General features: G+C 72.8%; 96 protein-coding genes and 1 tRNA gene (2 of these 97 running past the window's edge). 47 read left to right on the top strand and 50 right to left on the bottom strand.

From position 1 onward, the window contains the following. The 4 genes in view from ADK55_RS00255 to ADK55_RS00270 are tightly spaced (at most 16 nt apart) and all read right to left on the bottom strand, a layout consistent with a single transcriptional unit that may run on beyond the window. A protein-coding gene (locus ADK55_RS00255) for an acyl-CoA dehydrogenase family protein (protein WP_053674720.1) crosses the window boundary here: on the bottom strand, positions 1-286 show its beginning. 875 nt of this gene lie to the left of the window's left edge; the window shows 286 of its 1,161 coding nt (coding positions 1-286); the start codon lies at positions 284-286; its stop codon lies off the left edge, out of view. Positions 287-293: 7 nt separating this feature from the next. Continuing rightward, positions 294-1,211 carry a hydroxymethylglutaryl-CoA lyase gene (locus tag ADK55_RS00260; protein WP_053675007.1) on the bottom strand — a complete coding sequence of 306 codons (918 nt, stop codon included), beginning with the start codon at positions 1,209-1,211 and terminating at the stop codon, positions 294-296. Positions 1,212-1,222: 11 nt separating this feature from the next. Then, positions 1,223-3,232, bottom strand: a complete 2,010-nt coding sequence (locus tag ADK55_RS00265; protein WP_053674721.1) for a biotin carboxylase N-terminal domain-containing protein — start codon at positions 3,230-3,232, stop codon at positions 1,223-1,225. A 16-nt stretch (positions 3,233-3,248) separates the two neighbouring features. Beyond that, entirely contained in the window at positions 3,249-4,865 is a 1,617-nt protein-coding gene (locus ADK55_RS00270) for a carboxyl transferase domain-containing protein (RefSeq protein WP_053674723.1), read from the bottom strand. A 99-nt stretch (positions 4,866-4,964) separates the two neighbouring features. Between ADK55_RS00270 and ADK55_RS00275 the strand changes: the two genes are divergently transcribed. Both ADK55_RS00275 and ADK55_RS00280 read left to right on the top strand, forming a co-directional pair. Continuing rightward, entirely contained in the window at positions 4,965-5,543 is a 579-nt protein-coding gene (locus ADK55_RS00275) for a TetR/AcrR family transcriptional regulator (protein ID WP_053674726.1), read from the top strand. Positions 5,544-5,599: 56 nt separating this feature from the next. Next, the gene (locus tag ADK55_RS00280; RefSeq protein ID WP_053674728.1) at positions 5,600-6,421 is read left to right on the top strand and encodes a phosphatase; all 822 of its coding nucleotides are present in this window, start codon (positions 5,600-5,602) and stop codon (positions 6,419-6,421) included. Between the two features lie 73 nt (positions 6,422-6,494). On the opposite strand, the gene ADK55_RS00285 is transcribed toward ADK55_RS00280, so the two are convergent. Then, complete coding sequence (locus tag ADK55_RS00285) at positions 6,495-7,358, bottom strand: SDR family NAD(P)-dependent oxidoreductase (protein WP_053674730.1); 864 nt, start codon at positions 7,356-7,358, stop codon at positions 6,495-6,497. A gap of 90 nt (positions 7,359-7,448) precedes the next feature. Between ADK55_RS00285 and ADK55_RS00290 the strand changes: the two genes are divergently transcribed. Next, positions 7,449-7,898 (top strand): MarR family winged helix-turn-helix transcriptional regulator, encoded by a 450-nt coding sequence (locus tag ADK55_RS00290; RefSeq protein ID WP_053674732.1) that lies wholly within the window; start codon positions 7,449-7,451, stop codon positions 7,896-7,898. Between the two features lie 77 nt (positions 7,899-7,975). Then, the gene (locus tag ADK55_RS00295; protein ID WP_053674734.1) at positions 7,976-8,806 is read left to right on the top strand and encodes a DUF4253 domain-containing protein; all 831 of its coding nucleotides are present in this window, start codon (positions 7,976-7,978) and stop codon (positions 8,804-8,806) included. Positions 8,807-8,878: 72 nt separating this feature from the next. Here ADK55_RS00295 and tesB read toward each other — a convergent pair whose 3' ends face one another. From tesB to ADK55_RS00315, 4 genes are all read right to left on the bottom strand, one after another. Next, positions 8,879-9,757 (bottom strand): acyl-CoA thioesterase II, encoded by an 879-nt coding sequence (gene tesB, locus ADK55_RS00300; protein WP_053674737.1) that lies wholly within the window; start codon positions 9,755-9,757, stop codon positions 8,879-8,881. Between the two features lie 38 nt (positions 9,758-9,795). Continuing rightward, a complete protein-coding gene (locus ADK55_RS00305) occupies positions 9,796-10,953 on the bottom strand; it encodes an acyl-CoA dehydrogenase family protein (protein WP_053674738.1) in 1,158 nt (385 codons plus the stop codon). A gap of 277 nt (positions 10,954-11,230) precedes the next feature. Further along, the gene (locus tag ADK55_RS00310) at positions 11,231-11,755 is read right to left on the bottom strand and encodes a CAP domain-containing protein (protein ID WP_053674741.1); all 525 of its coding nucleotides are present in this window, start codon (positions 11,753-11,755) and stop codon (positions 11,231-11,233) included. Between the two features lie 404 nt (positions 11,756-12,159). Further along, on the bottom strand, positions 12,160-13,851 hold the full coding sequence (locus tag ADK55_RS00315; RefSeq protein ID WP_053674742.1) for a PucR family transcriptional regulator: 1,692 nt from the start codon (positions 13,849-13,851) through the stop codon (positions 12,160-12,162). Positions 13,852-13,963: 112 nt separating this feature from the next. Here ADK55_RS00315 and speB point away from each other — a divergent pair, with 112 nt between their 5' ends. The 5 genes from speB (at position 13,964) to ADK55_RS00340 (ending at position 20,103) form a co-directional block, all read left to right on the top strand. Next, the gene (gene speB / locus ADK55_RS00320) at positions 13,964-14,926 is read left to right on the top strand and encodes an agmatinase (protein WP_053674744.1); all 963 of its coding nucleotides are present in this window, start codon (positions 13,964-13,966) and stop codon (positions 14,924-14,926) included. A gap of 5 nt (positions 14,927-14,931) precedes the next feature. Next, positions 14,932-16,617 (top strand): thiamine pyrophosphate-binding protein, encoded by a 1,686-nt coding sequence (locus ADK55_RS00325; protein ID WP_053674746.1) that lies wholly within the window; start codon positions 14,932-14,934, stop codon positions 16,615-16,617. Between the two features lie 234 nt (positions 16,618-16,851). Beyond that, the gene (locus ADK55_RS00330; RefSeq protein WP_234349834.1) at positions 16,852-17,289 is read left to right on the top strand and encodes a hypothetical protein; all 438 of its coding nucleotides are present in this window, start codon (positions 16,852-16,854) and stop codon (positions 17,287-17,289) included. Between the two features lie 11 nt (positions 17,290-17,300). Next, positions 17,301-19,448 carry a DUF6571 family protein gene (locus ADK55_RS00335; RefSeq protein WP_053674749.1) on the top strand — a complete coding sequence of 716 codons (2,148 nt, stop codon included), beginning with the start codon at positions 17,301-17,303 and terminating at the stop codon, positions 19,446-19,448. Next, a complete protein-coding gene (locus ADK55_RS00340) occupies positions 19,429-20,103 on the top strand; it encodes a hypothetical protein (protein ID WP_159041243.1) in 675 nt (224 codons plus the stop codon). Before ADK55_RS00335 ends, ADK55_RS00340 begins: the two co-directional genes overlap by 20 nt. Here the strand turns inward: ADK55_RS00340 and ADK55_RS00345 are convergent. Next, a complete protein-coding gene (locus ADK55_RS00345; RefSeq protein WP_053674753.1) occupies positions 20,093-20,506 on the bottom strand; it encodes an ATP-binding protein in 414 nt (137 codons plus the stop codon). The two genes, ADK55_RS00340 and ADK55_RS00345, sit on opposite strands and share 11 nt — an antisense overlap. A gap of 160 nt (positions 20,507-20,666) precedes the next feature. On the opposite strand from ADK55_RS00345, the gene ADK55_RS00350 reads away from it, so the two are divergent. The 4 genes from ADK55_RS00350 (at position 20,667) to ADK55_RS00365 (ending at position 27,630) form a co-directional block, all read left to right on the top strand. Further along, positions 20,667-21,428, top strand: coding sequence for a GntR family transcriptional regulator (locus ADK55_RS00350; protein ID WP_053674755.1), 762 nt, complete (start codon positions 20,667-20,669; stop codon positions 21,426-21,428). Positions 21,429-21,564: 136 nt separating this feature from the next. Then, positions 21,565-25,452: an ABC transporter ATP-binding protein gene (locus ADK55_RS00355; RefSeq protein WP_053674757.1), complete on the top strand. Its 3,888-nt coding sequence runs from the start codon at positions 21,565-21,567 to the stop codon at positions 25,450-25,452. A gap of 233 nt (positions 25,453-25,685) precedes the next feature. Further along, a complete protein-coding gene (locus tag ADK55_RS00360) occupies positions 25,686-26,087 on the top strand; it encodes a hypothetical protein (protein WP_063839414.1) in 402 nt (133 codons plus the stop codon). 109 nt (positions 26,088-26,196) lie between these two features. After that, the gene (locus ADK55_RS00365; protein ID WP_053674761.1) at positions 26,197-27,630 is read left to right on the top strand and encodes a S28 family serine protease; all 1,434 of its coding nucleotides are present in this window, start codon (positions 26,197-26,199) and stop codon (positions 27,628-27,630) included. Between the two features lie 42 nt (positions 27,631-27,672). Here the strand turns inward: ADK55_RS00365 and ADK55_RS00370 are convergent, their stop codons facing one another. Together ADK55_RS00370 and ADK55_RS00375 are read right to left on the bottom strand one after the other, a co-directional pair. Beyond that, complete coding sequence (locus tag ADK55_RS00370) at positions 27,673-29,496, bottom strand: glycoside hydrolase family 3 protein (RefSeq protein ID WP_053674763.1); 1,824 nt, start codon at positions 29,494-29,496, stop codon at positions 27,673-27,675. Positions 29,497-29,594: 98 nt separating this feature from the next. Then, positions 29,595-30,518 (bottom strand): LysR family transcriptional regulator, encoded by a 924-nt coding sequence (locus ADK55_RS00375; RefSeq protein WP_053674764.1) that lies wholly within the window; start codon positions 30,516-30,518, stop codon positions 29,595-29,597. 106 nt (positions 30,519-30,624) lie between these two features. Here ADK55_RS00375 and ADK55_RS00380 point away from each other — a divergent pair, with 106 nt between their 5' ends. Continuing rightward, on the top strand, positions 30,625-31,560 hold the full coding sequence (locus tag ADK55_RS00380; protein ID WP_053674766.1) for an EamA family transporter: 936 nt from the start codon (positions 30,625-30,627) through the stop codon (positions 31,558-31,560). On the opposite strand, the gene ADK55_RS00385 is transcribed toward ADK55_RS00380, so the two are convergent. Next, entirely contained in the window at positions 31,511-32,041 is a 531-nt protein-coding gene (locus ADK55_RS00385; RefSeq protein WP_053674768.1) for a GNAT family N-acetyltransferase, read from the bottom strand. The two genes, ADK55_RS00380 and ADK55_RS00385, sit on opposite strands and share 50 nt — an antisense overlap. Positions 32,042-32,149: 108 nt before the next feature. Next, on the bottom strand, positions 32,150-32,686 hold the full coding sequence (locus tag ADK55_RS00390; RefSeq protein ID WP_053674769.1) for a DUF937 domain-containing protein: 537 nt from the start codon (positions 32,684-32,686) through the stop codon (positions 32,150-32,152). 291 nt (positions 32,687-32,977) lie between these two features. Between ADK55_RS00390 and ADK55_RS00395 the strand changes: the two genes are divergently transcribed. Then, positions 32,978-35,224, top strand: coding sequence for an ATP-dependent RecD-like DNA helicase (locus ADK55_RS00395; protein ID WP_053674771.1), 2,247 nt, complete (start codon positions 32,978-32,980; stop codon positions 35,222-35,224). A 182-nt stretch (positions 35,225-35,406) separates the two neighbouring features. After that, positions 35,407-36,696, top strand: a complete 1,290-nt coding sequence (locus ADK55_RS00400; RefSeq protein WP_031149943.1) for a citrate synthase — start codon at positions 35,407-35,409, stop codon at positions 36,694-36,696. Between the two features lie 391 nt (positions 36,697-37,087). Here the strand turns inward: ADK55_RS00400 and ADK55_RS00405 are convergent, their stop codons facing one another. From ADK55_RS00405 to ADK55_RS00425, 5 genes are all read right to left on the bottom strand, one after another. Further along, the gene (locus tag ADK55_RS00405; RefSeq protein WP_053674772.1) at positions 37,088-39,373 is read right to left on the bottom strand and encodes a heavy metal translocating P-type ATPase; all 2,286 of its coding nucleotides are present in this window, start codon (positions 39,371-39,373) and stop codon (positions 37,088-37,090) included. Between the two features lie 90 nt (positions 39,374-39,463). Then, complete coding sequence (locus tag ADK55_RS00410) at positions 39,464-39,697, bottom strand: heavy-metal-associated domain-containing protein (protein WP_053675008.1); 234 nt, start codon at positions 39,695-39,697, stop codon at positions 39,464-39,466. 130 nt (positions 39,698-39,827) lie between these two features. Then, entirely contained in the window at positions 39,828-40,028 is a 201-nt protein-coding gene (locus ADK55_RS00415; protein ID WP_053674774.1) for a helix-turn-helix transcriptional regulator, read from the bottom strand. A 303-nt stretch (positions 40,029-40,331) separates the two neighbouring features. Beyond that, entirely contained in the window at positions 40,332-41,345 is a 1,014-nt protein-coding gene (locus tag ADK55_RS00420) for a Gfo/Idh/MocA family protein (protein WP_053674777.1), read from the bottom strand. Positions 41,346-41,381: 36 nt separating this feature from the next. Continuing rightward, positions 41,382-42,296, bottom strand: coding sequence for a sugar phosphate isomerase/epimerase family protein (locus tag ADK55_RS00425; protein WP_053674780.1), 915 nt, complete (start codon positions 42,294-42,296; stop codon positions 41,382-41,384). A gap of 120 nt (positions 42,297-42,416) precedes the next feature. On the opposite strand from ADK55_RS00425, the gene iolC reads away from it, so the two are divergent. From iolC to ADK55_RS00480, 11 genes are all read left to right on the top strand, one after another. Further along, a complete protein-coding gene (gene iolC / locus ADK55_RS00430; protein WP_053675010.1) occupies positions 42,417-43,334 on the top strand; it encodes a 5-dehydro-2-deoxygluconokinase in 918 nt (305 codons plus the stop codon). Positions 43,335-43,348: 14 nt separating this feature from the next. Beyond that, positions 43,349-44,188: a 5-deoxy-glucuronate isomerase gene (gene iolB, locus ADK55_RS00435; protein WP_234349837.1), complete on the top strand. Its 840-nt coding sequence runs from the start codon at positions 43,349-43,351 to the stop codon at positions 44,186-44,188. Positions 44,189-44,222: 34 nt separating this feature from the next. Next, positions 44,223-46,097, top strand: coding sequence for a 3D-(3,5/4)-trihydroxycyclohexane-1,2-dione acylhydrolase (decyclizing) (iolD, locus tag ADK55_RS00440; RefSeq protein ID WP_053674785.1), 1,875 nt, complete (start codon positions 44,223-44,225; stop codon positions 46,095-46,097). Between the two features lie 11 nt (positions 46,098-46,108). Then, positions 46,109-47,608, top strand: coding sequence for a CoA-acylating methylmalonate-semialdehyde dehydrogenase (gene mmsA / locus ADK55_RS00445; RefSeq protein ID WP_053674786.1), 1,500 nt, complete (start codon positions 46,109-46,111; stop codon positions 47,606-47,608). Positions 47,609-47,742: 134 nt separating this feature from the next. Beyond that, positions 47,743-47,973: a hypothetical protein gene (locus ADK55_RS35670; protein ID WP_078998304.1), complete on the top strand. Its 231-nt coding sequence runs from the start codon at positions 47,743-47,745 to the stop codon at positions 47,971-47,973. Further along, on the top strand, positions 47,954-48,478 hold the full coding sequence (locus ADK55_RS00450) for a DUF6879 family protein (protein WP_053674788.1): 525 nt from the start codon (positions 47,954-47,956) through the stop codon (positions 48,476-48,478). Before ADK55_RS35670 ends, ADK55_RS00450 begins: the two co-directional genes overlap by 20 nt. Before the next feature lie 18 nt (positions 48,479-48,496). Beyond that, a complete protein-coding gene (locus ADK55_RS00455) occupies positions 48,497-49,345 on the top strand; it encodes a DUF5753 domain-containing protein (protein WP_053674790.1) in 849 nt (282 codons plus the stop codon). 288 nt (positions 49,346-49,633) lie between these two features. Continuing rightward, positions 49,634-49,816, top strand: a complete 183-nt coding sequence (locus ADK55_RS00465) for a hypothetical protein (RefSeq protein ID WP_053674794.1) — start codon at positions 49,634-49,636, stop codon at positions 49,814-49,816. Further along, positions 49,813-50,172: a hypothetical protein gene (locus tag ADK55_RS00470; protein WP_053674796.1), complete on the top strand. Its 360-nt coding sequence runs from the start codon at positions 49,813-49,815 to the stop codon at positions 50,170-50,172. Before ADK55_RS00465 ends, ADK55_RS00470 begins: the two co-directional genes overlap by 4 nt. Before the next feature lie 45 nt (positions 50,173-50,217). Beyond that, entirely contained in the window at positions 50,218-50,649 is a 432-nt protein-coding gene (locus ADK55_RS00475; protein WP_324611163.1) for a hypothetical protein, read from the top strand. Positions 50,650-50,719: 70 nt separating this feature from the next. Then, a complete protein-coding gene (locus ADK55_RS00480; RefSeq protein ID WP_053674798.1) occupies positions 50,720-51,142 on the top strand; it encodes a hypothetical protein in 423 nt (140 codons plus the stop codon). 124 nt (positions 51,143-51,266) lie between these two features. Here the strand turns inward: ADK55_RS00480 and ADK55_RS00485 are convergent, their stop codons facing one another. The 7 genes from ADK55_RS00485 to ADK55_RS00515 form a co-directional block, all read right to left on the bottom strand. Beyond that, a complete protein-coding gene (locus ADK55_RS00485; protein ID WP_053674800.1) occupies positions 51,267-52,601 on the bottom strand; it encodes a hypothetical protein in 1,335 nt (444 codons plus the stop codon). A gap of 68 nt (positions 52,602-52,669) precedes the next feature. Then, the gene (locus ADK55_RS00490; protein ID WP_078998306.1) at positions 52,670-53,830 is read right to left on the bottom strand and encodes a WxL protein peptidoglycan domain-containing protein; all 1,161 of its coding nucleotides are present in this window, start codon (positions 53,828-53,830) and stop codon (positions 52,670-52,672) included. A 180-nt stretch (positions 53,831-54,010) separates the two neighbouring features. Then, positions 54,011-55,303: a hypothetical protein gene (locus tag ADK55_RS00495; protein WP_053674802.1), complete on the bottom strand. Its 1,293-nt coding sequence runs from the start codon at positions 55,301-55,303 to the stop codon at positions 54,011-54,013. 263 nt (positions 55,304-55,566) lie between these two features. Next, a complete protein-coding gene (locus tag ADK55_RS00500) occupies positions 55,567-56,733 on the bottom strand; it encodes a S8 family peptidase (protein ID WP_063839415.1) in 1,167 nt (388 codons plus the stop codon). A 130-nt stretch (positions 56,734-56,863) separates the two neighbouring features. Beyond that, positions 56,864-57,328, bottom strand: coding sequence for a GNAT family N-acetyltransferase (locus ADK55_RS00505; RefSeq protein ID WP_053675017.1), 465 nt, complete (start codon positions 57,326-57,328; stop codon positions 56,864-56,866). 36 nt (positions 57,329-57,364) lie between these two features. After that, on the bottom strand, positions 57,365-58,066 hold the full coding sequence (locus tag ADK55_RS00510) for a 4'-phosphopantetheinyl transferase family protein (RefSeq protein ID WP_053674805.1): 702 nt from the start codon (positions 58,064-58,066) through the stop codon (positions 57,365-57,367). A 187-nt stretch (positions 58,067-58,253) separates the two neighbouring features. Next, the gene (locus tag ADK55_RS00515; RefSeq protein WP_053675019.1) at positions 58,254-58,610 is read right to left on the bottom strand and encodes an STAS domain-containing protein; all 357 of its coding nucleotides are present in this window, start codon (positions 58,608-58,610) and stop codon (positions 58,254-58,256) included. A gap of 465 nt (positions 58,611-59,075) precedes the next feature. On the opposite strand from ADK55_RS00515, the gene ADK55_RS00520 reads away from it, so the two are divergent. Together ADK55_RS00520 and ADK55_RS00525 are read left to right on the top strand one after the other, a co-directional pair. Further along, positions 59,076-63,257 (top strand): SpoIIE family protein phosphatase, encoded by a 4,182-nt coding sequence (locus ADK55_RS00520; protein ID WP_053674806.1) that lies wholly within the window; start codon positions 59,076-59,078, stop codon positions 63,255-63,257. Further along, positions 63,257-63,544, top strand: a complete 288-nt coding sequence (locus tag ADK55_RS00525; protein ID WP_053674808.1) for an STAS domain-containing protein — start codon at positions 63,257-63,259, stop codon at positions 63,542-63,544. Before ADK55_RS00520 ends, ADK55_RS00525 begins: the two co-directional genes overlap by 1 nt. 105 nt (positions 63,545-63,649) lie before the next feature. Here ADK55_RS00525 and ADK55_RS00530 read toward each other — a convergent pair whose 3' ends face one another. Continuing rightward, complete coding sequence (locus tag ADK55_RS00530) at positions 63,650-64,177, bottom strand: hypothetical protein (RefSeq protein ID WP_053674810.1); 528 nt, start codon at positions 64,175-64,177, stop codon at positions 63,650-63,652. A 230-nt stretch (positions 64,178-64,407) separates the two neighbouring features. Between ADK55_RS00530 and ADK55_RS00535 the strand changes: the two genes are divergently transcribed. After that, positions 64,408-64,872: a DUF1992 domain-containing protein gene (locus tag ADK55_RS00535; protein WP_053674812.1), complete on the top strand. Its 465-nt coding sequence runs from the start codon at positions 64,408-64,410 to the stop codon at positions 64,870-64,872. A 390-nt stretch (positions 64,873-65,262) separates the two neighbouring features. On the opposite strand, the gene ADK55_RS00545 is transcribed toward ADK55_RS00535, so the two are convergent. From ADK55_RS00545 to ADK55_RS00555, 3 genes are all read right to left on the bottom strand, one after another. Further along, a complete protein-coding gene (locus tag ADK55_RS00545) occupies positions 65,263-67,215 on the bottom strand; it encodes a DEDDh family exonuclease (protein WP_053674816.1) in 1,953 nt (650 codons plus the stop codon). 206 nt (positions 67,216-67,421) lie between these two features. Next, the gene (locus tag ADK55_RS00550; RefSeq protein ID WP_053674819.1) at positions 67,422-67,976 is read right to left on the bottom strand and encodes an AAA family ATPase; all 555 of its coding nucleotides are present in this window, start codon (positions 67,974-67,976) and stop codon (positions 67,422-67,424) included. A gap of 272 nt (positions 67,977-68,248) precedes the next feature. Next, positions 68,249-68,324 (bottom strand) — tRNA-Arg (locus ADK55_RS00555). 333 nt (positions 68,325-68,657) lie between these two features. Here ADK55_RS00555 and ADK55_RS00560 point away from each other — a divergent pair. The 5 genes from ADK55_RS00560 to ADK55_RS00580 all read left to right on the top strand — a co-directional run bounded on the left by ADK55_RS00560 (position 68,658) and on the right by ADK55_RS00580 (position 75,629). Beyond that, positions 68,658-70,262 carry a dynamin family protein gene (locus tag ADK55_RS00560; RefSeq protein WP_053675021.1) on the top strand — a complete coding sequence of 535 codons (1,605 nt, stop codon included), beginning with the start codon at positions 68,658-68,660 and terminating at the stop codon, positions 70,260-70,262. A 4-nt stretch (positions 70,263-70,266) separates the two neighbouring features. Further along, entirely contained in the window at positions 70,267-72,093 is a 1,827-nt protein-coding gene (locus tag ADK55_RS00565) for a GTPase (protein WP_053674821.1), read from the top strand. A gap of 98 nt (positions 72,094-72,191) precedes the next feature. Further along, positions 72,192-72,599, top strand: a complete 408-nt coding sequence (locus tag ADK55_RS00570) for a single-stranded DNA-binding protein (RefSeq protein ID WP_053674824.1) — start codon at positions 72,192-72,194, stop codon at positions 72,597-72,599. 140 nt (positions 72,600-72,739) lie between these two features. Continuing rightward, a complete protein-coding gene (locus tag ADK55_RS00575) occupies positions 72,740-73,936 on the top strand; it encodes a thioester domain-containing protein (RefSeq protein ID WP_063839419.1) in 1,197 nt (398 codons plus the stop codon). A gap of 154 nt (positions 73,937-74,090) precedes the next feature. Then, a complete protein-coding gene (locus ADK55_RS00580) occupies positions 74,091-75,629 on the top strand; it encodes a bifunctional phosphatase PAP2/diacylglycerol kinase family protein (protein WP_053674826.1) in 1,539 nt (512 codons plus the stop codon). 187 nt (positions 75,630-75,816) lie between these two features. Here the strand turns inward: ADK55_RS00580 and ADK55_RS00585 are convergent, their stop codons facing one another. Then, entirely contained in the window at positions 75,817-76,449 is a 633-nt protein-coding gene (locus ADK55_RS00585; protein WP_053674828.1) for a hypothetical protein, read from the bottom strand. A 236-nt stretch (positions 76,450-76,685) separates the two neighbouring features. On the opposite strand from ADK55_RS00585, the gene ettA reads away from it, so the two are divergent. Genes ettA through ADK55_RS00600 form a run of 3 tightly spaced genes read left to right on the top strand, consistent with a single transcriptional unit; the run spans position 76,686 to position 79,554 of the window. After that, entirely contained in the window at positions 76,686-78,350 is a 1,665-nt protein-coding gene (gene ettA / locus ADK55_RS00590) for an energy-dependent translational throttle protein EttA (protein WP_078998307.1), read from the top strand. Between the two features lie 11 nt (positions 78,351-78,361). Beyond that, a complete protein-coding gene (locus tag ADK55_RS00595) occupies positions 78,362-78,835 on the top strand; it encodes an acyl-CoA thioesterase (protein WP_053674830.1) in 474 nt (157 codons plus the stop codon). Then, a complete protein-coding gene (locus tag ADK55_RS00600; protein ID WP_053674832.1) occupies positions 78,832-79,554 on the top strand; it encodes a hypothetical protein in 723 nt (240 codons plus the stop codon). Before ADK55_RS00595 ends, ADK55_RS00600 begins: the two co-directional genes overlap by 4 nt. A 148-nt stretch (positions 79,555-79,702) precedes the next feature. Here ADK55_RS00600 and ADK55_RS00605 read toward each other — a convergent pair whose 3' ends face one another. Next, positions 79,703-80,107 carry a globin gene (locus ADK55_RS00605; RefSeq protein ID WP_053674834.1) on the bottom strand — a complete coding sequence of 135 codons (405 nt, stop codon included), beginning with the start codon at positions 80,105-80,107 and terminating at the stop codon, positions 79,703-79,705. Between the two features lie 147 nt (positions 80,108-80,254). On the opposite strand from ADK55_RS00605, the gene ADK55_RS00610 reads away from it, so the two are divergent. Next, positions 80,255-81,244 carry a methyltransferase domain-containing protein gene (locus ADK55_RS00610; RefSeq protein WP_053674836.1) on the top strand — a complete coding sequence of 330 codons (990 nt, stop codon included), beginning with the start codon at positions 80,255-80,257 and terminating at the stop codon, positions 81,242-81,244. On the opposite strand, the gene ADK55_RS00615 is transcribed toward ADK55_RS00610, so the two are convergent. From ADK55_RS00615 to ADK55_RS00680, 14 genes are all read right to left on the bottom strand, one after another. Beyond that, positions 81,241-82,419 (bottom strand): FHA domain-containing protein, encoded by a 1,179-nt coding sequence (locus ADK55_RS00615; protein WP_053674838.1) that lies wholly within the window; start codon positions 82,417-82,419, stop codon positions 81,241-81,243. The genes ADK55_RS00610 and ADK55_RS00615 overlap by 4 nt on opposite strands. Positions 82,420-82,465: 46 nt before the next feature. Further along, the gene (locus tag ADK55_RS00620; RefSeq protein ID WP_053674840.1) at positions 82,466-83,794 is read right to left on the bottom strand and encodes a vWA domain-containing protein; all 1,329 of its coding nucleotides are present in this window, start codon (positions 83,792-83,794) and stop codon (positions 82,466-82,468) included. Positions 83,795-83,826: 32 nt separating this feature from the next. Beyond that, a complete protein-coding gene (locus ADK55_RS35675) occupies positions 83,827-85,407 on the bottom strand; it encodes a protein phosphatase 2C domain-containing protein (RefSeq protein WP_078998309.1) in 1,581 nt (526 codons plus the stop codon). A gap of 3 nt (positions 85,408-85,410) precedes the next feature. Further along, positions 85,411-88,182: a serine/threonine-protein kinase gene (locus ADK55_RS00630; protein WP_053674842.1), complete on the bottom strand. Its 2,772-nt coding sequence runs from the start codon at positions 88,180-88,182 to the stop codon at positions 85,411-85,413. After that, positions 88,179-89,492: a hypothetical protein gene (locus ADK55_RS00635; protein ID WP_053674844.1), complete on the bottom strand. Its 1,314-nt coding sequence runs from the start codon at positions 89,490-89,492 to the stop codon at positions 88,179-88,181. The genes ADK55_RS00630 and ADK55_RS00635 overlap by 4 nt, the downstream gene beginning before the upstream one ends. A 74-nt stretch (positions 89,493-89,566) precedes the next feature. Then, positions 89,567-90,658 carry a glutamate ABC transporter substrate-binding protein gene (locus ADK55_RS00640; RefSeq protein ID WP_371591381.1) on the bottom strand — a complete coding sequence of 364 codons (1,092 nt, stop codon included), beginning with the start codon at positions 90,656-90,658 and terminating at the stop codon, positions 89,567-89,569. Continuing rightward, positions 90,655-92,061 (bottom strand): hypothetical protein, encoded by a 1,407-nt coding sequence (locus ADK55_RS00645; protein WP_371591380.1) that lies wholly within the window; start codon positions 92,059-92,061, stop codon positions 90,655-90,657. The genes ADK55_RS00640 and ADK55_RS00645 overlap by 4 nt, the downstream gene beginning before the upstream one ends. A gap of 239 nt (positions 92,062-92,300) precedes the next feature. Further along, a complete protein-coding gene (locus tag ADK55_RS00650; RefSeq protein WP_053674849.1) occupies positions 92,301-93,311 on the bottom strand; it encodes an N-acetylglucosamine kinase in 1,011 nt (336 codons plus the stop codon). Next, complete coding sequence (locus ADK55_RS00655; protein WP_053674850.1) at positions 93,302-94,567, bottom strand: 6-phospho-beta-glucosidase; 1,266 nt, start codon at positions 94,565-94,567, stop codon at positions 93,302-93,304. Before ADK55_RS00655 ends, ADK55_RS00650 begins: the two co-directional genes overlap by 10 nt. A 5-nt stretch (positions 94,568-94,572) precedes the next feature. Then, on the bottom strand, positions 94,573-95,427 hold the full coding sequence (locus ADK55_RS00660; protein WP_053674852.1) for a carbohydrate ABC transporter permease: 855 nt from the start codon (positions 95,425-95,427) through the stop codon (positions 94,573-94,575). Position 95,428: 1 nt separating this feature from the next. After that, positions 95,429-96,370 (bottom strand): carbohydrate ABC transporter permease, encoded by a 942-nt coding sequence (locus tag ADK55_RS00665; protein WP_053674854.1) that lies wholly within the window; start codon positions 96,368-96,370, stop codon positions 95,429-95,431. Beyond that, complete coding sequence (locus ADK55_RS00670) at positions 96,367-97,710, bottom strand: ABC transporter substrate-binding protein (protein WP_053674856.1); 1,344 nt, start codon at positions 97,708-97,710, stop codon at positions 96,367-96,369. Before ADK55_RS00670 ends, ADK55_RS00665 begins: the two co-directional genes overlap by 4 nt. Positions 97,711-97,779: 69 nt before the next feature. Next, positions 97,780-98,997: an ROK family transcriptional regulator gene (locus ADK55_RS00675; RefSeq protein ID WP_053674858.1), complete on the bottom strand. Its 1,218-nt coding sequence runs from the start codon at positions 98,995-98,997 to the stop codon at positions 97,780-97,782. 123 nt (positions 98,998-99,120) lie between these two features. Next, positions 99,121-100,188, bottom strand: coding sequence for a mechanosensitive ion channel family protein (locus tag ADK55_RS00680; RefSeq protein ID WP_078998313.1), 1,068 nt, complete (start codon positions 100,186-100,188; stop codon positions 99,121-99,123). A gap of 260 nt (positions 100,189-100,448) precedes the next feature. Between ADK55_RS00680 and ADK55_RS00685 the strand changes: the two genes are divergently transcribed. Continuing rightward, positions 100,449-100,997, top strand: coding sequence for an HNH endonuclease (locus tag ADK55_RS00685; RefSeq protein WP_053674860.1), 549 nt, complete (start codon positions 100,449-100,451; stop codon positions 100,995-100,997). A 174-nt stretch (positions 100,998-101,171) separates the two neighbouring features. On the opposite strand, the gene ADK55_RS00690 is transcribed toward ADK55_RS00685, so the two are convergent. Beyond that, positions 101,172-104,198 (bottom strand): beta-N-acetylglucosaminidase domain-containing protein, encoded by a 3,027-nt coding sequence (locus tag ADK55_RS00690; protein ID WP_053674862.1) that lies wholly within the window; start codon positions 104,196-104,198, stop codon positions 101,172-101,174. A gap of 224 nt (positions 104,199-104,422) precedes the next feature. Between ADK55_RS00690 and ADK55_RS00695 the strand changes: the two genes are divergently transcribed. The 3 genes from ADK55_RS00695 to ADK55_RS00705 are packed head-to-tail and all read left to right on the top strand — an operon-like array spanning position 104,423 to position 106,910. Beyond that, positions 104,423-104,659, top strand: a complete 237-nt coding sequence (locus ADK55_RS00695; protein WP_053674864.1) for a hypothetical protein — start codon at positions 104,423-104,425, stop codon at positions 104,657-104,659. A 14-nt stretch (positions 104,660-104,673) separates the two neighbouring features. Beyond that, on the top strand, positions 104,674-106,650 hold the full coding sequence (locus tag ADK55_RS00700) for a 4-alpha-glucanotransferase (protein WP_053674866.1): 1,977 nt from the start codon (positions 104,674-104,676) through the stop codon (positions 106,648-106,650). A 20-nt stretch (positions 106,651-106,670) separates the two neighbouring features. Continuing rightward, a complete protein-coding gene (locus ADK55_RS00705) occupies positions 106,671-106,910 on the top strand; it encodes a hypothetical protein (RefSeq protein ID WP_053674868.1) in 240 nt (79 codons plus the stop codon). Between the two features lie 167 nt (positions 106,911-107,077). Here ADK55_RS00705 and ADK55_RS00710 read toward each other — a convergent pair whose 3' ends face one another. Beyond that, the gene (locus ADK55_RS00710; protein WP_053674869.1) at positions 107,078-107,575 is read right to left on the bottom strand and encodes a MarR family winged helix-turn-helix transcriptional regulator; all 498 of its coding nucleotides are present in this window, start codon (positions 107,573-107,575) and stop codon (positions 107,078-107,080) included. A 106-nt stretch (positions 107,576-107,681) separates the two neighbouring features. Here ADK55_RS00710 and ADK55_RS00715 point away from each other — a divergent pair, with 106 nt between their 5' ends. The 4 genes from ADK55_RS00715 to ADK55_RS00730 all read left to right on the top strand — a co-directional run bounded on the left by ADK55_RS00715 (position 107,682) and on the right by ADK55_RS00730 (position 111,950). After that, entirely contained in the window at positions 107,682-109,004 is a 1,323-nt protein-coding gene (locus ADK55_RS00715) for an MFS transporter (RefSeq protein ID WP_053674871.1), read from the top strand. Between the two features lie 63 nt (positions 109,005-109,067). Beyond that, positions 109,068-110,039 (top strand): EamA family transporter, encoded by a 972-nt coding sequence (locus tag ADK55_RS00720; protein WP_053674873.1) that lies wholly within the window; start codon positions 109,068-109,070, stop codon positions 110,037-110,039. 170 nt (positions 110,040-110,209) lie between these two features. After that, complete coding sequence (locus ADK55_RS00725; protein ID WP_420713584.1) at positions 110,210-111,043, top strand: DMT family transporter; 834 nt, start codon at positions 110,210-110,212, stop codon at positions 111,041-111,043. 10 nt (positions 111,044-111,053) lie between these two features. Next, positions 111,054-111,950, top strand: a complete 897-nt coding sequence (locus ADK55_RS00730) for a LysR family transcriptional regulator (RefSeq protein ID WP_053674878.1) — start codon at positions 111,054-111,056, stop codon at positions 111,948-111,950. Positions 111,951-112,046: 96 nt separating this feature from the next. On the opposite strand, the gene pepN is transcribed toward ADK55_RS00730, so the two are convergent. Beyond that, positions 112,047-114,644, bottom strand: coding sequence for an aminopeptidase N (pepN, locus tag ADK55_RS00735; protein ID WP_053674880.1), 2,598 nt, complete (start codon positions 114,642-114,644; stop codon positions 112,047-112,049). A gap of 202 nt (positions 114,645-114,846) precedes the next feature. Then, a protein-coding gene (locus ADK55_RS00740) for an FG-GAP repeat domain-containing protein (RefSeq protein ID WP_053674882.1) crosses the window boundary here: on the bottom strand, positions 114,847-115,343 show its end. 1,252 nt of this gene lie beyond the right edge of the window; only the last 497 of its 1,749 coding nucleotides appear in the window; its start codon lies off the right edge, out of view; it ends in the stop codon at positions 114,847-114,849.

Consider the following 115,343-nt stretch of genomic DNA (forward strand, 5'->3'; position numbering starts at 1 on the left):
CGAGCGAGACGCCGGCCTCCAGGGTGATGGCGACCGAGGAGTCGACGCGGGCCAGCTCCTCCAGGGCGATGCCGAGGGCGAGGTAGTCGCCGCCCATGCCGCCGTACTCCTCCGGGAAGGGCAGGCCGAACAGGCCCATGCGGCCCATCTCGCGGACGATCTCGTACGGGAACTCGTGCCGCTCGTACAGGTCGCCGATCTTGGGGGCGACGACGTCGTGCGCGAAGGCCTCGACGGTGCGGCGGAGTTCCTCGTGCTCGGGGGTGAGCCGGTGGTCGAGGGACATGTCTTCGTTACTCCTTGTGGGAGAGGGCGCGGACGGTACGGGAGGGGCTGGGGCGCCCCAACCGCTCGGCCATCCACACGCTCGTGGCGGTGAGGGCGGCCAGGTCGACCCCGGTCTCGATGCCGAGGCCGTCGAGCATCCACACGAGGTCCTCGGTGGCCAGGTTGCCGGTGGCGCTCTTCGCGTACGGGCAGCCGCCGAGGCCGCCGGCGGAGGCGTCGACCGTGGTCACGCCGTGCCGGAGCGCGGCGAGGGTGTTGGAGAGGGCCTGGCCGTAGGTGTCGTGGAAGTGCACACCGATCCGATCGGTCTCCACGCCCACCTCGTCGAGTCCGTCGAGGAGGGCCCCGACATGGCCCGGGGTGGCGACGCCGATGGTGTCGCCGAGACTCAGTTCGTCGCAGCCGAGGTCCAGCAGGGCCTTGGCCACGGAGACCACCTGCGGGATGGGCACGGCGCCCTCCCAGGGGTCGCCGAAGCACATGGAGAGGTATCCGCGCACATGGGCGCCCTGTTCCTTGGCCCGGGCCACCACGGGCTCGAACATGGCCAGGGACTCGGCGACGGTGCGGTTGAGGTTGCGGGCCGCGAAGGTCTCCGTCGCGGAACCGAACACCGCGATCCGATCGGCCCCGAGGGCGAGCGCGCGGTCCAGGCCGCGCTCGTTGGGGACGAGGACGGGCAGGTCCGCGGACACGTCGGAGAGCAACGGGAAGAGCTGTTCCGCGTCGGCGAGCTGGGGCACCCACTTGGGGTGGACGAAGCTGGTGGCCTCGATGGTGGTGAGGCCGGCCGCGGCGAGCCGGTGGACGAACTCGGCCTTCACCTCGGTCGGTACGGGCGTCTTCTCGTTCTGGAGTCCGTCGCGGGCGCCCACCTCGTGGATGCGGACGCGGGTCGGCAGCCCGGGATCGGGGACCGTCATGGGCAGGCCGTTCACTCGGCGCCCTCCTCTTCCTCCGGGGTGACCACGGCCAGGATCTGGTCCATGGCGACGGTGGTGCCGGGCGTCACGTCGAGTTCGGTGACCGTGCCGGCGTGCGGGGCGGAGATGACGTGCTCCATCTTCATCGCCTCCACCACGAGCAGGCTCTGACCGGCCGTCACCCGGTCCCCGACGGCCACCTTCACGACGGTGACGGTGCCGGGCATCGGGGCGGCCAGCGTGCCCGCGCCGCCGTGGCCGCGGCCGGTGAGCGCCGCGGCGACGGGGTCGTGGCGCTGGAGGTGCCAGGAGTCGCCGTCGCGGCCGAGCCAGGTGCCCTCCGGGGACGCGGCGTGGCTGAAGCGGTGGGTGACGCCGTCGAGTTCCACCGTGACCGCGTCGGGGGTCCGGGCCACGATCCGGCCGCGGGCCGGTGTACCGGAACTCCCGGGGAGGATCTCCGTGTCCCGCCCGGCCGGGCGGGTGCGGACCTCCACCGGGTCCTGGCCGGGCAGGCGCAGGTGGTGGACCGTCCAGGCGGGGGTGCCGCCCAGGCGCCAGCCGTCGGCGGCGTCGAACGGGTCCACCCACCCTCCCGGCCGCGCAGGCAGGGGCTCCTCGGCGAGCAACGCCGCCGCCGCGTACACCTCGTCCGGGATCCCCTCCGGGAGCAGCGACGCGAGGTCGCGCTCGACCAGCCCGGTGTCGAGGTCGCCCGACACCACGTCGGGGTGCGCCAGCAGCCGCCGCAGGAAACCGGCGTTGGTCTGGACGCCCAGGATCACGGTGTCCGCGAGGGCCCCCCGCAGCAACCGCAGGGCGCTCGCGCGGTCCGGCCCGTACGCGATGACCTTGGACAGCATCGGGTCGTAGGCGGAGCCCACCGGCACGCCGGCCGTCAGACCCGAGTCGGTGCGCACCGCCCCGCCGGACGGCTCCGACAGGGCCAGGACCGTACCGCCCGAGGGCAGGAACCCGCGGGCCGGGTCCTCGGCGCAGACGCGGGCCTCGATGGCGTGGCCGGTCAGGGTCACGTCCTCCTGCCCGAACCCGAGGGGAGCCCCCGCCGCGACCCGCAGTTGTTGTTCGACCAGGTCCAGTCCGGTGATCAGCTCCGTCACCGGGTGCTCCACCTGGAGGCGGGTGTTCATCTCCATGAAGTAGTACGAGGACGGGTCGCCGCCCGGCACGATGAACTCCACGGTGCCCGCGCCGACGTACCCGCAGGAACGGGCCGCCTCCACGGCCGCCGCGCCCATCGACGCCCGCAGCTGCGGCGTCAGCAGGACCGACGGGGCCTCCTCGACGACCTTCTGGTGGCGCCGCTGGAGCGAGCACTCCCGCTCGCCCAGGTGCACCACGTTGCCGTGCGCGTCCGCCAGCACCTGGATCTCGATGTGCCGCGGCCGGTCCACCCACCGCTCGACGAGCAGGGTGTCGTCGCCGAAGGAGGACCGGGCCTCGCGCCGCGCCGCGGCGATCTCCTCGCCGAGCAGCTCCGCGTCGCGGACCAGCCGCATGCCCTTGCCGCCGCCGCCCGCGGAGGGCTTCAGCAGCACCGGCATGCCGATCTTCTCGGCGGCGGAGACCAGTTCGGCGTCGGTGAGGCCGCTGCCGGAGGAGCCGGGGACGACGGGAACGCCCGCCTCCTTCACCGTCTCCTTCGCCCGGATCTTGTCGCCCATCAGGGAGATCGCGCTCGCCGGGGGCCCGATGAAGGCCAACCCGGCCTCCGCGCAGGCCGCCGCGAAGGCGGCGTTCTCCGCGAGGAAGCCGTACCCGGGGTGGACCGCCTCGGCGCCGGTGCGGCGGGCCGCGTCCAGGAGCCGCTCCACCGACAGGTAGCTCTCGGCGGCCGCCTCCGGACCGATCCGGACGGCCGTGTCGGCCTCCCGTACGTGGCGGGCGTCCGCGTCGGCGTCGCTGAAGACGGCCACGGAGCGGATGCCGAGCTCCCGCAGGGTGCGGATGACCCGGACCGCGATCTCGCCGCGGTTCGCGACCAGAACAGTGCTGAACATCGAAGAGGTCCTCACGTCACATGCGGAAGATGCCGAAAGCGGAGTCGCCCAAGGGGGCGTTCGCGCACGCGGTCAGGGCCAGCCCGAGCACCTGCCGGGTCTCCATGGGGTCGATGACCCCGTCGTCCCAGAGGCGGGCGGTGGCGTAGTAGGCGTTGCCCTGTTCCTCGTACTGCGCGCGGACCGGTGCCTTGAAGGCCTCCTCGTCCTCGGCCGGCCAGTCCTGGCCCGCGCCCTCGATCTGGTCCCGCTTGACGGTGGCCAGCACGGAGGCCGCCTGCTCGCCGCCCATCACCGAGATCTTCGCGTTCGGCCACATCCACAGGAAGCGCGGCGAGTAGGCCCGGCCGCACATCGAGTAGTTGCCCGCCCCGTAGGAACCGCCGACGACCACCGTCAACTTCGGGACCCGGGCGCACGCCACGGCCGTCACCATCTTGGCGCCGTGCTTGGCGATGCCGCCCGCCTCGTAGTCGCGGCCGACCATGAACCCCGAGATGTTCTGGAGGAAGAGGAGCGGGATCCCGCGCTGGTCGCACAGCTCGATGAAGTGCGCGCCCTTCTGGGCGGACTCGGAGAAGAGGATGCCGTTGTTGGCGATGATGCCGACCGGGTGTCCGTGGATCCGGGCGAAACCGGTGACCAGCGTCTGCCCGAACTCCGCCTTGAACTCCTGGAAGCGGGACCCGTCCACGACCCGGGCGATGACCTCGCGGGCGTCGTAGGGGGTGCGGGAGTCGACCGGCACCGCGCCGTACAGGCCGTACGGGTCCACCTTCGGCTCCTCGGGAGCCTCCACCGACCAGGGCAGGGCCGCGCGGTCGGGCAGCGTCGCCACGATGTTCCGTACGATCCGCAGCGCGTGCGCGTCGTCCTCCGCGAGGTGGTCGGTGACGCCCGAGATCCGGGAGTGGACCTCGCCGCCGCCGAGCTCCTCGGCCGTGACGACCTCGCCCGTCGCGGCCTTCACCAGCGGCGGGCCGCCGAGGAAGATCGTGCCCTGGCCGCGCACGATGACGGCCTCGTCGCTCATGGCCGGGACGTACGCCCCGCCGGCGGTGCAGGAGCCGAGCACGGCCGCGATCTGCGGGATGCCGGCGCCGGACATGCGGGCCTGGTTGTAGAAGATGCGGCCGAAGTGCTCCCGGTCGGGGAAGACCTCGTCCTGCATGGGCAGGAAGGCGCCGCCGGAGTCGACCAGGTAGAGGCAGGGGAGACGATTCTCCAAAGCCACCTCCTGGGCGCGGAGGTGCTTCTTGACGGTCATCGGGTAGTAGGTGCCGCCCTTGACGGTGGCGTCGTTCGCGACGATGACGCACTCGCGACCGCTGACCCGGCCGATGCCCGCGATGACCCCGGCGGCCGGGGCCGCGCCCCCGTACATGCCCTCGGCGGCCAGCGGGGCCAGCTCCAGGAAGGGCGATCCGGGGTCGAGGAGGGCGTCCACGCGGTCGCGGGGAAGCAGCTTCCCGCGGGCGGTGTGGCGGGCGCGGGCCCGTTCCCCGCCGCCCAGGCGGGCCGCCTCCAGTCGGGCGCGCAGGCCCTCGGCGAGTTCGCGGTGGGCGGCCTCGTTGGTCCGCCAGGCCTCGGACGCCGGGTCCGCGGCGCTCGTCAGCACTGGTGCCTGCTGCATCGGTCGAGCTCCCTTGCTCGGTGCACGCGGTTAATGGTCGTTAACGCGTATGGGCCTTAGGTTAACGAGCGCTAACGGCCCTGTCTAGAATGGTTTCCCATGAGCACCAGAGCGGCCGCCCCGACCCGTCGCGAGCAGATCCTCAGTGAGGCCGCTCGTCTCTTCGCCGAGCGCGGCTTCCACGGCGTCGGAGTGGACGAGATAGGGGCCGCGGTGGGCATCAGCGGCCCCGGCCTGTACCGGCACTTCGCCGGCAAGGACGCCATGCTCGCCGAACTGCTCGTCGGGATCAGCGAGCGGCTGCTCACGGGCGGCCGGCGGCGCGCCGAGGAGGCGGCCGGCGACCCGACGGCGCTGCTGGCCTCCCTCGTCGAGGGCCACATCGACTTCGCGCTCGACGACCGGGCGCTGATCACCCTGCACGACCGGGAGCTGGACCGGCTGCGGGAGGCCGACCGCAAGCTCGTACGACAGTTGCAGCGCCAGTACGTCGAGCTGTGGGTGCAGGTCGTGCGCGAGCTGCACCCCGAGGTGGGGGAGGCGCAGGTACGGGTCTCCGTGCACGCGGTCTTCGGCCTGCTGAACTCCACCCCGCACCTGGCGGCGCTGGGCCGGGAGGCCACCGAGTCCCTGCTGCGGCGGCTCGCCAACGGCGCCTTCGGGGCGCTGTCGGGGTGACGCCCGGCATCCGCGGGTCGAAATGGTTCCGGCGCGTGACGGCACGCGACGGCAGAATGGGCCGTATGCCGAAGCCGATAGAGACGCCCGCCCAGTCCTCTCAAGCGCCGAGCCGCGCCGAACTCCTCGACCACCTGGTCCGCACGCGGATCGCGGGTGACGTCGCCACCTCGCGCGAGAACAACCTGTCGCACTACCGCAAGCTCGCCAACGGCGACCGCCACTACTGGCTGGGCCTGGAACTCGGCGACCGCTGGGCCGACGAGCAGGACGTGCTCGCCGTGATGGCGGAACGCTGCGGAGTGGTCGACGACGCGACCCACCGCCACGGCCAGGACACCATCGACCCGGAACTGACGGTCGCCGCCCTGGACCGGCTCGCGGCCCGACTGCGCAAGGCCGCGCTGGACCGGCAGAGCGTCCTGCTGGCCACCGGGCACCCCGGCGGCCTCCTGGACGTCCACCGGGCGACCGGCGAGGCCCTGCGGGCGGCCGGTTGCGAGATCGTGGTCATCCCGCGCGGGCTGGTCGCGGACGAGTGCTCCGTGTGGCAGTTCGCCGACGTCGCCGTGCTGGAGCGGGGTGCGACCCTGTGGCACACCCACTCGCCGGAGCCCATGGCCGCGATCCTGGACGGGCTGGCGGCCGAGGGACGCCCCCAGCCGGACCTGGTCCTGGCCGACCACGGCTGGGCGGGCTGCGCGGCGCAGCGGGGCCTGGACGCGGTGGGCTACGCGGACTGCAACGACCCCGCCCTGTTCCTCGCCGAGGCGGAGGGCACCCTCCAGATCGCGATCCCGCTCGACGACCACGTCCGGGACCCACGCCACTACGACCCGATGGTGGCCTACCTGCTGGACGCCGCGGGCCTGGCCTGAGGGCCGCCGGCGTCGGCCGGGGCGTGCGCCCCGCCCGACGGGTCGGGCCGCGAGGGCCGCGCCGCGGGTGTGGTCACTTCAGCCAACCGCCGGTGAAGTCCTGGACGGCCGAACCGTCGAGGTCCGCCAGCTTGATGCCGACGAAGTCCCGCGCCCAGTCGGAGGTCTGCACCCGGAACGGCATCCGCTCCGCGGTCAGCGCCTCGACGACGGGGGCGGCGGCCTCGGCCGAGGTCTGGGCGTGGTCGTAGGCCTGCGAGGTGCGCCCGAGGTAGGCCTGGAGCGCGGGGGCGTACGGTCCGGCCTCGGTGAGCAGGGTCGGTACGTCGACCCCGATGGTGGCGACGAACTCGCTGGTGACGGCGCCCGGTTCGACGACGGCCACCTGGACGCCGGTGGTGGCGACGACCGGGGCGAGCGACTCCATGAAGCCCTCGACGGCGAACTTGGCCGCGCAGTACGCCTCGTTGAACGGCTGGCCGATCATGCCGCCGACGCTCGTCACCGTGATGACCCGGCCGCCCGAGGCGCGCAGGTGGGGGAGCGCCGCCCGGGTGACCTCGACGACGCCGAAGTAGTTGACCTCCATCGCGGCCCGGACCGGCTCCATGCCGTGCTGTTCGATCGTGCCGACGAACCCGGCGCCCGCGTTGTTCACCACCGCGTCGAGCCGTCCGTGTTCGGCGACGACCTCGGCCACGCAGCGGGCCACGGAGTCGGCGTCCGTCACGTCGAGCGGCTTGACCTGGATCAGGTCGCAGACGCCGGCCTCGTCGGCCGCCTCCAGCAGGGCGTCGGCGCGGCGGGTGTCGCGCATGGTGGCGACGGTGTGCAGGCCCGCGCGGGCGGCGGCGACCGCGGCGGCCAGACCGATGCCGGTGGAGGTGCCGGTGATGAGGACGACCTTGGGGCCGGTGGGGGTGGGGGTGGCGGACATGGGGGTCTCCTGAGGGTTTCCGTATTTCTGTGCGTGCACACACACATTAGCCATGTGTGCGTGTGCACGCAATTAGGTAGGCTCCTCGACATGGCGCACAACGAGCTCTCCATGGGCGGACTCACCCCCCGCGACCACGCCTTCTACGGCCTGGTCTGGGCCGGCACCACCCTCACCGCCCGGGTCGACCAGGCCCTCACCCGCCGGCACGACCTGCCGCTCTCGTGGTTCGAGGTGATGCTGTGGCTCCACGCCCAGCAGGAGCCGGTCGCCTCCTCCGAGCTGGGGGCCAGGACCCTGCTCAGTCGCAGCCAGGTCTCCCGGGTCGCCGACTCGCTCCAGGCGCGCGGCCTCGTCGAGCGGATACCCTCCCCGACCGACGCGCGCTCCGTGCGGATCGCCCTGACCGACGCGGGCCGGCGCGCCTTCCGGGAGGCGGACGCCACCCGCCGGGAGGCCCTCGCCGAGGTCTTCGACGACCGGCTCGACGACGCGGACATCGCCGCGCTCGGCGCGATCTGGGCCAAGCTCAAGGCGTAGGCCGTCCCTTTCGCCCCGACCGGCAACGGCGCCCGGACGGACGGGCGTTGTCAGTGTCGGCGCCTACGGTCGCCCCCATGACTAAGACGCCGAACCCGCTGTCCGTGTTGGCCGCCGACCCGCAAGGCCGCTCCCTGGGGCTCGCGTTGCCGCCCGGCACGGTGATCGACGGGCCCGGCCGCCGGTTCGCGCGCCGGTCCCCGCTCGTGTGGGTCTCCGACGAGCCCGTGGGCCCCGGAGCGCTCGCCGTCCACCGCGGCCCGGCAGGGGCGGCCGGCCTCCAGGCGGTGCTGTTCCAGGGCCGCCGCGGCCTGGAGAGCTGGTGGACCCGCGGCGAGCTGCGGCCCCGCGAGATGTCCGCACCCGACGACCACCACGTGGAGCCGGTCCTGCGCGCGTACTGGGCCGGGGTGGTCCCCGACCCCGAGGAGGGAGCCGAGGGCGCGGAGCTGATCGCGCCCTTCGGCCGGGAGTGGCCGGGGCTCGCCGAGCCCGGGGTCCCGGACGGGGACCCGGAGGAACAGGCCGTCGCCCGGGCCGACGAGCTGATCCGGGAGGGCGTCCTGCCGAGCCCCCGACTCGCCCTGATACCGGCGGCCCGGGGGGCGGACGCGCCCACGGCGATGGGGTGGCGCGGCCCGCTGAACCACGAGAACGACACGGCTCGCGTCAGCACCGTCCTGCGCTCCTGGGAAGACCGCTACGGCGCCCGCGTCCTCGCCCTCGGCTTCGACGAACTCCACCTCTCGGTGGCCGCCCCGCCCGCGACGCGGGCCGCCGCCCTCCCCGTCGCCGCCGAGCACTTCGCGTTCTGCCCCGACAACGTCTGGCAGGGCTCCGGCAGCGTGCACGCCTACGCGGACGAGGCCGTTGTCGGCGCGCGGACCTGGGGGTTCTGGTGGGACTGAGGAAACGGGGCCGCGCCTCGGTCCAGCCCGCCCGTCCGCCGGCCCGTTCGTTCGCCCGCGCGGGACGCGGACTCAGCCGCGCGGGACGCGCACCACGCCCTCCTGGATGACGGTGACGGCCAGCCGCCCGTCCTGGGTCCAGATACGGGCCTGCCCCAGACCCCGGCCGGCGGCGGCCGAGGGGGACTCCTGGTCGTACAGCAGCCACTCGTCGGCGCGGAACGGCCGGTGGAACCACATCGCGTGGTCCAGCGAGGCACCCACCACGTCGCCGACGGCCCAGCCGCCCCGGCCGTGCGCGAGCAGCACCGAGTCGAGCAGGGTCATGTCCGAGACGTAGGTGGCCAGGCAGGTGTGCAGCAGGGCGTCGTCGCTCTCCAGCTTCCCGGCGGTGCGGAACCACACCTGCGAGCGCGGTTCGACCGGCTGCCCGACACTGCCCCACGGAGGGGTCGTCGCGTACCGGAGGTCCACCGCGCCCCGTGCCTCGATCAGCCGCTCCACCGTGTCCGGGTCGCGGAAGACGCCCCGGTACGCGGGCAGGGCCTCGGCGGCGGTGGGCAGGGTCTCGGGATCGGGGGCGTCCGGCATCGCCGTCTGGTGGTCCAGCCCCTCCTCGTACGTCTGGAACGACGCGGAGAGGTGGAAGATCGGCTGGCCGTGCTGGACGGCCACCACCCGGCGGGTGGTGAAGGAGCGCCCGTCGCGGATCCGGTCCACCGAGTACACGATGGGCGCGCCGGGGTCGCCGGCGCGCAGGAAGTACGAGTGCAGCGAGTGCGCGGTGCGGTCCTCGGGCACGGTCCGACCGGCCGCGACCAGCGCCTGGGCCGCGACCTGTCCGCCGAAGACGCGCGGTACCAGCGCCGAACGGCTGGTACCGCGGAAGATGTTCTCCTCGATCTGCTCCAGGTCGAGCAGATCGAGGAGCGTCGTCAGAGCCTCGTTCATGGGGGGAAGGGTAGGTCCCGCGAGGGGTCCGGAATCCCCTACAGGCCCATGGACTTGGCGATGATGGACTTCATGACCTCGCTGGTGCCGCCGTAGATGCGGTTCACGCGGTTGTCGGCGTACAGGCGGGCGATCGGGTACTCGTTCATGTAGCCGTAACCGCCGTGCAGCTGGAGGCACTTGTCGATGACGCGGTGCGCGACCTCGGTCGTGAACAGCTTCGCGGACGCGGCCTCGGCGGCGGTCAGCTCACCGGCGTCCAGGGCCTCCAGGGCGCGGTCGGCGACGGCCTCGGCCGCGTCCACCTCGGCCTGGCAGGAGGCCAGTTCGAACTTGGTGTTCTGGAAGTGCGCGACCGGCTTGCCGAAGACGGTGCGGTCCGTCACGTACTGCTGGGCGAACCGGACGGCGGCCTTGGCCTGGGCGTACGCGCCGAAGGCGATGCCCCAGCGCTCGGAGGGTAGGTTCGCGCCGAGGTAGTAGAAGCCCTTGTTCTCCTCGCCCATCAGGTCCTCGACCGGGACCTTCACGTCGACGAACGCCAGCTCGGCGGTGTCGGAGGTGCGCAGGCCCAGCTTGTCGAGCTTGCGGCCGATCGAGTAGCCCGCGGACTTGGTGTCCACGGCGAAGAGGGAGATGCCGAAGCGACGGTCGTCCTCGCGCGGGGAGGAGGTACGGGCGCAGACGATCACCCGGTCGGCGTGCACGCCACCGGTGATGAAGGTCTTGGAGCCGTTCAGGACGTAGTGCGTGCCGTCCTCGGAGAGCTTCGCGGTGGTCTTCATGCCCGCGACGTCGGAGCCGGTGCCGGGCTCGGTCATCGCCAGCGCCCACATCTCCTCGCCGGTGACGAACTTCGGCAGGAAGCGCTTCTTCTGCTCGTCGTCGGCCAGCATCTTGATGTAGGGCAGGGCGAGCAGCACGTGCACGCCGGAGCCGCCGAAGTTGACGCCCGCGCGGGAGGTCTCCTCGTAGAGGACGGCCTCGAACTTGTGGGTGTCCAGGCCCGCGCCACCGAACTCCTCGGGCACGTTGATGCCGAAGATGCCCAGCTCACCGAGCTTGTAGTAGAACTCGCGGGGTGCCTGACCGGCCTGGAACCAGTCGTCGTAGACCGGCACGACCTCGGTCTCGATGAAGTCCCGGATGGTCTCGCGGAACGCCTCGTGGTCCTCGTTGAAAACGGTACGGCGCACGGCCGGACTCCCTTCGTCGCGGCGGTCCGCCGCTTATGTCTAAGCGCTTGCTCATACAAAGTTACCGGCGAGTTGTCCATCCGTCCAGAGAGGTGGTCCGTCGTGCGGCGCACAGCGCCCGGCACGGGTCTGCCGGGCGCTGCGCGCGATCGGTCGAACGGGGGGGGGATCGGAGGGGGTGCGTGGGTGCGTGCGGTTCGGTCGCGATCCCGCGTCGCCCTGGCCGAGGGGGCCGCCGGTCGGGTGGGCGGCGGTCGGGTGGGCGGCGGTCGGTGGGTCAGGAGTAGTGGCACACGGTGACCCAGCCGCCCTGGACTTCCGCTTCGCTCCTCGCGCCGCAGCCCATCTTCGTGTAGTTGGGCTGGACCATGTTGTGGTAGTGGCCCCAATTCCGGTACGACTCGCTGCTGGTGTCGTGGTCGGGTCCCGCCGCGTCGTAAGCGGCCTTCTCCGAGGCCCACTGGCCGACGGCTCCGTCCGGTCCGACGCTCGATATGTTCTCGGCGACGTTGAGCGAGCTGTGGTGCAGCTCACCTCCCTCGGAGGACTTCGGGTCGTCGGCCCAATCCTGGGCCTGGTTCGCGAGGCCGCCGTCCCAGCTGAGGGGCGGTTGGTCGTTCTGTTGGCGGACGCTGTTCGTCTGGGCGAGCATGGCCTGCTGCTCGGCCGGGCTGACCGCCGACGGGAGGCTCGCGGAGGCGGCGACGGTCGCCGAGGTGCCCGTCGCCAGCAGTAGGCCTCCGGCCATCAGGACCGCCGAGGCGGCGGCCGTGGCGCGGCGGTGTGTCCGGGTGTGGTTCATGGCGACCTCCTGGTCGCACGGGGGCATGCGGGAAGGTCCGGCGCACGTGGGGGCGGTCCCGGTGACGGGCCGCACGGCCGGCTCGGGGCGATGGCGCCAAGTGGCCATCGGCGAGACGAGATCCGGTCGGCGACCCCCGCCGCCTCCGGTGAGTCCAGCGTATGTCCGGGGTATGCGTGCGGCGACCGGAGCCGGGGCGGCCCCGTTGCCGCGCGGGGCGTCGGCGCAGGTGCCCCCGGGATCCCAACTCCCTTGCCCCCGTGCTCCCTTCGCGAACGCCGATCCGGCCGGGGCATGGGTCTCCGGCTGCGATCGTCGGCCCGGCCGCTGCCGTCGGTCCGGTCGCGACCGTCGGCCCGGTCGAGGTCGACGACCCGGCTGCGGTTTCGGTCCGGTCCGGGCCGTCAGTCCCGGGGGACGGGCGGCGGGGACCCCGCCGGGGGCGCGGCGGCCCAGCGCAGGGCGAACCACAACTCCATCCGTACGTCCGCGTCGTCGGGGTCCCGCTCCAACAGGGCCGCGCAGCGGGCGATGCGCTGGCGGACCGTGTTGCGGTGCACGCCCAGAGCCGCCGCGGTCCGGTCCCAGCTGCCGTGATGGGCCAGCCAGCCGCGCAGGGTCTCCCGCAGCACGGGGCTCAGCGGCGCCAGCACCGCCTCGGCGTGTGCGCGGGCCTCGGCCTCGCCCACCAGCCCGGCCACACCGGTGTCCGCGTGCCGGGCCAGGGGCGCGCGGGCGCTCTCGGCGCGCTGGAGGGCGCGGGCGGCCTGCGCGTCGGCGGCGGCCAGCGCCGCGGGGTCGGCCGGCGCGGGCGAACTCGCCCCGAGCCGCCAGCCCGGCCGGGGACCGGGATCGCGCCGGGTGAGGAGGCGTACGAGGGTGCCCTCGGCGGCGTACAGCGGGGTGCCGAGCGCGGCGGCCAAGGCGGCGGGGTCGCCGCCGCCGCGGGCGTGCACCGCCGTCCACGGGCCGGGCCCGAGCGCCTGGGCGGGGGTGGCGCCGAGCAGCAGCCGGGTGAGGGCGGCCGCCTCGCCGGACCCGCCGGGCCGGTCGGCGGTGATCAGGGTCAGCAGCACGGCGGCGATCGAGGCGATGGTCTGGTCGCCCGGGGCGCGCAGCGGGGTCGCCAGGGCGAGCACCGGCCCGGGGGGAGCGGAGGCGGCCTGTGGTGCGGGGGAGCCGGGGTCGGCGGGGGGAGTGGGGGCGCCGGTCCCCGTGCCCGGCCCCGGCCCCGCGCCGGTCCCGGCGCCCGGCGGGTCGGTGGAGGCGCCGGTCGGGCGGCGTCCCAGGGCGTACACCGACAGGTGCCAGCCGGCCGCCTGGTCGGTGGCGGTGGCCGGTCCGGGCGCGCCCACGTGGCGGGCCAGGGCCGCCAACGCCTCCCGGGCCCGCTCGGGGACCGTTCGTCCGGCGGAGCGGTCGGGCGCGCCCGGGGTGACCAGGGCCGCGTGCCCGGACAGGGCGGTGGCCAGCCTGGCCAGGACCGACGGGACCGGGTCGGGGCGCGCCGCCGCGGCCGCCAGCGACTGCTGGGCCTCGGCGACCCGGCGCAGCTCGGCCGTACGGGCCTGCGCCATCAGCCGCCAGACGGCGCGGGCCACCGCCGTGAAGGGGGTGCCCGGCGGGACTTCGACGAGCGGCAGCCCGAGCGCGGCGCAGGCGTCCGTCAGCCCCTGCGGCACGGTCCCGTGCACGGGGGTGACACCGAAGCCGAGCGCGGCCACCCCGGCCCGTACGAGCCGCTCGACGTACCGCAGCGCGCTCGCCGCGCCCCGCTCCGCCCCGCCCGGCGCCCCGTCGGCCGGGGCCCGCGCCCCGCCGTCCGCTTCGCTCCCCGCCCCCGGCCCGTCGTCCCGGCCCAGCCAGGCGCCTGCCGTCAGCAGCAGTTCCCCGCCGAGCAGGTACGGGGACGGATCCGGCATCTCCGAGGCGTGGACGGCGTGCACGGAGGCCGCGGGGGTCGGGAGCGCCGAAGGGGCCGTGGTCCCCCCGCCACCCGCCGCGAGCGTGCGCAGCCCCAGCTCCCGGTCCGCGAGCAGGGCCCCCAGCTCCACGCCGGGGGTGGGCGGCTGCTGCTCCTGCACCAGGCGCGGCATGGATACTCCGTATGGATCGAGGGGTCCGGATGGATGAAACGTACACTTCGTGACCCCGGGATGTCCGTTTACGCTCGAAGGACCGCACACCCCCTCCGGAAGGCACCCCCTGATGAGCACGCAGCCGCGCGGACCCGTCGACTCCTCCCGCATCCCGCGCTACGCGGGCCCCGCGACCTTCGCCCGGCTGCCCCGCCTCGACGAGGTCGGCTCGGCCGACGTGGCCGTCGTCGGCGTGCCCTTCGACTCCGGTGTCTCCTACCGCCCGGGCGCCCGCTTCGGCGGCAACGCCATCCGCGAGGCCTCGCGCCTGCTGCGCCCGTACAACCCGGCGCAGGACGCCTCCCCGTTCGCGCTCGCCCAGGTCGCCGACGCCGGCGACATCGCCGTGAACCCCTTCAACATCAACGAGGCCGTCGACCAGGTCGAGGCCGCCGCCGACGAACTGCTCGGCGCCGGCTCCCGCCTGATGACCCTCGGCGGCGACCACACCATCGCCCTCCCGCTGCTCCGCTCGGTCGCCAAGAAGCACGGCCCGGTCGCGCTGCTCCACTTCGACGCGCACCTCGACACCTGGGACACCTACTTCGGCGCCGAGTACACGCACGGCACCCCGTTCCGCCGCGCCGTCGAGGAGGGCATCCTCGACACCGAGGCGCTCTCGCACGTCGGTACCCGCGGCCCGCTGTACGGCAAGCAGGACCTGACCGACGACGCCAAGATGGGCTTCGGCATCGTGACCTCCGCCGACGTCTACCGGCGCGGCGCCGACGAGGTCGCCGACCAGCTCCGCCAGCGCATCGGGGACCGCCCGCTGTACATCTCCATCGACATCGACGTGCTGGACCCGGCGCACGCCCCCGGCACCGGCACCCCGGAGGCGGGCGGCATGACCTCCCGCGAGCTGCTGGAGATCATCCGCGGACTGTCCTCCTGCAACCTCGTTTCCGCCGACGTGGTCGAGGTCGCCCCGGCGTACGATCACGCCGAGATCACCTCGGTCGCGGCCTCGCACACCGCGTACGAGCTGACCACGATCATGTCGCGACAGATCGCGCAGGCGAAGGGCAAGTAAGCGAAGTGACGCACGACCACGACCTGGTACTCCGTCCCACCGAAGCCCAGAAGGCGGCGGCCCTCGCGCCGCCCCCGGGGCGGACGGGCGGGGACCTGGTCGTGGAGACGTTGCGTTCGCTCGGCGCCACCACCGTGTTCGGGCTGCCGGGGCAGCACGCCCTGGCGATGTTCGACGCGGTGGGGCGGTCCGATCTGCGGCTGGTCGGGCTGCGGGTCGAGAACAACGCGGCCTTCGCCGCCGACGCGTACGGCCGGCTCACCGGCGAGGCCGTCCCGCTGCTGCTGTCCACCGGGCCGGGCGCGCTGACCGCCCTGCCCGCCCTCGCGGAGGCCGCGGCCGCCTCCGCGCCCGTCCTGGCCATCTCCTCCCAGGTCCCGACCGCGGGCCTCGGCGGGGGCCGGCGCGGGCACCTGCACGAACTGTGGGACCAGGCCGCGTCGTTCCGCGAGGTCGTGAAGTCCGTCCACATCGCCCGCACGCCCTCCCAGATCCCCTCGGTCGTCGCCGAGGCCTGGGAGTCGGCGCTGACCGCCCCGCACGGGCCCGTCTGGGTGGAGATCCCGGAGGACGTACTGCGCGCCGAGACCCTGATCCCGCAGGTCACGGGCGTGGACGCGACCCCGCACGAGCTCGCCCCGCGCCCGGAGCTCACCGCCGTGGCCGCGCACTGGCTGGAGAACGCCGAACGCCCGGTGATCATCGCGGGCGGCGGGGTCGTGCGCTCCGACGCGGCCGGCAAGCTCAAGCAGCTCGCGGAACGCCTGAACGCCCCGGTCGTCACCACCTTCGGCGGCAAGGGCGCCTTCCCGTGGACGCACCCGCTGTCCCTCCAGTCCTGGCTGGAGGACCGCCACATGACGGACTTCCTGGAGGACGCCGACGTCCTGCTCGTCGTGGGCTCGGGGCTCGGCGAACTCTCCTCGAACTACCACACCTTCTTCCCCGAGGGCCGGGTGGTCCAGATCGAGGCGGACCTCGGGAAGCTGGAGTCCAACCACGCGGGCCTGGGCATCCACGCCGACGCCCGACTCGCCCTCCAGGCCCTTCTGGAGACGGTGTCCGAGCGCCCTGACCCGACGGCGCCGGAGCGTGTGCGCCTGGTCCTGTCCGCCATCGCGGCCCGACTCGCGGAGCAGGACCTGACCCTGGAGCAGCGGCTCCTGACGTCGATCCGCGCCGCCCTGCCCGCCCGTTCCCCGTCCTTCTGGGACATGACGATCCTGTCCTACTGGGCCTGGTCCGCCTTCGACGCCAAACACCCCAACACCATGCACTCGGCCCAGGGCGCGGGCGGCCTCGGCTACGCCTTCCCGGCGGCCCTCGGCGCCTGCGTCGCGGAACCGGGCACCCCGGTCCTGGCCGTCTCGGGCGACGGCGGCGCGATGTACTCGCTCGCGGAGCTGGCCACCGCCAGGCAGCACGACCTCGACGTCACCTGGCTGATCGTGGACGACGGCGGCTACGGCATCCTGCGCGAGTACATGACCTCCGCCTTCGAGGGCCGCTCGACGGGTACCGAACTCACCCGCCCCGACTTCGTCGCCCTGGCCGCCTCCTTCGGCGTACCGGCGGCCACCACCACCCCGGAGACCCTCCGCGAGGACCTCGCCAAGAGCCTGGCCGCCCCCGGCCCGTCGGTCCTGGTCCTCCCGACGGCCCTGCGGATGTTCGCCCCGACGCACCTCTAGGTTGCTCCCGGCCAGGTTGCTCTCGGCACGGGTTCCAGGCCGCTCCCGGCACGGTTCGTACACGCTTCGTACACGGGTTCCCCGCGCTTCCACCGCCCTGTGGGGGCCTCTTGTGGCGGCTGGGTAGGCTGCCCGTGATCCAACACGCAGGGGATCCGACGCGCAGGGATGCGACACGCGGCGGATCCGGCACACAGGGCCCGGGGGGCCGAGTCGGAACACGCGGGGGAAACAGTGTCGTTCGAGCAGGAGTGGAACGCTGGCGGGCAGGGCGCGCCCGAGGGCCCGTCCCCGAGGATGCGGCTGAACCAACTCGCCGCCGATCCGGGCGGATCCACCACGCCGGGCATCCCCGGCACCCTCGCGACGGCCCCGCCCGCGAAGAAGAAGGCGGCCAACACCATCGAGAACGTCCTGCAGCCCGGCACGAAGAAGGCGGCGGACGTGGCCGACGAACCGACGAAGACCGCCGTCAAGGCCTTCACCGGCTGGGACACGGCAGCGGGCCTGACGAAGGCGCACGCGCACTGGGACGACCAGGTGAAACGCCTGATGGCCAGGCTCAATTCGGAGAAGACCGCGCTGCGCGGGGCCTCGAACCTGTTCACCGGCAACGACCAGCTGACGGGCCGCAGCTTCCAGCCGGGGCAGTCCAAGGTCGCGGGACTGTAGGGGGAGACGGCATGCCGAGCTATTCCGAGATCGTTCAGACGGACCTCTCCGCGCTGACCACGGCCGCCGACGGCTGGAAGGCCATGGCGACCCAGTTCAAGACCATGGAGGACGTCTACAAGGACGAGGTCCAGAGCGTGTCCGCCGGCAACGGCTGGATGGGCTCCAGCGCGCAGACCGCCGCCACCAACGCGGGCATGACGCGAAGGGAGTTCGCCTCCGCGCAGAAGGAGGCGCTGGCCATGGAGTCGCTGCTCCGTGACGCGCACACCCGGTTCACGGACCTCAAGGGCCGGGTGAAGTCCGCCGTGGCGGACGCCGAGGCCGCCGGCATGAAGGTCTCCGACCACGGCATCGCGAGCTACGACTTCAGCAAGGTCGACGCCAACACCGCGAAGGCGATCCGGCACGACCCGGACCTCCCCGAGGTCGAGCGGTCCTGGACGCGCCGGATCGGGGACGCGGTCAAGGCGGTCACCGAGTTCGACGCCGACGTCAAGACCGCCCTGCTCAACGCGTCGGGGGCCGACGGGACCGCGATGTTCGGCTTCAACTCCAAGCCGGTCGGCGACGTCGAGGCCGTGGAGGCCCTCGCGCTCACCTCGAAGGTCCGCGACGGCAAGGCCTCTCCGGAGGAACTGCGGCACTACAACGACATCCTCAGGCAGAACGGCGACGACAAGCACTTCAGCGAGGCGTACCTGCACGCCCTCGGCGCGAAGGACACCCTGCACCTCGCCGACCAGATGAACCTGGCGGCCAACGACCGCGGGGCGTCCGCGGCCGACAAGAAGCTCTACGAGTCGATCAACTCCGGCCTCGCCTCGACGGTCGCCTCCGGCACGAAGGACCCCGGGAGCTACGCCTACAAGCCGTTCGTCGACGGCCTCAAGGAGCTGGGCCCCGAACTGGTGGCCAAGGGCGCGCGGCCGACGTACGGGTACCAGTCGCTGGTCACCCTCATGGCCAACGGCGACGGCTACGGCAAGCAGTTCCTCAACGACCTCGGCAACGGCATGATCGAGGCCGAGAAGTCGAAGCCCCACATGTACGACCACGCCTACGACCCCCAGCGCCCCAACCTGATCTCCGACCCGCTGGACGGTCTCCTGGGCATCATGGCCAAGGACCCGGACTCGGCGACGTACTTCCTCGACCCCGACGCGGCGGGCAACAAGAACGAGCACCTGAAGTACCTGCTCAAGGACCGCGACATGCCGGACCCCTGGATCTCGACCGCCGTCGGCCCTCCGATCGAGATGCACGGCGACAAGACGGCGGGCCTCGGCGCGGCCATCCAGGCGGCGGCCACCGGCCACGTCGACGGCGAGAAGCTGGGCCCGCCCGGCCCCCACACCGAGGGCCAGGCCCGGGTCATGCACAACGCGGTCCGCCTCCTCGACGACGAGATGGGCGGCGACGAGTTCCCGGAGGACCTGGAGGGCCTGCGCCAACCGATGGCGAAGGCGCTGGTCGACTACGTGTCCGACACGCACCTCATCCTGGGTGGCCAGGAATCCGACCTGGGGATGGTCAGCGGGAGCGACTCGATCCACGGGTCGGGTGACAAGGCCCAGATCGCGGTAGGCCAGGGCAGCCTGATCCGGGTGATGCGCGGTATCGCGGACGACGGCCCGGCCTACGCCCTGATGGTCGAGGCGGAGCGGGCGTACTCGGCGGAACAACTCGCCACCGCGGCACCGTACAAGGGCGACCTGCACGGTGTGAGCGCGGACTGGGACAACCGCGCCCACGGCATCGGCGTGGCCAACGGCGCGCTCAACGGCATCGGTGCCGACGTCTACAAGGACAGGGAAGACGACAAGGTCCAGTGGGCGGAGGGCACGTCCGAACACACGGCTGCCGTCGCGAACGGGCTCATCGGTGAGATCCCGGTCGTGGGCACGGTCGGTGGCTCACTGATCGACTCGCTTAAGTACGAGTGGGTCGAAGGCATCAAAGACGAGGCCGAGGGGAAGAGCAAGCAGGATTCCAGCAACAACTACGGAGCTGGCCTGCAGGGAACCAACGAACTGTTCGATGTGTGGGGACGTGATCGGAACATCACCCACGATCCCGCGTTCGGTCACGCGAAGAACGAGGCGGGCGAGGGGTTCACCTCGGGACGGGAGGCTGCTCGTGCGCACCTCAAGCCGTGACGTGATGAAGACTCTCGGGCGCTCGACGGCCGCGCTCGTCTGTGTACTGTCGCTGGCGTCGTGTACCTCGGGCGACTCCGAGGCGGAGGCGGCGAACCCGTGCGGGATCAGCGCCTCTTCGGAGGAGGAAGCGCTGGTGCGGGGGATCCTCGCCACCGAGGACTTCGAGACGAAGGCCTACAAGTCCACGAGCGCTCTGGTGGACAAGACGAAGTGGGCGGTACAGCGCATGCGGCCGGGGAAGGACTCGTACTTCAACGCCGCGTGCCGGTACGAGATGGATGACCGGCAGCGCGGCGCCTATGCGATTTTCTCGTTCGGTTGGTCCCCTCGGGCGACCTCCGACGTGCCCGTTTCACCCAGCAGCGCGTCCTACGCATGGAACGGTGCGGGCGGTGTGGCGAGCGACAGCGGGGCCACGTTGCTCGTCCAGTGCGACCTGCCTGGTGAACTAGGTGCGCAGTCGCGGAACGTGCGGCTCTCGGCGGACGCCATGTTCTCCTTCCGCCCGTCCCGGCCGGTCGCGGACCAGGCCACCAAGGACCAGCGGATGACCCTCACGTACCTCATGACCCGCCGCGTCACCGAAGCCCTCGGCTGCGAGAACAAGCCCCTCGCGAAGGCCCCGGTGGTGAAGCCGCTGTCTACCCCTTGACGGGGATCTCGGCCCATACGGCCTTGCCGATCCCGTGAGCCCGGGGGCACTGACCCCACCGCACCGCCAGTGCCTCCACGATGGCGAGCCCCCGGCCGCGCTCGTCCGACTCTCCGGCGGCCCGGGGCGCGAGGGTGACGGCGGGACCCGCGTCGGACACCTCCACCCGGACCACGTCGTCGTACCGCGCTAGCCGGACCCCGATGTCCCTGCCGTGCGGCGCGTGGGCGTGGCGTACGGCGTTGGTGACCAGCTCGGAGAGCAGCAGCTCGGCCGTGTCGGCCGCTTCTCCGGCCACGTTCCACCCGTCGAACCGTTCCCGCAGCAGGGCTCGTGCCCTGCCGGGGGCGTGGGGGCCGCGTGGCAGGATCCAGAATTCCTGGGCCGTAGGGGGCTGGTTCATCTCCACCTCACATGTCTAGATAGGTCACCAGTGAAGCGCTCGACGAGTACCGCCGCCGGGAGATGTCTAGATATGTTCGCGGCCGGCGGATATGGGGCGAAGATGCCCGTCCGTGACCGGTGGGCCCTCTAGGCTGCGTGGCGTGATCAGGGAGGGGCTCATGCCGAGAAAGGCCGTCGGGCGGCAACCCAAGTACCAGAGCATGGCCGCCGCTTTGAAGGACGCCATCGCCTCGGGCGAGTACGGCCCCGGGGACCGGCTGCCCGGTGAGAGCGACCTGATGGTCACCTACGGGGTCGCCCGGATGACCGCACGGCAGGCGCTCGGAGTGCTCCAGGCGGAGGGACTGGCCGAGGCGCGCAAAGGTGCCGGGGTGTTCGTGCGCCACTTCCGTGTCGTCATCAGGCGTCGCGGAATCCAGCGGCTGTCCGTCGAGGTCTGGGGTGCGGGCGGATCCATCTGGGCCGCGGACGCCAAGGGGCGTGACCCCGAGGTCGAGTTCATCGGGGTCACGGAGGAACCGGCCTCGGACGCGATGGCAGTCGCACTCGGTATCACCGCCGGCGCACCCGCATGCGTCCGTCGCCGCAGGTTCCTGCTCGACGGGAAGCCCGTCATGCTCGCCACCTCTCACCTGGAAGCCGCCCTCGTCACCGGGACGCCCATCACCGAGCCCGACTCGGGCGAGGGCGGCATCTACGCCCGCCTCGCCGACCTCGGCCACGCCCCGACCCGGTTCCGCGAGGAGGTCCGGTCGCGCATGCCCAGCCCCGAGGAGGCCGCCGCGCTGCGGCTCGGGACGGGCACTCCCGTCGTCCTGGTCGTCCGTACCGCCTTCGCCGCCGACGGGCGGGTCGTCGAGGTCAACGAGATGGTCCTCGACTCGTCCGCGTACGTGTTGGAGTACGCGTTCGACGCCTAGCCCCAGGCCCCCTCCCACCGTCGGGTGCGGCTCGCGTGCCGTCCCCGGACGGGAGTGCGATTGTTGCGGCGGGATGAAATCCGCCGGTCGGCGCGTTGGGTGAGGCGGCAGGAACGAACCAACGGGGAGGCACCACGTGGCGGCGGCGCAGACGGCGGCAGGGGAGAAACAGGGCTGGGGCAGGAGGCTGGCCGCCTACACCTGGCGGTACCGGCTCAATGTGCTGCTCGCGCTCGGGTCCTCGCTGGGCGGCATGGCCGTCATGGCGCTCGTGCCACTGGTGACCAAGATCATCCTCGACGACGTCATAGGTGACAAGAGCCGGCCCATGGGCCCGTGGGCGGGGATGCTCATAGGCGCGGCCGCGCTCGTGTACGTGATGACGTACATACGCAGGTACTACGGCGGCCGGCTCGCGCTCGACGTGCAGCACGACCTGCGCACCGACATGTACGACGCGATCACCCGCCTCGACGGCCGCCGTCAGGACGAGCTGTCGACCGGCCAGGTCATCGGTCGCGCCACCAGCGACCTCCAGCTCATCCAGGGCCTGCTGTTCATGCTGCCCATGACCATCGGGAACTTCCTGCTCTTCGGGATATCCCTGGGCATCATGCTGTGGCTGTCGCCGCTGCTGACCCTGGTCGCCCTGCTCATGGCCCCCGTGCTGTGGTTCATCGCCAAGCGCAGCCGCAAGAAGCTCTTCCCCGCCACCTGGTACGCGCAGGCCCAGGCAGCCGCGGTCGCCGGTGTCGTCGACGGGGCCGTGACCGGCGTCCGCGTCGTCAAGGGCTTCGGGCAGGAGGAGCAGGAGACCGGCAAGCTCCGCGAAGCCGGCCGCAGGCTGTTCGGCGGACGGATGCGGGCCATCCGGCTCAACTCGCGCTACACCCCGGCCCTCCAGGCCGTGCCCGCGCTCGGGCAGGTCGCCATCCTGGCCCTCGGCGGCTGGATGGCCACCAAGGGGCAGGTCACCCTCGGCACGTTCGTCGCCTTCTCCACCTACCTCGCGCAGCTCGTCGGTCCTGTCCGCATGCTCGCCATGGTCCTCACCGTCGGCCAGCAGGCCCGCGCCGGCGCCGAGCGCGTCTTCGAGCTCATCGACACCGAGCCCGTGATCCGCGAGGGAGAGCGGGAGCTGCCCGCCGACGCCCCCGCCACCGTGGAGTTCGAGGACGTCGCCTTCGGCTACGACCCGGCGCGCCCGGTGCTCGACGGGTTCTCGCTCGCCATCCGGGAAGGAGAGACCGTCGCCCTCGTCGGCGCCTCCGGAAGCGGCAAGTCCACCGTCTCGCTGCTGCTGCCGCGCTTCTACGACGCCGACCGCGGCACCATCCGCGTCGGCGGGCACGACGTCCGCGACCTGACCTACGACTCGCTGCGCGGCGCGATCGGCCTGGTGCCCGAGGATTCGTTCCTGTTCTCCGACACCCTCCGCGCCAACATCTCCTACGGGCGCCCCGACGCCACCGACGCGCAGATCGAGGCCGCCGCGCTGGCCGCGCAGGCCGACGGGTTCATCCGGGAGCTGCCCGCCGGGTACGACACCACGGTCGGTGAACAGGGCCTCACCCTCTCCGGGGGGCAGCGCCAGCGCGTCGCGCTCGCCCGCGCCATCCTCACCGACCCCCGGCTGCTGCTCCTCGACGACGCGACGTCCGCCGTCGACGCCCGGGTCGAGCACGAGATCCACGAGGCGCTGCGGGCCGTGATGGCCGGCCGTACGACCCTGCTCATCGCCCACCGCCGGTCCACGCTCGCGCTGGCCGACCGGATCGCGGTACTGGATCGGGGCCGGCTCTCCGACATCGGCACGCACGAGGAGCTGGAGCGCCGCTCGCCCCTCTACCGCAGGCTGCTGACCGATCCCGAGGCCCTCGGCGGCGGTTCCCCGCGCATCCGCGAGACGCCCGCGATGACCGAGTTCGAACGCGACATCGAGTGCGGGATCGAGCGGGACGTCGAGCGGGACATCGAGCGCGACATCGATCGGGACATCGAGATCGAGGCGGAGATCGACTCGGAGCCCGTGAACGCCAAGCGCCGGGTCGCCGGCGGGATCACCCCCGAACTCTGGCAGCGCCAGGACGACGCCAAGGCGGCGGCCGGACCCGCCGCGGGCACGGGCCTGCGGGCCCCGGGAGCCGGGCATTCCATGGCCGGGGCGGTCGCCGGGATGCCCGCGACCCCCGAGTTGCTCGCGCAGGTGGCCGCGCTGCCGCCCGCCGACGACCTGCCCGCCGTGGACGAGACCCGGGCCGCGTCCGCCGAGGAGAGCTACGGTCTGCGCCGACTGCTCGGCGGCTTCTGGGCGCCGCTCGCCATCAGCCTCGGTCTGGTCGCGCTCGACGCGGGCGCGGGCCTGCTGCTGCCGATCCTGATCCGGCACGGCATCGACCAGGGCGTCGAGCAGGCCGCCCTGGGCGCGGTGTGGGTGGCGTCCGGGCTGGCCCTCCTGGTGGTCATCGGACAGTGGGCCGCGCAGTTCGCCGAGACCCGCATGACGGGGCGCACCGGCGAGCGCGTGCTGTACGCCCTGCGCGTCAAGATCTTCGCCCAGCTCCAGCGCCTCGGCCTCGACTACTACGAGCGCGAGCTGACCGGCAAGATCATGACGCGGATGACCACAGACGTCGACGCGCTGTCCACGTTCCTCCAGACCGGGCTCGTCACCGCCGTCGTCTCCGTCTTCACCTTCCTCGGCATCCTGGTGGCCCTCCTCGTCCTCGACGTCGAGCTGGCCCTGATCGTCTTCGCCACCCTGCCCGTGCTGGTCGTCGGCACGATCGTGTTCCGCCGCAAGTCGGTCGCCGCGTACGAGCTGGCCCGCGACCGGGTCAGCAGCGTCAACGCCGACCTCCAGGAGTCCGTGGCGGGGCTCCGCATCGTCCAGGCGTTCCGGCGCGAGCACGACGGCGCGGCCCGGTTCGCCGAGCGCAGCGACGCGTACCGCCAGGCCCGGGTGCGCGGCCAGTGGCTGATATCGGTCTACTTCCCGTTCGTGCAGCTGCTGTCCTCGGGCGCCGCCGCGGCCGTGCTGATCGCCGGCGCGGGCCGGGTGGAGGCGGCCACGCTCACCACCGGCGCGCTCGTCGCCTACCTGCTCTACATCGACCTGTTCTTCGCCCCCGTCCAGCAGCTCTCCCAGGTGTTCGACGGGTACCAGCAGGCCACCGTCTCCCTGGGCCGGATCCAGGACCTGCTGCGCGAGCCCACCACCACTCCGCGTCCGGCGGATCCGCGCGCGCTGCCCCGGCTTCGGGGCGAGGTCGCCTTCGAGGACGTCCACTTCGCCTACGGGGCCGCCGAGGAGCGGGGGGCGAAGGGCGACGCGTTGGCCGGGATCACCCTGCGGATACCCGCCGGGCAGACCGTCGCCTTCGTGGGCGAGACCGGGGCGGGCAAGTCCACGCTGGTCAAGCTCGTGGCCCGGTTCTACGACCCGACCGGCGGCCGGGTCACCGCGGACGGCGTGGACCTGCGGGAGCTCGACCTGACGGAGTACCGCCACCGGCTCGGGGTCGTCCCCCAGGAGTCGTACCTCTTCCCGGGGACGGTCCGCGACGCCATCGCCTACGGGCGGGCCGAGGCGAGCGACGCCGACGTGGAGGCGGCGGCCCGCGCGGTCGGCGCCCACGACATGATCGCCACCCTCGACGGCGGCTACCTGCACACCGTCGCTGAACGGGGCCGCAACCTGTCGGCCGGTCAGCGCCAGCTGATCGCCCTGGCCCGCGCCGAACTCGTCGACCCGGACGTGCTGCTGCTCGACGAGGCCACCGCGGCCCTCGACCTGGCCACCGAGGCACAGGTCAACCTGGCGACGGAACGGCTCGCCGGCAAGCGCACCACGCTCGTCGTGGCGCACCGGTTGACCACGGCCGCCCGGGCCGACCGGGTCGTCGTCATGGACCGGGGCCGCGTCGTGGAGGACGGCACGCACGGTGAACTCCTGGCGCGGGGCGGTCGGTACGCCGAGCTCTGGCGGACCTTCGCGGGGGAGGACGAGCGGGCCGCGGCCTGACTCCCCGTCCGCTCCCCGACACCCCGCCCGCGTCCTGTCACGGGCCGCCGGCGCCGCGCTGCCGCCGACGTCGGCGGGGGCCCGCCGGCGCCTCTACAGCCGCCCCCGCACGCCCTGTTCGGGCACGAACCTGCCCCTTCGGGATGCCCTTGTGGGGTGCAACCATCCGGGGGGTCAGCGCGTCGTACGTACGTGCGTGCGCACGACGTGCGTCGGATCGGGGGACCAGCGTGATGCAGAAGCGAAGCAGGCGCGGCCGGACACGGACCGTGACCTTCGGGGTGTTCGGGGCGGCGCTGTGGCTGGGTGTCACAGGGGTCGTCGCGGCGCCCCCGGCGCAGGCGGCGACCGCCGGGTGCGGGGGGCAGCTGGTCAAGACCCTGCCCTTCTCGACGGGCGAGGTGCGGGTCTACAAGAGCCGTACCCAGGCCTGCGCGATCACGGTCGCCTCGCGGCCGGGCGAACGCCGGGAGATGGCGGTGAGCATCCAGCCGCGCGGCGGGGTGCCGGTGCGCGACGCCGGCCGATACACCCGGTACGCGGGCCCCGTCACCGTCGGCGCGATCAACCGCTGCGTGTTCGTCAAGGGGAGCGTGGGCGCCGGATCGACCTCTTCCGGCTGGATCCTGTGCTGACCGTGGCTTGATCACGACATTGCGGCCGATCGATCCAACCGGGTCTGTTCAGCGGCGTGTTGACCCCGCTAGGTTCACGGCGACCGAAGTGAACGCAAGGGGAGGGTGAATGCGCAAGACGCTCGGATGGCTGCTGTCGCTCGTGGTGCTCATCGGCACCATGGGCGCGGCCGGTGTCACGGCCCAGGCGGCCACCGCCGCGGGGCCGACCGCCGCCACGGACATCAAGGACCGGATCCTCGGCATCCCGGGGATGAGTCTGATCGAGGAGAAGCCGTACCCCGGGTACCGCTTCTTCGTACTCAACTACGAGCAGCCGGTCGACCACCGGAACCCGTCGAAGGGCACCTTCAAGCAGCGCCTCACCCTGCTGCACAAGGACACGTCCCGGCCCACGGTCTTCTTCACGTCCGGCTACAACGTCAACACCAACCCGCGCCGGAGCGAGCCGACGACCATAGTCGACGGCAACCAGGTGTCCCTGGAGTATCGATTCTTCACGCCCTCCCGGCCCGAGCCGGCCAACTGGGGCAACCTGGACATCTGGCAGGCCGCCAGCGACCAGCACCGCATCTTCACCGCCTTCAAGAAGATCTACAGCAAGAACTGGATCGCCACGGGCGGCAGCAAGGGCGGCATGACGGCCACGTACTACGAGCGTTTCTACCCGCGTGACATGGACGGCGTCGTCGCCTACGTCGCGCCGAACGACGTCAACAACAAGGAGGACTCGGCCTACGACCGGTTCTTCAACAAGGTCGGCACCAAGGAGTGCCGCGACAAGCTGAACAACGTGCAGCGCGAGGCGCTGATCCGCCGCGTTCCGCTGGAGGCCAAGTACGCCGCCGCCGCCACCGAGAACGGCTGGACCTTCACCACCGTCGGGAACCTCGACAAGGCCTACGAGGCCGTCGTGCTCGACTACAGCTGGGCGTTCTGGCAGTACAGCCTGCTGGCCGACTGCGCCGCGATCCCGACCGCCGCGACCGCCTCCGACCAGGAGATCTGGGACACGATCGACGCGATCTCGGGCTTCTCGGCCTACGCCGACCAGGGACTCGAGACGTACACGCCGTACTACTACCAGGCGGGTACCCAGCTCGGTTCGCCCGACATCAAGCAGCCGCACCTCAAGGGCCTGAGCCGCTACGGCTACCAGCCGCCGCGCAACTTCGTGCCCCGCGACATCCCGATGACCTTCCAGCCGGGGGCCATGACGGACGTGGACCGCTGGGTGCGCGACAACGCGAACCAGATGCTGTTCGTGTACGGGCAGAACGACCCGTGGGGCGCCGAGCCCTTCCACCTCGGGTACAAGGTCAAGGACAGCTACGTGATGATCGCGCCGGGCGCCAACCACGGGGCGAACGTCGCGCAGCTCCAGGAGGGCGAGAAGGCCCTCGCGACCGCGCGGATCCTGAAGTGGGCCGGGGTGGCCCCGGCCGCCGCGCTCGGCGACTCGGCGAAGGCGAAGCCGCTGGCCTCGCCGGACGCGCGGCTAGACCAGCGGGACCTGGAGCGCGAGCCGCAGCTGCGGCCGTAACCCTCCCGCAGGGTTCGGGGCCGCGGGCCGGCGTACGGGGACCTACCCGTACGTCAGCCCGTGGCCCAGCGGGTAGCGGCCCGGCACCGGGACCGGGAGACGGCCCTCGGGTCGCCGCCGGCCGGTGATCACCCGGGCCGCCGCCCGCATCTCCACGTCCGTCCAGCAGTACGTCGCCACCTCCGCCGCACACGTCGGCAGCCGGGCCGGGTCGTACGGATTGCGGATCGCCACCACGACCACGGGAACCCCGGTCGCGAGCAGTTCCGTCACCAGGGCGCGCTGCGGGCTCTCCCCCTCCGGGACGTTGTACGTGCACACGAGCACCGCCGCGTTGCCCGGAGCCGCCGCGACCGCGCGGCCCGGGGGAACCGTCGACGCCCGGCAGCCCAGGGCGGTCAGCTCCCGCGCCAGTACCTCCGTGGGAGGCCCGGTGGTACCCGAGGGGGACACCGGGTCCGTCCCCGTCACCAACAGCCGCGGCGCGAGCGCCGGGTCCAGGGGCAGCAACCGCACGGGATTGGCCAGCAGGGTCGTCGTACCGGCCGCGATCTCGTCGGCGGCGGCCAGGTGCGCGGGCGTGCCGACGGCGGCGTCCACCGCGCGGGCCGAGGTGTACGGGTTCTCGAACAACCCGCGGCGGGCCTTCAGTTCCAGGATCCGCAGGACCGATTCCTCGATCCGGGCCTCCGTCAACTCGCCCGACTCCACGGCCGCGAGCACGCTGCGGTGCGCGAGAGCGAGGTCGGGCGGGTTCAGCAGCTGATCGCAGCCCGCCCGGAGAGCCAGTACCGGGACCCGGTCGTCCCCGTACTTCTGGCGGACCCCGGCCATGTCGAGGGCGTCGGTGACCACCACCCCCCGGAAGCCGAGGCGTTCGCGCAGGATGCCCGTCACGATCGGCCGGGAGAGCGTCGCCGGATCCTCCGACGGGTCGAGCGCGGGGAAGACGATGTGCGCCGTCATGACGACGTCCACTCCCGCCTCGACCGCCGCGCGGAACGGGGGCTCGTCCAACTCCTCCCAGACGGCGCGGGTGTGCCGCATCACCGGGAGCCCGACGTGGCTGTCCGTCTCGGTGTCGCCGTGGCCGGGGAAGTGCTTCGCCGCCGCGGCCACCCCCGCCCCCTGGTAACCGCGGACCTGGGCGGCGACCAGGGCCGCCACCGCGCGCGGGTCGGAGCCGAAGGACCGTACGCCGATCACCGGGTTGGCCGGGTTGACGTTCACGTCGGCCACCGGTGCGTAGTCCTGCCGGACGCCCATCGCGGCCAGCTCCACGCCCGCGATCCGCGCGGCCCGGCGGGCCCGCGCGGCCGAACCCCCCGCGCCCAGCGCCATCGCCCCCGGCAACAGGGTCGCCGGCTTGCCGATCCGGGTGACGGCGCCGTGCTCCTGGTCCGTGGAGAGCAGCAGCGGGACGCGGGCCCCGGTGTCCGCGGCCGCCCGCTGGAGGCCGTTGGACAGGTCGGCGATCTGGTGCGGCGCACGGGTGTTGTGGGCCCAGGCGAAGTAGACGATCCCGCCGAGGTGGTAGCGGGCGACCAGTTCGGCCGCGGTGCGCACCCCGAAGAGCGTCAGGTTCTGCTCGGCGTCCGCCGGGTCCGGGTCGGTCGCCGAATGCCCGTACACCCGGGACACGAAGAGTTGGCCGACCTTCTCGGCAAGGCTCATCCCGGCCGCCAACCGGCGCAGCGCGGCCCGGTCGGGCCGATGCCCCCAGGGCCCGCCCGGGGCCTCTCCCGGGGCGCGTGGGTCGTCCGGGGCGCGGCGGGCCCCCGAGGCCGCGGAGGCGGCCCCGGAGGCCGTGACGGCAGCCAGGGCGGCCGCGGCGAGCAGGGACCGGCGGGAGGCGTGGTACGACACCCGCCGGACGCTACTGCGGGGGCGCGTCGGGGGAGTCCCGGACACTCGCGGAGTCCCCCGGACGGGGTGCGGCGGGCGCGGCCGGGCCGCCTCGCGCGTCAGGTCCCGGACTCCGGCCCCGGGGCCGCCGCGACCCAGTGCTCCCGGAGCGTGCGCACCGTCTCGGTGATGGCCGGGCGTCGGGCGGCCCCGGTCCGCCACAGGGCGTACAGCCTGCGTACCGGCCCCGGTTCGAGCCGGACGGCCACCGCCCCCGGCGGCAGCGCGCCGGTGCCCAGGCGCGGTACGACGGCCACGCCCAGTCCGGCGGCGACCAGCGCCACGATGGTGTGGTTCTCCTCGGCGACGTGCGCGATGTCCGGCTCGAACCCGGCGGTGCGCAGTGTCCGGGTCAACCAGTCGTGGCAGACCCGCCCCGGCGGCTGACACACCCACCGCTGTCCGCCCAGGTCCGCCCGCCGGATCACGGCCCGCGCGGTGAACGGGTGCCCGGCCGGCACCACCAGCTCGCAGGGGTCGTCCCCGATGACGGCCTGCTCGACGCCCTCGGGGGCCGGCAGCGGGGCGATGTCCCAGTCGTGCGCCACCGCCAGGTCGGTGACCCCGCGGGCCACCAGGTCCACCGAGAGGTGGGGGTCCACCTCCGTGAGGCGGACGTCCAGGGCCGGATGCCGGGCGGCCAGGTCGGCCAGCACCGCCGGCAGCAGGCCGCGCGCCGCCGAGGCGAAGGCGGCCACCGTCAGCAGCCCGCTCGGCTGCCCGCGCCGCTCCTCCAACGTGGTCTCGGCGCGCTCCACGATCGCCAGCAACTCCCGCGCGGTGTCCGCGAGGTGCCGGGCCTCCTCGGTGAGGGCGACCCCGCGGCCGCGTCGTTCCAGCAGCGTGGTGCGGGTCTCCCGTTCCAGCTTGGCGATCTGCTGGGAGACGGCCGAGGGGGTGTAGCCGAGTGCGGCCGCCGCGCCCGCGACCGAACCGTGGACGGAGACGGCGTGCAGGGCGCGCAGCCGGGCCAGATCGAGCATGGGCCCAGGGTAGCCCCGAGACCCCGACCATTCGTAAGCGATGCTTCATCCATCCCGGAAGAGATCCGCGCTGGTGCTACATGGTCCGGGGGTCGATGCTCGGATCATGCGTCCCGTACACACCGCACTCGCCGTTCTCGTCGCCGCCGTCTGGGGCTTCAACTTCGTCGTCATCGAGATCGGACTCGGCCACTTCCCGCCCCTGCTGCTCTCCGCCCTGCGCTTCCTCGTCGCCGCGCTGCCCGCCGTGTTCCTCGTCGGCCGGCCCAAGGTCGCCTGGAAGTGGGTCATCGGCGTCGGAGTGGCCCTCGGCATCGCCAAGTTCGGTCTCCTGTTCACCGGCATGGCCGCCGGGATGCCGGCCGGCCTCTCCTCCCTGGTCCTCCAGGTCCAGGCCGTCTTCACCGCCGTCCTCGCCACCGTCGTGCTGCGCGAGCGGCCCGGCCGGGTACGGCTGATCGGGATGCTCGTCGCGCTCGCAGGGATCGGCGTCGCCGCCGCCGACGGGGGCGCCTCCGGGCCGGTGCTCGGCTTCGTCCTGGTCGTCGCGGCCGCCGCCTGCTGGGGCGTGTCCAACGTGCTGACCCGCAAGGCCGCCCCGCCCGACGCGCTGAACTTCATGGTCTGGGTGTGCACCGTCCCGGTGCTGCCGCTGCTCGCGCTCTCGCTGCTGCTGGAGGGGCCCGAACGGGACCTGGCCGCGCTGCGCGCCCTGGACTGGTCCGGGGCGGCCGTCATCGGCTACGTCGCCTGGGTGTCGACGGTGTTCGGCTTCGGCGCCTGGGGCTACCTGCTGCGCCGCTACCCGGCCTCCTCGGTGGCGCCGTTCTCGCTGCTGGTGCCCGTGTTCGGAATGTCCTCGGCCGCGCTGGTCCTCGGCGAGTCCGTCTCCGGCCTGCGCTGGCTGGCCGCCGTGCTCCTCGTCGGCGGGGTCGGCCTGACCTCCCTGTCGCCCGCGCGGGCGAAGCCCCGTACGCCCGCCGCCGCGCCCCTCAGCGCGGTGGGTGCTCCCGGAGCGGCAGCCGCCAGTCCTGCCCCGTGAGCGCGACCCCGTACGAGCGGTGCGGCCGTTCGGCGACCAGGGTGAAACCGGCCCGCTGGTAGAGGGAACGGGCCGACTCCAGGACGTCGTTCGTCCACAGCACCAGCTCGTGGTAGCCGACCGAGCGGGCGAAGGCGACGACGGTGTCGACGAGGAGGGCGCCGACGCCGTGACCGCGCGCCTCGGGCTCGACCAGCAGCAGCCGCAGGCGCGCGGCGCCGGGCTGTCCGTCTTCGCGTACGCACATCACCGAGCCGACCGGCTCGCCGTCGAGTTCGGCGATCCAGACGCGCTCCACATAGGGGTCGTGGTCCTCGGCGAACCGCGCGACGACCCCGGCCACCAGGCCCTCGAACTCCTGGTTCCAGCCGTACTCGGCGGCGTACAGGGCGCCGTGCCGCGACACGATCCACCCCAACTCGCCGGGGACCGGCTCCCGTAGCCGAACCCGCGCGCGAGAGTGGTCACCAGGGGGCTCCATGGCGCCCGAGGATAGCGCGCGGAGCGGGCCGGGGGCACCGGGCCCGCCCCGCGAGGACGGCCCGGCACCGCCCGGCCCGCGCTGCTCCGTACGGGCGACCGGCGCCGCCTACTTCTTGCCGCCGCCCAGGATCTGCCCCAGCACGTCGCCGAGGCCACCGCCCGGCGCCGGCCCGGAACCCGCTTCCGCGGAACCCGGCGCCGCGCCGGGGGCCGGGGCCGCTCCCGTGCCCTTGTCGGCCGCCCGCTTGGCGAAGACCGCCAACAGCACCGGGATCAGCAGCTCGATGACCCGGGCGACGGTGGGCGCGGGGATGCCGGTCTTCTTCGAGACCGCGTTGGCCACCGGCTTGCTCACCTTGGCGAGGACGCCGGCCATCAGCCCGCCGCCGAGCAGCCCGCCGCCGAGGGTGGCCACGCCCTGCAACGGGGGTTCGGCCACTTCCGCGACGGCCTGGCGGACCTCGTCGCCGTCGTGGTCGTCGGCCTCGACCTTCTGCTGGAGGTCACCGGTCATCGCGCCGACCGTGGTCGCGATCGTGTCGCGCGCGCCCGCCGCGTCGGTGCCGAGGAGGCCCGCGATCTCGGTGAGCCTGTCGTCGTCGAGCTCATTGAGCACGTCGTCCTGGAAAGAGGGTTCGCTCATGCCTGAAACGCTACGTCTGAGGTGATTGCGTGGCATCTCGGATCGCACTCGCGTACGGCTCGGGTAATGGAGAGGCAAAGACGTGGATCGCCGTGCAACCCCCGACGGGTGTGGTGGGTCGTATGGTGCGTCGGGACTTTCGGGAGGGGATCCGGGGGGATCGGGAAGTCCGACGAGGGAGGGGTAACCGTGAGGGGGTCCGGCCGGAAGGTCGGACCCCCTTCTGGTCGCCCGGCACCCGGTTGTCCACAGGCCCGCCGCGCCGTCGGTGGCGCCCGGTAGCTTTCGGGCATGACTACCACCAACGGAGCGGTGCAACCGGCAGTGGTCGAGGGGGTGCTGGAGCGCATCACCTACGCCAACGAGGAGAGCGGCTACACCGTCGCCCGCGTCGACACGGGACGCGGTTCCGGCGACCTCCTCACCGTCGTCGGATCGCTCCTCGGGGCGCAGCCCGGCGAATCCCTGCGCATGGAGGGCCGCTGGGGCTCCCACCCCCAGTACGGCAGGCAGTTCAGCGTCGAGAACTACTCCACCATCCTTCCCGCGACCATCCAGGGCATCCGGCGCTACCTCGGGTCCGGCCTGATCAAGGGCATCGGGCCGAAGATCGCCGACCGGATCGTGGAGCACTTCGGCCTCGACACCCTGGACGTCATCGAGGAAGCACCCAAACGGCTGATCGAGGTCCCCGGGCTCGGCCCCAAGCGGACGAAGCTGATCGGCGCCGCCTGGGAGGAGCAGAAGGCCATCAAGGAGGTCATGGTCTTCCTCCAGGGAGTCGGCGTCTCCACCTCCATCGCGGTGCGCATCTACAAGAAGTACGGCGACGCCTCCATCTCCGTGGTGCGCAACCAGCCCTACCGGCTCGCCGCCGACGTCTGGGGCATCGGCTTCCTGACCGCCGACCGCATCGCCCAGGCCGTCGGGATCCCGCACGACAGCCCCGAACGGGTCAAGGCCGGGCTCCAGTACGCCCTGTCCCAGTCCACCGACCAGGGCCACTGCTTCCTCCCCGAGGAACGGCTGATCGCCGACGGGGTCAAACTCCTCCAGGTGGACACCGGGCTGGTCATCGACTGCCTCGCCGAACTGGCCGCCGACCCCGAGGGGGTGGTCCGCGAGCCCGTGCCCGACCCCCAGGGCGGTCCGCCCCTCACCGCGGTCTACCTGGTCCCCTTCCACCGGGCCGAACTGTCGCTGGTCGGCCAGGTCCGCCGGCTCCTGCACGCCGAGGAGGACCGGATGCCGGGCTTCCGGGACGTGGACTGGGAGAAGGCCCTGGACTGGCTGGCGGGCCGCACCGGGGCCAAGCTCGCCCCCGAACAGCGCGAGGCGGTCCAACTCGCCCTCACCCGCCGGGTCGCCGTCCTCACCGGCGGCCCCGGCTGCGGGAAGTCCTTCACCGTCCGGTCGATCGTGGAACTGGCCCGCGCGAAGAAGGCCAAGGTGCTGCTGGCCGCGCCCACCGGCCGCGCCGCGAAGCGCCTCTCGGAACTCACCGGGGCCGAGGCCTCCACCGTGCACCGGCTGCTGGAGCTGAAACCCGGCGGGGACGCGGCGTACGACCGGGAGCGCCCGCTGGACGCCGATCTCGTCGTGGTGGACGAGGCCTCGATGCTGGACCTGCTGCTCGCCAACAAACTGGTCAAGGCCGTCGCTCCCGGCGCGCACCTGCTGCTGGTCGGAGACGTGGACCAGCTCCCCTCGGTCGGCGCCGGGGAAGTGCTCCGCGACCTGCTCGCCGAGGGCGGCCCGGTGCCCGCCGTCCGGCTCACCCGGATCTTCCGGCAGGCGCAGCAGTCAGGTGTCGTCACCAACGCGCACCGGATCAACACGGGCGTACCGCCCCTCACCGACGGCCTGCCGGACTTCTTCCTCTTCCCCGAGGAGGACACCGAGGAGGCGGGCCGACTCACGGTGGACGTCGCCGCACGTCGAATTCCGGCCAGATTCGGTCTCGACCCGCGCCGGGACATCCAGGTCCTCGCGCCCATGCACCGGGGTCCGGCCGGCGCCGGGAACCTCAACGCCCTGCTGCAACAGGCCATCACACCGGCCCGCCCCGACCTGCCCGAGAAGAGGTTCGGCGGCCGGGTCTTCCGGGTGGGCGACAAGGTCACCCAGATCCGGAACAACTACGAGAAGGGCGCCAACGGTGTCTTCAACGGCACGGTGGGCGTGGTCACCGCCCTCGACCTGGACGAACAGAAACTGACGGTGCGCACCGAGGAGGACGAGGAGGTCGGCTACGAGTTCGCCGAGCTGGACGAGCTGGCCCACGCGTACGCCGTCACCATCCACCGTTCCCAGGGGAGCGAGTATCCGGCCGTCGTGATCCCCGTCACCACCGGGGCTTGGATGATGCTCCAGCGCAATCTGCTCTACACGGCGGTGACCAGGGCGAAGAAACTGGTCGTCCTGGTCGGGTCACGGAAGGCCCTCGGCCAGGCGGTGCGTACGGTTTCCGCAGGCAGGAGGTACACGGCGGTGGCACCCAGACTGTCCGGCCGGATACCGGTGGGAAACATCACCTAAATGATCGATCATTTGGGGTTCCCGCCGCAGTCCGGAGCGGGCAGGATGAGCAGGTTGGCGGCACTCAGTGCCGCCAAAGCCACCAAAGGCCGACCCCGAGTGCACTCTCCTGCGCCAAATGGGGGAAGGTAGAGGCAGTCAGGGCACCTCGAAGAAGAGGCACTACGTCGGTGAGGGATGACGTGAGCGACAACTCTGTAGTACTCCGGTACGCGGACGGTGAATACACCTACCCGGTGGTCGAGAGCACCGTCGGTGACCAGGGCTTCGACATCTCGAAGCTGCGGGCCCAGACCGGGCTCGTCACCTTGGACAGTGGCTACGGCAACACCGCCGCCTACAAGTCCGCGATTACCTACCTCGACGGCGAGCAGGGAATCCTGCGTTATCGCGGCTACCCGATCGAGCAGCTGGCCGAGCGTTCGACCTTCATCGAGGTCGCGTACCTGCTGATCAACGGGGAGCTGCCGACCGTCGACCAGCTCGCGTCGTTCCGCAACGAGATCACCCAGCACACGCTGCTGCACGAGGACGTCAAGCGGTTCTACGACGGTTTCCCGCGCGACGCGCACCCGATGGCGATGCTGTCCTCCGTGGTCAGCGCACTGTCGACGTTCTACCAGGACAGCCACAACCCGTTCGACGAGAAGCAGCGCCACCTCTCGACGATCCGGCTGCTGGCCAAGCTCCCGACGATCGCCGCGTACGCGTACAAGAAGTCGGTCGGCCACCCCGTGGTCTACCCGCGCAACGACCTCGGCTACGTCGAGAACTTCCTGCGCATGACCTTCTCCGTGCCGGCCCAGGAGTACGACCTGGACCCGGTCGTGGTGTCGGCGCTCGACAAGCTGCTGATCCTGCACGCGGACCACGAGCAGAACTGTTCGACCTCCACCGTGCGTCTGGTCGGCTCCTCGCAGGCGAACATGTTCGCCTCGATCTCCGCCGGCATCTCGGCCCTGTGGGGTCCGCTGCACGGTGGCGCCAACCAGTCCGTTCTGGAGATGCTGGAAGGCATCAAGAACGATGGCGGCGACGTCGACGCCTTCATCCGCAAGGTGAAGAACAAGGAAGACGGCGTCCGCCTCATGGGCTTCGGGCACCGCGTCTACAAGAGCTTCGACCCCCGGGCGAAGATCATCAAGGCGGCGGCCCACGATGTCCTCTCGGCGCTCGGCAAGAGCGACGAGCTGCTCGACATCGCGCTCAAGCTGGAAGAGCACGCGCTGGCCGACGAGTACTTCGTCGAGCGCAACCTCTACCCGAACGTGGACTTCTACACCGGCCTGATCTACCGGGCCATGGGCTTCCCGACCGAGATGTTCACCGTGCTCTTCGCGATCGGCCGCCTTCCCGGCTGGATCGCCCAGTGGCACGAGATGATCAAGGAGCCCGGCTCCCGCATCGGCCGTCCGCGCCAGATCTACACCGGCGAGGTCCTGCGCGACTTCGTTCCGGTCGAGGCCCGCTGACCCGAGGTCAAGAGCCGCGCGAACGTACGAAAAGCGCCCCGCCGTCGATCCCCCCACGGGTCGACGGTCGGGGCGCTTTCCTTTCCCCGGAACGGATTCCCCCCACGGGACCCGAGCCGAGGTGTCGGCGAGGAGTGCCGCGTCGGGGCACTCCAATGGGGCTTTTGCCGGGACCCGTACGGGTCGGGAGGGCCGCTCAAGGCTCCCCGTTGAGCACGCGTCCCGGCCGGCTGATGCCTCGGGACGTCCCCCAAGACCCCCCGCGAACGTCCCCCAAGACGTTCCTGGCACCGCCCCATTAGACCCGTGCAACCGCCGGATGGTTACGTTCGAATCACTGTGATCTGCGTCTCCCGTGAAGGAGATGTGCGCACGGTGCGAAGGTGATCCCCTATCGGAACGACCGCAACCGGAGGCTGTTCGTCACCACGAACACCGAAGAGAAGGCCATCGCCGCACCGGCGATCATGGGGTTGAGCAGGCCGGCCGCCGCCAGGGGCAGCGCCGCCACGTTGTATCCGAAGGCCCAGAACAGGTTGCCCTTGATGGTGGCCAGGGTCCTGCGGGACAGTCGGATCGCGTCCGCCGCCACCCGCAGATCGCCCCGTACGAGCGTCAGGTCGCTCGCCTCGATGGCCGCGTCGGTGCCGGTGCCCATCGCCAGACCCAGGTCGGCCCGGGCGAGCGCGGCGGCGTCGTTGACCCCGTCGCCCACCATGGCGACCGTACGGCCCTGCTCCTGAAGGCGTCGGACCACGTCCACCTTGTCCTGCGGGAGCACCTCGGCGATCACCTCGTCGATGCCCACCTCGGCCGCCACCGCCTCGGCGACGGCCTTGTTGTCGCCGGTCAGCAGGATCGGCGTGAGGCCGAGCGCGCGCAGTCGGGCCACCGCCTCGGCGCTGGTGTCCTTCACGGCGTCGGCCACGGTCAACACCCCGCGGGCCGTCCCGTCCCAGGCGACCAGCACCGGCGTCGCGCCCGCCGCCTCGGCCGCGGCCCTGGCCCCGGCCAGCGACTCCGGCAGGGTGATCCCCCGCTCGGTCAGCAGCCGCTCCCGGCCCACCAGTACGGAGTGTCCGTCCACCACGCCCCGTACGCCGAGCCCCGCCAGGTTCTCGAAACCCTCCGGGACCGGCAGGGCGCCGACCCGCAGCGCCGCGCCGTCGGCCAGGGCGCGGGCGATCGGGTGCTCGGAGGCGTGCTCCAACGAACCGGCCAGGCGCAGCAGTTCCTCCTCGGTGGTGCCCTCGGCGGCGTGCACGCCGGACAGGGTCATCCGGCCGGTGGTGACCGTGCCGGTCTTGTCGAGGACGACGGTGTCCACCCGGCGGGTGGACTCCAGCACCTCGGGGCCCTTGATCAGGATGCCGAGCTGGGCTCCGCGCCCGGTGCCGACCATCAGGGCGGTCGGGGTGGCCAGGCCGAGCGCGCACGGGCAGGCGATGATCAGGACGGCCACGGCGGCGCCGAAGGCGGCGGTCGGGTCGTCGGTGACGAGCAGCCAGGTCACCCAGGTGCCGAGGGCGAGCAGCAGGACGATCGGCACGAAGATCCCGGAGACCCGGTCGGCCAGTCGTTGTACCTCGGCCTTGCCGTTCTGCGCGTCCTCGACCAGCCTCGCCATACGGGCGAGCTGGGTGTCGGAGCCGATCCGGCCGGCCTCGACGACCAGGCGCCCGGAGGTGTTGACGGTGGCGCCGGTGACGGCGTCGCCGACCCCGACGTCCACGGGCACGGACTCGCCGGTCAGCATCGACGCGTCCACGGCGGACGCGCCCTCGACGACGGTGCCGTCGGTGGCGATCTTCTCGCCGGGCCGGACGACGAACCGGTCGCCCACCACGAGCGCGCCCACCGGGATCCGCACCTCGGCGCCCCCGCGCAGCACGGCCACGTCCTTGGCGCCGAGTTCGAGCAGGGCCCGCAGGGCGGCGCCCGCCTTCCGCTTCGAGCGGGCTTCCAGGTAGCGGCCGAGCAGGATGAAGGAGACGACCCCGGCGGCGACCTCCAGATAGATCGCGGAGGAGCCGTCCGTGCGCGAGATGGTGACGTCGAAGCCGTGGCGCATGCCGGGCATGCCGGCGTGCCCGAAGAACAGGGCCCACAGCGACCAGGCGAAGGCGGCCAGGGTGCCGACCGAGACCAGGGTGTCCATGGTGGCCGCACCGTGCCGGGCGTTGGTCCAGGCGGCCTTGTGGAAGGGGAAGCCGCCCCAGACGACCACGGGGGCGGCCAGGGTGAGCGAGAGCCACTGCCAGTTGTCGAACTGGAGGGCGGGGACCATGGCGAGCAGCACCACGGGCAGGGACAGGGCGACGGACACCAGGAGTCGTTGGCGCAGGGCCGACAGCTCGGGGTCGGGCGCGGTCCGCCCGGCGGATTCCGTCGCCGTCGGGGCGGCCGTCGGAACCGGCTCCGGGGGCGGGGGCTCCTGGGCGGTGTAACCGGTCCTGACCACCGTCGCGATCAGGTCGGCCACCCGTACGTCACCCGCGTACGAGACCTTCGCCTTCTCGGTGGCGTAGTTCACCGTGGCGGTGACCCCGTCCATCCGGTTCAGCTTCTTCTCGATGCGGGCCGCGCAGGAGGCGCAGGTCATGCCGCCGATGGTCAGTTCGGTCTCGGTGGTGTCGGCCGCTGTCGCGGGTCCGTCGTGCACTGTGCTGCCGCTCATGTCCGGCTCCGGGGGGAGGGCCGGGTCGTACGGGTCCGGTATGAGTCGGCCGGTACGACCCGGCGGGTGTTGCCGAGGGAGGTGTGGGGCTCAGGCCTGGCCGGCGAGCTCGTAGCCGGCCTCGTCCACGGCGGCTCGCACGGCGTCCTCGTCGAGGGGGGCGGTCGAGATCACCGTGACCTCGCCGGTGGCGGCGACGGCCTTGACGGAGGTCACGCCCGGCAGGGTGGTGAGCTCGCCGGTCACCGCGCCCTCGCAGTGCCCGCAGGTCATGCCGGTCACCCGGTAGACGGTGGTGGTCTGGGTGTCCGTCTCGGCGCTCATGTCGTTCTCCTCATCGGGGGCGTGTGCGGTCGCCGGAAGCGGCGGCGTGTACTCCACCGTGCTCCCGTCACTTCGAGATTATACCCCTAGGGGGTATTGACGCGAGTGTTCTCGACCTCCGTCGACCGTTTCAGTCCTCGCGTCGCCCCCGGTTGCCGGGCCGCCGGGCCACCCAGGCGCGGATGGTGTCGGCGTACCAATAGGGCTTGCCGCCCTCCACGTGGTCCGGGGCCGGGAGCAGTCCGTGCTTGCGGTAGGAGCGCACGGTGTCCGGCTGGACCCGGATGTGCGCGGCGATCTCCTTGTACGACCACAGCTGTCGGTCGCTCATCGACGACACCTCCTTGTCCACGCCGCGGGGCCGGCCGGGAGGCCGTCGGGGGAGCCGGCGCGTGGACAGTGACGATCACTCGGGTTGTGCCCGAAGAACGACGCCGAGTGAGCGCCGGGGAGGGGCTGTCGCGCCCCTGTGACGGAAAACCCGCGAAATCCGGATATGCGTGACACAAGGGCGACCCCCGTGACAGATACGACACGGGGGTCGAGTGGGATGAAATGACCGGTCAACGGTGCGGCGGCCGGCTCACACGGGTCGGCGCCGCACGGGCCGGCGCCACCGGTCGGCGTCGCGGGGTCAGCGGTACAGCGGGGGCCGCTCCACCAACTCCACCGGCGTCCGCACCCCGCCGCGCCCCGCTGCGAGCCCCGCCTCGGACACCGCGGCCGCCGCGTACCCGTCCCACGCGTCGGGCCCGGCCACGCCGCCCCGCGCGGCGGCGGCCACCCACCGCCGCAGCTGCCGGTCGTACGCGTCGGCGAACCGGGTGGTGAAGTCCTGGGTGATCTCCCCACCCCACCGGCCGGCCGACTCCACGACCATCGCGTGGCCGTCACCGATCCGGGCACTGCCGGACTCGCCGACCGCCTCGCACCGGACCTGATAGCCGAAGCCGCAGTTGACGAAGATCTCCACGTCCACCACGGCGCCACCGGACGTCTCGAACAGCACGAAGCGCGGGTCGCTCAGCCCGGGCGGAGCAGCCGCCGAAGGGGTGGGGGACAGGACGGTCACCGCCGTGACCTCCTGGCCCAGCAGCCAGCGGGCCGCGTCCACCTCGTGCACCACGGAATCACTGATCAGCATGTCGCTGGTGAAGAAGGACGGCGAGGAGGCGTTGCGGTGCCGGCAGTGCAGGAACAGCGGCCGCCCGATCCCGCCCGAGTCCAACAGTTCCTTCAGCCGCTCGTACTCGGCGTCGTGGCGCCGCATGAAACCGACCTGGACCAGCCTGCGGCCCAACCGCTGCTCGGCCTCCATGATCCGCAGCGCGCCCGCCGGATCGGGGGTCAGCGGCTTCTCGCACAGCACCGGCAACCCCCGCCGCAGGGCGTGCAGGATCGCCTCCTCGTGCGCCGGACCGGGGGAGGCGATCAGCACGGCGTCCACACCGGGCGCGGCGATGGCGGCCTCCGCGTCGGTGTGCGCGCTCGCGCCGGCCAGGCCGCCCGCGACCTCCTTGACGCGGTCGCCGTCCGGGTCCGCCACCGCCACCACGCGGGCCCCACCGACCGTCCGGCCGATGCGACGGACGTGGTCGGCGCCCATCCTGCCGGTGCCGATCACGGCGATGCCGAGCGAGTCGGTCATGTCGCATCCTCTCAAAAGGGTCAGCCTCTCAAAGGGTCAGCGCGCGCCACAGGAGCGCAGGTGGGAGCGGGTCCGGCGGGCGATCGGCAGCGGCCGGTCCGGCGAACACGGGTACATGTCCTGCTCGACGATCGCGAACAGGTCCACGTCGAGGGCCTGCGCCGCCGCCAGCACCGGCTCCAGCGCGGGCACCCCCGAGGGCGGCTCGCACATCACCCCGCGGGCGACGGCCGGCCCGAAGGGCAGCCCCTGCGCCACGACCTCGGCGAGGACCGCCGGATCCACCTGCTTCAGATGCAGGTAGCCGATCCGCTCCCCGAAGGTCTCGATGGCCCGGACGCTGTCCCCGCCGCAGTACGCGTAGTGCCCCGTGTCCAGGCAGAGGGAGACCAGCGCGGGATCCGTCGCGTCGAGGAACCGGGCGACGTTCTCCGGGGTGTCGATGTGCGTGTCGGCGTGCGGGTGGACGACGATCCGCAACCCGTAGCGGTCCCGGACCTCCCGCCCCAGCCGCTCCGTCTGGGCGGCCAGATCACGCCATTGACCGGGCGTCAGCGTGCGGTCCTCCAGCACCTCGCCGGTCTTGTCGTCGCGCCAGAACGAGGGGATGACGACGAGATGGGCCGCGCCCATGTCCCGGGTGAGCGCCGCGATCCGCGACACGTGCTCCCAGGTCTCCTCCCAGACGGCGGGGCCGTGATGGAGTCCGGTGAAGACGGTGCCCGCGGACACCCGCAGGCCGCGCCCGGCCGTCTCCTCCGCGAGACGGACGGGATCGGTGGGCAGGTAGCCGTACGGGCCGAGTTCGATCCACTCGTACCCGGCGTCCGCGACCTCGTCGAGGAAGCGGTCCCAGGGGGTCTGCCGGGGATCCTCGGGGAACCAGACACCCCAGGAGTCCGGAGCCGAACCGACACGGATACGGGTCAACGTGGGCGGGGAGGACGTCATGGCGGCCACCTTAGGGTGCGAGGCTCGACGGGACGGGAAAGAAGAGGTCCGGGGGAAAGAGGAGACGTGACGGACGTGCCGGTGAACGCCGCGGAGGGGTCCGCGTTCGACCTGATCACGATGGGCCGGATCGGGGTGGATCTCTACCCGCTGAGAACGGGGGTACCGCTCGCCGAGGTCGACGCCTTCGGCAAGTTCCTCGGCGGCTCCCCGAGCAACGTCGCCGTGGCGGCGGCCCGGTTGGGGCGGCGGGTGGCGGTGATCACCCGCACCGGTGCGGACCCCTTCGGGGCGTACCTGCGGGCCGAGCTGCGGGGGTTCGGCGTGGACGACCGCTGGGCGACCGAGGTCGCCGCGTACCCGACGCCCGTCACCTTCTGCGAGATCTTCCCGCCCGACCACTTCCCGCTGTACTTCTACCGGCTCCCCAAGGCCCCCGACCTGGAGATCGCACCCGACGAGGTGGACCTGGCGGCCGTACGCGCGGCCCGGGTGTTCTGGATGACGGGGACGGGCCTGAGCGCGGAGCCGAGCCGGAGCGCGACCCTGGCGGCGCTGGAGGCCCGCTCGAAGTCCGGGACGACCGTCTTCGACCTGGACTGGCGGCCGATGCTGTGGGAGGGGGAACCGGGGCCCTGGTACGAACGCGCCCTGGCGCTCGCGACGGTGGCCGTCGGGAACACCGCGGAGTGCGAGATCGCCACCGGCGAGAGCGAGCCGTACGCCGCCGCCCGGGCACTGCTGGCGGCCGGCGTGGAACTGGCCGTCGTCAAACGCGGCCCCGCCGGCGTCCTGGCCGTCCACCGGGACGGGGCCGCCGTCGAACTGCCGCCGGTCGCCGTGGAGGTGGTGAACGGCCTCGGCGCGGGCGACGCGTTCGGCGGCGCGCTGTGCCACGGGCTGCTCGCCGGGTGGAAGCTGGAACAGGTGCTGCGGTACGCGAACGCGGCCGGGGCCATCGTGGCCTCGCGGCTGGCCTGCTCCACGGCCATGCCGTACGCCGAAGAGGTCGAGGAGGTGCTGGGATCGTGGCGGTGACCGTGTCGCACGACATGACGCTGACCGCGCTGCGGGTGGTGGAACTCGCCCCGGGCGAGACGCACGCGCACGCGTGCGGTGACCACGAGTGGATCGTCCTCCCGCTGGCGGGAGGGTGCGTGGTGCGGTGCGCCGAGCCCGCCGCCCTCGGCGCCGCGACGGACCGGACCCGTGAACGGGTCTTCGCACTGCGCGGCCGCGCGAGCGTGTTCCGCGCGGTCACCGACTTCGCGTACCTGCCCCGGGACGGCCACGCCTCGATCGAATCCGCAGACGGGGGCCGCTTCGCCCTCGTCGGGGCGCGCTGCGAGAAGACGCTGCCCGCCCGGTACGGACCCGCCCGCGAGGTCCCGGTCGAACTCCGGGGCGCCGGCACCTGCTCCCGCCAGGTCAACAACTTCGCCGCCGCCGACGTCTTCGAGTGCGACCGGCTCATCGCCGTCGAGGTCCTCACCCCCGGCGGGAACTGGTCCTCGTACCCGCCCCACAAGCACGACGAGCACCGCCCCGGCCGGGAGTCCCGGCTTGAGGAGATCTACTACTTCGAGATCGCCCCGCACGACGGCGCCCCCGGCCTCGGCTACCAGCGTGTCTCCCCCTCGCCGGCCGGGAAGACCGACATCCTCACCGAGGTGAGGACCGGAGACGCCGTGCTCATCCCCGACGGCTGGCACGGGCCGTCCATCGCGGCGCCCGGGCACGACATGTACTACCTGAACGTGATGGCCGGACCCGACCGGACCAGGGAGTGGCTGATCAGCGACCACCCCGACCACGGCTGGATCCGGGACACCTGGGCCGGCCAGGACATCGACCCCCGGCTGCCGTTCCACCGCGCGGAGGACGCCGTATGACCGGGCCCGCCCGCCACCGAGGGGAGGACGCCCCATGACCGTCAGGCTGACCGTCGCCCAGGCCCTGCTGCGGTTCCTGTCCGCCCAGTACACCGAGCGGGACGGCCGCCGCCGGCGGCTGATCGCCGCGACCTGGGGGATCTTCGGACACGGGAACGTCGCCGGGATCGGGCAGGCACTGCTGGAGAGCGGACCGGAGCGGATGCCGTTCCTCCAGGGCCGCAACGAACAGGCCATGGTGCACGCCGCCGTCGGCTACGCCCGCCAGAGCGGACGTCTGTCCACCCACGCCGTGACCACCTCCATCGGGCCCGGCGCCACCAACCTCGTCACCGGGGCGGCCCTGGCCACCGTCAACCGGCTCCCGGTGCTCCTCCTGCCCGGCGACACCTTCGCCACCCGACCCGCCGACCCCGTGCTCCAGCAGCTGGAGGTCCCCTGGGCCGGCGACGTCTCCGTCAACGACACCCTGCGGCCCGTGTCCCGCCACTTCGACCGGATCAGCCGCCCGGAGGCCCTGATCCCCGCCGCCCTCCAGGCCGTACGGGTGCTCACCGACCCCGTGCAGACCGGCGCCGTGACCCTCGCCCTGCCCCAGGACGTACAGGCCGAGGCGTACGAATGGCCCGAGGAGTTCTTCGCCGACCGGGTGTGGCGGGTGCGCCGGCCCCGACCCGACCGGGACGAACTCGCCGAGGCCGCCGAGGCCGTACGCGCCGCCGCCCGCCCCCTGCTCGTGGCCGGCGGCGGGATCCGGCACAGCGCCGCCGGGGCGGCCCTCGCGGAGTTCGCCGAGGCCACCGGGATCCCCGTCGCCGTCACCCAGGCCGGCAAGGGCTCCCTCGCGCACGACCACCCCGCCGGCGTGGGCGCCATCGGGCACACCGGGACGGCCACCGCCGACTCCCTCGCCCGGGAAGCCGACCTGGTGATCGCCGCGGGAACCCGGCTGACCGACTTCACCACCGCCTCCGCGACCCTGTTCCGCGACCCCGGGGTCCGCTTCCTCGGGCTGAACCTCGACCCGTACGACGCCCACAAACTCGCCGCGAAGGCGCTGGTCTGCGACGCCCGGACCGGCCTGGAGGAACTCCGCGAGGCCGTCGCCGGGTACCGCGTGGACCCCGCCTACGAGGCGGCCTACCAGGACGGCACCCGGCAGTGGGAACGGCTCGTCGACCGGGCGTGGCAGACCCCCGACGAGGACGCCGTCCCGACCCAGGCCCAGGCGCTGGGCCTGCTCGACTCCCTCGTCGACGCCTCCGACATCCTGATCAACGCCGCCGGCTCGCTCCCCGGCGACCTGCACCGACTGTGGCGACCCCGCTCCGCCGACCAGTACCACGTCGAGTACGGATACTCCTGCATGGGCTACGAGATCCCCGCCGCGATCGGCGTGGCCCTCGCGGCGCCCGGCCGCCCGGTGTGGGCGCTCGTCGGCGACGGCACGTACCTGATGAACCCGACCGAACTCGTCACGGCGGTCCAGGAGGGAATCCCGATCAAGGTGGTGATCCTCGACAACCACGGCTACGCCTCGATCGGCGGGCTGTCGCACGCGGTGGGCGGCGAGGGCTTCGGGACCGCCTACCGCTTCCGCGGGCCGGACGGCGCGTACGACGGCGAGCCCCTGCCCGTGGACCTCGCGCTGAACGCGGCCTCCCTCGGCATGGTGGTGATCTCCGCCCGCACCATCGGTGACCTGCGAAAAGCTCTCGCGGAGGCACGGGGGAGCGACCGCCCCACATGTGTCTACGCGCAGACCCGAACACCCGACACTGTGTCGGGCCCACCCCCGGCACAGGCGTGGTGGGATGTTCCCGTGGCCGAGACCGCGACCCGATCGTCGGCGGCCCTGGCCCGTGAAGAGTACGACCGGCAAGCCGCGCAGCGACGTCGCCATCTGTGAAGGAGCAAGGCATGAAGACCGTCAACCACTGGATCGGTGGCAAGACCGTCGAGGGCGCGTCGGGCAACTACGGCCCGGTCACCGACCCGGCCACCGGCGAGGTCACCACCCAGGTCGCGCTCGCGTCGAGCGCCGAGGTCGACGCGGCGGTCGCCGTCGCGAAGGAGGCCTTCCTGTCCTGGGGCCAGTCCTCCCTGGCCGCCCGGACCAAGGTGCTGTTCGCCTACCGCGCCCTCCTGGACGCCAACCGCGACGCCATCGCCGAACTGATCACCGCCGAGCACGGCAAGGTGCACTCGGACGCGCTCGGCGAGGTGGCCCGCGGCCTGGAGATCGTCGAGCTGGCCTGCGGGATCACCACGCAGCTCAAGGGCGAGCTGTCCACGTCGGTGTCCAACCGGGTGGACGTCTCCTCGATCCGCCAGCCGATCGGCGTGGTCGCCGGCATCACCCCCTTCAACTTCCCGGCGATGGTGCCGATGTGGATGTTCCCGTTGGCCGTGGCCTGCGGCAACACCTTCATCCTCAAGCCCAGCGAGAAGGACCCCTCGGCGTCCAACAAGCTGGCCGAGCTGGCCACGGAAGCCGGCCTGCCGGCGGGCGTGCTGAACGTGGTCCACGGAGACAAGGTCGCCGTCGACGCGCTGCTCGCCCACCCCGACATCGCGGCCGTGTCCTTCGTCGGCTCCACCCCGATCGCCCGCCACATCCACACCACCGCCTCCGCCAACGGCAAGCGCGTCCAGGCCCTCGGCGGCGCCAAGAACCACATGCTGGTCCTCCCCGACGCCGACCTGGACGCCGCCGCCGACGCGGCCGTCTCCGCCGCCTACGGCTCCGCCGGCGAACGCTGCATGGCGATCTCCGCCGTCGTCGCCGTCGGCGCCATCGCCGACACGCTGGTGGAGAAGATCCGCGAGCGCGCCGAGAAGATCAAGATCGGCCCCGGCAACGACCCCACCTCCGAGATGGGCCCGCTGATCACCGCCGCCCACCGCGACAAGGTCGCCTCGTACGTCAAGGGCGCGGCCGCGCAGGGCGCCGACGTGGTCCTGGACGGCACCGGCTACACGGTCGAGGGCAACGAGAACGGCCACTGGATCGGCCTGTCACTGCTCGACGACGTCAAGACCGACTCCGACGCCTACCGCGACGAGATCTTCGGCCCGGTGCTGTGCGTCCTGCGCACGGAGACCTACGAGGAGGGCGTCGCCCTCATCAACGCCTCGCCGTTCGGCAACGGCACCGCGATCTTCACCCGCGACGGCGGCGCGGCCCGCCGCTTCCAGCTGGAGATCCAGGCGGGCATGGTCGGCGTGAACGTCCCGATCCCCGTGCCGGTGGGCTACCACTCGTTCGGCGGCTGGAAGGACTCCCTCTTCGGGGACCACCACATCTACGGCAACGACGGCATCCACTTCTACACCCGGGGCAAGGTCGTCACCACCCGCTGGCCGGACCCCTCCGACGCCCCGGCGGGCGTCGACCTGGGCTTCCCCCGCAACCACTGACGCCACCAACCCAGAACCCCCGGCCACCCCTCACCGGCCGGGGGTTTCTGCTGTTCCGGCACCCTTGACCGTCTCGATCCGTCAGGGTGAGAGTCGTGCAACCATGCGCAACGCGCTCGACAGGGAGGGACACCATGGCCTTACGGTTCGTCGGTAAAGATCCTGAGTCTGGAGATCACGGATGCCCGGCCGTGTGGGTGGACGACGACCGCCGCATCCTCGTGCAGGGGAAGCAGGCGGGCAGCGACACTCTCGCCGAGGCATCGGCTGACTCGCCCCGATCCGCTGATGAAACCTTGATCGTCCTTGAGCCCAGGATGATCCCGCTCCTCAAGGAGGCCATTCGTGTCGCAGAGTCTGACTGACTTCTCCGACCTCATCAGGTCGGTCCAGAAGTCGGCCGTTCATCTGGAGATGCGAGACGGGTACGGCGTCGACAACGAGATCGACGGCTTCGCCGACTGGAAGAACGGGCACCGGCTCGACCCGGACGACCGCGCGTCCTGGTGGCGTCCGTGGCTCGACCTCGTCCAGGAGGTCACGGCCAAGGGGGTGCTGATCCGCAGGGCCCGCGTGGTCTCGGAGCCGGTCAGCGACTACATCGCGTTCGAGCACTCCTTCACCTTCACCAACGTGGCCGCCGGTGAGCAGGTCCGCTGGCTTCCCCGCAGGCAGGCGTCAGACCTTGCCCTTCCGGGCAATGACTTCTGGCTGTTCGATGGGAAGCTCGTCCAGTTCAACATCTTCGATGGGGTCGGCCGGTGGGTGCACACCGACCAGACGGAAGACCCTGCCGTAGCCGCGCACTGCGTGGCAGCGTTCGAGGCCGTGTGGGAACGCGGCATCCCGCACGAGAAGTACACCGTCTGATCACTGGCTGGTCAGTTCATGCCCTCTTCCCCGCTCTCCACAGCCCAAGCAGCACGGGCCGCCGTGGCCACCCGCCTGCAAGAGCTGATGAAAGACGCCGGGCTCTCAGGGCATGACCTGGCCGTCCGGTGCGGCTGGCACCGAGCCAAGTCATCCCGCATCGCCCGAGGTCTCTCGTGGCCTTCCGATGCAGACATCCGCGCTTGGTGCGCGGCCTGCGGTGCCGCAGACCAGGCAGCCGACATAATCGCGGCCTCCCGAAACGCAGAGTCCATGTACGTCGAGTGGAAGCAGATCCACCGCGACGGCATGCGCCGCATCCACGAGAAGACGACGCCGCTCTACCAGCGGACCCGCTCATTTCGCGTGTACGCGTCGAACGTGGTGCCGGGCATGCTCCAGACCGCCGGGTACGCCACAGGGCTCCTCAAAGCAATCACGACCTTCCAGGGGACCCCCGACGACGTAGCCGACGCCGTACGGGCCAGGCAGGCCCGATCCAAGGTCATCAGGGAAGGTGACCACCGCTTCGCGATCCTTCTGGAAGAGACCGTTCTCTACTACCGCGTCTCGGACGATGCGGCCATGCGTGAGCAGCTGGAGCACTTGCTCGCAGTCATGGGTCAGCAGAACGTATCCCTTGGCGTCATCCCGGCCCGCGCCCGCCGGACCGTGTGGCCGCTCGAAGCGTTCTACGCCTTCGACGACCAACGGGTAGCCGTCGAGACCCTCACCGCAGAGATCAACCTGACAGCGCCCGGGGAGATCAAGACCTACCTGCGGGCCTTCGCGGACCTGTCCGGCATCGCCGTGCGCGGAACGCCGGCCAGGGACCTGATCGCCAAGGCGATCAACGCACTTGAGTGAATCCGTGCAACAGCTTGCAACAACGTGGAGCTGTGCCTAGCCCCCTCCCTACGGTCATCACATCGACCTCGCAGCCATCGGGAGGGGTGCTGTGGCCATCGTGGAGACGGACGCACTCGAACGGCATGTCGCACGCAAGTTTCCGCACCCCTGGGCCCTGGCCCCGGAGACCTGCGGGAAGTGCCAGAGGTGGGCTCGGCAGCGTGCTCAGGCGAAGGGCCCCCTGTCCGGCACGGTCGTCACGGACATGAACGTCCTGATCCGGCGCCACGCAGCCCGAGGACACCAGTGAGAGCCATAGCCGCAGCCGTAGACCAGAGCCAGTGGCCGGAGCCCGACGACTGTGGAGTCTGTATCGCGCTGGACGTCGAGCGGCTCGAAGCCTACGACGAGAGCGATTGGCCGACCGTCGCCCAGTGCAACGCCGAGATCCTCAACCACCCGCACTTGCGACGCCGGAGCGGCGCGTGAAGATCACCCTTCCTGATGCCACCCCCTGGTACTGCGGGGCGTACACGTTCCTGCCGCTCGAAGCAGTCGAGACCCACCGCCGCATCACCGGCCGAGACCTGTCGGACTACATGGTCGAGTGCGTCCGTGACCAGGGCCACGAGGGCGAGCGCAGCGGAACGATCAAAGGTTCCGGGGCCTTCCACTGGGAAGCCGAGCACGCCATCAAGCGGCGCGCTGATCGCCACAGACTCCCGCCCCTTGTGGGGGCGGGTGCCCATGCCGGCCGCAGCTTGAAAGGAGGTGCATCCATGGCCGACCCCGGAGACGAGGGCGACGGCGGCGGAGCGAAGTGGCCGCCCCCGCCTGCCGCGTAACCAGTCCCCACCCGTCAAGAGAGAGGGAATCTCACTGTGACGACCATGCTGGAAACCCTCGTCGCCTTACGGCGCGGGCGAGACCTCGTCAGTCCCGAGCTGTTCGAGAAGGTCTCTGAGTTCTGCGCGGAGGAGTACGGACACGAGCTGTCCACCGCCCGCAGGATCGTGGACCAGGCCCTTGCCTTCCTCAAGGTCATGGGCGACACCCGCGCGTTCGACATGACCCCGTCGGACGCCGTTGACCCCGGGTGGCACTCGTTCGTCCTCCACACACAGGCGTACGCCTCGTGGTGCGAGGAGCAGTTCGGGTTCTTCCTCGGGCACGAGCCGAAGGCCACCGTCCGCACGCGGCCCCTGATCGGTTCTGTGGTGGACCGCGTCAAGGACGCGGGCTTCTTCGTCGACGACCGGCTGTGGGGTGCCGCGAAGGACTGCAACCCCCCGGCCTGCTGCGGCGACGGCGACGGCTGCTGATCAACCCGAGAGATGAGCCCCGGGCGCGGCAAAGGCGCCCGGGGCCCACCCAGGAACAGAGGTTAGCCGCATGGCAGTTGTGGAGCCCTTGGCAGGGCAGAGCCGCGTGACGGTGTTCCGGATGTTCGGCACCGTGTACGGCTACGCCACCCACTCCTTGGACAGCCGGAACATTGGAGAAGTGGCGATCGTCGGCCCGCTGACTCCTGGCGTCGAGTGGGGGAGGCTGTGGGACGCGGCCCGGAAGATGTGCCGGGAGACGGAAGGGCCGGCCGATCACGCGCGCTGGATCATGGCGCAGGCGAGCCGGTCGTTCGCGTGCGGCAGCGACGTCGTCGTGAAGCTGCCCACCGGAACGTGGAAGGTCACCTCAGGGCGACGGGCCGAGCTTCACGGGTACTGCTACCGCGACCACCTGTGGACAGGGAACCTCACGGTCGAGGAGGTCACCCCGGACCAGGTGGCGGCGTACGAGCCGATCTACCGGGCGTAGCCGACCCGACTGGGGAACGGCTCTCTCGGAACATCGCAGGTCACCGCCTCCGCCGGCTGAACCGTGGAAGCCTCGACTCGAAACGGGGAAAGGCCCCGACCTCCATGTACTGGATCAAGTGGGGTCAGGGTCTGAGCAGGGGCCAGACGGTGGTGGGGGCCGTGGGGCTCCAGACCACGTCGGCGTGGCCGAGGCCCGGGACGGTGGTGAAGGTGACCCGAGTGTTGCCGCACGCCCGGATCAGGTCGGCGCCCCGGGACTCGTCGCCGCGCCCCAGCTCCGCGTTGACCCACACCACATCGGCCCGGATGCGATCCCAGGCGATCCGGTACGTGGCCTCGTCGCCCGCCCAGATCGCGGCGAGGTCCCGCATCAGGGCCGTCGGGATCAGCCCGCTGCCCAGGGCGGCCGTGGCCGCGTGCCAGGTGGCCAACGGGGTGTGGGTGAGGGCGAACCGGTCCTCGGCGGGGGTCGCGCCGAAGACGTACTCGCCGGCGGCGTGGCCCCGCCGGTGGATCCAGTTCGCCTCGCCGGGCAGGTCGGCGGTGCGGATCAGCGCGAAGTGGGCCAGCCCGGCGTTCGTGAAGCGCAGGTCCGGATCCGGCGGCCAGGGTACGGGGGAGGGCGAGTGCGGGTCGGTGACCGCCCGCGCGACGAGGGCGGCCAGGCCGGGATCGCTCGCGTACGTGCCGCCCGCGACCAGGTCCGCGTACACGTCCCGGGTCCTCGCCGCCCGCGCCGCCGGGTCGCCGGTGTAGGGGCCGGTGGTGTCCAGGACGAGGACCCGGCGCAGCCGCGGCGACGGGTCGTGCGAGGCGGCGTCGAGGGCCAGGGCGGCCCCGGCGGAGTGACCGGCGTACTGGTAGGGCAGTCGCAGTACGGCGTCCAGCGCGGCGACGACACCGGCGAGGTCGCGGCGGTGCGCCGCGAGCCCCCGGTCGGCGGTGACGTCGGCGACGCCGCCGGCGGCGTCCTCGCGCGGGGTGACCCCCACGACCAACAGCCCCTGACGGCGCAGGTGGTGGGCGAGGCCGCCGCCGGCGTGGCCGTCGGGGGTGAAGTAGTCGGCGGTGAAGTTCAGGCCGCCGCCCGGCAGGAGGTACGCGATGCCGTGCGGCACCCGCGTGGTGTCCGCGAGCACCTCGACCGTGACCGGGACCGGGCCGCCGTCGTGGAGCGGGAGGGTGAGACGGATCCAACCGTCGCCGGGGAGGTAGACGGCGGTGCCCGTGCCCAGGGCGCGTTCGACGCGGGTCAGCAGGCCGGCGCCCTTCACCGCGGCCCCGGCTTCGTGCGCCACGGCGGTGATGCGGGGGGCGGGCGTCACCCGCGCCGGGCCGGCCCGCACCTGGCCCACCTGCGCGCGGCCGGCCCGCACCGGGTCGACCCGCACCCGGTCGGCCCGCGCGTCGTCCGCGTACGGCCCGTCGGGCCGGGGCTCGCTGTGCTCTCGTCCCATCGCAGGTGCCTCCCCCTTGCCGGCGGCGGCCGAATGCCGTCGCCGTCAACTGGGGACACCCTCGCCGGTCAGGGCGTCCGCGCCAAGTGCGGTACGTCTTCCACTTGTTGTGGCCCCATGTTCCTCCTGCGGCGCAGTATCGCGAAGGCGATGCCGGCGACCGTCAACAGCAGCGCGATGCCCGCGGCGAGCCACGGTACGGCGAGGAAGTCCGTCTCGGACTCCGAGGCGAGATCCGGGTAGGCGCTCGCCCCCGCCGCCACCCTGACCGTCACCCATTCCAACTGCGGCGAGTCCGCCCACGGTTCGGTGAGCTCGATCCGTTGTCCGGGCAGCAGCACGAGCCTCGGTTCGCGGCCCGGCCGGTCCAGCACGTCCCGCCCGAACAGACCCTCGGCGGAGATCCTCACCTTCGGCTCCACGACCACGTTGCCCCGGTTGACCAGCGCGTACGAGACGGTCGCACGCGCGTCCTTGAACCAGGGCAGCAGCGGCGCGCCCCGGCTGACCCGCACGTCCTCCACGCTCAGGCCGGGTGTCAGCGGTCCCGGTACCCGGAAGTACAGGCGGGCGCCGACCGAGCGCTTCACCCCGACCTGCACCTTGCCGTCCGCCCGGACGCCCTCCACCGCCGTGTTCAGCGCGACGATCCCACCGACGTGATCGCCCGGGGTCGCGTCCTCCGGGACCTTCACGGTGAACGGGATGTCCTCGCGGCCCTTCGGCGCGACGGTGACGGTACCGGCGGCCCCGGTCGACAGCGCCGTCCAGGTGCCCACGTCCTTCGGCTTCGACTCGACCGGCAACAGTGCGAACGCGCCGCCCACCGGGGTGTTCACGGCGTCGGTCGCGAAGACCTGGAAGGTCAGCTCCCTGTCGGAGGAGTTCACGATCGTCACGCTGTCGCGGACGGTGCTCCCGGCCGCGCCCTGGTGGAAGAAGTACGCCCGGTCCGTCATCGCGGCACCGGCGGGCGGCGTCGGGAACACCCCCCACGTGCCGTTGTCGGCGGCCGAGGCCGAGACGGCGGGGAGCAGGCCCGCGACCGGCAGGAGCAGGCCGAGGAGCAGGCCGAGGAGGAGACCGAGGCGAAGGCGGAGGCGAAGGTCGAGGCGAAGGCCGTGGAGAGGGCCGTGGAGAGGGTCGGGGAGAGGGTCGGGGAGAGGGTCGAGGCGTCGACCGGGCCGCGGCCCGCGGGGCGTACCGGACGGGGAGGTGCGGGTGCGCATGGGCGGGTCTCCAGACGGGACGGTCGCGGTGGGCGGCCGGGACGACCGGCGGGTGGGGAACCGGGAGGGGGGCTGGGAAGCCGGGCAGGTGCCGGGGGAAACCGGGAAGGTGGTGCGGCGCCGGGGAGCGCCGCACCACCCTGGGCCGGTCCCGATCAGGAGATCGAGAACCGGTTCCGATCAGGAGATCGAGAAGGTGACGACCGACTGGTAGGTGTCGGCGAACATGAACGACGGGAGCTGGATCATCCCGGCGCCACCGACCGCGAACTCACCGCCGGTCAACTCGTCCCCGCCGGCGGCCTGGGAGGCCACCTGCATCGGGGTGTCCGTGATCGCCCCGGGCGTACCCGCGGTGCACGTGCTCGGGCTGTCCGGGTTGGTGACGGTGCAGGACGGCTGGATGCCGATCTGCGCCTTCGGCATGGAGTGCCCGGTCGTGGCGTTCAGGAACGGCGTACGGGTCGCCGTGACGTCCCAGCCGAGCGAGCCGCCGCGGAAGTCCTGGACGGTCGCCGCGTTGAACACGCCGACCACCGACTGGGGCTTGCCGTTGATGGTGACCGAACCGAAGTCGACGGCCGGCTGACCGTCCTTCGGGCCGAGGGCCAGCGGCCCCGGCAGCACCTCGACGTCCACGGGGTTCTTCACGCCCGCCTGGTCCTCCAGGAACACGAAGGACTTGTACGGGGTGATCGCGCCGTCGATCCTGAGGGCGTCGGCCTTCTTGGTGACCGTGACGTCGCAGGTGGCGGCGCCCGACGCGTCCGCCGTACCCGTACCGGTGTCACCGGTCGCCACGCCCGCCAGCAGGGCGGAGCAGGTGACCGCGCCGGCCGGGAAGTTGGCGCCCGTGACGACGACGGCGGTACCCGCCTTGCCGCTGTTGGGCGTCACCCTGGTGGTGATCGGATCCTTCGGGAGGGCCTCGACCGCGACCGATCCGAGCGAGGCGCTCGGACGGGGCGCCGGGGTGCAGGTCGTGGTGAAGACCGACCCGCTGAGGTCGGCGTCGGTCACGGCCAGGTCGAGCTTGACGTCGACCGAGGTGCCCTCGGTGCCGTCCGGGATCCTGATGGTTCCGGAGAACGCCTTCGGGTCCAGGGGCTGTCCCGCCACGACGCTGACGGTCTCGGGCGGGCTGGTGACCACCTGGGTGGTCGTGCCCACCTTGAGGGTGATCTTGGAGGTGTTCACCGTCGTGACGGAGAAGCCCGGGATCAGCGGGCTCGCGCCCGGGTCGATGGTGATCGGGACGACATCGCCGGCCTTGGCGCCGTCCGGCAGGGTGACCGTGAAGTTCTGGTTGCCGGAACCGTCGGGCTGCGGCGCCGGAGCGTCGCAGTTCTCGAACACCGCTGTGGTCTTGGTCGCGGCCTGCGCCGTCCCCGCCAGACCCACGACGCCACCCGTCAGGGCCAGGGACAGTGCGCCCGCCCCGGCCAGAACTCTTCGTCGGAACGTTGTACTCACTGGGTCGCGACTCCTTCGTCAGACGAACCCCTCCCCCCACCCGCTGTGTGGGGGAGGCCGAGCCGGTGCGGAGGCCGACATTGACGCGTCGCGGTGATGAGAAGTCAATGGCTTGCTTTCTCCCGAAGCACACACAAATTGATGTCCCATCAGAACGGGTCTGACGGGGCATCGGGTACCGACCGGTCGGTGGGCCGGCCGGGAGGTCGCGGGAGGTCCCGGGAGGTGTGGACGGGGCGGTCGGGTTGCCCGGCCGCCGGGTGTCAGTGGCCGCTCGGGGTGTGCAGCAGCAGGTTCGCGGTCCCCGCCGGGAGGCCGGTGATCCGGTCCCTCCCGGCGTCCCGCAGCAGGGCGGAGGTGACCTCCTCGGGGGTCTTGGCCGTGCCGCCGGCCAGGATCAACGCGGCGGCCCCCGCCACGTGCGGGGCCGCCATGGAGGTGCCGGTGGCGCGCGCGAGGGCGGTGGTGGAGCCCTTCCACGCGGACACGACGGCCACGCCCGGCGCGAAGAGGTCCACGCACCGGCCGTGGCCGGAGAACGCGGCCCCGCGGTCACCGGAGTCGGTGGCGCCCACCGTGATGGCCTGGGGGACCCGGGAGGGAGATCCGTCGCAGGCGTCCTCGGCGGAGTTCCCGGCGGCCACGGTGAAGGTGATCCCGGAGGCCACCGCTCGGACGACCGCCGCGTCCAGGGCGTAACTGCGGGCGCCCCCCATGCTCATGTTGGCCACCGCGGGCGTCTTGCCGCGGACGGCGTCCCGCACCGTCCAGTCCAGGCCGCGCAGCATGTCCGACAGTCGGCCGTCGCCCCTGCAGTCGGCCACCTTCACGGCCACGAGGGACACCCCCTTCGCGACCCCGTACGTGGCCCCGCCGATGGTGCCCGCCACGTGCGAGCCGTGCCCGTTGCAGTCGGTCGCCGTCTCGGACCGCACCGCGTTGTGGCCGAAGCGGGCGCGCCCGCCGAACTCCTGGTGCGCCGTGTTGATCCCGGTGTCCAGGACGTACGCCGTGACGCCCGCAGCCTTCGTACCGTACGTGTACGAGGCGTCGAGCGGGAGATCGCGCTGGTCGATCCGGTCCAGGGTCCAGGGCGCCTGCGGCTGTGTGTCGTCGACGTGGAACACGGCGTCCGGTTCGACCGACGCCACCCGGGGATCGGCGGCCAGGGCCGCGGCGCGGGAGGCGGTCGTGCGCAGGGCGAACCCGTTCAGCGCGGTGTCGTAGACGGCCCGCACCTCGTCACCGGACTGCGCCGCCTCGGCGGCGAGGGCGCGCGCGGCGGCGGGCGCGCGCGTGCTGTCCTTGAGGACCACGACGTAGGGAGCGAGGGGGGCTTCGGCGGCGGCGGTCTCGCCGGCGGGCGCGGTCGACAGGGCGGCCGTCGCCAGCAGGGCGGCGGCCGGGATCAGCGCGGTGAATGCGGTCATGCGGCCGATGCTCGGCGAGGCGCGGGCCGGGCGCGCGGAGGGTGCGCCGAGTGGGCGCACGACACGCCGCCGCACGGACGACGCGCAGCCCCGGGCGGGCCGGCCGTCGGGGCGCCCGGACGGGCGGGGATCAGAGCACGGAGCCCGGAACGGGGTCGGCGGTGGCGGTGGTGTCGGCGGGCTCCGGGGCGAGGGGCCACCCGCGCATCGTGAACACGCCCTCGTCGCGGGACCCGGCGGACGCGTAGGTGGCCAGCGCGGCCTCGTTGTCCGTGTCGACCCCCACCCACATGCCGTAACAGCCCCGGGCGCGGGCCTCGTCGGCCAGGGCCAGCGTGAGGCTCCGACCGATGCCGCGCCGCCGGTACCCCTCGTCGACCGACAGCTCGTACAGGCACATCTCGGTGCCCTTGTCGGGATGGCTCATCTCCACCCCCGAGACCATGCCGGCGGGCACGCCGTCCACGTACGCGACGAGCATCAGGTGTCCGGGCGCGGCCAGGAAACGAGCCGACCAGTCCTCGCGGGCCGGCCCGTCGAAGAGCCCCTCGGCGGCCCGCAGTTCCGCGGTGGTGAGGGCGCGGCGAATGTCCATGACGGCCACCCTACGGCGCGCGTCCCGCGGGAGAGCTCAACGCCCGGACACGGCCAGGGCCGCGGCGTAGCCCGCCGGGGCCGGCAGGTCGCGCAGGGTCCAACCCGTCACCGGGGCGGGGGTGGGGCCCGAGCCGACGTACGGGTCGGTCAGCCCGAGGGCCAGGCCCGTACCGGTGGCCTTGAGGCAGGCCTCCTTGCGGGACCACAACCGGGCCATCGGCACGCGCCGTTCCGCTTCCGGGAGCGCGAGGAGTTCCGCCGTCTCCGCCGGGTGCAGGGTCCGCAGGACGTCGGCCACCGCCTGCCCGCTCGGTACGCGCTCCACGTCGACCCCCACCGGCGACCCGGCGAACGCCAGGTACGCCAGGTCCCCGCTGTGGGACAGCGAGAAGTGCACCGCGCCCCCCGCCACCGCGGGCCGGCCGTGCGGGCCGCCGCAGCACGGGCAGTCCTCGCGGACCAGCGTGACCTTCTCCGGCGCCAGCCCCAGGTAGCCGCCGAGCAGCGCGCGAAGCCCCAGGTGCGAGGCGACGTAGCGGTGCCGGTCGCCGGGGCGCAGCAGCCGGCCCGCACGGTCCTGTTCGCCGGCGTCGAGCACCGCCGACGCCTCGGCGACCGCGTGGCCGCCGACCACGTCGCGCGTGGTGTCCAGGGCCCACACGGCCACGGTCGCGCGCGCGGGGAGCGCGCCGAGTCGCGGCGCTTCACCGCCGAGTTGATTCACTTCCTCGGTCACCTGATCAGGGTAGACGAGCCACCCGCCGCCCCGGATGACCTCGTCCTGGATTCGTCGTACCGCAGACCCCGGGGGGCCATGCCCAGTGCCGTCGTCACGCCGCGAGGCGACCGGATCCGTGGGACCGAACCGCCCGGACAACCCGGAGGGCTTCGCCCCGGCCACCGCCGCGCCCGTGCGGGACGACCTAGGCGTGCAGGGCGTTGACGGCGTCCTCGACGGTGGGCTGGAAGGTGAAGAGCTGATCGAGGCCGACGATGCGGAAGACGTTCGTCAGCTCGGGGTTCAGCCCGACGATGAGCAGGGCGGCGTCGACCTCGTGCGCACGGTGGTAGGCGCCGACGAGCACGGTGATGCCGGTGGAGTCGCAGTAGGTGAGCTCGGAGACGTCGATCAGTACGGGGACGTCGGGGCCGAAGGGCGTCTCCCGGATGACCCGGGTGAGTTCCGGTGCGGTGTGGTGGTCGAGTTCGCCGACGACCACCAGCACGGTGGCACCGCGGGAGTGGGTGTGGCGGGTGGCGGTCAGGGTGCGGTCGGTCACCTGTTCTCCTGAGCGGGTGGCGGTGTGCGGCGGGGCGGAACGGACAGGGCGAGCGCCGCCGGGTCCGGCAGGGGCGCGAGCCGGACGTCGGTGGGGCGGGGCGCGGGTGTCGAGGACGTCGACGGTGTCCGGGTGGTACCCGTCGGCCGTGACGATCGCCGCCGCGGCGTGGAACCGCCCGGCCGGGACTGCCCGGACGGGCACACGGGGGTCGGTGGCGGCCCCACCTTCCGGTGGACGACGTACTCGGTCCCCGTCATGCCGCCTCTCACACCGCCTCGTTGGCCGTGCCTCCTCGTGCGAGGCGCCGCTGTCCTATTCTACGGATCACGTCAACGAGCCCCTACGGGCCGGCGGCCGGGTGGGTGTCTCACGGTCCTGGCGGCCATGACGCGCAGGGGACAGGAGCTCGACGCCGGTGGGCCCACGCCCGGGCGTCGGCTGCCGCGAACGAAGGGATGGACAGTGACGCGTTCCGAGGACGCCGATCCGCAGGCGACGGCGCCGGCCGGAACCGACGTGTTCGCCGCCGACGAGGTGGTCGGCCGGGATCTGGCCCTCGTGGACTGGGCGGCGACCACCCCGCTCGGGAACCCCGAGGGCTGGCCGCAGAGCCTCAAGACGACCGTGAGCATCCTCCTGTCGTCGAAGTTCTCGATGTGGATGGCCTGGGGACCGGAACTCACGTTCTTCTGCAACGCCGCCTACCGGCGCGACACCCTGGGCCGGAAGTACCCGTGGGCCTTGGGCCGGCCGGCGAGCGAGGTCTGGGCGGAGATCTGGGACGCCATCGGCCCCCGCATCGACACCGTGCTCACCACCGGGGAAGCGACCTGGGACCAGGCGCTGCTGCTCTTCGTGGAGCGCTCCGGATACCCCGAGGAGAGCTACCACACGTTCTCCTACAGCCCGCTGCGCGACGACGCCGGGCACGTGGTCGGCATGCTGTGCGTGGTCAGCGAGGAGACCGACCGGGTCATCGGCGAACGACGGATGGCCACCCTCCGCGACCTCGGCTCCGACCCCAGCGTGGTGCGCACCGAACAGGAGATGCTCGACTTCGCCCGTCTGCAACTGAGCCGCAACCCGTACGACCTGCCGTTCACGCTGACGTACCTCTTCCAAGAGGACGGCGGCGCCGCGCTGGCCGCGGCCACCGGCATACGCGACGATCACCCGGCCGCGGTGGACCACCTCCCGCCGGGCTCCGAGACGGTGTGGCCGACCGCCGCCGCGGCTCGGGGCGAGTCCGCGCTGGTGCCGTTGGTCGGCACCGTGTTCGCGGACCTGCCGACGGGGGAACGGCCCGAAGTACCCCTCCAGGCAATGGTCGTGCCCTTGCGGCAGCAGGGTGGCGCCCCGTACGGATTCATGGTCGTCGGCCTGAACCGGTACCGGGACCTGGACGACGGATACCGCGGCTTCGTGGAACTGGTCGCCGGGCATGTCGCCACCGGGGTCGCCAGCGCCCGCAGCTACCAGGCACAGCAGCGGCGCGCGGAGGAACTCGCCGAGCTGGACCGGGCGAAGACGGCCTTCTTCTCCAACATCAGCCACGAGTTCCGCACCCCCCTGACACTGATCATGGGGCCGGTGGAGGAACTGCGGGAGCGCCTCACGGACGCGGACGCGGGCGTGCGCGAGGAACTGGAGGTCGTCCACCGCAACGGGCTGCGGCTGGGCAAGCTGGTCAACACGCTGCTGGACTTCTCCCGCATCGAGGCGGGCCGGATGCAGGCGGGCTACGAGCCGGTCGACCTGGCCGCGGTCACCGGTGAACTCGCCAGTGTGTTCCGCTCCGCCGTCGACAGGGCCGGCCTGGACTTCCGGGTCGACTGCCCCCCGCTGCCCGAGCCGGTCTTCATCGACCGGAGCATGTGGGAGAAGGTCGTCCTCAACCTGCTCAGCAACGCGCTGAAGTTCACCTTCGACGGCTCGATCGGCATCGCCGTGGGTACCGAGGACGGTGCGGCGGTGGTGACCGTCGTCGACACCGGGATCGGTGTCGCGGCGCAGGAGATGCCCCGACTGTTCGAACGGTTCCACCGCATCGAGAACGCCCGTGCCCGCTCCAACGAGGGCAGCGGCATCGGCCTGGCCCTGGTGAAGGAACTGGTCGGCCTGCACGGTGGCGAGATCGGCGCCACATCGACCGAGGGCCACGGCACCCGGTTCACCATCCGCTTGCCCTTCGGCACCGCGCACCTGCCCGCCGACGCCGTCCTCGCCGAGGCGGGCACCGGCGCGGCCCCCCTCGCGACCGACCCCTTCGTGCAGGAGGCCCTTCGCTGGCTGCCCGGCGAGCGGACCGCGGCGACGCCCGCCGCGGTCACGGACATCGAGGAGGGCATCGTCGGACCGACTCACGGACCGACTCACGGACCTGCGCTCCCGGTCCACGTCCTGGTCGCCGACGACAACGCCGACATGCGCGAGTACCTCAGCCGCCTGTTGCTCGGCGCCGGCTACCAGGTCAGCACGGTCAACGACGGCCGGCAGGCGCTGGGGGCCGTCCGCGCGAAGGCCTTCGACCTGGTGGTCAGCGATGTCATGATGCCCCACTTGGACGGCCTCGCCCTGGTCGCGGCGCTGCGGGCCGACCCGCGCACCGCCTCGGTACCCGTGCTGCTGCTGTCCGCCCGGGCCGGACAGGAAGCGTCCATCGAAGGCCTGCGCGCCGGCGCCGACGACTACCTCGTCAAACCGTTCGCCGCGGCCGACCTCCTCGCCCGGGTCAGGGCCAACATCGAACTGGCGCGGCTGCGCAACCACCACGCCCGCTGGCGCACCGCACTGGTGGACTCCCTCCAGGAGGCCTTCTTCGTCTGCGACGAGGACGGCGCCGTCATCGAGATCAACGCGGCCTTCACCGACATCCTCGGCTACGGCCCCGAGGGCCTGCCCTACCGGCCGACCCACCCCTGGTGGCCCGACGCCAGCACCGACTCCGAGGCGCACCGGCAGGTCGGCGAGGCCTTCGCCCTGCTGCTGGGCAGCACCAAGGGCTCGTACACCATCCCGATCACCCACCGCGACGGACACCGGCTGTGGGCGACGGCCACCTTCAACCAGGTCGACGATCCCGACACCGGGCGCCGCGTGACCGTCGGCACCTTCCGCGACGTGACCGCCGAGCACTACGCCATCCAGCGCGAAAGCGCCCTGGCAGCTCTGGGCACCTGCCTGTCCCGGGCGACCAGCGTGCCCGAGGCACTCGCCGGCGCGCTGGACGAACTGAAGAAGCTGTGGCGTGCCCGGTCGGTCCTGGCAGCGGTCTTCGACCACGGCGACGAACCCACACTGACCTCCACCGACGCCCCGCCCGCCTGGTCCGAACTGCCCGCCGGCCGGCGTGGGGCGCTCGAAGGCCTGCGCCGGGGACCGATCCTGACCCCGGTCGCCGACCCCACCGGGGCCGGCATCCTCCTGGAGTTCCCCGAAGGCCCGCTCGTCCTGTGGATGGACCTCGGCGAGAACCGGCCCTTCACCGGTGAGGACCAGCTGCTGCTGTCCCTCCTCGCCGGCCACCTCGCCCAGGGACTGAACCGCGCACACCAGTTCGATCAGCAGCGCGAGACCGCCATCGCCCTGCAACGCGCCATCCTGGGCCCCTCCCGACTGCCCGCCGGTTTCGCCGTCCGCTACGAACCCGCGACCCAGCCCCTGGAGGTCGGCGGGGACTGGTACGACACCGTCACCCTGCCCGACGGCCGTATCGGCATCGTCGTCGGCGACTGCGTCGGCCGGGGCCTCGAAGCCGCCAGCGTCATGGGCCAACTGCGCAGCGCCTGCCGCGCCCTGTTGCTCCAGGACGCCAGCCCCGCCCAGACGCTGATGGCCCTCGACCAGTTCGCCGCCGGTGTGCCGGGCGCGGTCTGCACCACCGTTTTCTGTGGCGTGCTCAACTCCGAGACCGGGCAACTGACGTACTCCAGCGCCGGCCACCCGCCCGGCATCCTCGTCGGCCCCGACGGCGCCACCCGGCTCCTCGAGGACGGGCGCTCCCTGCCGCTGGCCGTCCGGCCCGGCAACCAACGCCCCGAAGGCTCCTGCACCATCCCGGCCCGGTCCACCCTGCTGCTGTACACCGACGGTCTCGTCGAACGCCGCCGTCGCCCGCTCAGCGCGGGCATAGACCAGGCCAGTGAAGCGCTCCAGGACGGCCGGGACACCTCGGTCGACGACCTCGCCACCCACGTCATGTCCCGGTTGGCGCCCGTCGACGGCTACGACGACGACGTCGCCCTGCTGCTCTACCGACACCCGGCCCCGCTTGAGATGTCCTTCCCCGCCGAATCGTCCCGGCTCGCCCCCGTCCGCAAGACGCTGCGCGGCTGGCTGGCCCAGTGCGACCTGCCCCCCACCACGGTGCAGAACGTCCTGGTCGCCGCCGGCGAGGCATGCGCCAACGCCATCGAGCACGGCCACCGCGACGCCCCCGGTGACGCCATCCACCTCCGGGCCGAGGCGTACGTCGACAATCTGCACCTGACCATTGCCGACACCGGCCGCTGGAAAGCCCCGCAGCCGGAACTCAACACCCACCGCGGCCGCGGGATGGGCCTGATGCGCGCAGTGATGCAGCAGGTCACCATCACCCCCGGCCCGTCCGGCACCACCGTCGACATGCATACGAGGATCGCCTGATGACCACCCCCCTGACCCTCACCCCCGGACGGCGGCCCGACGGCACCGCGCTGCTGACCGCCGTCGGCGAGATCGACATGAGCAACACCAGGGAACTGGCCGCCGCCCTCGCGGGCACGGACGGCCCCCTGGTCCTCGACCTCACCGGGGTCGAATACCTCGACAGCGCCGGTCTCAGCGTGCTCTTCCCACACGCCGACCGCATCGAGCTCATCGCCGGCCCCCTCCTGGAACCCGTCCTGACGATCTCCGGCCTCACCGAGCTCACCACCGTCCACGGCACTTGACGGTGGGCGGCGGGCGCCGGGCGGCAGGGCGACGACGGTACGCGGCAGGGCGGCAGGGCAGCAGGGCGTCAGACGGCACGCGGCGAACCGTGTACGCCCCCGCCGTCAGCCGCCGACCCGCACCGCGTGGACGGTTGCCGGGGCGCCGTCCCGCGACTCGACACCGGGTGAGCGGGTCCCGTCGGTCCAGGCGTAGACCTTCTTGCCGCGCACCGCGACCTGGTACTGGTGCACGCCCCGGCACTCGGTGCGCTCGTCCCGGCGGGTGTCGCCCGGCCACCACCGGGCACCCAGATGAGGGCTGCGCACGGCCTTGGGGGTGCCCGTGGTGCACTGCGGGCCGTCCAGCGGGGTCTCGCCCAGCGTGAACCGGATCAGCCGGGCCTCACCGCTGGTGCGCGCCTGTATGCGTATGTCGGTGGCGTCCTTCGGTATCCAGCCGGGCAGCGAGAACGTCCGCCCCCCTCGGGTCGGCGCGTCCGCCACGGTGGCGAAGCGCTTGCTCTTCTCCTTGAACACGCGGTCGTTGAGGGTGTCGGTGACCGGGTTGGGCGGGAGGTTCGGCAGCGCGAAAGCGGCAGTGGCGAGGGCTCCCACGGTGGCGGCGGCGATGACGAGAGGGCGGCGTTTCATAGTCATGAGTGTTCCGGTCGGGAGGCGTCGCGCGCGTCCCTCCCCAGGACGAACCGGGAGTCTGCCGGAAGTCTGACAAGGCCTCATACCTGAGAGCGGCTCGACCGCCCTCACCAGGCACGAAGCCCACCCCGACACGATCCTGAAGCGACCGCCTAGGCTGGATGGCAGGAGCAGTTCGTCGTACAGGGATCCCCGCGGGCGAGGGTCCTCGTGTCCGAGGAGGAACCGTGACCGAGCGCAAGCCGACGGGCGTCAGCATCGAGACCTGGGTGGACCGGCAGATCCGGGAGGCCGCCGAGCGGGGCGAATTCGAGAACCTGCCGGGCTACGGCAAGCCGCTGGCCTCGCTCGACGCCCCCTACGACGAACTCTGGTGGATCAAGGGCAAGCTGCACCGCGAGGGCTTCTCCCCGCTTCCCCCCTCGCTCGCGCTGCGCAAGGAGGCCGAGGACGCGAAGGAGGCGGTCCGGGCGGCACGGTCCGAACGACAGGTGCGGGACATCCTCACGGTGATCAACGAGAAGATCGGCAAGGCCCTGCGCATGCCCCCGCCCGGGCCGCCCCTCAACCTGGGCACCTTCGACATCGAGGCCGAGGTCGCGACGTGGCGCGCGGACCGCGACGCCGCCGAGGACCGCCGGAACCCCGAGACCCCCGGGAGCCCCCAGTCACCCCGGAGCCCCGGCCCCTGAGCCGCGAGCCCCGATGCCCGCAGTCGTAGTCGAGGCGATCCGTGCTGCGGTAGTGGTCCATGACGAAGCGCGTTCCGGAGACCACCGGCTCCAGGGCGTCGCGCACGGACGCGAAGTCGAGCGGGAGGCTCCCGTCCCGCGGCGTCACGCGCCGCGACTCCTCGTCCCAGAGCCCGTGGAACTCCCCGACGACGGCGGGGTCGCCTCCCGGATGCCACGCGCGGGAACGGAAGGTGGGGGTGGCCGGACGGTCGAGCATGGCGACGACGCGATCGGAGGCCGCGTCGATCTTCCGGACCTCGTCCGGGTCGAGCCGGCGCCTCAGACGCTTCTCGACCGCTGGTACGCGGGGCCGCGTGCCGGGGACCGGAACCAGCCCGCGGTCGGGACTCAGTCGGCGACGTCGACGCCGTAGGTCCGTGCGAGGGCCGCCAGGCCGTGGTCGTAACCCTGGCCGACGGCGCGGAAGCGCCACAGCGGGCCACGGCGGTAGATCTCCGCGAGGACCATGGTGCGTTCGGTCGTGGCGGCGTCCACCGTGACCTGCGCCAGGGGCATCGCGCCCGTGCCCGATGCCACGGTGACCTGGACGGCGCCGACCTCGCCGAAGGCGGGCGCGCCGTCGATCGCGGCGCACACGACGACCCGGCGGGCGGCCGGCGGCATGGCGGCGAGGTCGACGCCGATCGTCTGCTCGGTCGGCCCGTCGCTGAGTAGCCGTACGGATCCGTTCGGGTTCTCCGGGGCGCCGTAGAAGACGAAGTCCTCGTCGCAGGAGACCTGTTCGTCCTCGTCGACGACGAAGGCGACCACGTCGATCTCGCAACGCGTCTGCTGGGCCCAGGAAGCGCCCACGTCCCAGCGGAACTCCGTTCCCGTACGGGGAAGGTCGATCACCCCGCCCCGCGGCAGGACCCGCGGGGACCGGGCCCGCTCGTCGCCGGCGGGGGAGTCGGCCGGTGAGGCATCGCGGGTGGCGTCGGGGGCCGTTCCGGGCGCGGTGAGCCAGTGCGCGTCGTGCGTCGGGATCAGCAGGGAGGTGATCCGGGCCATGCGCCGGTCGGTCTCGGCGCCCGGGAGGAGCACGACGTCCGTGACGCTCGCGGAGAGATTGACGGCGGCGGACCCGCCGAGTTCGACGATGCGGCCCCGGGCCCGCGAGGAGACCGGATGCGTTCCGCCCAGGACCAGGACGCGCCGGCCGCTCAACGGCCGCACCCCGGCCGAGGTCTCGGCCCGGCGCGGGGGCGTGGCGGGAGGTGTGGGCGGCGCGGGTGCGGCGGCGGGCGCGGGCCGCGCGGCCGCCGCCTGGTTCGGGATCGTGGCCGTCACCGTGCCCGTCGCCGGTTCTGCGGCCGTCCCCGTCGTCGCCGTCCCCGTGCCCGTCGTCGCCGCCGGTTCCGCGGCGGCCGGCTTCTCGTGCGGGGTTCCCGGCCGTACGTCGTCCAGCAGTCGGAGGAAGGCGCGTTCGTCGACGACCGGGACGCCCTCCGTGATCGCCCGCCGGGCCTTGGTGGACCCCGAGGCGGTGTCGTTGGTGACCAGGAGGCTGGTGTGTCGACTGACGGAGCCCATCACGTTCAGGCCGGCGGCGACGGACCGCGCCACGAGGTCGACGCGCGCGGTCTCGGTGTCACCCGTGATGGCGATCTTCATGCCCTGGACCAGGGGACCGCCCGCGGCCGGCCTCCCGGGGTTGCGGTACGCACACGGGGCCTTGGGCGCCTTCGGGGCGAACCGGGGGTCCTGCCGGGGCGGGCAGGGGACCAGCGGCAGCGACAGGTCCAGCCGGGCCGCCTCCTTCAGGGTGGCGCGCAGGATTCCGGCGAGGACCCGGGTGTCGTCGAGCGCGTCGTGCGCCCTGGTCTGCTTCACGCCGTAGTGGGCGGCCAGCGTGCCCAGGCGCAGGTCCGGGGTCGGCGGGTCCACGCGCCGGTTCAGCGCCAGCGTGCACAGCCGCCGCGCCACGGGAAGGTGCACCCCGGCCCGCGCGAACTCGTGCGCCAGGAAGTCGTAGTCGAACTGGGCGTTGTGGGCGACCAGGACGCGGCCTTGGAGCAGTTCCGCGATCCGCCCCGCGACCTGCCCGAAGGTGGGCTGCCCGCGCAGCCGCTCGGCGGTCAGTCCGTGGACGTGGACGGGTCCGGGGTCGCAGCCCGGGTCGAGCAGGGTCGAGAACTCGCCCGTCTGTCGGCCGTCGGGGGCGAGCGTCACCACCGCCACCGAGAGCACCCGATGTTGTCGCGGCGTCAACCCGGAGGTCTCCACGTCCACCAACGCCCAGTCGAGGGCGTAGTCGTGCGGATCGGACACGTCGGGGGCGGCGGCGGAGACGAGGCTCATGACGGACAGAATGATCCGACATTCATTCCGTCTTCAACCGGAATGCCGATTTGTCCCCTCTCGGGTCGCCGTGGTCGCCGTGATCTCCTGTAGGCACCGCCACCGGCCGAGGCGCGTTCGCGGTCGCGGTCGAGACGTACACGTACTTCCCTGCCACCGGCTCCAGTTGCCTCGCGCCGGCGTGACCCGCTTGAGGAGGGGCGGTTCTACGGGAATCCCAGAAATGCCTCGATCTCGCACAGGCCTGGTGCGTACCCGTCCGACGTGTCGACGATCAGCGCCGGTACGTCGAGGCGAATGGCCTCGAATTCCTCGGGGTCGTAGGTACCGGAGGCGATGTCGGCGAGCAGGGCCTCGTCGGCGTGGGCGGCGCGGTGGTCGTCGGTTCGGGCGCGTTCGGTGATGCGGTCGACGATGCCGGGTGTGGGCGTGGTGCACCGAACGACGCGGACATCGGCGAGGGTCATGAGGGGTTCCAGGCGGGGGCGCCAGAGCCGGTCCTGGAAGGCGGCCTCGGCGACAAGGGTGACGCCTGCCCGAAGGAGGACGGTGATGGTCTGGAAGAAGGCCTCCAGGGTGGGGATGTTCAACGGGTCGTCGTCGCCCGCCTGATGGTCGGACGCGTTCATGACCATGCCCTGTTTGATCTCGTCACGGATGATCGTGGGGCAGCCCAGGTCCTGGCCGAGGAGGCGGGCGAGCGTGCTCTTCCCCGTGGCGGGCGGCCCGCTGACGACGACGAGGACGGGGTGGTTCCGCATGTGCGGTGCTCCGATTCGGTGAATCGTGACGGGTCGGGACGGAGCCTCGGGCGATGACCGCGACACGATCGCGAGCGCGATGGCCGCTGCGACCGGCGCACCGCCGAGGACCTCCCCCGAGCATTCCCGGCCGTGCGGGGTTCGAACGGCTCTCCGCGAGGGGGCGTTCAACACCGGGCGACGGGGAGAAGCGCCCGACGGCGTACCGGCCAATGTGTCCCTGACCTGCACGAAAGCCCTCCCGTGCGGGAGGGCTTCGAGGGGTGGAGAAGTGGTGCCCCCGGCAGGACTCGAACCTGCGGCCAAGTGCTTAGAAGGCACCTGCTCTATCCGCTGAGCTACGGGGGCCGAAAGGTGGCCGTGGTGGCCTGGAGGCCCAAGGTGTGGGTGGGACGGTGGGCCTTGCCGGGTCAAGGATAGGGCTCCAGTCACCTTGTCCCGGTTGCTTCACCCGCGTGCCACGATGTGGAGGTTCGGTGAAGCGGTCCCGATAATCGCAGGCAGGTGCGATTTTCGCACCGCTTTTGCGCCGCGACGCCCCGGGTGTTGTGCACTCGTTATGCCTGCGTCCCGCTCGTCCGCCGTGTCCCGGGATGTCTCTCCGGGGTGGCGGTCGGCGCGCAGAGGGCGTATAAGCTTCAAAAATGGTCCTAAATTGGGCATTCTTCGCATGTGGTGACCTTGGATGTTCGGCCTCAGCTGCTCGATGCCCTGTCCGCCCTGCGCGACCGGGTGGCGTCCGTGCGTCTGCCGCTGCCCCTGCCCGGCGCTCCGCGCGCCCGCCAGACCAGAGCCGAGCTGCTCGCGCAGCTCGACGACTACCTCGTTCCCCGGCTGAAGGCGCCGGAGGCGCCGCTGCTCGCCGTCGTCGGCGGGTCCACCGGGGCCGGCAAGTCCACCCTCGTCAACTCCCTCGTGGGGAGGCAGGTCAGCGAAGCCGGGGTGTTGCGTCCCACGACACGAACCCCGGTGCTTGTCTGCCATCCGGATGATCATCACTGGTTCGCCGGTATGCGCGTCCTGCCCGATCTGATCCGGGTCTGGGTGCCCCACGAGGAGGACGAGTCCCCTCCCGCGACCAGGAAGCCCCCCCGCGGGAACACCCATGCCACCCGCGAACTGAGGATCGAGACCGTCTCGAACCTGCCGCGCGGGCTCGCCATCCTCGACGCCCCCGACATCGACTCCCTCGTCGTCGAGAACCGCACCCTCGCCTCCGACCTCATCTGCGCCGCGGACGTCTGGGTGATGGTCACCACCGCCTCGCGGTACGCCGACGCCGTCCCCTGGCACCTGCTGCGCACCGCCAAGCAGTACAAGGCCACCCTGGTCACGGTGCTCGACCGGGTACCGCACCAGGTGCTCGCCGACGTCTCCCGGCAGTACGGGGCCCTGCTCACCCGGGCCGGGCTCGGCGACGTGCCCCGGTTCACGGTGCCCGAGCTGCCCGAGTCCACCGGCGGGGGCGGGTTGCTGCCGGCCAGCGCCGTCGCGCCGCTCTTCGCGTGGCTCAGCCACCACGCCCAGGACCCCGCCGCCCGGCAGTACGCCGTCGGGCGGACCGCGCTGGGCGCGCTGGACTCCCTCAACCGCCGGATGCCGGAACTCGCCTCCGCGGTGGCCGCCCAGCACGCCGCCGCCGTACGGCTGACATCGGCCGTCACGGACGCGTACCGCCGCGAGGGCAAGCGGGTGCGCAACCGGCTAGACAAGGGCGCGGTCCTGGCCGGCGACGCGCTGACCAGATGGCGCGGCTACCCCCTCGACACCAGCGCGGACGAACTTCTCGACTCCCTCGCCGAGTCGCTCGCCGCGCTGCTCCAGTGCGCCGTGGCCGCCGCCGACGAGCGGATCGCGGAGGCCTGGCGGCGCGAACCGGCGGCAGGCGCGGTCTCGCTGCCGGCGCCCGACCGTGAGGCGGCGGAACGTATCGGCATGGCCGTACGGCGCTGGCGGCGCGTCCTGGAGGAACTCGCCGAGGAGGAGGTCGCACGGCTCGACAAGCAGCCCGCGCCCGACCCCGACGGCGTCGCGGCCCTGTTGGTCGCCGCCCTCCTCGGCGGCAAGCGGGCCCGCCCGGCGGGCGAGAAGCTCGCCGAGCGGATCGGCGTACAGGCCGCCGTACGGCTGCGGGACCGCGGCGGCGAACTGGTCGGCGAACACCTGGACCAGGTGTTGCGTGCCGAACGCGACCGCCGCCTCGCCCCCCTGGAAGCCCTCGAAGTGACCCCGGAACCACAGGCCGAGCTGATCGCCGCGTTGTCCGTACTGCAGAAGGAGAGGTGACACGGTGACCGCCTTGACCGACCGCACCGACGACCGCTGGGACGACGGACTCATCGCGCGCTCGCGCCCCCGGGTCGCCGACGACGACTGGCCCGGGATCGACAACGAGGAGGGCGACGACGCGCTCGTACGGGCCGTCTCCGGCGCCGGCAGCGACGGCGGCAAGGTGCCCGCGCCCCCGCTCAGCCCCGAGGCGCGGGCCCTGCGCACCCGACTCGAAGCACTGCGCCAGCTCATCGGACTGTCCAGGACCCGGATCCTCGACGGCAAGACCCTCGTCGAAGCCGGCAGGATCCTCGACGAGGCCGCGGCGCGGCGCGGGCTCTCGGCCCAGCACACGGTCGTCGCTATCGCCGGCGCCACCGGAAGCGGCAAGTCCACCCTCTTCAATTCACTCGCCGGGGTGCAGATCTCCGAGACGGGTCTGCGCCGGCCGACCACGGCGGCGCCGATCGCGTGCAGTTGGTCGGACGGCGCGGCGGGCCTGCTGGACCGGCTGGAGATCCCCGGCCGGCTGCGACGCAGGCCGCGTGAGACCTCGGAGGCCGAGGCGCTGCGGGGGATGGTCCTCGTGGACCTGCCGGACCTGGACTCGGCCGTCGGCGCCCACCGGGACCACGTGGACCGGGTGCTGGCGCTGGTCGACGCGGTGGTGTGGGTGGTGGACCCGGAGAAGTACGCCGACGCCGTCCTCCACGAGAAGTACCTGCGCCCGCTGGCCGGGCACGCCGAGGTGACGTTCGTCGTGCTGAACCAGGTGGACCGGCTGCCCGGCGAGTCGGCCGACCTCGTCCTCGACGACCTGCGACGACTGCTGGACGACGACGGGATCGCCCTGGGGGAACACGGCGAACCCGGGGCGACCGTCCTCGGACTCTCCGCCCTGACGGGTGAAGGGGTCGGGGAACTGCGGGAGCTGCTCGGACAGTTCACCCAGGAGAAGGGCGCGGCCACCCGGCGGATCTCCGCCGACGTCGACCGGGCCGCGCTGCGCCTCAGGCCGCTGTACGTCGCCGACGGGCACCCCGGGCCCGAGATCGGGGAGGTGGCGCGCGCCGAGTTCGAGGACCGGCTCGCCGAGGCCGTCGGCGCGTACGCGGCCGGTCTCGCCGCCGAACGGGCCTGGCGGCGCAACGCCGGCAAGGCCTGCGGGACGCCGTGGCTGCGGCTGTGGCGCTGGTACGAGAGCCGGCGCGCCCCGCGCTCCCTGGCGGGTCTGGCCGCCCTCGCCGCGATCGGACGGACCCCGACGGCGACCGAGTTCCCCGTCGAGGAGGAGGTCACCGCCCGCCAGCGGGTGGAGCAGGCCGTACGGACGGTCGCGGACGAGGCGGTCATCGGACTGCCCGATCCCTGGGCCCAGGCGGTCCGCGAGACCGCGGTGCGCGGCGCCGACCGGCTGCCGGAGGCACTGGACGAGATCGCGGTGACCGTGGGCACGGCGGTCGCCGTGCCCCACGTCAAACCGCCGCGCCCCGGCTGGTGGCCCGTCGCGGTGCTGGCCCAGGCCGCGATGACCCTGCTCCAGATCTACGGCGGCCTGTGGCTGGTCGGGCAGATCGCCGGGGTGCTGCCACCGCACCTGATGCCGCCGGTGCTGCTGATGGCGGCGGGCATCGTCGGCGGGCCGCTGGTCGAATGGGCCTGCTCGATCGCCGCCCGGGGCCCGGCCCGCAGGTACGGCCAGGACGCGGAACGCCGGTTGCGACAGGCGGCGGCAGGGTGCGGGCGAGCCCGGGTGCTGGAGCCCGTCGCGGCCGAGCTGCTGCGCTACCGGGAGGTGCGCGAGCAGTACGCGACGGTGGCGAGGTTTTCCACAACCCGTCAGTAGTCCACAGGCCGGAGCGGGATCCGGGTCGCCGGGCCAGCATGGTCACACCTCGTGCGGACGGTCCGCACGGGTGTGGCACGCGGGGGAGGGCGACCGGGATGAACGACACCCTGGTGACGCTGGTGGGACACGTGGCGACGCGGATCGACTTCAAGGAGACGCCGACCGGCCCGTCGGCGAGGTTCCGATTCGCCGTCACACCGAGGTACTTCGACCGGCGCACGGACACCTGGTCCGACGGCTCGACCAGCTTCTTCACCATCTGGGCACGACGGACCCTCGCGTTGAACCTGGCGAGTTCCGTGTCCGTCGGCGAACCCCTCGTGGTGCACGGAAGGCTGCGGGTCCGAGACGATCCGCCCGACGGTGAAGGGGCGCGGTGGTTCTCCGCGGACATCGAGGCCGTCGTCATCGGACACGACCTCAATCGGGGGACGGCCGCCTTCCGGCGCGTGGTCAAAACGGACACCCCGCTGATGGCGCCTCAGAAGGCGGCGGTGGTCTGAGTGTTCGAGGCGGTTAGGATTCCCCGGTACTCACGGGCACCCGGGTCCTCGGCACCCGGGTCCTCGGCCCGAAGGGGAAGACTGTGTCGATCGCTGTTCCCGCATCCTCCGTTCCCGATCCCGCCCTCGCCGCGCCCGTCATCGGCCCGGCCGCCGTTCCCGGACGGGGCTCCGCACGCCGGTCGTTGGCGGCGGTGGCGCTGTTGGCCGCGGCCCTGGCCGCCACGCCCGGCGCCGCGGTGGCGGCGGACTCCGAGCCCACTCCGGGTCGGGCCCCGGAGGGTGCGAGCGCCGTGCTGGACGGCCTGAAGACCTACGGGCAGGCCGTCCTGCGCACCGGCGACGGAGCCGTACGGCAGGTCCCGGCCGGACTGCACGAGATGCGCGTGGACGGCGGCGGCATGCTCCAGACCTACGGGGTCGGCGTCGCGGGCTACGCGCAGCCCGAGGCCCGGTACACCGAGAGCGGCTGGAACGGCAGCCCCCTCGAAGGCAAGGACGGCGCGGGCCGGATCCGCTGGGTGCTGGAGCACTCCTACCCGCAGCTCAACGACCTGGCGGAGCTCTCCAAGACGGCCGGCGCCGCCCCCCTCACCGCGGAGAGCGCCGCCGCCGGAACACAGGTGGCGATCTGGCGGCTGGCGGACGGGGCGCAGGTGGAAGCCTCCGACCCGGCGGCGGAACAACTCGCCGACTACCTCCAGCGGGAGGCGGGCCGGATGGCGGAACCGCCGCCCTCGTTGGCACTGGACCCCGGCGAGGTGTCGGGTCCGGTGACGGGGGCCGTCGGCAGCCGGCTCGGCCCGGTCACGGTGCGCACCGGCGCCCAGAGCGTGACGGTCACCCCCGACGCGGCGGCGATGGCCATGGGCGTGCGGGTGGTCGACGAGCAGGGGCGGCCGTTGACCGCCGCCGCCGACGGCACCCGGCTGTACTTCGAGGTGCCGCCGGGCACGGCGGAGGGGCTCGCCTCGGTCGTCGTGCAGGGCTCCACCAAGGTTCCCGTCGGACGGCTCTTCGCCAACGGCGTCCCGAACCAGGCGCAGATCGTGGCGGGCTCCAGCGAATCCGCGACCACCGCCACCGCGACGGCGCTCTGGCCCGCGCCCGAACCGGTACCGATGGGCGCCGTGTCCGGTACGGCCGTACCGTCGGCCGGCTCCGAGCCCACCACCGAGAGCGAGGACTCCCCGGCCGGCGAACGCCTCGCGACCAGTGGCAGCTCGGCGGCCACCCCGGTGATCGCCTCCCTCGCGGTGGGCCTGGTGGTGCTGGGCGGCATGGTCGTCCTGCTGCTGCGCAAGCGGCCGCTGGAGGGCGAGCAGGACGAGGTCTAGGGCGCCCCGGGCGGTCGCCTCCCCCGACTCGCCTCGGTCGAACGGGGGCCCGGTCTCGCGCCCCCGACGCGGTCCGAGAGGGGCGCCCGTGCCCGGTGGCCCGGGTGGCGGGTGGGGTTGGTTCCGGATCCTCGGCGCGGGGTAGGCGCTGACAATGGCTGAACAGGAATTGACCTGGCAGGGGTCGGTCGCGCGATGGGACCGGCAGTTGTTCGACGCGGTGGCCCGCCGCCATTGGCCCGGGGCCGACCGGGTGCTGCCGAGGTTGGGTCGGGCCGCGAACCACGGCGTCCTGTGGGGCGGGACCGCCGCCGCGCTCGCCGCCTTCGGCTCCGCCCGGACACGCAAGGCCGCCGTGCGGGGAGTCACCTCCCTCGCGCTGGCCTCGGCGACGATCAACACCGTCGGCAAGTGGTCCGTACGACGGCGTCGCCCCGTGCTGGAAGGGGTGCCCGCCACCCGGCAGCTGCGCACCCAGCCGCAGACCACCTCGTTCCCCTCCGGGCACTCGGCCTCGGCGTTCGCCTTCACCGCCGGGCTGGCGCTGGAGGCGCCGGGGTGGGGGCTCGCGCTGGCCCCGGTCGCCGCGTCGGTCGCGTTCTCCCGCGTCTACACCGGGGTGCACTACCCGTCCGACGTGGTGGCGGGCGCGGCGCTCGGGGTGGCCGCCGGGCTCCTCGTGCGACGGCTCGCACGTGACGTCCAGGAGGCCCGGGTCGTACCGGGCGACGAACGGCCGGACGCCGGGGCGCCCGCGCTGCCGGACGGGGACGGCCTGACGGTCGTGATCAACTCCGGTTCGGGTACCGCCGCCTTCGCCGGGCTCGACGTCCTCGAGCGCCGGCTTCCGAAGGCGAAGCTGGTCCAGTGCGAGAGCACCGAGCTGGAGTCGGAACTGGCCGCGGCGGCCTCCCGGGCCCAGGTGCTCGGCGTCTGCGGCGGCGACGGCACCATCAACGCGGCGGCCACCGCCGCGCTGCGCGCCGGGGTGCCGCTCGCGGTGTTCCCCGGCGGCACCCTGAACCACTTCGCCCTCGACCTCGGGCTCGCCGGAATCGAGGACACCTGTCGGGCGGTGGCCGACGGGCACGCGGTGCGTGTCGGTGTCGGACGCTTCACCCCCGGCCCGCGGCGACACTCCGTTCTCGACGAGGGGGCGGAGGACGTCCCCGAGTCCGGTGTCGAGCCCGGGCGGGAGGAGTCGGGATACTTCCTGAACAACTTCAGCATCGGCGCCTACCCCGAGCTGCTGCGACACCGGCTGCGGTGGGCGCCCCGAATCGGGAGCGGCCCGGCCGCGCTGCTGGCGGCGTGGCGGGTGCTGCGGGCCGAGCGGCCCGTACGGCTGAGCCTCGCCGGGCGACCGCGCAGCGTCTGGCTGCTGTTCGCGGGCAACGGGACGTACCACGGCAGCGGCCCCGCACCCAGGCGCCGCGACAACCTCGGCGAGGGCCTCCTCGACGTACGGCTCGTCTTCGGCGGCGGCCGTCCCGGCCCGCGACTGTTGGCCGCGGCCTTCACCGGGCCCCTCAGCCGTTCCCCGGTCCACACCGCCACCCGCCTGCGGAGCCTGCGGATCTCGGACGTGCCGCCCGGCACCCCCCTCGCCTACGACGGGGAGTACGCCAAGGCCCCCACCGCCTTCGTGCTCGACGAGCTGCCGGAAGCCCTCACCGTCTACCGCCCGCGCTGACGCCCCCGGAGCGACGACCGCACCCCCCGGCTCACACCGGCCCCAGCCCACCCGCCCCGGCGCCCCACCCATGCGCCGGGGCGCGGCCGTGCCCCGGCCGCATCGGCCCATCGGCCCATCGGCCCGCGCGCCGGCAAGGGATCGCGGGGAAGCGCTCCCGGCGCCCGGATCACGAGCGGGGACTGCCTCACCCCGGCTGGGCCGCCCGTAGGCCGTCGGCGGTGGCGCCGGTGACGGCGGGAGAATCGGGGGCCGTCGGCGAGCTGCCTGCCGGCCGTGAGTCCACTCCCAGGTCGGCCCGCATCTCACCGCGCATGATCACCCACTGCGCGTTGGCCCGCAGCAGGTCGGTCCGTATCTCCTCGAACGAGTCGTCGGGTGCCGCGTCGCCCTCCTCCAGGCGCATGATCCGGTCGTAGAGGTGGGCAAGAGTCTGTCCCAGGGCGTCCAGCTCCGCGAGAACGGAATCGGAGGCGACCATCTGGGCCTCGGCGAAGTACGCGTGCATCGCGTGACGTGCGTCCTCCAGGGCCGTCCGCTCCTCCGCGGTGTCGCCCCGCTTGTGGACGAGCCAGAGGTACTTCATGAGTTCTATGCGGTGGCGGCGGTACCCGGAGTTCGCGTTCACGTAACAGTCGCGCCGCTTGCCCAGCTCGACGACTCGCTGCTCGCGGACCCACTGGGCGTCGGCCGCCCGTTCCTGGCGTTCGTGGCGATCGGATTCGGCGTGTGCGAGCAGCCGCTGCGACACGATGGGGGCGACGAGAGTGCCCGCCACGGCGATGGTCGTGCCGGCGAGCGCCAGCCAGGCGTTGTCCACGTTTCCTCCGAGGGATCGACCCAGAACCTGGCGTCATCCTGCCGGGTGATCGGAAGGCGCGGCTCGCGTTCGCGCCGCCGTGGCGGGCTCCGACGATCGGCGTCGGCCCCCGCCGGCCGGGCCGCTCCGAGGCGGCCGGGGTCAGGGGGGCCTGACCTACCCATTCGCCCGTAGCTATGGACGACTGGCAAGATGGGGTGTATCTGCCCACCCATCGATCTGCCGGACGGTTTCTCTTGGCTGAGTTCATCTACACCATGCGCAAGACGCGCAAGGCGCACGGCGACAAGGTGATTCTTGATGACGTCACCCTGAACTTCCTGCCCGGCGCGAAGATCGGTGTGGTCGGCCCGAACGGCGCCGGTAAGTCCACCGTTCTGAAGATCATGGCGGGCCTGGAGCAGCCGTCCAACGGCGAGGCGTACCTCTCGCCCGGCTTCACCGTCGGCATCCTGATGCAGGAGCCCAAGCTCGACGAGTCGAAGACCGTCCTGGAGAACGTCCAGGACGGCGCCGCCGACACGATGAAGAAGCTGCACCGCTTCAACGAGGTCGCCGAGCTGATGGCGACCGACTACACGGACGCGCTCCTCGACGAGATGGGCAAGCTCCAGGAAGACCTGGACCACTCCAACGCCTGGGACCTCGACGCCCAGCTGGAGCAGGCCATGGACGCCCTGGGCTGCCCGCCCGGCGACTGGCCCGTCACCAACCTCTCCGGTGGCGAGAAGCGCCGCGTGGCGCTGTGCAAGCTGCTGATCGAGGCCCCGGACCTGCTCCTCCTCGACGAGCCCACCAACCACCTCGACGCCGAGTCGGTGAACTGGCTGGAGCAGCACCTTTCGCAGTACAAGGGTTGCGTCATCGCCGTGACCCACGACCGGTACTTCCTGAACAACGTCGCCGAGTGGATCCTCGAACTCGACCGCGGCCGCGCCATCGCCTACGAGGGCAACTACTCCACCTACCTGGAGAAGAAGGCCACCCGCCTCAAGGTCGAGGGCCGCAAGGACGAGAAGCGCCAGAAGCGCCTCAAGGAAGAGCTGGAGTGGGTCCGCTCCAACGCCAAGGGCCGTCAGACGAAGTCCAAGGCCCGCCTCGCCCGCTACGAGGAGATGGCGGCCGAAGCGGACAAGATGCGCAAGTTGGACTTCGAGGAGATCCAGATCCCGCCGGGCCCGCGTCTGGGCTCGATCGTGGTCGAGGTCAACAACCTCTCCAAGGCCTTCGGTGACAAGGTCCTGATCGACGACCTGTCGTTCACGCTGCCCCGCAACGGCATCGTCGGCATCATCGGCCCCAACGGCGCCGGCAAGACCACGCTGTTCAAGATGATCCAGGGCCTGGAGACGCCGGACTCCGGCGCCATCAAGGTCGGCGACACCGTCAAGATCAGCTACGTCGACCAGAGCCGCGCCAACATCGACCCGAAGAAGACCCTCTGGGCGGTCGTGTCGGACGAGCTGGACTACATCAACGTGGGCCAGGTCGAGATGCCGTCCCGCGCGTACGTCAGCGCCTTCGGCTTCAAGGGCCCGGACCAGCAGAAGCCCGCGGGCGTCCTGTCCGGTGGTGAGCGCAACCGCCTCAACCTGGCGCTGACGCTCAAGGAGGGCGGCAACCTGCTGCTCCTCGACGAGCCCACCAACGACCTCGACGTCGAGACCCTGTCCTCGCTGGAGAACGCCCTCCTCGAATTCCCGGGCGCGGCCGTGGTCATCTCCCACGACCGCTGGTTCCTGGACCGGGTCGCGACCCACATCCTCGCCTACGAGGGTGACTCCAAGTGGTACTGGTTCGAGGGCAACTTCGAGTCGTACGAGAAGAACAAGGTCGAGCGTCTCGGCGTGGACGCGACCCGTCCGCACCGCGCCACCTACAAGAAGCTGACCCGAGGCTGAGGTCGAGGACCATGGCCAGACACCACTACAGGTGCCCCCTCCGCTGGGCGGACATGGATGCCTTCGGGCACGTCAACAACGTCGTCTTCCTCCGCTACCTGGAGGAGGCGCGCATCGACTTCATGTTCCGCCTGGCGCCCGGGGAGGGCAGTGAGTCCTTCACGGGCGGTTCCGTCGTGGCCCGTCACGAGATCGACTACAAGCTGCCTCTCGTGCACCGGCACGAGCCGGTGCTGATCGAGTCCTGGGTGACCCGGATAGGCGCCGCGTCCCTGACCATCCGCTACGAGGTCAAGGACGAGGCGACCGAGTCCACGCCCGAGACGGTCTACGTGCGCGCCGAGACCGTGGTCGTGCCGTACGACCTCGCCGCGGGGCGGCCCCGCCGCATCACGGCCGAGGAGCGGAGCTTCCTGGAGGAGTACCTGGACGAGCCCCGCGACGCCAAGCGCGCCAAGGGTTCGGAAGGGCGCATCGCGGCATGAACGACCGGTTGCACTGCGCCGACTCCGGGGAGGCGGCGGACCTCGCCGCCTTCCTGGGCCGGCTGGTGCACTACGACCGCGCCGCCGCCGTCCGCCTTCAGGCGCGGGCGGGCGGCGGCGCGCTCGCCGTTTTCGGGCGGCCGCCCTCCTTCGAGGTACTGGCCGTCCGCACCGTGCGCCTCGCCGCGCCCGTCGGGACGCCCCTGGACCTGACGGTGTCCGCCGGTGAGCTGCTGGAATCGGTGGACGAGGGCGCCGCGAGCATCGTCGTGCCCGGCCCGGTCACCGGGCCGCCCTGGGCGGGCGTACTGCCTCCGCGCGGCGGCTGGGAGCCGGTGGCGGGCCTGCCGAGCCCCGAGGCGATGCGGGCCGTCGTGGCGGGCGCCGTCGCCGAGTTCCGGGCCCGGGACGAGGCCCTGCCCCCGCAGCACCGGACCCGATCCGAGCGCGACCGCATCGGCCGCGAGATCTGGTCCCGCACGCTGGGTGACACCGAACTTCCGCTGCGCGCCGTGCACGCCGCACAGTCCCTGGGCTTCCTGCGGCCGGTACGGGCCTCCGTGCCCGCCGGCCCCACCGGGCCGCCCGCGACCCCCGCACCGGTGGCGCTGCTGGCATCCGGGGGCTGGCTGCGGCTGCGCACCCCCTACGGGTCCGTCGCCATGCGCCGCCCCGGCGGGACCGGGGGCCTCGGCGCCCTGCTGGTCCGGCCCGTCTGACGACGCCGCACGGGTTCCGTTCGGCCTTCCGCCTCACGGTCGCGCGTCGCGTCCTTTGCCGCCGCACCGTCCCCGGCCGACCTCCGGCGTCGTTGCGCCGCCGCACCGTCCCCGCCGACGTCCGGCGGGGTGCGTTCCGTCGGCCGCCTCAGCCCGCCGTGTTGATCATCGATGCGGCCGCGTACGTCAGGTACCGCCACAGCCGCGCCTCGTGCTCCGGCGCCAGGCCCAGCTCGTCCACCGCGACCCGCATGTGCCCCAGCCACGCGTCGTGCGCGGCCGCGTCCACCTGGAACGGCGCGTGCCGCATCCGCAGGCGCGGATGGCCGCGGTTCTCGCTGTAGGTGTTCGGACCGCCCCAGTACTGCATGAGGAACAGCGCGAACCGTTCCTCGGCCGGCCCCAGGTCCTCCTCCGGGTACATCGGGCGCAGCAGCGGGTCTTCCGCGACACCCTGGTAGAACCGGTGGACCAGGCGGCGGAAGGTGGCCTCGCCGCCCACCAGCTCGTAGAAGGTCTGCTCCTGGACCGTGCCCTGCGGATCGTCATTCACCTGACCATCGTCTCAGACGCCCGGACCGAGGACCGGGGTCCCAGGACCCTCCCCGCAAGCACGGCACCCCGCTCGCCACGCCGCGACGCGCGGGAACACGCCCGACCACCGTTGGCCTTCGCCCCCGCCGGGCAGCACAGTGGAGACATGGGCGCAGATGCCGAAGCACGCGACCTGCGCGAGACCGCGCACGCGGCCCAGGTCAAGGAGCTGATCGCGGCCGGGGCCCTGGACGACCCCGACTGGCGGGCGGCCTTCGCCGCGGTGCCCCGGCACGTCTTCGTCCCGTACTTCTGGACCGGTCGTGGAGCCGGACACGAGCGCCTCTGGGCCGAGGACCCGGACCCGGGGCGGCGCGCCCGCTGGCTGCGCGGCGTGTACACGGACACCCCGCTCGCCACCCGGCTGCGCGACGGCGAGCTGGTGTCCTCCAGCAGCCAGCCCTCCCTGATGGCGAGGATGCTGGAGGCGCTGGAGGTCCGCGACGGGAACAACGTGCTGGAGATCGGCGCGGGCACCGGCTACAACGCGGCCCTGCTCTGCCACCGGCTCGGCGAGGAACTGGTCACCACGGTGGACCTGGACGAGGAGATCACCGAGTCGGCGCGCGCCCACCTGGCGCGGCTCGGCCTGCACCCGACCGTCGTCACCGGCGACGGGGCGCGCGGCTGCCCCTCCCGCGCCCCCTTCGACCGGATCCTGGTCACCTGCACGCTGCCGCTGATCCCGCACACCTGGCCGGCCCAGTGCCGGCCCGGGGCGCGCATCCTGGCGCCGCTGTCGACCGGGCTGATCGCGCTCACCGTCCGGGACGCGGACTTCGCGGAGGGCCGGTTCCTGCACACCTCGGCGTACTTCGTGCCGCTGCGCGGGGCGGGCGCGGCCCCGCACGCCCCCTCAGTGCCCCGTCACGGACTCCCGTACGAGCTGGTGGACAACGAGCGCCTCCAGTTCCTGCTGATCCTGACCGAGGGCGTCCTGCACCCCCGGGAGGCCCTTGACCTGTGGCGCCGCGAGGGCCGCCCGGCGCGCGAGCGGTTCGGCGTCACGCTCACCCCGGAAGGACAGTGGTCGTGGCTCGACGACCCCCAGGGCCCGTACGTGTGGCCGCTGGGGGAGGTCGGGACGACCGCCTAACCCCGACGGACGGTGATCGTGGTCCAGGCGCCGACGTGGACCTGGTCGCCGTCGCCGAGGGGGATCGGGACGTACGGCTGGATCGGTTCCTCACCGCCGTTGATGGTGGTGCCGTTGGTGGAGTTCTGGTCCACCACCGCCCAGCTCCCGTCGGGCTGCTGGACGAGCACCGCGTGCTGGTGGGAGACGCCCGGGTCCTCGGGGGGCACCGAGAGGTCGATGTCCGGGGACTCGCCCGAGGAGGCGCGCCGCCGGCCGATGGTGATCTGACCGCCGGAGAGCGCGAGGTGCTGCTCGGGCGAGTACGCGGGCATGTTCAACCCGGCCGCCTCGGGGCCGCTGCGCCGCATCATCGCCAGGAAGTACGAGCGGTCGGGACCGACCGTCGCGCTCCAGGCACCGTTGCCGAGGGACGGGGCCTGACCCTGGGACCCGTAGTGCTGCTGTTGCTGGTGCTGCTGTGCTTGATGCTGCGGGACCTGCTGTTGCTGTTGCTGATGCTGCGAGTGCTGCTGGTACTCCTGCTGCGCATGCTGCCCCTGCGACTGCTGCGCATGCTGCGACTGCTGTGCCTGCGGAGACTGCTGGTACTCCTGCTGCTGCGGCGGAGGCTGCTGCTGATAGTGCGGCTGCTGGTACTCCTGCTGGAGGGGTTGCTGCACGGGCTGCTGTCGGTGCGACTGCTGCTGGTGCGAGGGCTGTTGGTGTCCCTGCTGCCCGTGTGCCTGCTGCCCGTGTGAGGGAGGCGGCAGCAGCCAGTCGTCCTCGCGCTGGAGCGGCTCGGCCGGTCGGTTGACCCGGGACGGCCGCGAGCCCTGGTAGTCGAAGTGGTCCTGCGAGAAGGCCGGCGGGGCCTGCGGCGGCGGGGGCGGCGGGGTGCCCACGCTCCCGGTGCCCGCGGCCGGGCCCGTCTCCTGGGCGAGCGGCGTGTACGAAGTCGCCGAACGCGTCAGGAAGTTGTACCGGCACTCCTCGCAGAACGGGGCCATGGCCTCGCGCGGGGTCCGACACTGCGGGCACAGCTCCGCCTGCGCGGTCGGCTCACCGGCCGTTGGAGGGTAGCCGTAGCCGTAGGAAGGCGCCGCGGGGGCGCTCGTGGCGGCAGCCATGCGGTGGCCGCAGACCTCGCACCAGTCCTCGGAGGCGGACTGGTGCCCGTTCGGGCAGGTCGGCATGGCTACGCTTCCCCCTTCTCCCTGCGTCATCGCCGCAGGTCTCTTCTCAGGTCTTCTTCACTCGGACGGTCTGCGTCGAACGCGTTTCAAGGGTCATCTCGTCGGCATCGGCGACCTTCGCTTTCAGCCGCACAGTACCTGCCGCCGCGTCCACGACATCCACCACCTTCGCCAGCAGTTTGGCAGTGTCCGCGTTGCCGGACGCGCTCGCCAGTTGTACCGCGCGTCCGAGTTTGGCCGTCGCACCATCGACATCACCCAGTTTGCGCGCTTCCAAACCTTGTTGGATGGCCTGGGCCAGCTCCGCCTGCCCGGTGTAGTGCGCCACCTGCGGACTGATCGCCGTGGAAGCGACGAGGTCGTCGGTCCACACCGCCCGCACCAGACCCTGGGCGAGGACGGTCGGCGCCCCGCCCGCCGTGTCCGGCACGATCAGCGTCGCGCGGGCCGCCAGCATCTCCTGCCCGATGGCCGCCCCCGGGACCCGGACGCACACGTGGTACTCGCGGGACTCGTCGCCCCACGAACCCGTCGGGTAGTCCCCGGCCCGCGGGCCGGCCTCGGTGCGGCGGTCGGTCAGGTCCTGGACGGTCGGCGCGACCTGCTTCACGTACTGGATCTCCACGCCGACCGGGGTCCACAGGCGCAGGGCGACGTCCGCGACCTCCTTGCCCATGACGTTCTCCATCATGCGCGTGAAGTCCTCGGTGAGGTGCGCGGGATCGGCGACGATGTCGGCGCTGCCGAGCAGCGCGCTCGCGATGCCGGTCACCTCCTTCACCTCCCAGTCGGTGCCCACACCGCGCGCGTCGCAGGTGAAGCGGCCCGCGCAGGCTTCGAGGGTGGCGCGCAACACGGCCGGTTCCTCGTGCTCGTTGCGCCCGTCGGTGAGCAGGATCCCGTGCCGGATCGTGGCCGGGGACTGCCGCAGCAGCCCGTCGGCCAGCCGCAGCCAGGTCCCGATGGCGGTGCCGCCGCCCGAACCGAGGCCGCGCAGGGACTCCTTGGCCTGTGCGCGGGTCACCGCGTCGGCCGTGGCCAGCCGGCCCTGACCGGGATAGACCTCCTTGGCCACGTGCGTGCCGGCGATCACCGCGAAGCTGGTGCCGTCGCGCAGGGTGTCGATCGCGGCGGCCGTGGCCTCGCGGGCACCGCGCATCTTGTCCGGCGGGTACTCCATGGACCCGGAACAGTCCACCATGATCACGACCGCGGCCCCGCCGGGAGCGGGGACGGCGGCCCGGGTGGCGGTGGCCCCGCCGCTGGAGGTGACCGTGACGATGGCGTGGACGTCGCGGCCGCCCTCGGGAAGGAACTCGTTCTGGTACACCTCCACGCTGAAGCGCGGGGCGCTCGGCTTGGCGAAGTTCGCCATCGATGGGACTCCCTCGGAGGATCGGTCGAAGATCAGGCCTGGGCGCGCGGATCCGCTTCCGCTTGCGGTTCCGGTCGTGCCGCCGGCGGTGCGTCCGGCAGGGCCGAGAACGGCACGACGGCCACGGTGACGTTGTCGTGGCCACCCCCGTCGAGGGCGTGCCCGACCAGTACCTGCGCGCTGTGCAGCGGCCGGACCGCCGCGTCCCGCGGCAGGATCCTGGCCAGATCCCTGGCGGACTCGGCGTAGTTCCACAGCCCGTCGGTGCAGACCACGACCACACCCGGGTGGTCGGGCTTGAAACTGGCGGTGTGCGGTTCGAGGTCGTACGCGTCGGCGCCGAGCCAGCCGGTGATGGCGTGGGCCCGGGCGTCGGCGTACGCCTCGGCCTCGCCCATCAGGCCGGCCGCGACCATCTGGGCCGCCCAGGAGTCGTCCTCGGTGAGCCGCCGGGGAAGCGCGGCCCGGTCGTCGGGAACCCAGTACGCGCGGCTGTCCCCGACCCAGCCGATGGTGAGCAACCCACCGCTGACCACGGCGCCGACCAGGGTGCAGGCCGGGGCGTTCTGGGCGCCGGGCACCTCCGGGGCCAGTGCGTTCACCGCGGCGGCCGCCGCCAGGATCGCCTCGTGCATGGCCTCCACGGGGTGCGCGCCCCGGGGGAGAGCCTCCAACAGCGCCTCGTTGGCGGCGCCGGCGGCGGCGGCCGAGGCCTCGTCGGGACGGCTGGCGGAGGAGACGCCGTCACAGACGATCGCCACGGTGGCCGCGGAACCGTCGGGAAGGGCCGTCGCGGCCACCGCGAAGGAGTCCTCGTTGCGGTGGTGGCGCAGCCCGCGGTCGCTGACCGCGGCGACGCTGCCGAGCTCCTCCTCCAGGTGGTCGCGCTCGCGGGGCTGGGCGTGGCCGCAGTGCTCGCAGTACCCGTCGGTGTCCACCCGGCCGGCGCGGCAGGCCACGCAGGTCTTGCCGGCGTCGCCACCGGCGGGGCTCGCGGGAGCGCCCGCGCTTACGGGAGCGGCGGGCGCCGGGACGGGCGGGTCGTACCGCTCGCCCGCGTCGCCGAAGCCGTGCGGGGCGGGACCGGCCGGCGCCTCGTGGGCCCGGTCGGATCCGTCGACCGGGTGCCCGGCCGGGGGCTCGGGGTGCCCGGACGGCGGTTCGGCGGCCCCCCAGGGAGCGCCCTCGGGGGGCGCGGCGGCGGCGCCGTACGACGCGCCGCGGCCGTCCGAAGGGCCCTGCGCGGCGGCGTGGCTCGGCTGTTGCTCCGGGGACGAGCCGTACGCGGTCCCAACCGGGCCCCACGGTGCGTCGGGAGTCGACCGAGCCGGTGCGCCGGTCCAGCCGGCCGGGTCCCCGACGAGGGTCGGGGCGGCGCCCGCGACGCTGCCCCAGCCCGGTGCGGGCGCGCCGGCCGGATACCCGGTGGCGCCGCGACCCGCACCGGCGTTGCCCGGTGGCGCGGGTTCGGGCGCGGTGATCGGGAGGGTCGGGTCGGGATCCGCAGACGCGGTTGGGGAAGAGAGGGCGTATCCGCACACGCCGCAGAAACGGTCCCCCTCTTCCAGGGGCTCAGCGCAGCTGGGGCAGCCCGACGGCCGATGCATCGACATCAATCACACCCACGTCCGGGGACGGAAACGGTTTGCCCGCTCCACCAGTTCGATCCTCTCCTCGCCCCGCTGCGCCAGCCGAGCGAGGACGCGGTACGAGCGCTCCAAGCCGAAGCGCAGCCCCCGCTCGTCCAGTTGACTGCCGAGCAACGAGGTCCGACCGGGGTCTGCACCCCGGCCACCCGACAGTACCCAGTCCAGCGCCGACCCCAGAACCTCGGTCGACAGCCGTTCGTGCCGTTCGGCGTCGAGCCCGAACCGCGCCAACGCCTCGACCTGCGCGGCAGCCGCCGTCAGGTCGGGCAGCAGTGCCTCCTCAGGGGAGCGGTCGCGCAGGCGTGCCCGTACGGCCGCCACCCGGGCGGCGGTGTGGTGGATCGACGCCTCCGGCACCGATTCGAGGGTGCGTACGGCCCCGGCCCGGTCGCCGGCGGCCAACTGGACCCGGGCCAACCCGAAGGCCGCGCTGACGAAACCGGGATCGGTGATCCACACCAGCCGGTAGTACTCGGCGGCGTTGTCCAACTGGCCCAGGACCTCCGCGCACAGGCCCAGCGCCAGCTTCGGCGCCGGCTCGCCCGGAAAGGCGTCGTAGATCGCGTCGAAGGACAGGGCGGCCGTCTCGTCGTCCCCGATCGCCAGCGAGGCGATGCCGCGCGTCCACACCACCCGCCAGTCGTCCGGATGTCGCACTTCCAGTTCGAGCAGGGCCTGTCCGGCCACGGCCAACTCGCCCAGTTCGAGCCGGGCCCGCAGCTCTCGCAGCCGCAGCTCGGCCGAGTCGGCGGGCGCCGCACCCAGCGCGCCGAGCAGGTCGGCGGGAGCGGAGGCGAGCAGGCCGGTCAGGAACCCGGCGTTGGGGTCGGCCGGATCCACCAACGGCACCGGCAGGGCCAGCGCCGCGCTCCGGGCGTCCAGGATCGCGAGGCCGATGCCGGCGTGCAGCGGCCCGTGGGCCTGCCGGGGCACCGGCGCGGACAGGAGGGTCGGGCCCGGGGCGGGCGCGACCGGGGCGACCGCCTGCCGGGGCAGGAGCGGCGCCCCGGCCGACACGTGCGTGGCGGTGGTCCTCAGGACGGCCGCCGGGGCCGCCGCGGGCGCGCCCCCGGCGAACACGGACGCCACCGGCCCGGACCCCGTCGGTACCGGGCCCGTCGGCGCGGGCACCGGCGCGGGCGGGACGGCGACGACCGGCGCCGGCGCGGTCCGCCCGGATCGCCCGTGTCGGCCCTTCGGCGCGGTGGAGCGCGCCCCCAGCCGGGACGCCTCCGCCCCCGCCTCATCGGCGAACAACCGGTTGTCGGGGACGTGCAGTTCCGGCCCGAACAGGGTGGACAACTGCGGCCGGGGCTTGCCCGTCTGCAGCGCCACGACCTCGCGCAGCACCCCGGTCAGCTGGTCGGCCATCTCCTGCGCGGAGGCGAACCGCCGCCCGGGGTCGGGGTCGGTGGCCCGTACCAGCAGCCGGTAGAAGGACTCGTACCGCCCGAAGACCTCGATGTGCTCGGGATCGGGCAGGGAGTCCACGAACACGTTCGTGTAGCCCTGGAAGTCGAAGGTCAGCACGGCCAGCGTGCGCGCCACCGTGTACAGGTCGGAGGCCACCGACGGGCCCGTCTCCGCGACCTCCGGGGCCTGGTAGCCCACCGTGCCGTAGATGGCCGACTCGTCGTCGTCCATCCGGCGGACCGCGCCCATGTCGATGAGCTTCAGCTGGTCCTGCTGCTGGATCGCGTTGTCGACCTTGAAGTCGCAGTACAGGAGGTTCCTGCTGTGCAGGTGGCCGAGCGCCTCCAGCGCCTCGATCCCGTACGCGCAGGCCTGTTCCACCGGCAGCGGATCGCGTCTGCCGTCCGGCCGGCGGCGCTCGTTGGCGATCTCCTTCAGCGACTTGCCGCCGACGTACTCCATGACGATGTACCCGTCCAGCGAACCCGTCCGCTGGTCCAGGTGCTCCACGAAGTTGTAGATCCGCACGATGTTGGAGTGCTCGATCTCCGCGAGGAAGCGCCGCTCGGAGATCGCCGCCTCCATCGCGTCCTGGTCGCCGGTGTCCAGCAGGCCCTTGAGGACGACCCAGCGGTCCGAGACCGCCCGGTCCACCGCCAGGTACACCCAACCCAGCCCGCCGTGGGCGAGGCAGCCCGCGACCTCGTACTGGCCGCGCACCACGTCGCCGGCGCGCAGCTTGGGCACGAAGGAGTACGGGTGCCCGCACTTGGTGCAGAACCCTTCCGTCCGGCCCGGCCGCTCGCCGCGCGCCCGGCCCACCGGGGCCCCGCAGTCCGAGCGCGAGCAGAACCGCTTGCGCTCCGGGACCTCCGGGTTCTCCAGCACCGCCGCCGAGGGATCCGGACGGGGCACCTCCGGTACGTTCACCAGCCCGGCCCCGAGCCGGCCGCGCCCCGAGACCGAGGGCGCCGAGCCCGAACTGCGCACCGACACCGAGCGGGCGGAGGCGGCCCCCGACAGGGACCGCGACAGCCGCCCGGACACCGAACGCCGCGAGGAGGAGGACCGGGAGGACCGTGAGGAGCGCGCGGAGGCCGAGGAGCCCGAACGCTCCGAGCCCCGAGAGCCCGCGGAGCCCCGGGAGTCACCGTGGCGCGCCGCGCTCGTCATCCCCGTCGGCGGCGAGACCAGCTCCTCCGCACCCGCCGCGACGGAGCCGATCGGCGCCAGCCCGCAGGTGTCGCAGTACAGCTCGCCGCCACCCATGTCCTCGTACGTCCCCGGGCAGCCGGGGCGACCGCACGCGGTTCCGCTCGGGCTCATGCGTCATCCTTCCCCGGCCGGTGGGGCCGGTGTTCATCGGAGCGGTCGGCGGGCGCCGTGCCCGGCGGGAGCGGTGCGTGCCGCGGCGGCGGTGGGGCCGACGATTCGGCCGCCGCCCACTGGTAGCGCAGCACGGCCTCCTCGGCGGCCCGCAGATCGCAGGGAGCGCTCCACAACATCCTTCGGGCCGTGTCGTACCGCTCGATGAGCAGCGGATCCTCCGCCATCCCGAGCCGGGCCACCTTCGCCTTGTACGCGTCCAGCCGGCCGCGCAGCTCCGCCCGCACCGCGAGCGGGGCCGTCACGGCCGTCAACGACTCACGGGCCCTGCGCAGTTCCTCGTCGGCCCGCTCCTCCAGCGATTCCAACAGGGGCGACAACCGGTGCCACTGCGACTGCCGCCGGTACTCGGCCGCCGCGGCCAACTGTTCCTGCAGGGCGGTCGGCGGCCCGCTGACCGCGGGCACCTCCGACGCCGCGATCTTCGCCAGCACCTCGCCGCGCGCCGTCCGCGCCTCGGCCAGCGTCCGGTCGGCCCGCGAGAGCACGTCCCGCAGGCTGATCAGCCGCTGCTCGGAGTCCTGCCGCACGTCGAGGACCGCCTCGATCTCCCGGCGTACGTCGTCCAGGGCGCGGGCCGCCCGGTCGTAGCGCCCGGTGTCCGGACGGCCGCCGCCCGGGGCGGAACTCCCCGCGGCCGCCGACCAGAACGCCAGCGGATCCGCGATCACCCGCGCGCGCAGCTCCGTCAGCTCGGCGGTGATGTCCTCCAGGTCGTCCCCCGACGGGTGCTCGCCCGGCCGGATGCCCACCGAGCGCGCCAGGGAGCGCGTCCGGTGCAGCTCGGCGGCGAGCAGGTCGATCCGCGCGGGCAGCGCCGACCAGACCGCGTCGGCGGCGACCACCACGTCCAGGGAGGACGCGTACAACCCGTTCATCCGGGCCACCAGCTCCGCCAGCGAGAGCCGCTCGGCGAGCGCGGCGCCCTCCACCCCGGCGCCGGCGATCAGCACACCGGGCCCGCGCAGCCGCTCCGTCAACTCGACCAGGTCCTCGCGGCTCGGCCGGCGGCGCCGTTCGCGGATCTCCCGGGCGGCGCGCAGCGCCCCGCTGTAGGCGTCGAAGAGCGTCCACAGTCGGGTGATCGCCGTGTCGGCGGCGGTCCACCGCTCCTTCGTGACCCCGGTGAGCGCGGCGCCCTCCAGCAGTCGCCGCCCGGAGTGGTCCTGGAGGGCCAGCAGGGAGGTCTCGACCGCCTCGTGTTCCGCGCCGAGACGGCTCAGCGCGCGGTCCACGTCCTCCCCGTCCATGACCGCCGCACCCTCCTGCGGACGACCCGGTCCGACCACACCGCTCATGTAGGGCTCTGCCTCCGTCACGGGCCTCAGCCGTCCCGGTACTTGGGCGCGGGCGGGGCGGTCACCTTGGGCAGCACGGCCTCCAGGTGCTTGCGGTAGGACTGCATCCAGGGGCTGCCGTCGCCGCCCGCGCGGTAGTCCTCCAGCACCTTGTTGACCCGGCGCACCAGATCGGAGGCGTCCTTGTTCATCGCGATGCCGTAGAACTCCCGGGTGAACGGGGAACCGACCAGTTGCACCGAGGGGTCCTGCGCGGCCTGGCCGGCGGCGAGGGCGTTGTCCGTGATGATGCCGTCCACCTCGCCGAGCTGGAGGCGCACCAGGCAGTCCAGCTGGTTCGACACGGAGACGGACCGCGACCCGTACGACCGGGACTTGAGCGCGGCCTCGGCGGTGGAACCGGTCGCCGTGCAGATCCGGCGGCCGTTCAGGGAGGCGTCGTACCCGGTGATCGGCGAACCCTTGGGAGCCAGGACCTGCTGCCCCGCCTCGAAGTACGCCGTCGAGAAGGCGACGTCCTCCAGCCGCTTGCAGTTGATCGTCATGGTCCGCACGACGACGTCGACGCGGTTCTCCTGGAGGGCCGGCACGCGCTGGCTGGTGGGGATGGCCCGGTAGATCACCGCGTTCTCGTCGCCCAGGATGTCCTTGGCGATGGCCTTCACCAGCGCGATGTCGAAGCCGTCGAGGTGGCCGTCGGGATTGCGGTAGCCCCATTTGAAGCTGTTCTGGTCCACGCCCGCGACGAGCTTGCCCGCCTGTCGGATCCGCTCGATGGTCGGGCCGTCGACGCCGGACGGGCGCAGGCTGGCCTCCGGGTCCTGGCAGGTGTCGGTCGGGCCCGCCGGCGCGATGGCCATCGTGGCGGGGGGGCGGACCGGGCCGGAACCGCCGGTGTCCGGCGTGGCGTGGGCCAGTGGCAGCAGCACGACGACGGCCGTCACCGCGCAGGCGGCGGCCATGGCGCTCACCCCGCCCCAGCCGCGCAGGCGGCGCGTCACCCGTCGCAGTCCGCCCGCCCCGGGGACGCCGTCGGCGCCGGTCCGGCCGTCCGCGCCGGCGTCGCCGTCCGCTCCGTGCCCCTGGTCGCGCCCCGCTCGTATCCGCATCGATCTCACCTGTACTCCGAAAGCCTGCGACCGATGCCGAGCAGTGCCGCCGCCGCGCCGACGACCGCCAGGGCCGCCGCTCCCGTCGTCAGCCCGCCCAGCGCCCCGAGTCCGCCCCGGGCCGCCTGAGTGAATTCCCGCTGCTCGTGGACCACGGCCTGCTCCAGGGAGGCGTCCACGGTGTCGAAGGAGGCCCCGCTGCTGTCCTTGTGGTCCTTGTCGCCGACCACCTGGACCAGCGCGAGATCGTAGTCGCCCCGCATGTCGCTCTCCCGGGCCGAGGCGTGCCGCTGCTTCCACTGCGTCACACCGGCGACGGCCTTGGAGACCGGTTCCTCGCCGCTGTCGTCGTCGGCCAGCCGCAGCGCCGCCGACAGCCGGGTGTCCAGTTCCTTCATGTTCTTCGTGTAGTCCACGTCGTACTTGTCGGACTTCTTGTCCTCGGCCAGCACCGCGCCCCGCGCGACCAGCGTCAGGTTCTCGTTGGCCCGCGCCTGGAGGGAGGCGATCCGCGCGTCGTTGAGGACCTTGAGGGACTCCTGCCCGTCCGACCGGGCCTCGCTCAGCCCCGATCGTGCGACCGTGGTCCCGACGACGAGCCACAGGAGCACCACGACCGAGGCGGCCGTTGCCGCGACGAGGCCGTGGTTGAAGACCCGGTTGGTGCGCCGGTAGTTGCGTCGCTGCGCCCACGCCAGGGCGCCGATGCCGAGCAGACCCGCGCCGATCGAGGCGAACGGCCAGGAGCGGGCGTCGTCGTAGTCCGTGTAGAGGCGCCCCGTCTCCGCCTCGTAGAGCCGCTGGGCCGCCGGCAACAACACGGTGCTCATGCGCTCGTTGGCGTACCGCAGGTAGGCGCCGCCGAGCGGCAGCCCCTGCCGGTTCGTGGCCCGGGCCTGTTCGATCAGCCCGGTGTAGCGGGGCAGCTCCTCGCCGAGGAGCGCTATCTCCTTGCGGGACTCCCCGCCGGCGCCGGTGTTGGCCGCCGCGCTCACCAGCAGCCGGGAGGCGTTGGCGATGTCCTTCTCGTACCTCTGGCGGACCTCGCGGGGTTCCTGGGCGCCGGCGAGGAAGCCGCTGGAGGAGGCCGTGTCCGCGTCCGCGAGCGAGCGGTAGATGTTCGCCGCGTCCGCGCTGAGCGGCTGACTGTGGCCCACCACGTCGTCGGCGGCGGTGGCCCGGTCGGAGATCTCCCACACGGTGACCGCGCCGAACAGCACGACCAGGGCGGCCAGCACGGCCCCGATGATCCGCAGCCGGCCCGGTTCGGTGGTCGCCGCCTCACGCAGCAGGTCCACGCCCTCGGCCCAGGCCGTTCCCCGGCCCGGCGGTTCGGGCGTTCCCGCGGGCGGCCCGGCGGGCGGTGCGGAGACACCGCCGCCGGGCGCGGGCGCGCGTGATGTGATGGCCACCGTGACCTCCCCCTCGGTCCTGAAATCCCCCAGCCACCGCTGGAAGGTACCCCCGTCGCAGCAGTATGGACGTAGTGGAGGTCAACCACAGCACCCGGTGTCGGCTCTCGGGTGATACGTCCCGAGCCCGCCCCCGGTGTCGTCGTCGGGCCCCCGCCGCGCCGCTCCCGCCACCCCTTCACCGTGTATACGTCCACACGACCGCCACGGTTCCAGACGGGACGCCCCCCGGGGCCGGTTCACCCGAAATGGGCACGGAGTTTTTCACGGGCCCCGGCAGGCGCGCCCAGCGCGTCCAGCCCCAGCAGCCCCGCCCCCAACACCGGCGGAGCCACGATCACCGACATCCGGGCCAGCGGAGCCCGTTCGGCGAGCCCCGCCTCGACCCGCCGGTTGAGCCGCGGATGCCCGGCCGCGAGCACACTGCCGCCCAGCACGACGGGTGTCGCCTTGCCCAGCAGGTCGAGGCGGCCCAACGCCACCGAGGCCATCGCCACCACCTCGTCCGCCTGCCGGTCCACGATCGCCGACGCCACCGGATCGCCCGCGGCGGCCACCGCGAACAGCACCGGCACCAGTTCGTGCGTCCGCCGCTGGGGCGCCCCGCCCAGGTGCAGGGCCTCGATCAACTCGTACATGGAGCCGAGACCGAAGTGCCCGGGCAGCGCCCGCGCCAGCTCCGTCGGCCCGCCCCGGCCGTCCTCGGCCCGGGCCGCCCACCACACGGCCTCCTCGGCGAGGCCGGCCCCACCGCCCCAGTCGCCGGAGATCCGACCGACCGCCGGGAACCGCGCGGTCCGCCCGTCGGGAAGCATCCCCACGCAGTTGATGCCGGCCCCGCACACCACCGCGACCCCGCGCGCCGGCCCGGTGTCCGCGAGCCCCGCCCGCAGGATGGCGAAGGTGTCGTTGCGGACCTCGGTCGCCGCGCCCCAGCCGCGCGCGCCGATCGCGTCCGCCAGTCGGCGTTCCTCGACCGGCAGGTCGGCGTTGGCCAGGCAGGCCGAGACCTGCGCGGCGTACGGGGCGCCCGGCCGCGGCCGGGGCAGTCCCGCGGCCTCGACGGCCTCCGCGACGGCCCGAGCGAGCACGTCCACGGCCGGTTCGACCCCGACCCGGGGCGGTTGGAAGCCCCCCGACCGCCCGGTGCCGAGCACCGTGCCGTCCGCGGCGATCAGCGCCACGTCGGTCTTGCTGTTGCCCGCGTCGACGGCCAGGACCGCCGCCGGGCCGGACCGGCTCACGCCCATGCCAGGTGCTCCTTGTTGTGCGCGAGCAGCCGGTCGGTCAGCCCCTCGGCGAGGTCGAACTGCCCCACCAGGGGGTGCGCGAGCAGCGCCCGGAAGACCCGCTCGCGCCCTCCGCGCAGGGCCGCGTCCAGCGCGAGGTCCTCGTAGGCGGTGACGTGCGAGATCAGCCCGGCGTACAGCGGGTCCGGGCGCGACACGGCCAGCGGCACCGGCCCCGAGCCGTCGACCAGGGCCTGTACCTCGATGACCGCGTCGTCCGCGAGGAACGGCAGGGTCCCGTTGTTGAGGGTGTTGACCACCTGCACGGACGGGCCGCCGCCGCCCAGCAGGGCCGCCGCCAGGTCCACGGCCGCCTCCGAGTAGAAGGCCCCGCCCCGCTTGGCCAGCAGCGCCGGCTTCTCGTCCAAGGCCGGGTCCCCGTACAGCGCCAGCAGTTCCTTCTCCATCGCGGCGACCTCGGCGGCCCGCGAGGGCTTCTCGCCGAGCTCCCGGACCACCGCGTCGTGGGCGTAGAAGTAGCGCAGGTAGTACGAGGGGACCACGCCGAGCCGGTCCAGTACCGCGCGCGGCAGGCGCAGGTCGGCGGCGACCGCGTCCCCGTGCTCGGCGAGCAGCCCCGGCAGCACGTCCGTGCCCCCGGGACCACCGAGGCGTACGGCGGTCTCCCAGGTCAGGTGGTTGAGCCCGACGTGGTCGAGGTGGATCTCGGCGGGGGCCACGTCCAGCAGCGCCGCGAACTTCCGCTGGAAGCCGATGGCGACGTTGCACAGCCCGACCGCCTTGTGCCCGGCCTTCAGCAGGGCGCGGGTGACGATCCCGACCGGGTTCGTGAAGTCGATGATCCAGGCGTCCGGGTTGGCGCGCCGCACCCGCTCGGCGATGTCGAGGACCACCGGGACCGTGCGCAGCGCCTTGGCGAGGCCGCCCGCGCCGGTCGTCTCCTGGCCGACGCAGCCGCACTCCAGCGGCCAGGTCTCGTCCTGGAGACGGGCGGCCTGGCCGCCGATCCGCAGTTGGATCAGCACCGCGTCGGCGTCGGCCACGCCCGCGTCCAGATCGGAGGTGGTGGTGATCAGCCCCGGGTGGCCCTGGCGGGCGAGGATCCGCCGGGCGAGAGCGCCGATCAGCTCCAGCCGTTCGGCGGCCGGGTCGATCAGGACCAGTTCGTGGACGGGGAGGGTGTCGCGCAGCCGCGCGAAGCCGTCGATCAGCTCGGGGGTGTAGGTGGAACCGCCGCCCACCACTGCGAGTTTCATCGTGTCTAGCCCTTCACTCCGGTCAGGGTGACTCCCTCGACGAACGCCTTCTGGGCGAGGAAGAAGAGGACGATCACCGGGGCCATGACCAGCACGGTCGCGGCCATGGTCAGGTTCCAGTTGGTGTGGTGCGCGCCCTTGAAGGACTCCAGGCCGTAACTGAGCGTCCAGGCGGCCGGGTTGTCGGAGGCGTAGATCTGGGGGCCGAAGTAGTCGTTCCAGGCGGCGAAGAACTGGAACAGGGCGACGGCCGCGATGCCCGGCCTGGCCATCGGCAGGACCACGCGGAGCAGCGTCCGCACCTCGCCGCAGCCGTCGACGCGGGCCGCGTCCAGGTACTCGTCGGGGATGGTCAGCAGGAACTGGCGGAGCAGGAAGATCGAGAAGGCGTCGCCGAACGCCATCGGGACGATCAGCGGCCACAGGGTCCCGGACAGGTCCAACTGCTTGGCCCAGAAGAGGTACATCGGGATGACCACCACCTGCGGCGGCAGCATCATCATGGCGATCACCAGCAGCAGCGACAGTCGCCTGCCGCGGAAGCGGAACTTGGCGAGCGCGTAGGCGACGGGCACCGAGGACACCACGGTCAGCAGTGTGCCGAGTCCGGCGTACAGCAGCGTGTTGCGCCACCAGGTCAGGAATCCGGGGGTGTTCCAGACCTGGACGTAGTTGTCCCACTCCCAGGTGCGCGGCCACAGGTCACGGGTCAGCGCCTGCTGGTCGCTCATCAGCGAGGTGAGGAAGAGGAAGACGAAGGGGAGGACGAAGAACAGGGCGGCGGCCACCCCCAGGGAGTGCACCGCGACCCAGTGCAGCAGCGGCTTGCGGCCCCGGGGGAGCGCGGTCGAGTCGGCCATGTCAGTCACCGGATCCGATCAGTCCGCCACGGCGGCGCATGAGGAGCGCGGTGAAGGCCATGGAGAGGGCGAAGAGGACCAGCGCGACCACGGACGCGCTCCCGTAGTCGAAGCGCTGGAAGCCGACGTTGTAGACGACCTGCGGCAGCGTCAGCGTGGACCGGTCGGGGTAGCCCGGCTCGAACTGCTGCCCCGAGCCGCCGATGACGCCCGCCGCGACCTTCCCCGCCACCAGCGGCTGGGTGTAGTACTGCATGGCCTGGATGACCCCCGTGACCACCGCGAACAGGATGATCGGCGAGATGTTCGGCAGGGTGATGTGCCGGAACCGGGCCCAGGCACCGGCCCCGTCCAGCTCGGCGGCCTCGTACTGCTCCCTCGGTACGTCGAGCAGCGCGGCCATGAAGATCACCATCAGGTCGCCCACGCCCCACACGGCGAGCACGGTCAGCGCCGGCTTGGACCAGTCGGCGTCGGTGAACCAGCCGGGCGTGGGCAGCCCCACCGAGTCCAGCAGCACGTTGACCGGCCCGGTCCCGGGGTTGAGCAGGAAGACGAAGGCCAGGGTCGCGGCCACCGGCGGGGCCAGGTAGGGCAGGTAGAACAGGGTCCGGAAGATCCCGGCGCCCGTCTTGATCCGCGTGATGAGCAGGCCGACGCCGAGGCCGAAGACGATCCGGCAGCTCACCATGACCACGACCAGCCAGAGCGTGTTGCGCATCGCGGGCCAGAACAGCGGATAGTCCGAGAACACGTACGCCCAGTTGTCCAGGCCGTTGAAGACGGGTGGACGGAAGCCGTCGTACCGGGTGAAGGAGAAGTACGCGGTGGACAGCAGGGGGTAGGCGAAGAACACCGCGAACCCGATCAGCCAGGGCGACATGAAGGCCGCGGTGCGCAGCCTCGCCCCGCGGCGCTTCGCCCGCAAGGTGCGCGTGGTCATCGGGGCTGCTTGGCCTTCGCGATGTCGGTGTCGATCTGCTTGTCGGTCGCGGCGAGACCGGCCGCGATGTCGGGCACGTCGCCCTTCTCGACCCGGTACGCGAACTCCTGGAAGGTCAGTTGGTAGGTGCCGCCGTCGGCCTGGGCCGGCGTGGTGCTCGACGCGGGGTGCCGGGCGATGTCGATGAAGGTCCGGAACTCGGGGGTCACCCGGAGCCGCGGGGACTCCAGCGCGGCCAGAGTCGAGGGCACGTTGTGGATGGCGTTGGCGAAGTCCACCACCGCGTCGGTGTCGGTGGTCATGTACTTCACCAGCTCCCAGGCGGCGTTCTGCTTCCCGCTCGCCGCGGAGATGCCCATGACCGTGCCGGAGAGGTAGCCCTTGCCGTACTCCGCGAGCCGGTCGTCCGGGACGGGCAGCGGCGCCGTCCCGATCTCGAACTTCACCCCGGCCTCCCTGGCCATCGCGGGGCGCCACTCGCCGTCGATCTGCATGGCGACCTGGCCCCGGTGGAAGGGGTGTTCGGCGCTCCACTCGTCACCGAAGGTGCTGCGGAAGCGCTCCAGCTTCTCGTAACCGCCCAACTTGGCGACCAGGTCCTTCTGCGCGGTCAGCATCCGCGCGAAGCCCGGGTCGGCGGCCAGGTTCGACTTGCCCCGCGCGTCGAACCAGCTCGGGCTCCACTGCGCGGCCAGCCGCATGGGGGTGGTCTCGTAGCCGTGGAAGGTCGGCATGACGCCGAGCCGGTCGTAGGTGTCCCCGCGGGGCACCGTCAGCTTCTGCGCGACCTCGACGAACTCGCTCCAGGTCTTGGGGGGTGCGGTGATCCCGGCGGCGGCGAAGGCGGTCTTGTCGTAGACGAGGCCGTACGCGTCGTTCAACAGCGGCAGCGTGCACTGGTTGTCGTCGAACCGGGTGTACTCCAGCAGGGTCTTGGGGAAGACCTTCGTCTTGTCGACGCCCGACTTGGCGAGGAAGGGGTTCAGGTCCGCGAACGCGCCGGAGTCGCAGAACTTGCCGACGCTGTCGGTGGTGAAGGAGGAGACCACGTCGGGGGCCTTGTCCCCGCCCGCGCGCAACGCCTGGTTGATCTTGTCGTCGGTCATGTTGCCCGTGACCCGGACCTTGATGTTGGGGTGCGCCCGCCGGAAGCGCCCGATGTTGTCCTCGATGGCCTTCACCTCGCCGGGTGCGGACCAGCCGTGCCAGAAGTTGAGCGTGACCTCGGCCTTCGGGTCGTCCGCGGCGGCGGATCCCCCCTGGCCCGTACAGGCCCCGGCGAGTACGGATATCGCCGCGAGGAGCGCGGCCGTGAGCATCGGTCGTCCGGTTCTGGGCATGGCGGGGCTCGCTCTCTGCGTGAGGGAACTTCCGTGAGGGGTGCCGCGGTGGTGCGCGAGGGGGAGGTGTCAGTTCAGGGGCTGCTGGAGGGGCCGACGGGAGGTGTCGAAGACCTCGTCACGGGTCGCGGCCAGGGCGCTCTCCAACGCGCCCCGCAGGACGGGCCGCTCGCGCACCTCGCCGGCGACCAGACGGGGGCGGGAGGGGGCCAGCTCGGCCAGTTCGGTCTCCAACAGGGCGTGCAGCGGCGCCCCGCCCGCGCCGATCAGGGCCCCCGACAGGACCACGATCTCCGGGTCGAGCACGGAGACCAGCGAGGCCAGACCCGTCGCGAGGACGGTGGCGTACGAGCGGAGGAAGCCCAGGTGCGGGCCCTCGGGCTCGGCGGCGGCCCGCTCCAGCAGCGCGACGCCGACGGAGACCTCGGGCCCGGTCGGGACCTCGATGCCCAGCTCGGCGGCGAGCCGGGGCAGTACCTGTACGCCCGCCAGTTCCTGGTAGCCGCCGGTGTTGGCGCGGGCGACCTGCCGGACCAGGGGGTGCCCGGGCACGGGGAGGAAGCCGACCTCGCCCGCGCCGCCCGTCCAGCCGCGGTGCAGTCGGCCGCCGAGCACCAGGGCGGCGCCCAGGCCCTCCTCGTTCCACAGCAGGACGAAGTCCTCGTGGCCTCGGGCGGCGCCGAGCCGCTGTTCGGCGACGGCGGCCAGGTTCACGTCGTTCTCGTACTCGACCGGCATCGGCAGGGCCGCCGCCAGCTCGTCGAGGAGGGTGGGGGAGTGCCAGCCGGGGAGGTGGCTGGCGTACCGCAGCCGGCCGGTCTGCGGGTCGAACGCGCCCGGGGTGGCGATGACGAGGCGGTGCAGGTCGCAGCGCTGGAGCCCGGCGGCCTTGACGGCCTCGCCGAGCGCCTCGGTGACCTGGTCGACGGCGCCGGCGCCCTCGGAGTAGGGGAGTTCGAAGGTGCCGACCACCGCGCCGGTCAGATCGGCCACGGCCGCGACGATCCGTTCGGGGGTGACGTCCAGTCCGCCGACGTGGGCGGCCCGGGCGTTGAGCGTGTACAGCTGGGCGCTCGGGCCGGGGCGGCCGCCGTCGGTGCCGGTGGCCACGACCAGCCCGGCCTCCTCCAGCCGGGCCAGCAGTTGGGAGGCGGTCGGCTTGGACAGTCCGGTCAGCCGGCCGATCCGGGTCCGCGACAGGGGGCCGTGCGTCAGCAGCAGCTCCAGGGCGGCGCGGTCGTTCATGGCGCGCAACAGGCTGGGCGTACCGGGGGTGGCGGCGGGCATGGAGCGGTTCTCCCTCACCGAGATGAACTGTTAGGTAAGTTTCCTATCACCGTTCGAGCCCTGTCAATGGCGCCGCCCCGCAGGATGTGACCTGCGGGGCGGCGAAAGCGTTCGATGCGGCGGCTACTTGGTGATCCGGGGATTGCCGGGCGCGCTCGGTCCGGGGATCGGTGTGGTGGCCAGTGCCTGCGGGGACGTCGGGTTCGACATCGCCGACGGCGCCGCCACGGAGGCCGACGGGTCGGCGGCCTCCTCGGCCTCCTCCGCGTCCGGCAGCCCGCCGATGATCCGGATGCCCGCCGCGTCGAAGGCCTCCTTGATCCGCCAGCGCAGTTCGCGCTCCACGGCGAACTGCTGACCGGGCATCGTCTTCGCCGACACCTTCACCGTCATCGAGGCCAACAGCACCTCGTCCAGGCCCAGTACCTCCACCGGACCCCACAGGCGCTCGTCCCACGGGGACTCCTTCGCCATGGCGTCCGCGACCTCCTGGACCACCTCGCGCAAGTGGGAGAGCCGCTCGGTCGGCTTGACCTGCACGTCCACGCCCGCCGTGGCCCAGCCCTGGCTGAGGTTGCCGATCCGCTTGATCTCGCCGTTGCGGACGTACCAGATCTCGCCGTTGTCGCCGCGCAGCTTCGTCACGCGCAGCCCGACCTCGATGACCTCGCCGGAGGCCACCCCCGCGTCGATCTTGTCGCCGACGCCGTACTGGTCCTCAAGGATCATGAACACGCCGGACAGGAAGTCCGTCACCAGGTTCCGCGCACCGAAACCGATCGCCACACCGGCCACACCGGCACTCGCCAGCAGCGGCGCGAGATCGATCTTCAGCTCGGCGAGCACCATCAGCACCGCCGTGCCGAGGATCAGGAACGAGGCCACCGACCGCAGCACCGAACCGATCGCCTCGGATCGCTGACGCCGGCGCTCCGCGTTGACCAGCAACCCGCCCAGCGTCGTCCCCTCGACGGCCGCCGCACCCCGGTTCATCCGGGATATGAGCCTGGTCAGCGACTTGCGGATCACCGAGCGCAGCGCGAACGCGATCACCAGGATGAAGACGATCCGCAGCCCCATGGCCAGCCAATCGGCCCAGTTCTGCTCTATGAAGTCCGCGGCGTTGGTGACGCTCTCCGCGGCGTCGTCGGTGGTCGCTGCCAGCGGTAGCAGGGTGGCGGGCGAGGGCACGGCGGGAACCTCCAGGCATAGCGGTCTGCCCGCGAGAGGTTTGTGCGGGCAGACCAACCACACTAACGGGGCACTCGCCCGACCTTGTTGTCGTCGTGGAGGGAGAGACCAGACTCACCCGGCGAGAAGGCGGGTGTGGTTGAAAACACCCCGGACCCGTTACGGGCGCGTGGTGGCGCTTCGACCTGCCATAAGGGGAGACTGGAGAGCAGATCGTCCCGGCGCGAGCCACGCGCCGCCGGCGTACAAGGAGGCAGTCCGTGCCGCACGTCCTGGTCCTCAATGCGTCGTACGAGCCGCTCGGCGTCGTACCGCTCCGCCGCGCGCTCGTCCTCGTCCTGGAGAACAAAGCAGTCTCCTTGGAGGAATCCGGCGCCTTTCTGCACAGCGCGACGAGAGCCGTCCCCGCTCCCAGCGTGGTCCGGCTCAAGCGCTTCGTGCGGGTCCCCTACCGGGGGCCCGTTCCGCTCACCCGCCGCGCGCTCTTCGCCCGAGACGGCGGACGCTGCATGTACTGCGGGGCCGTCGCCACCAGCGTCGACCACGTCATCCCGCGCAGCCGGGGTGGGCAGCACGCGTGGGACAACGTCGTCGCCGCGTGCCGACGCTGCAACCACGTCAAGGCGGACCGCCACCTGCTGGAACTGGGCTGGCGGCTGCGGCACCAGCCGGCACCGCCGTCGGGCCTCGCCTGGCGGATCATCGGCACCGGCCACCGGGACCCGCGGTGGATGCCGTACCTCCAGCCGTACGGGGCCGACGACGCCCTCGATCGGATCGGGATCGGGGTGACGGCCGCCGCGTCCTAGCCTCCCGGCCGCTTCAGCCTCGCCGGCGTTTGAGGCGCGGGGTCTGGGGCGGAGCCCCAGGCAACCCCGGCTCCGCCGGGCACCGGGCTCCGCCCGGACCCGCGCCTCAAACGCCGGCGAGGCTGGTTTTGCGCGGCCGGGCCGGATGGGGCCGCCCGGCCGGGCCCCGGTCGGTCAGGGGGTGACCGCTCGGGCCGTGGCCGACCAGAGGCTGCAGCCGAAGCGCGTCGCGCGCCTGTCGCACGTGACGCGGACGAACCGGGTCCCCGGCGCGTCCAGGTGGACGGTGTCCGTGCCGCCCCGGGAGGTGACCGACGCCGCCGCGCGCCAGGTGACCCCGTCCGCGGAGGTCTCGACCCGGTACGCGGACGCATACGCGTCCTGCCAGCGCAGGGTCAGCAGGCCGATCCTGGCGGGGGCGGCCAGTTCGGCCTGCCACCACGCCCCGTCCACCGCGGGGGACGACCACCGGGTGGTGTCGGCTCCGTCCAGGACCGCCGAGGCGGGGAAGGCCGGGGTCTCGTCGCCGGACGAGGAGGCCTTCGCGCCCCGCAGCAGGTCCGGGCCGCCCGTGCGGGGCACCGCCCGGACCGTCAGGGTGCGCGACTGACCGGCGAAGGTCACCGGGACGGAGTAGACCCCCGCCGGGGTGCCGGCCGCGACGGTGACCTCCAGCGGGACGCTGACCAGGGTTCCCCGGGGGGCCTTCACCTCGCCCGGGACGCGGACCGCGATCCCCGGCGGCGGGGCAGCCGACAGCGCGCCCCGGACCTCGCCGGGCCGCAGGGCGGACAGGTCCGCGGACACCCGCAGCGGGGCGCCGCCTATCTCCACGTCCGCCCGCCCGCCGCCGGCCAGCTCGAAGCGGGCCGCGGGCCCGTCCCCGAGCCAGGGCACCACGTGGTGCACGGCGGGGGAGGCCCCGGGCCAGACCAGCCGTACCGCGTCGGCCCGCAGACCTCGCAGGTCGGCCTGGGTCCACCCGGAGGCGCCCGCGTCGGCGACCTTGCGCCAGCCCTCGCCCGGTACGTGTGCCTCCACCGTGGCGAGCGTCCCGGGCGCGAGCGGGTCCGTCATCACGGTGACCGCCGACACGGGGCGTACGCCGTCCAGCCGGACGGTCCACGCGTCGGCGCCCCGCGACACCGTGCCGACGGTCCGCGACGCTCCCGTCCAGCTGTCCGCCTCGGCGGTGGCCTTCGTGAGGAAGGCGTCCAGTACGGCCGTGTCCACCCGGGTGTCGCGGGTCTCCGCGAGCCCGGCGCGGGCCTGCGCCAGGGCGCGCGAGGCCTTCCAGGCCGCCGCGCCGTCCCCCCGGGCCTGGGCCCGGAGCATGTCCACGGCCAGTTCGCCGGCCGTTCCGTACTCCGCCAGCCGGTCCAGCCACGGGCCGGCCTCGTCGGTGAGACCGGGCAGCCGGGAGGGGGCCTCCCGCAGCACGGTGAAGGCGGCGCGCAGCCGTGCGCCGGCCGCCCGGTCGCCCGCGGCGCGGGTCCGCCAGAACTCCTCGACGAGCGGCCTCAGGTACGCGGACTCCTCCTGCTTGAGCCCCGACGAGGCGGTGTTCCCGGCGAGGGCGGCCAGTGCCTTGCGGGCCCGGGGGTCCGGGCCCGCGAGATCGCGTACCGCCGCCGCCCACGATTCGCCCGCCCGGTAGCCGCGCGGGTTCCACGCGTAGTCCGCCGCCGTGAACACGGGGATCCGCGACAGGGTGCCCTGCGGCATCGCGTTGAGCATCAGCCCCGCCGAGGCGCCGGCCACCACCGGGTCCCGCCCCGCGTACGGGCCGAGGAAGATCCGGCCCGGATCCCAGTCGTTGACCGGGTAGTTGTCCATGGTGACCAGCGCGTGCTGCCCGAAGGCGGCCCGGGCCCCGGCCAGTTCCCTGCCGGTGATGGTGCGGGGCACCACCCCGACGCCCGTCCACGCGACCTCGACGCGCGCGTTCAACGCGCCGCCGAGCGCGCTCCGGTAGCCGGTGGGGCCGTCCTGGAAGTACTCGGTCGGCAGCAGCGACAGCGCGGGCGCCCCCGGGTAGCGGGCGGCGAGGTGCGCGGCCAGCTCGTTGGCGACCTCGGCGTGCGCCTTCGCGGCGGCGGCGGGGCCCCTTCCGTACCGTTCGCGGTCCTCCAGGCAGCCCCACTCCGTGTAGCTGACGTCCTGGAACTGGAGCTGGAACGCCCGGAAGCCGAGGTCCCACATGGCGTCCACCTTGCGGGTGAGCGCCGCCCGCTCGGCCGCCGAGGACAGGCACATCGACTGGCCGGGGGTCACCGCCCAGCCGAGCACCACCCGGTTGGCGCGGGCCCGCTCGGCGAGCGCCCGGAACTCGGCCTGCCGCTCGGGCGGGTAGTCCTCGCGCCACCGCGTGGTGCGGTACGTGTCGTCGCCGGGCGCCAGCAACAGCCGGTTCTGCTTGGTGCGTCCCATGAAGTCGAGCTGGGCGAGCCGTTGCTCGCGGGTCCAGGGGTCCCCGTAGAAGCCCTCGGTGACACCGCGCACGGGAGCCGTCGGCCAGTCCCGTACGCGCACCCCGGGGGCCTTCGTGGTGCCCGTCGGGAGGAGTTGGCGCAGCGTCTGCGCCGCGTTGAAGAGGCCGTCGTCGCCCACGCCGGCGAGCGCGACGGTGTTCCGGTCGCCGACCCTGCCCACCGCGATGCGGTAGCCCCCGGACGGCAGGTCCCCCGCCTCGGCCGCACCCAGCGCCCGCAGTGCGGCGAGGGCGTCGGGGCCCTGGAGGCGTACGACGAGGCCGTGTTCGGGCAGCGCGTCCCCGGGGGCCCGTTCGTGCAGGGTCCGCACGCCGGCCCCGCGCAGGGTGGTCCGGACGACCTCGGCGGCGTACGGGTCGGCGTCCGGCGCCGCCACCAGCACGGCCTCGGTGCCCACCGGCACCGCGTGCGCCGGATCGGCCCTCATCGACTGCGGGCGCGGCCACACGGCCGGCCCGTCGGCGGCGGTCCGCGGCGCGTCGGAGCCCGGATCGAGGACCGGATCGGGCGAGGCACCGGACGCGGCGGGCGAGGCGCCGTTCGCCGCGGCGCCGCCCGCCCCCGGCTTCGACGCGGGCGTGTCGGGCATGTCGGGCGCCGAGGGTGAGGCGGACATCACCAAAGGCCCGGAAGCGGTCGCTCCGCCCAAGAGCGTCCCCATGACGGCGATCACCGCCGCCGTGGCCCGCTTCTTGCCCCTGAGCTGCACGGAGCCTCCCCGTCCCGAGTCGTCCCCCGCTCGTACGAACGAGCCAGAGCCCACCATTCGCACGGTGCGAGTGTCAATGCGGATGGGGGATCTGGAGCGGATTCGCCAGGAATGCGCGGCCGTCGACTGGGTAGGGCTGCGTTGGTCCGCTCTGTTCCGACACGCGTGCCACGAGGGTGTCCCCCCGGGCACGTTCCACCGAACCCGCGCGAAGGAGTGCTCAGATGAACGTCCGGACCAACCGCACGATCCACACCGCCCGCAAAACCGCCGCCCGTCCCCTCGCCCCGCTCGCCCACCTGCCGACCCAGGCCGGACTGCCGGACGCGCCCCTGACCAGCGAGCCCCCGCTCGCCGACTCCGCGCACGCGCCGCTGACCAGCGAGCCGCCCCTCACCGCCGAGGCCCCGCTGACCAGCGAGCCGACCACACCCGCCGCGGCCGCGGCCGCGGGCAACTAGACAGGGACTTGACCATGGACGATCTCGCCCGGCTCGCGGAACTGCACGGCATCGCCACCAGCTACCAGCCCGCCGCCGACGTGACCGTCCAGGTCCCGCACGCCACCATCACGACGGTGCTGGCGTGCCTCGGGGTGCCCGCCGACACGCCCGAGGAGATCCGGGCCGCCGTCGCGGAAGCCGCCCTGGAGGCCGCCGTGCGACCCCTGCCCCGCACGGTGGTGCACTGGCGGGGGGAGCCCCTGCCGGCCGCGCCGCCGGGGAGCCGGGTGCTGCTGGAGGACGGCGGGGAGGCCCCGTGGGGCCCCGACCTGCCGCTCGGCGTGCACCGGCTCACGGCCGAGGCGCCCGAGGGCCGCACCGCCGAGGCCACGCTGATCGTGGCCCCCGACCGGGCCCCGGCCGCGCCCGGCCGGACGACCCACGGGCTGCTCGTCCAGCTCTACTCGCTGCTGTCCGAGCGCTCCTGGGGCATGGGCGACCTCGGCGACCTGGCCGAACTCGCCCGCTGGGCGGGTCGCGCCCACGGCGCCGGTTTCATCCAGGTCAACCCGCTGCACGCGGCCGTTCCCGGGACGCCGACCGACCCGTCCCCCTACCGTCCCTCCACCCGCCGCTTCCCGGACCCGGTCCACCTGCGGATCGAGGACGTCCCCGAGTACGCCGACTGCCCCGACCGGACGGCCCTGGACGAGCTGGCGGCACGCGGAGCCGAGCTGCGCCGCGCGGTCCTGGAGAAGGGCGAGCTCATCGACCGGGACGCGGTGTGGGAGCTCAAGCGGCGGGCCCTGGAGCTGCTGTACGTCGTCCCGCGCACGGCCGGGCGCGCTGCGGCCTACGCCGCGTTCCGCACCGAACAGGGGGACCCGCTGGACCGGCACGCGGCCTGGTGCGCCGGGCACGCCGGGGAGGATCCACGGGAGCGGGCCGACTTCCACCGCTGGCTGGTCTGGCTGACGGTCGAGCAGCTCGCCGCCGCCCAGAGCGCCGCCCGGGAGGCGGGCATGGCGGTCGGTATCGTGCACGACCTGGCGGTCGGCGTGCACCCGCAGGGCTCGGACGTCGCCGGACCGCGCCACTACGCCGAGGACATCTCCGTGGGCGCCCCGCCGGACGCCTTCAACGCGCGGGGCCAGGACTGGGGGCTGCCGCCCTGGCGGCCCGACGCGCTGGCCGCCGCCGGGTACGCGCCCTTCCGGGACCTGCTGCGCGGGGTGTTCCGGTACGCGGGCGCGCTGCGCATCGACCACGTCATGGGGCTGTTCCGGCTCTGGTGGATCCCCCGTGGCACCCCGCCGGCGGAGGGCACGTACGTCTCCCACGACGGGGAGGCGATGCTGGCGATCCTGGTCCTGGAGGCCCACCGGGCCGGGGCGCTGGTCGTCGGCGAGGACCTCGGGACGGTGGAGCCGAGGGTCCGCGACGCCCTGGCCCGGCGCGGGGTGCTCGGCACCTCGGTGCTGTGGTTCGAGCGCGACTGGGCGTGCGGCGGAGCCCCGCTGGAGCCCGAGCAGTGGCGGGCGGACTGCCTGGCGACGGCCACGACGCACGATCTGCCGCCCACCGCCGCGAAGCTGGCCGGGGCCCATGTCGAACTGCGCGACCGGCTCGGTCTGCTCGCCCGCCCGGTGGAGGTGGAACGGGCCGAGGGCGAGGCCGACACCGCCGAGTGGCTGGCCCTGCTGGACCGGCTCGGCCTGGAGACCAAGGACGAGGAGTCCGCCGTGCGGGCCCTGTACGGCTTCCTGCTGCGCACGCCCGCCCGGCTCGTCGGCGTGTGGCTGCCGGACGCGGTGGGGGACCGGCGGCCGCAGAACGTGCCGGGGACCTGGGACCAGTACCCCAACTGGCGGCTGCCGATCGCCGACGGGTCGGGGCGACCGTTGACGCTGGAGGCGCTGACGGCCTCCTCGCGGGCGAACGCCCTGCTGAGCGCGGTGCGCGAGGGCGTACGGACCCGTACGGCACCCCCGGGCGCGCGCTCCGTTTAGGTGTTCGCTACTTTTGCACCGTGGACAAGAAGAACGCACTGCGCGCCGGCGCCGTCACGGCCGGAACGACGCTGATGATGCTGCTGATGACGTCTCCCGCCCTCGCGCTGACCCGCGACGACGGCGACGACCCGGCTCCGCCCCTGAGCATTGGCGAGACGCTCGGCCTGTTCGTGGCCACGCCGATCGTGCTGTTCCTGGTCATCGCGGGCCTCGTCATGGTGGGCGACAAGTCGCGCAAGCAGCAGCCCACGGACTGACGTCCGTTCACGTGACCGCTCCCGCGCGGGGTGGTCACCCCTCATGACTTCCGGGGCGCCGGGGGTCCGTACGCCGACGCGTGTCGGCCGTGTCGCGGACTCCCGGCGCCCCGTCGTGTTCACGGGGTCCCGGCCCGCGACGTGCACGCGGCCCCGGCGGCAGGCCCTCACGGGGTCCCGGCGAGCAACTTCCTGAGCAGGCCGGTGAGGACCTCGACCTCCTGCGGGTCGAGCCCGGTGAGCGCGGCGCGCTGTACCTCCAGGCCCGCGGTGACGGCCTCGTCGATGAGCGTCAGGCCCCGGTCGGTGATCGTCACGTGGAGCCCGCGCCGGTCGTGCGGGTCGGGGCTGCGGGTCAGCAGTCCTGCCTTCTCCAGCTTGTCCAGACGCCCGGTCATGCCGCCCGTGGTGAGCATCAACGTCGCGGACAGCTGCCGGGGCGAGAGGGTGTACGGCATTCCGGATCGCCTCAGGGTGGCGACGACGTCGAACTCCCCGCGGGAGATCCCGTAGCGGTTGTAGGTCCGTTCCATCTCGTCGCCCATGGCCTTGGTGATCCGGTAGATCCGGCCGAAGACGGCCATGGGTGCGGTGTCGAGATCCGGTCGTACGGCGTACCACTGAGCGGTGATCGCGTCGACGGCGTCCTTGTTCTCCTCGGTCATGGGCGCAGTATCCGGCTTCCGTTTGATTGAACGCAAGAAAGTTGCTTGACGGAAAGTAGCTTAACGCTAAGCTACTTCCAAGCGATCTAACGGGGGAGTGGTTCACGTGGGCGAGGACAAGGCGAGGCGGCCGGCGGGGGAACGGGTGCGGGGGGAGCGGTCCCTGCTCCTCGGGGTGGGGATCAGCGCGATCGGGATCGGCATGTACGTCCCCTTCTCGCTCGTCTTCTTCCACCACGTCACGGGACTCTCCTTCGCCGTCGTCGGCGTCGTGCTCACCGTGACCGGCCTGGCCGGACTCGCCGTCATGCCCCTGGCCGGCTCGGCCGTCGACCGGTTCGGGGCGCGGAAGGTCAACCTGCTCCTCTACGCGATCCGGGCCCTCGGCTTCGCGCTCTACCCGCTCGCCGACACGCTCCCCGCCTTCGCCGCCGTCGCCCTGGTCACCGCCCTCGCGGACCGGTCGTTCCCCGTCGTCCAGCAGTCCCTGATCGGGGAAGTGGCCCGCGGTTCCTCCCGCGACCGGCTCCAGGCCTCCATCCGGGCCCTGCAGAACGCCGGCATGGGAGCCGGCGCGCTGATCGTCTCGGGCGTCCTGGCGGTGTGGGGCACCGCCGGATTCACCCACACCGCCTGGGGCAACGCGGTCGCCTTCGCGCTCGCCGGAATGCTCGTCGCCCGTGTGAAGCCGGTGCGGGACGCTTCGACCTCTGCCGCGGCCGGTTCGGCCGGGCCGCCGCCCGCCGGATACCGCATGGTGCTGGCCGACCGCCCCTTCCTCGGCCTGACCGCCGCCAACTTCCTGACCGCGCTCGGCTACTCGGCGCTGTCCGTGCTCTTCCCGCTCTACATCGCCACCTGGCTGAACGGCCCCGACTCCCTCACCGGGGCCGCCTTCACCGTCAACACCGCCCTGTGCGCCGGCGCCGGAGTCCTGATCGCGAGCCGGGTCCGCCGCTCCGGAGCCCGCCGGACCCGCTCCGCCGCGCTCGGCGCCCTGCTCTTCGCGGCCGCGTTCGTGGGCCAGATCGTGCTCGGCACCGTACGGCCCGGACGGACCGCGACCCTGATCGCCCTGCTGGTCATCGTGGTCGTCTACACGGTCGGGGAACTGGTCCACAGCCCGTCGGGCGGCGCCCTGTCGGTGTCGGCCGCGCCCGAGGCCGTACGCGGCCGCTACCTCGCCACCTACCAACTGTCCTACTCCCTGGCCTCGGCCCTGGCCCCGTCCCTGTTCACCGCCCTGCTCTCGGTCGACGGCCGGCTCCCCTGGGCCGTCCTGACCGTGGCCGCCCTCGGCGCCGCACTGGCCCTGACCCGGCTGGAGCGCCGACTCCCGGCGGAAGCCGTGTACGCGGTGCCCCCGGCCGCGACGGCGACCCCGACGCCCGCACCGATCCCGCGCGAGAGCGTCGCCGGCGCCGCCTGAGCCGCGCCCGAGTCCCGCTCCCTTGTCTTCTCCCATCCGCTCCCATCCGCCCGAGGAGCTCTCGTGAACCGCTTCGCCACCGTCGCCCTGACCGCCCTGGCCCCCGTCTCCTGGGGTTCCACCTACGCCGTCGCCACCGAACTGCTGCCGCCGGACCGGCCCCTGTTCACCGGGGTCATGCGGGCCCTGCCCGCCGGACTGCTGCTCGTCGCCCTGTCCCGGACCCTCCCCAAGGGCGAGTGGTGGTGGAAGTCGGCGGTCCTGGGCACCCTCAACATCGGCGCCTTCTTCCCGCTGCTCTTCCTCTCCGCCTACCGGCTGCCGGGTGGCGTCGCCGCCGTACTCGGCGCCGCCGGACCGCTGTTCGTCGTCGGGCTCGCCGCGCTGGTCCTGGGGGAGCGGGCGCGGCTGAGGACCGTGCTCGCCGCAATCGTGGCCGCGTTCGGGGTGGGCATGGTCGTCCTGACCGCGCAGGCCCGGCTGGACCTCGTCGGGATCATCGCCGGAGTGGTCTCCTCCGCCTCCATGGCCGCCGGCACCGTGATGACGAAGCGCTGGGGACGCCCCGAGGGCGTCGGCCCGCTGGCGGTGACCGGCTGGCAGCTCACCGCCGGCGGCCTGTTCATCATCCCGATCGCCGCTCTCGTGGAGGGGGCGCCGCCGGCCCTCGACGGCAGGGCCCTCCTCGGCTACGGCTACATGATGCTGATCAACACCGGGATCGCGTACTGGCTCTGGTTCCGCGGCATCGGCAAGCTGACCGCCACCTCCGTCACCCTGCTCGGCCCGCTGTCCCCGCTCACCGCCGCCGTCATCGGCTGGGCCGCCCTCGGACAGGCGCTGACCCCGGTACAGGTGCTGGGCATGGCCATCGCCTTCGGCGCGACCGTGGCGGGACAGCTCGCGCAGCGGACGCCCAAGGCGCCCGGACCGACGGACGAGGCCGAGGTGATCCCCGTGGAACCGTTCAGTCCTGCTGAAAAGACCGATCGAAATGTTTCGATGGACCTGGGCAATGGTGGGATGCGACGGTAGACCACGCACCGCACCCCATCCTCAGGAGGAGACACCCAGTGCCCGTCACGGACCGCGCCCACACCGCTTCGCGGACCCGGCAGCCCGGCCAGTCCGCCCAGTCCGGGCAGCGCGAGCGGCCCGGAGGCACCGGTGCGAAGGGGGCCGCCGGACTCGGCGTCGCGCTCGCGCTGGTCGCGACGGTCGTCTGGTCCGGCAGCTTCGTCGCCACCCGCGGCATGGCCGACACCGTGCCCCCGATCCAGGCCGTCTTCTGGCGCTGGGTCATCGCCGCGGTCGCCGTCGCCCCCTTCGCCGCCCGCCAGGCCTGGGCCCAGCGGGCCCTGCTCCGCGCACACCTCGGCTACGTGTGCCTGGCCACGCTCTTCGGCGTCACCCTGTACAACACGCTCGTCCACCAGGCCGGATTGACCACCTCCGCCTCCAACATGGGCATGATCATGGCCGCTTCGCCGGTCATCATGGCCCTGTACGCCCGCCTCGGCGGCGAACGACTCGGAGCCCGCCGCGTCCTCGGAATGCTGCTCGCCGCCTTCGGGGTGCTGCTCCTCGTCGGGGACGGCTCGCTCGGCTTCGAGTTCACCGCCGGCGACCTGTGGATGTTCGGCGCCGCCCTGTCCTTCGCCACCTACAGCGCCCTGCTCAAGCGCAGGCCCGCCGAACTGGGCGGACTCGCCTTCCTGCTCGCCACCTTCGTGCTCGGCGCGCTGATGCTGGCGCCCGCGTACGCCGTGTCCCTGTCCGTCCAGGGCGGTTTCGCCCTCACCCCCGCCACCGCAGGCATGCTGCTCTACGTCGGCGTGATGTCCTCCGCCGTCGCCTTCTTCGCCTGGAACAAGGCCGTCGCGGTCATCGGCGCCGCCCGCGCCGGCGTCGTGTACTACCTCCAGCCCGTCTGCGTCGCCGGCCTCGGACTGCTGCTGCTGGGCGAACGGACCGGCCCCGCCCAACTCCTCTGCATGGCGCTGATCCTGGGCGGCGTGGCCCTCGGTGCCCGGCGGTAGGTTCGGTCCCATGATCGAGTGGGACATCAAGAAGCTGCGGATCCTGCGGACCCTGGCCGACCGGGGCACCGTGACCGCGACGGCCGAGGCGCTGCACATGACGCCCTCGGCCGTTTCGCAGCAGCTGACCAACCTCGCCCGGCAGTTGGGGGTTCCACTACTGGAGGCCCAGGGGCGCGGGGTGCGGCTCACCGACGCCGCGCACCTGGTCCTGCGGCACGCCGAGGCCGTGTTCGCCCAGCTCGAACGAGCCGACGCCGAACTCGCCGGCTACCTGTCGGGGGATGCGGGCGAGGTCCGGATCGGCGCCTTCTCCACCGCTGTGCCCGTCCTCGTCGTCCCGGCCGTCGCCGCCCTGCGCCGGACCCACCCCGGCGTGGAGGTGCGCGTCCGGGAGACCGAGGCCGCCGAATCGTACGAGCTGCTGTCCGCGGGCGCCGTCGACCTGGCGCTTTCCCTCGCGGCCCATGCCCCGACCGCCCGTGACCCCCGTTTCACCCGGGTCACACTGCTGGAGGACCCGCTGGACGTGGCCCTGCCCCCCGACCACCCGCTGGTGGCCGCGCCGGCCGTGCGACTGGCCGACCTGTCCGGGGACCGGTGGATCTACGGGGGCAGCGGGCCCTGGTCGGAGATCACCCGCAACGCGTGCGAGGCCGCCGGGTTCGTCCCCGAACAGGCCCACTCCGCGTCGGGTTGGACGGCCATCCTCGCCATGGTCGAGGCCGGCATGGGCGTGGCGCTCGTCCCGCGCATGGTGACGGGCCGCGCATCCGGCGTCGCCGTCCGGGTGCTGGCCCACGACCGGCCGACCCGGCACGTGGTCGCGGCCCTGAGGCGCGGCTCCGCGTCGGCGCCGGCGCTGGCCCACGTACTGGCCGCGCTCAGAGCCGTCCCGGCGTCCTGAAGCTCCGGCGCCCACGCCCCGGCGGCCACGCGCGAGGGGCGCCCCCGGTACGCGTGTCGCGCACCGGGGACGCCCCTCGTCGGTCGGGCCGCGGCGTCAGGACGCGGCGGCCGCGTCCGCCGCCTGGGCCTTCAGCGCCCGCTCGACACCCGAACGGGACTCCGAGACCAGCCGGCGCAGACCCGCGCCAGGGTCGGCCGAGGCCAGCCAGGCGTCCGTCGCGGTCAGGGTCTCCTCGGAGACCTGGAGCGCCGGGTACAGGCCCACCGCGATCTGCTGGGCGATCTCGTGGCTCCGGGTGTCCCAGACCTCCTTGACCACCGCGAAGTACTTCTCGGTGTACGGGGCGAGGAGCTCACGCTGATCGGTCTGCACGAAGCCGCCGATCACCGCCTCCTGAACCGCGTTGGGCAGCGAGTCGCCCTCGACGACCGAGGCCCACGCCTGTGCCTTGGCCTCCGCCGTCGGACGCGCCGCCCGGGCGGTGGCCGCGTGGCGCTCGCCCGCCGCGGTGGCGTCCCGCTCCAGCTCGGCCGCGATGGCCGGCTCGTCGAGGACGCCCGTGACGACCAGGCGCTCCAGGAACGCCCACCGCAGCTCGGTGTCGACGGCCAGGCCCTCGATCTCCGCGGAGCCGTCGAGCAGCGCCGACAGGTACGTCAGCTGTCCCTCGGTCCGGGCCGTCGCCGCGAAGGCACGGGCCCAGGCCAGCTGGTGGTCACTGCCCGGTGCGGCCGACCGCAGGTGCTCCAGCGTGGCCTCGGTCCAGTCGGCGAGGCCCTGCTCCCGCCACGCCGGGTCGGCGTACAGGTCGATGGCCAGCTTCACCTGGCGGTGCAGCGACTGCACCACACCGATGTCCGACTCCTTGCCGATGCCCGACAGCACCAGCGCCAGGTAGTCGCGGGTGGCCAGTTCGCCGTCCCGCGTCATGTCCCACGCCGAGGCCCAGCACAGGGCGCGCGGCAGGGACTCGGTGAAGTCGCCCAGGTGCGCGGTGACGTTGGCCAGCGAGATGTCGTCCAGGCGGACCTTCGCGTAGGACAGGTCGTCGTCGTTGAGCAGCACCACCGTCGGGCGGGCGCGGCCCACCAGCTCCGGCACCGCCGTCAGCTCGCCGTCGATGTCCAGCTCGATCCGGTCCGAGCGGACCAGCAGGCCGTCGCGCAGGTCGTACAGGCCGACCGCGATCCGGTGCGGGCGCAGCACCGGCTCGCCCTTGGCGCCGGCGGGCAGCGCGGGCGCCTCCTGGCGGACGGCGAAGGAGGTGATGACGCCCTGCGCGTCGGTCTCGACCTCCGGACGCAGGATGTTGATGCCGGCCGTCTCCAGCCACGCCTTCGACCAGGCGGTCAGGTCGCGGCCGGAGGTCTCCTCCAGCGCGCCCAGCAGGTCGGACAGGCGGGTGTTCCCGAACGCGTGCGCCTTGAAGTACGCCTGCACACCCTTGAAGAAGGCATCCATGCCGACGTAGGCGACGAGCTGCTTGAGCACCGAGGCGCCCTTGGCGTACGTGATCCCGTCGAAGTTGACGAGCACGTCGTCCAGGTCACGGATGTCCGCCATGATCGGGTGCGTGGACGGCAACTGGTCCTGCCGGTACGCCCAGGTCTTCATGGAGTTCGCGAACGTGGTCCACGCGTGCGGCCACTTCGAGCCCTCGGCGTACGCCTGGCAGGCGATCGAGGTGTACGTCGCGAACGACTCGTTCAGCCACAGGTCGTTCCACCACTCCATGGTGACCAGGTCGCCGAACCACATGTGCGCGAGCTCGTGCAGGATGGTCTCGGCGCGCACCTCGTACGCCGCGTCCGTCACCTTCGAGCGGAAGACGTACTGGTCGCGGATGGTGACCGCGCCCGCGTTCTCCATGGCGCCCGCGTTGAACTCCGGCACGAAGAGCTGGTCGTACTTCGCGAAGGGGTAGTCGTACGCGAACTTCTCCTGGAACCAGTCGAAGCCCTGCCGCGTGACGTCGAAGATGGCGTCCGCGTCGAGGAACTCGGCGAGCGAGGGCCGGCAGTAGATGCCGAGCGGCACCGACTGCCCGTTCGGACCCTCGTACGAGCTGTGGACGGCGTGGTACGGCCCGACGATCAGCGCGGTGATGTACGAGGAGATCCGCGGGGTCGGCTCGAAGCGCCAGACGTCGTCCTTGACGTCCGCGGCCTCCGCCCCCTCGGGAATGTCCCGCGGGGAGTTCGAGATGACCGTCCAGCCCTCGGGGGCCGTCACGGTGAACCGGAACGTCGCCTTCAGGTCGGGCTGCTCGAAGCTGGCGAAGACCCGCCGCGCGTCCGGCACCTCGAACTGGGTGTACAGGTAGGCCTGCTGGTCGACCGGGTCGACGAAGCGGTGGAGGCCCTCACCGGTGTTGGTGTAGGCGCAGTCCGCGACGACCCGGAGCTCGTTGGCCCCGGCGACGAGGTGGTCCAGCTCGATCCGGGAGTCCCGGAAGACCGCGGCCACGTCCAGTGCCTTGCCGTTCAGCACGACCTCGTGCACGGCCGGCGCGACCAGGTCGATGAAGGTCTCGGCGCCCGCCTCGGCGGAGTCGAACCGCACGGTGGTCACGGAGGGGTAGGTGCCGCCCTCCTGCGCACCGCTGAGATCGAGTTCGATCTCGTACGAGTCGACGGTCAGCAGCTTCGCTCGCCGCTGGGCCTCTTCACGGGTCAGGTTCGTGCCAGGCACGCGTTCATCTCCTTCGATGGTCGTTGCCCCGCCATCCTTCCACGCGCGCGGCGCAACCGCCCCGGACTAATCCACGGGCGAACGCGGCATCCCCTTTCGGGGGTTTCGTCCCGGCACGGCACCGCGCCCCACCGGAGGAATCAGGTGGGGCGCGGTGAGAGGGGGCACCGGGGCGTCGCCCGCGGTGGGGGGATCGACCGGATCAGACCAGGTCGGTGAACAGGTTCCAGCCCGAGCCCAGGGCGGTGCGGGGCTCGAAGGTGGCATCGGGGACGGTCGGGGTGAGGCCGCTCGCCGTGTACAGCCAGAGCTTGCCCTGGGAGTCGCGGGCGACCAGGTCGGACAGGCCGTCGGCGTTCAGGTCGCCGGGGGAGACGATCGCGGTCATGTCCTTCCAACCGCTGCCGACCTGGACCGGCCGCGCGAACGGCACGGCCGTGTCGTGGGTGCCCTGGTACAGCCACAGGCGACCGTCGGTGCCGCGGCCGACCAGGTCGGGGATGCCGTCGCCGGTCATGTCGCCGGCCCCGGTGATCCGGTCCAGGGAGTTCCAGCTGCTGCCGACCTTGAGGCGGTTGTAGAAGCCGGTGCCGGTGCCGCGACCCGGGTACAGGTACAGGTCGCCGCCCTTCTCACGGGCCAGCAGGTCGCCGCGGCCGTCCCCGGTCAGGTCACCGACGCCGATGACGGTGTTGTAGA

Origin of the sequence: Streptomyces sp. WM4235 (assembly GCF_001279725.1) — a bacterium.
Taxonomy (GTDB): Bacteria; Actinomycetota; Actinomycetes; order Streptomycetales; family Streptomycetaceae; genus Streptomyces.

Excerpts from the sequence above, each read along its gene's own strand:
- ADK55_RS00260 (WP_053675007.1), bottom strand. The coding sequence starts at position 1,211 with ATGACGGTCCCCGATCCCGGGCTGCCGACCCGCGTCCGCATCCACGAG.
- ADK55_RS00265 (WP_053674721.1), bottom strand. The coding sequence starts at position 3,232 with ATGTTCAGCACTGTTCTGGTCGCGAACCGCGGCGAGATCGCGGTCCGG.
- ADK55_RS00270 (WP_053674723.1), bottom strand. The coding sequence starts at position 4,865 with ATGCAGCAGGCACCAGTGCTGACGAGCGCCGCGGACCCGGCGTCCGAG.
- ADK55_RS00275 (WP_053674726.1), top strand. The coding sequence starts at position 4,965 with ATGAGCACCAGAGCGGCCGCCCCGACCCGTCGCGAGCAGATCCTCAGT.
- ADK55_RS00280 (WP_053674728.1), top strand. The coding sequence starts at position 5,600 with ATGGGCCGTATGCCGAAGCCGATAGAGACGCCCGCCCAGTCCTCTCAA.
- ADK55_RS00285 (WP_053674730.1), bottom strand. The coding sequence starts at position 7,358 with ATGTCCGCCACCCCCACCCCCACCGGCCCCAAGGTCGTCCTCATCACC.
- ADK55_RS00290 (WP_053674732.1), top strand. The coding sequence starts at position 7,449 with ATGGCGCACAACGAGCTCTCCATGGGCGGACTCACCCCCCGCGACCAC.
- ADK55_RS00295 (WP_053674734.1), top strand. The coding sequence starts at position 7,976 with ATGACTAAGACGCCGAACCCGCTGTCCGTGTTGGCCGCCGACCCGCAA.
- tesB (WP_053674737.1), bottom strand. The coding sequence starts at position 9,757 with ATGAACGAGGCTCTGACGACGCTCCTCGATCTGCTCGACCTGGAGCAG.
- ADK55_RS00310 (WP_053674741.1), bottom strand. The coding sequence starts at position 11,755 with ATGAACCACACCCGGACACACCGCCGCGCCACGGCCGCCGCCTCGGCG.
- ADK55_RS00315 (WP_053674742.1), bottom strand. The coding sequence starts at position 13,851 with ATGCCGCGCCTGGTGCAGGAGCAGCAGCCGCCCACCCCCGGCGTGGAG.
- speB (WP_053674744.1), top strand. The coding sequence starts at position 13,964 with ATGAGCACGCAGCCGCGCGGACCCGTCGACTCCTCCCGCATCCCGCGC.
- ADK55_RS00335 (WP_053674749.1), top strand. The coding sequence starts at position 17,301 with ATGCCGAGCTATTCCGAGATCGTTCAGACGGACCTCTCCGCGCTGACC.
- ADK55_RS00345 (WP_053674753.1), bottom strand. The coding sequence starts at position 20,506 with ATGAACCAGCCCCCTACGGCCCAGGAATTCTGGATCCTGCCACGCGGC.
- ADK55_RS00350 (WP_053674755.1), top strand. The coding sequence starts at position 20,667 with ATGCCGAGAAAGGCCGTCGGGCGGCAACCCAAGTACCAGAGCATGGCC.
- ADK55_RS00360 (WP_063839414.1), top strand. The coding sequence starts at position 25,686 with ATGCAGAAGCGAAGCAGGCGCGGCCGGACACGGACCGTGACCTTCGGG.
- ADK55_RS00365 (WP_053674761.1), top strand. The coding sequence starts at position 26,197 with ATGCGCAAGACGCTCGGATGGCTGCTGTCGCTCGTGGTGCTCATCGGC.
- ADK55_RS00375 (WP_053674764.1), bottom strand. The coding sequence starts at position 30,518 with ATGCTCGATCTGGCCCGGCTGCGCGCCCTGCACGCCGTCTCCGTCCAC.
- ADK55_RS00380 (WP_053674766.1), top strand. The coding sequence starts at position 30,625 with ATGCGTCCCGTACACACCGCACTCGCCGTTCTCGTCGCCGCCGTCTGG.
- ADK55_RS00385 (WP_053674768.1), bottom strand. The coding sequence starts at position 32,041 with ATGGAGCCCCCTGGTGACCACTCTCGCGCGCGGGTTCGGCTACGGGAG.
- ADK55_RS00390 (WP_053674769.1), bottom strand. The coding sequence starts at position 32,686 with ATGAGCGAACCCTCTTTCCAGGACGACGTGCTCAATGAGCTCGACGAC.
- ADK55_RS00395 (WP_053674771.1), top strand. The coding sequence starts at position 32,978 with ATGACTACCACCAACGGAGCGGTGCAACCGGCAGTGGTCGAGGGGGTG.
- ADK55_RS00405 (WP_053674772.1), bottom strand. The coding sequence starts at position 39,373 with ATGAGCGGCAGCACAGTGCACGACGGACCCGCGACAGCGGCCGACACC.
- ADK55_RS00410 (WP_053675008.1), bottom strand. The coding sequence starts at position 39,697 with ATGAGCGCCGAGACGGACACCCAGACCACCACCGTCTACCGGGTGACC.
- ADK55_RS00415 (WP_053674774.1), bottom strand. The coding sequence starts at position 40,028 with ATGAGCGACCGACAGCTGTGGTCGTACAAGGAGATCGCCGCGCACATC.
- ADK55_RS00420 (WP_053674777.1), bottom strand. The coding sequence starts at position 41,345 with ATGACCGACTCGCTCGGCATCGCCGTGATCGGCACCGGCAGGATGGGC.
- ADK55_RS00425 (WP_053674780.1), bottom strand. The coding sequence starts at position 42,296 with ATGACGTCCTCCCCGCCCACGTTGACCCGTATCCGTGTCGGTTCGGCT.
- iolC (WP_053675010.1), top strand. The coding sequence starts at position 42,417 with ATGGGCCGGATCGGGGTGGATCTCTACCCGCTGAGAACGGGGGTACCG.
- iolB (WP_234349837.1), top strand. The coding sequence starts at position 43,349 with ATGACGCTGACCGCGCTGCGGGTGGTGGAACTCGCCCCGGGCGAGACG.
- iolD (WP_053674785.1), top strand. The coding sequence starts at position 44,223 with ATGACCGTCAGGCTGACCGTCGCCCAGGCCCTGCTGCGGTTCCTGTCC.
- mmsA (WP_053674786.1), top strand. The coding sequence starts at position 46,109 with ATGAAGACCGTCAACCACTGGATCGGTGGCAAGACCGTCGAGGGCGCG.
- ADK55_RS35670 (WP_078998304.1), top strand. The coding sequence starts at position 47,743 with ATGGCCTTACGGTTCGTCGGTAAAGATCCTGAGTCTGGAGATCACGGA.
- ADK55_RS00455 (WP_053674790.1), top strand. The coding sequence starts at position 48,497 with ATGCCCTCTTCCCCGCTCTCCACAGCCCAAGCAGCACGGGCCGCCGTG.
- ADK55_RS00475 (WP_324611163.1), top strand. The coding sequence starts at position 50,218 with ATGCTGGAAACCCTCGTCGCCTTACGGCGCGGGCGAGACCTCGTCAGT.
- ADK55_RS00480 (WP_053674798.1), top strand. The coding sequence starts at position 50,720 with ATGGCAGTTGTGGAGCCCTTGGCAGGGCAGAGCCGCGTGACGGTGTTC.
- ADK55_RS00485 (WP_053674800.1), bottom strand. The coding sequence starts at position 52,601 with ATGGGACGAGAGCACAGCGAGCCCCGGCCCGACGGGCCGTACGCGGAC.
- ADK55_RS00490 (WP_078998306.1), bottom strand. The coding sequence starts at position 53,830 with ATGCGCACCCGCACCTCCCCGTCCGGTACGCCCCGCGGGCCGCGGCCC.
- ADK55_RS00500 (WP_063839415.1), bottom strand. The coding sequence starts at position 56,733 with ATGACCGCATTCACCGCGCTGATCCCGGCCGCCGCCCTGCTGGCGACG.
- ADK55_RS00505 (WP_053675017.1), bottom strand. The coding sequence starts at position 57,328 with ATGGACATTCGCCGCGCCCTCACCACCGCGGAACTGCGGGCCGCCGAG.
- ADK55_RS00525 (WP_053674808.1), top strand. The coding sequence starts at position 63,257 with ATGACCACCCCCCTGACCCTCACCCCCGGACGGCGGCCCGACGGCACC.
- ADK55_RS00530 (WP_053674810.1), bottom strand. The coding sequence starts at position 64,177 with ATGAAACGCCGCCCTCTCGTCATCGCCGCCGCCACCGTGGGAGCCCTC.
- ADK55_RS00545 (WP_053674816.1), bottom strand. The coding sequence starts at position 67,215 with ATGAGCCTCGTCTCCGCCGCCGCCCCCGACGTGTCCGATCCGCACGAC.
- ADK55_RS00550 (WP_053674819.1), bottom strand. The coding sequence starts at position 67,976 with ATGCGGAACCACCCCGTCCTCGTCGTCGTCAGCGGGCCGCCCGCCACG.
- ADK55_RS00570 (WP_053674824.1), top strand. The coding sequence starts at position 72,192 with ATGAACGACACCCTGGTGACGCTGGTGGGACACGTGGCGACGCGGATC.
- ADK55_RS00580 (WP_053674826.1), top strand. The coding sequence starts at position 74,091 with ATGGCTGAACAGGAATTGACCTGGCAGGGGTCGGTCGCGCGATGGGAC.
- ADK55_RS00595 (WP_053674830.1), top strand. The coding sequence starts at position 78,362 with ATGGCCAGACACCACTACAGGTGCCCCCTCCGCTGGGCGGACATGGAT.
- ADK55_RS00600 (WP_053674832.1), top strand. The coding sequence starts at position 78,832 with ATGAACGACCGGTTGCACTGCGCCGACTCCGGGGAGGCGGCGGACCTC.
- ADK55_RS00610 (WP_053674836.1), top strand. The coding sequence starts at position 80,255 with ATGGGCGCAGATGCCGAAGCACGCGACCTGCGCGAGACCGCGCACGCG.
- ADK55_RS00615 (WP_053674838.1), bottom strand. The coding sequence starts at position 82,419 with ATGCCGACCTGCCCGAACGGGCACCAGTCCGCCTCCGAGGACTGGTGC.
- ADK55_RS00620 (WP_053674840.1), bottom strand. The coding sequence starts at position 83,794 with ATGGCGAACTTCGCCAAGCCGAGCGCCCCGCGCTTCAGCGTGGAGGTG.
- ADK55_RS35675 (WP_078998309.1), bottom strand. The coding sequence starts at position 85,407 with ATGTCGATGCATCGGCCGTCGGGCTGCCCCAGCTGCGCTGAGCCCCTG.
- ADK55_RS00630 (WP_053674842.1), bottom strand. The coding sequence starts at position 88,182 with ATGAGCCCGAGCGGAACCGCGTGCGGTCGCCCCGGCTGCCCGGGGACG.
- ADK55_RS00635 (WP_053674844.1), bottom strand. The coding sequence starts at position 89,492 with ATGGACGGGGAGGACGTGGACCGCGCGCTGAGCCGTCTCGGCGCGGAA.
- ADK55_RS00650 (WP_053674849.1), bottom strand. The coding sequence starts at position 93,311 with ATGGGCGTGAGCCGGTCCGGCCCGGCGGCGGTCCTGGCCGTCGACGCG.
- ADK55_RS00655 (WP_053674850.1), bottom strand. The coding sequence starts at position 94,567 with ATGAAACTCGCAGTGGTGGGCGGCGGTTCCACCTACACCCCCGAGCTG.
- ADK55_RS00660 (WP_053674852.1), bottom strand. The coding sequence starts at position 95,427 with ATGGCCGACTCGACCGCGCTCCCCCGGGGCCGCAAGCCGCTGCTGCAC.
- ADK55_RS00665 (WP_053674854.1), bottom strand. The coding sequence starts at position 96,370 with ATGACCACGCGCACCTTGCGGGCGAAGCGCCGCGGGGCGAGGCTGCGC.
- ADK55_RS00670 (WP_053674856.1), bottom strand. The coding sequence starts at position 97,710 with ATGCCCAGAACCGGACGACCGATGCTCACGGCCGCGCTCCTCGCGGCG.
- ADK55_RS00675 (WP_053674858.1), bottom strand. The coding sequence starts at position 98,997 with ATGCCCGCCGCCACCCCCGGTACGCCCAGCCTGTTGCGCGCCATGAAC.
- ADK55_RS00695 (WP_053674864.1), top strand. The coding sequence starts at position 104,423 with ATGAACGTCCGGACCAACCGCACGATCCACACCGCCCGCAAAACCGCC.
- ADK55_RS00700 (WP_053674866.1), top strand. The coding sequence starts at position 104,674 with ATGGACGATCTCGCCCGGCTCGCGGAACTGCACGGCATCGCCACCAGC.
- ADK55_RS00710 (WP_053674869.1), bottom strand. The coding sequence starts at position 107,575 with ATGACCGAGGAGAACAAGGACGCCGTCGACGCGATCACCGCTCAGTGG.
- ADK55_RS00730 (WP_053674878.1), top strand. The coding sequence starts at position 111,054 with ATGATCGAGTGGGACATCAAGAAGCTGCGGATCCTGCGGACCCTGGCC.